The following is a 115,343-nucleotide window of genomic DNA, read 5'->3' on the forward strand; positions in this document are numbered from 1 at the left end:
AGCGATCTCCTTCTTCCCATGTGAAGACGAACGCTGAACTCGGCATCGCTGTACGCAAATCAGCAATTTGATCCGGCGGTAACCCAACATCATCTAGCAGAACCAACACTTTCTTGAGCAGTAATGTACTTTTGATTTTATTAAGATTGAATTTGACACCAGGAATATCCTCATTGAAACGGTAAAAAATCGCTTCAAGCAAGTCTGTCCAAGTACAAAACTGCTTTGCTGGCATATGCACTACACCATCGAGAAAATTAGATGCAATTTCATGATGGGCAAAATTGGCAAGCAGCATGGATTTTCCCACTCCGGGCTTGCCGTAAAAACCTGCTACTTTTTTATGTTGTATTGCCAACGCGGCATCTTCAAGTTCTGTCTTACGACCCAGTAGATCAGAGCATATGGGAGGCTTATTTAGCGGAGGCTGAAGGGCGATCGGTTGAGGAACATCCCTATCGAAGGGTAAAGGATCAACTCTGACTCCTTCCTGCAATAGAAAAGTAAGCCGTTGTTTACCAAAAATTATTTCTCCTATTGCCTGGGGAATCAGCAATTGCCAACGAGGGTCTTGATCATGAAATCCCTTATGATCACCTTCGAGTTCATCCCAACGATCAAAAATTACTTGTGTCGGAATTGCCTGACCGCCGAATGGTCTTCGTGCGTCCTCTTTAGTCTGTAAGTTGCGCTCGCTTTTGATTAACCCACATACATTAGATGTCCGTTTATTCAGGAGCGGTGCTCCACTCAATCCAGGCTGAATATATTCATCTTTAATTGTAAGCAGACGGTCTTCATCGCTGGGCCCAACACAAATAGGAGTGACTGAAAAGCCTCCTTCACGATTCAAGGGATAGCCGTAGCCATAGAATTCATCATTTGGTTGAGCTTCTCGATCCAAATAAACACATGGATGATCGACAAGCTCAACTCTTAAAAGCGCGAGATCCGGGTTTCCTGATTCGGTTCGCTCAATATTTGTAATCGTCGGTTCTTTACCCTTCCAGAACACCTTGATTTCATTATCTTTTATGCCCGCTATCACATGGTTACAGGTCAAGATCTGTCCTGGAGCAACGAAGAAGCCAGTTCCTTTAGTAAGTTTAGAGGTTCCTATCCGAACGGTGCAGTCTCGAAACAGCTTGTTGATCGGTTGATCACTCACTTATACACCTCTTATCTGAATTTATTCCTTAACCCATTCCATCGTGATCTTGAGATTTGCTTTGCCTGTGCCTTTGACAATTAAAGCTGTTAGATTTCCCGACTCATAGCCAAACTCAACACCAAACTCAATGCTGGACTTACTGGGCTTAAACTTGTTGAGGCTTTCAACAACTGAGCCAGCAATCCCCTCGATGGCATCGGTAACTTCTTTAAGAGATTGAGTTCTTACCCCCACATCTGACTCAATCTCTTCTCCCACTTCAACTTGAATGCTGGAGCCGATTACAGTTGCCTCAACTCTGATGAGAGAGCCGTTCTCCAAGTAGACTGGGATATTTTCGGTCTGAGACTCCTTTGAGATTTCCATTGCTTTGTGTTTCGGATTGTGAATTAAAGAGTTACGAATGCTTTTGCCTAGATACCAAACAGAAGCCAACAAGGCTTGTGTACAAGCCAGTAGAGTTTGTATACGAGAAAGATTACTGAGAGTTGCTGAGAGTGCTAATTCCCCAAATAGGAATCTTTGCTCAACAACTTTCCGGGATTATATCCTTCTACACCAGGTCGAGGCAAAAAACTTCAGTATTTTTTCCATTGGAAGATTCTATTATTAGTCTCATGGAAGGGTTGGCAGGATTGAGTTGATGAATCAACTTGGAACAAGCCGTTTCAGAAGTTACATGACTTGAAAGTAGTCTTGGATTCGTTTCTAAAAACTGTCTCGACCTACCTTAGCCCGCTCGAAATACGTAACTCCTCACTATTGGCTCAGCCACTCTCGGAGTAGAAAAACAATTCGCTACGCAAGAGTGAGGTATACGCAGTCACACGCTTGCTAACAAAAATTGACTTTACAAACGAGCGTACATGTTGAAGATTCCACACATAGAATCGACACAACATAAACACTATGTATAGCCTGACTAGATGTGATAACGTTGAATGGACTAGGAATGTGCAATCAGTTAGAGGAAGAGACACACAGCTACAGTGATGACCAAAACAGGGGCAAGAAAGCCTCGGTGATGTCCTCCAAAACTTTAAGCTGTTTAATCTATTCATCTAACTAAGAGCGCTTCCTAGCAGCCTGTCGGGAAACCAAATTGCTCTCGTGACCCGCTTTAGCGATAGCGTAAAAGACTTCGTAGCAGCTAATGGTGCACCATGTTGCCGTTAAAGCGCCCCATAGCAAATCCGCCTTCTAAAAAACTCTTAATCTCAGACAGGCTGCTAGTACAAAAATTACTTTTGTTACTTAATCAGAAGACCCACCCAACTCGAAGAGCCAGAAAGATAAGCAAGAGGCAGCCAATTTGTGATTAAGATTCTTCACCTTTCTGATATTCATTTAGGCAGCGGGTTTTCGCATGGAAAAATCAATCCAGAAACGGGGCTGAATACGCGATTAGAAGATTTTGTTGCCACATTGGGACGGTGTATCGATCGCGCCCTCTCAGAACCCGTCGATCTCGTGCTGTTTGGCGGAGATGCCTTTCCTGATGCCACGCCTCCACCCTATATTCAGCAAGCGTTTGCCCGCCAGTTTCATCGCCTGGTCGAGGCTCAAATTCCTACCGTTTTGCTTGTCGGCAATCACGATCAGCATTCTCAAGGAGCAGGCGGCGCAAGTTTGTGCATTTACAGAACGTTAGGCGTTCCCAATATCGTGGTAGGCGATCGCCTCGAAACGCACTGCATTCAAACTCAAAACGGACTGGTTCAAGTGATCACATTGCCGTGGCTCAATCGGTCTACTTTACTAACGCGACCAGAGACCGAAGGATTGTCAATGTCAGAAGTGGGACATTTGCTGCTCGATCGCCTCCGCGTTGCCCTAGAAGGTGAAATTCGCAAACTCGATCCTACCGTTCCCACCGTTCTCTTAGCTCACCTGATGGCAGATGCCGCAAACTACGGCGCAGAGCGGTTTTTGGCAGTCGGAAAAGGATTCACGATTCCATTGTCGTTTTTGACGCGCGACTGTTTCGATTATGTGGCGTTAGGTCATGTTCATCGACATCAAGTTCTCTGTCAAGATCCACCGATCGTTTATCCCGGTAGCATTGAACGAGTTGATTTTAGTGAAGAAAAAGAAGACAAAGGCTATGTGCTAATTGACCTGCAAAAAGGGAATGCGGCGATCGAGTTCTGTCCCCTGCCCGTTCGCAAATTTTGCACCATTCAGCTTGATTTGTCCGAAGAAGACGATCCGCAATCCGCCCTACTCGAAGCCATTGAGTCAGAATCCGTTCAAAATGCTGTTGTGCGAGTGATTTACCAGCTTCGTCCCGAACAGAGCGATCGCATGGACGACACCCAACTTCACCAAACCCTGAGCATCGCCCACAGCTACACCCTTCAGCCCGAATTAATTAGCCAACTGTCACGATCGCGCCTCCCCGAATTGGGAATTGGGACGACGATCGACCCCTTGAACGCCCTGCGCGCCTACCTAGACAACCGAGAAGATCTGCGCGACCTGCAAGAACCCATTCTCACGGCCGCCCAAAACCTTCTCGATCAAACTGACTGGTTAGGAGATAGCGATCTGGCGATCGATCTCGAAGATCCCGCCCCGACCCAACTCACTCAAACTCAGCTACGCCTGCTCTAACCTCTTAAAATCTCCCAATGGCAGCTTGGGGGGCAAAAGCTCCACGCAACGAGGCAAAAGAACGCCATCAAATTCACCACTTAATTAACTTCTAGCGATCGACCCCTTGCCAACCGCTAAAAGCAAACTTCTACTTGCGAATCAACTGCTGAACTTCTTGCTTTAGCTGAGGATTCTTTTGAATCGCCTCAAAGATCTGGTTAAAGCGCTGCACATTCAAACCCTGATCCTGTACCGCTTTTTCCATCTTAGATTGACTATCTTTTTGAATCGTCACTAACTTAGCAACTGCGCGATCGTAACTTTGCCGCTCCTTCGGCTGAATTTGGCTGGCGGGAGTTGCTTTAGGATTTGCCTGCGTTTTGTAAATCTCGTCAAACCGTTGCGGTGTCAAGCCTTCCCCCTGAATCGCTTGCACAGCCTGCTGCTCAGAAGTTTTGTTGATCACCAAAATCTGTTTGATGGCTCCCGCAAACTTCTGCACTTCGTCTTTACTCGGTTGAGGAGACGCAGCAGGGGCAGCTTGCGGAGCAGGAGCAGGATTTTGTGCTTGAGCAGGCTGAACGGCAAATAACAGAGCAACCGTGCAGAAAGCTGCTAGAGCGTTCTTGATCATCTTGAATTCTCCATGACGACTATAGTGAACCGATCGACAACCAAGCCTTCAACATTACCATTCAGCAATTGCTCTGAAGTTTGTTGTGATTTGCTCTGCACTATCCTATCGGGAATCAATCAATTTAACATCCGATTCTCAAAGCCATTCGCTCGTAACCAATTCACCCAAATTATCTCCATTGGCATACGTGAACTTACCAAATCCAAAACCGTTGACAGAGATAAGCGGGTTCAAGCATCGCTACAACTTAAGTTAAATGAATTTAATCTGCATCTAATCGCCAGCGCAGCCATCGAGGGGCATCACTTCCTTCAGATGAATTCTGACTGGGTTGATCGTATCAAGTGAGAAAAAACTGTTATGCCGCCCTCTGAGTCGATTTATTTACCTGTTCTAAAACAAAATATTGCTGATCGATCGACCCTGACTCAAGCCCAAACTTCTCCGCCTCCAGAAGTTTCGTCATCGGTTGCTAATCAAGATGCGGCGATGGTGATGATTCCTATTTGCTTTGTGGCAGTCTGGGCGGCCGTGGTCTGTGTGATTTCCAATACCTGGAAGGTCAATCGCAAAGACGTTGAGACCAGCAAATTGACGGCACAATCCCCCTGCAAAAAGTGCCGCTTTTTTAATAGCAATCCCTACGTCAAGTGTGCGGTCAATCCATCTCTAGCGATGACAACGGCTGCAAAAGACTGCACAGACTATCAGCCCAAAGAGCGCAAGCTGGTACGATAGCGGACTTTTACCGCAAAGTGACACTATAAAGCGACACTATTTTGTGAAACACTCCATCTAATGTCTCGAATTAATGTCTCCCAACTGGCCAGGGTTAGCTTTGCCTCTGGTTTTTGGCCGTTTTAAGGAAAGTCTGATGGCTAGTAACTCATCAAAAATCTTGATTTGTGAGGGATTGAGTGGACGAAGGCAGACTTTGCTCTTAGCGACACGGTTTGAACTGCCAGCCAAAAAATTACAGGTTATTAACTTCTCAACCCTGAGAGAAATTTGCAGGCTTAAAGTCTCTCAAAATCTGTAACGCTGAGAAGATCACGGTTCAATTGTTCTATTAGATCACACAGTCAGTCTCTTTCAAATTTTTACTCACGTGCTCCGCAATTTTGTCGATCGGTTTGCCCATACTTTCTGGTAGAAACAGAAGGAATTCTGTCTTTCTATCTCTGTGCTGACCAATCCTAATAGATGAAATATAAGCGATGAGCCTTGAGCCGACCAATCACAAATCCGCTAACCTTGATCAAGAAAAATTATTACATCGCATCATTGATCGCATTCGACGATCGCTAGAGCTAAAAGATATTTTGCAAGCAACGGCGGTAGAAGTCGGTGAGTTTTTGGGCACCGATCGCATCAAAATTTATCAGTTTCAACCCGATGGAAGTGGTCAAGTCGTCGCTGAGTCGATTCACAACGATCGCTTGCCGTCGCTGCTGGGGTTGACCTTTCCGGCTGATGACATTCCTCTCTACGCACGAGAATTGTTTGCCAAAACGCGGACGCGATCGATCGTCAACGTAGACACTCAGGAGATTGGCCAAAGTGCTCTCGAAGACGTAGACACCAGTATTGCGTTTGCAGACCTGGAATATCGAGCGGTCGATCCTTGTCATGTTGAGTATTTGATGGCGATGGGAGTCATCTCTTCTCTAGTCATGCCGCTGTTGGTGCACGATCAACTTTGGGGGCTGTTTGTCTCTCACCATTCTGAGCCACGAGAAATTCCAGAAATTGAGGTGCGGGCCGTTCAATTGGTGGTCGATCAACTGTCGGTGGCGATCGCTCAATCTACCCTCACCAGCCAAGCCCGCGCCAAAGCCACCCAAGAGGCGGCGATCAATCGTATTACCTGTCTGCTGCATTCGCTCTCGACGATCGAGCTACAGGCTGCCCTTGATGAAACGGTGACAGCCCTACACGGATCGGGCGGTCGGCTGTGGATTCGTCCTGAAGCGTTAGAGCTTTGCGCTGCTGGTTCTTCTGATTCGAGAGTGCCGAGTTGCTCGGTTCGGCTTTATACCAACGGAGTCCAGCCCCAGATCCCGGCTGAGGCTCGTTACCCGCTCATGGAGCAATACAGCGTCTGGAAGGAATTTTTTAAGTCGGATGAGCAGTCCGTTTGGGAGATTCAAAATCTCTACAAAGAGCCAGGTTTACGCAATTTGCAGTTTGCTTTTCGTCCTACTCCAATTCGGGGCATTTTGATTGTTCCACTCTGGCATCGCCATCTACTGTTGGGCTATCTGACGGTGTTTCGCGATGAAATTGAGACTGAGATTCTCTGGGCTGGGCAGGTTGACCCCGATCGTCGTCAGCGTCCCGCTCAACTCTCGTTTGAAGTCTGGAAAGAATCGAAAAAGGGTCAAGCCCAACCCTGGACAACGGACGAGATTGAAATGCTCCAAACCCTGGGTAAGCAGTTTGCGACTGCCATTCAGCAATACGAAATGCACCAGCATCTGCAAACCCTCAATGCTCGTCTAGAAGTCCAGGTCGAAGAGCGCACCGCCCAACTCAGACAAGCCACCGAGCAGCAGCAAATTCTCTTTGAAGTCGTGACCAAAATGCGCCAGTCGCTGGATCTCGACACTATCTTTAAAACGCTGACTCAAGAACTGCGGCGATCGCTGTCTGCCGATCGAGTGGGCGTTTACCGCTTTGACCCTGATTCCCAATTTAACGAGGGTGAATTCATCGCAGAAGATGTATTGCCCGACTTTCCTTCTGCATTAGCCACTAAAGTGCAGGATCACTGCTTTGGCGAAAGTTATGCGACGCTGTATCGCAATGGACGAGTTCAAGCGTTGGATGACATTCAAGCCGCAGGTCATAAAGCGTGTTTTGGTGGCATTCTCGATCAGTTTCAGGTTAAGGCGCTGCTCACGACACCGCTGCTGAGAGGGGATCAACTTTGGGGGCTGTTGTGCATTCATCAGTGCGATCGACCGCGAGTGTGGAAGCCGATCGAGATTCAGTTTGCGACTCAGGTGGCGGCCCAGTTGGGAGTCGCGTTAGAGCAGTCGGACTTGTTGGCTCAGACCCAAAATCAAACTGAGCAACTCAAGCAAACGCTGCACGACTTGAGAAAGACGCAAAACCAACTAGTGCAGACCGAGAAAATGTCTAGTCTGGGGCAACTGGTTGCAGGAGTCGCCCACGAAATTAACAATCCAGTGAATTTTATCTATGGCAATCTCAATCACGTCAACGACTACGCCCACGATTTGTTAAAACTGGTCGAAACCTATCAGGCGCAGTGTTCCCACCCTTCTGTAGAAGTGTCTGAGCAATTGGAGGCGATCGACCTCGATTTTCTATCCAAAGATTTGCCCAAAACGCTGTCTTCGATGAAGGTAGGAGCCGAACGCATTCGCCAAATTGTGCTGTCTTTACGAAATTTTTCTCGACTCGACCAGGCCGAAATGAAGCCCGTTGATATTCATGAAGGACTGGAAAGCACCTTGCTCATTTTGCAGCATCGCCTCAAAGCTAAAGCAGACACATCGGGGATTGAGTTAATTCGCGAGTATGGCGATTTGCCTCTAGTTGAGTGCTATGCCGGACAGCTAAATCAAGTCTTTATGAACGTCTTGAGCAATGCGATCGATGCCTTAGAGGAAGCAGACAGTCAAAAAAGCAAAGCCGGGATCAGGTCAAGCGACCCGCCGATTATTCGCATCCGGACTGAGCGATTGGGAAGCGACCCCTTGCGGGTTACTCAAAGAGATCGCATTTTGATTCGTATTGGTGACAATGGGTTGGGCATTCCTGAAAGTCTCAAACTACAGGTGTTTGATCCGTTTTTCACCACCAAGCCGATCGGCAAAGGCACCGGAATGGGACTCTCCATCAGCTATGAAATCGTCGTCGAGAAGCACGGTGGAGTCTTTAAGTGCAGTTCTCAACCTGGTCAAGGAACTGAGTTTTGGATCGAAATCCCGATTCGACCCTGAGTTGTCAATTAGATGAGAGTTTTTTGCTACGGTGTTTACGGCTTTTGCCCTCCAAAGTGCCAATTGGGGGAAACTTTCAGACAAGATTTTTGGTTCAAAGTCCCTCACTCGTGGGGGATTTAGCTTGCTCTCCTGAATTAACAACCGCAGCGAAGGATTTTATAGAATTCACTTTAACCCAAAACCCCTGCGCTGTAAGCGTTGTAGCTGTAGGCTAACGTTCCTTTGAGTGCATGAGAAGGCTTGAGGCTGCGGTTGATTGAATGGGCAAATGGCACCGAAGATCGACCCAACTCTTCGGGCAATAGAGCATAGTGGGTGTTGGGTTCGACAATGAATCCTGGGCATTTCGACCGCACATTTGCACTGTGCAGCAGCCTTTCAATTTCGGTAGCAGAATGCTGATTTAAGTAGATAGAATTTGCGCCAAAAGGCACGATCGTTCTGGATAAGTTTCTGAGCCAGTGAGCCGGACAGTTTTGATTGTGAAACGAATTATTCAAAATAAAAGCGCCGCCAGGTTTGAGAACGCGAGTCACTTCTAACATCAGCTTTTTGACCTTCTCTTTTTCAATATGCATCAACACCGCATTTGAGAGAATCAAGTCCACAGAATTGTCTTCAAGAGGCAAAGTTTCGGCTGAGTCGCAAATAATATTAAACTCGGCTGACGGATAGAAATCATAGACTTCCTTAAAGCGCAACAAGCGTCTCAGCAAGGATTCAGAAATGTCAATGCCGTAGTAGCGATCGCAGGTCAAATTCTTTTCTTTAGAAAGATTGATCGAGGCTCTCCCATAGCCACAACCAATCTCAAGAATAGTTTCAAAGTGTTGATTGTTAGCAAATCGATTCCAAAGACCGCCAATCTTTCCAGTGATTTCTTGATAGTGACTTTCCTTGAGAATATCTTCATTTGCATCCTCAATTTTCTGAGAACCGTAATAAGTTTTTCCAACTTTATCCCACAGTTGCTTTTGGGAAGTTGCTTTTAGTTGTTGATAGTTTCTAGGGAAAAAGATTCCGTTCTGCAACTGAAACTGTTCAAGTAGACGGGGGTTGGTTGAGACGGTCATGTTAGCTCCAAGATTTGACAAATTGACGGTGGGTAGAATGACCTGACAATCTTGAGAGGCACTCAGTAGCCTAAAAATTCTGGCGTTGCTGATTGGAGGGATGAGTCTGCGGGAAGTGTCCATCTTTTCGCCTCCTAAATCCCCCAAAATTGAGGGACTTTAAACCTTGGGGTTCCCGCCGCTTTGGGGCAATTCATCCCCTGATTCAGCAACGCCAAAATTCTGACTCACATCGCAAATTTACTGAATTACAAGTGAGTGCGTTAGCACTATCTAAACGCTATTACTCGTAATAATACTGACTGATTCTTCTCCGTCAGGATTATTTAGCGAACTCCACATTATTTATGTCAAACAACTTGCGTTTGAGAGGTTGCCCACCGATCTAGCCCTACGCAGCGTGATTTTGCAGCCCGATCGTCGCCTCCTGCAATCACCCGATAAACTAGAAGTATGGGGTCTTGTATTCAACCATTACCAACCGAAGTCATTCATCTCATTGCGGCTGGCGAAGTCATTGATTCTCTGGCGGCCGTAGTGCGAGAACTGGTAGAGAACGCGATCGATGCCGCTGCCACTCGCATTACCATTTCAGTTTGGGGCGATCAGGGGCGCATTCAGGTCGCAGACAACGGCGCAGGCATGGACTTGCCAGAATTACAGCAGGCCGCCTTGCCCCATACGACTAGCAAGATTCACGATCGCCACGACCTCTGGAAGATTCGCAGTTTAGGCTTTCGGGGTGAGGCGCTTCACAGTTTGGCGCAGCTTTCAGACTTAGAAATTCTCAGCCGTCCCATCCACTCAACTCAGGGTTGGAAAATTCTCTACAACACTCAGGGAGAAGTCGCCCAGGTCGAAACTGCCGCGATCGCGCCCGGTACAATCGTCACCGTCAACAATTTGTTTGGCAACTGGCCCGCCCGCCGCGAAGGATTGCCTCCGATCGCTCAACAACTCCGCGCCATCCAGTCCATCATTCAGCAAATCGCTTTGAGCCATCCCCAGGTCACCTGGCAGGTTCAGCAAAACGATCAAGAATGGTTCAATCTCTGGTCAGGTAAAACTGCTCGGCAAATTCTCCCTCAAATTTTGCGAAGCGTTCAGAATACTGATTTGCGAGAAATCAACCTCCAAGTTCCTCCGGAAGGAGTCAGCCAAGAAAGCTCAAACCTGCAAATCCTCCTTGGACTGCCCGATCGCTGTCATCGTCATCGTCCAGATTGGGTCAGAGTGGCGATCAATGGGCGATCGATTCAGATGCCTGACTTAGAGCAGACTATTTTCAACGCCTTTCGACGCACCTTGCCCCGCGATCGTCACCCCGTTTGTCTGCTGCATTTACAAGTGCCCCCCGAACAAATTGACTGGAATCGTCACCCCGCCAAAGCCGAAATCTATCTGCATCATTTGGAATTTTGGCAGACAAAAGTTAGTGAAGCGATCGATCAAGCTCTTCGGCTCAATCCCGAATCTGTTGGCGAAACGCTCTACAGCGATCGCGTCGGCAAACTGCTCAAAACCGCCGAATCCGGAGGCGGCTACACCGTTGATCGAGAAATCCAGCCTGACTCCTCACCCCTCACCCCTCACTCCTCACTGACCGCGATCGCTCAGGTTCACAATCGCTATATTCTCGCCGAACACCCCGCTGGTCTGTGGCTCGTCGAACAACACATTGCCCATGAGCGCGTTTTGTACGAACAGGTCTGCGATCGCTGGCAGCTAGTCCCTTTAGAACCCGCCATTATTCTCCATCACCTGTCTACTCATCAGTTAGAACAGTTCGATCGTCTAAACCTCACCGTCGAACCGTTTGGCGACCAGCTTTGGGCGATTCGTACCGCACCCGCACTTTTGGCGCAGCGAGAAGATTGCCCAGCAGCCCTGCTAGAACTGAGCTTGGGCGGAGATCTGCAAACGGCACAAGTCGCCACCGCCTGTCGCAGCGCAATTCGCAATGGCACCCCACTGACGCTGACCGAGATGCAAACCCTACTCGACCAGTGGCAACAAACCCGCAACCCTCGAACCTGTCCCCACGGCCGTCCCATCTTCTTGTCTTTAGAAGAAACGGCCCTTGCTCGATTCTTTCGTCGGCATTGGGTGATCGGCAAGAGTCATGGGATCTGAAACGACCCCAGCCAGTACATTACAGAAAATTTTCAGTTGCTTAATTTTGGTAATGTGTGTAGAACTTGCATGTCATAATTCCATGCAGGAACAAGTGCAGAAATTTGCGTCTTGTGCGAGTTTTACTCAGTGAGGAGTGTATTTAAATGATCAGCCTTCAGAACAATCGTTGGAATCAAGCGATCGCAAGTGTAACCATTATGGCGATCGCCACCAGCAGCCTGCCTGCCGCCGCTCAAACTCCCGCCTCCCTGGTCGGACAGTGCCGTGCAGCCAAACAATCTACCGCAATTTTTAGTCAGCGATCGTCCACCAGCGCCGTAGTCACCGCATTACCCGCCGAGCAGCGCGTTACCCTTTCTGAGAACGGTGGAACCGATGGATTTATTGGCGTAAGTGCCCCCAGCAAAGGATTTGTGCAGACGGTTAACCTAAAACTCTGTGCCAACAATCCCGCGCCTACGCCTCCTGCCAAAGGGCTGTGCCGTCGGGTCACTCAAACCCAAGGCCTCGTCGTTCGTCAAGGGCCGAATACGACTTCTAGTGTTGTCGGGGGTGTTGATTTTAATAGTCAAGTTTTCTTGACCACCACGCCTGCAACCTCTAAGGTTTCTCCCGATGGTCGGATCTGGGTGCAAATTGCCAAACCTCTGAGTGGATGGGTCTCCAACGGCTTCCAAAATACACCCGGAACCAATCTGGTATTTTGCCAATAACGATCGTATTCAACGATCAATCTAAGGCTTGCGAATTTAACAAAGTCGCCGGGAAATCCCCTCCTTCAACGCAGTAGAGCAACAGCAAAGCGTCTTGCGGAACGGAGTAAGGAGGGGATGAAAGGCAGGGCGCTGTAGCGAAGCGAAATCGCCAATCTCTCGAAACTTTCTACGAAAAATTGTAGTATACTTGCATTGGTCGTTGACCCACCCACATGGCTGACCACAAAAGGCTTTTAGCCCTGCAACTAGCATGAGAAAGGGGGAAAGAATCCGCTCTGCTGGTCGGCTATTGCTGTAAATCCAAGGCGAATTGTACGAGCAAAAATATACTCCTGCGGAAGGTGGGAGTCTGGCTGTGGACGCTGTGTAAGTCCTACGTCTTGCTTGCAGGATGGCGGCAACGGCGAATGAAGCGGCAAACCCGAAAGACGAATAAAACCGTCCTTACTAGCTGTGTTGGAGAGCACCCAACTTCAGCGAAGCAAGTTGGGGTACTTCACTAAAACCGAATATTACGTAGATAACGATTTTATTGAATTCACGACCCTTGGTGGAGCGCAAACTGATGTAATTGCGGCGATCGCCCACGCTCAATCTCTCCCAGGGGATTAGGAAAGATCGACTCGTGAGTGTTCTCCTAAAAATGTTGGGTTGCGATCGACTGCATCTCGAAAAGCCCAGGTCGTCGGATCTGGGTTTAATTCTGGGATGAATTGTCACACTTCCGTTCTTTGGCGGTAGTCTAGAATTTATGACAGAAATTCTCTAAAGTTTTGGGTAATTGCCTTATGACTAAGACTCTTTTGAAAGCTTCTAAGGCTGTAATCTTTCAGGGAATCATCGCTGCCGTGGCTGCCCCCGAAAAGACGAGCCAAACAGTTCGCAAAACGAGTCCCAACTATAAGGTGATTGTTTTGAACGATGACTTTAATACATTTGAGCATGTGTCTCAGTGCTTACTCAAATATATTCCGGGGATGACGGGCGATCGAGCCTGGAATCTCACCAATCAAATTCATTTCGATGGGCAAGCCATTGTTTGGACGGGGCCGCTAGAGCAGGCAGAGCTTTATCACATGCAGCTAGGCATGGAAGGGCTGACAATGGCTCCCCTAGAAGCGGCATAGGTGATTAATAAACTGATAGGAGTCAACCGTTTGATATGAAAAACTCTGGTGGACGGTTGGTTCTAAATCACTCCACACATGTTCCTGGGTTGATTGCTCTGCTCGAAAAGCTGACTCACTATCCTGGCATTCAGACCATTACGCCCGGCGTGATTGCGTCTGTGCGATCGCATTCTCCACACTTCAAACTCAAAATATCAGTGCCGATTCGCGGCGGTTACAAAGCGATCGCTCGTCACGGAAAAACTGCCCAAGAAGTGTTTGTGTTGACGACTTTAGAACAGGCAGATTTAGAAGCCGCGATCGCTCAAATCATGTCAAAGTAGCAACCAGACGGAGCGACAAAGCTGGTTGACTGACAAAACTCCTGAAACCCTCGATTTTTCGTAGGTTGGTGTTAAGCAACGCGAAACCCAACAGCAGCCTTTCTACCGTTGCTAACGTTGGGTTTTACCAAGTTAACTCAACCTACCTGAAAAGATTTGTCAGTCAATCAGGCGACAAAGAGTGAATGAGAGAAGATCACGGGGGCAAGCTTGCTGTCGCGATCTTCTGCTCTCCATAAAAATTAAGGCTCTGTCTGCTTCTGTCTAATTGACATCCGGTGCAGAGGCAGACTCAACGCGCTGGAGAATGTTAGTAGATAAGAAAAGACAGCAGTAAACTTTAGGCTTAAGGCGGCAATCTCCCAGTCAGGTGACACCATTCTTTGGGCCCCGACTGCCATGCAATGCACCACCCAATAGCCAAAACTCAACGCAAACAGCGTATGGTCAGCAGCGTCTAGCTCCTCACCTGGCTTAGAGTTAACGTGATGTAAAACGTAAAGACCAATAACTGCTGCAAAAAAAGAAATCAGACTTAAATATGTTTGCCAAACCGAATGCGCCATGACCGTTACATCAAGAATTTACATTGGAGATCAGTCTAAAGGATTAGAGATCGGCAACCTAGAAATTCTTACAAACAGCAATACTTGACCAGAGTAATTTACAAAACTCAAAACGCCTTTCAGACAAATGCTTCAATGGATTTGCCAATAATCTACCATCCGCAATACGTTGCGCCGTTACCGCCGGATCATCGCTTTCCCATGATGAAGTTTAAGAAACTTTACGAGATGCTGCTGTTGGAGAGCGTAGCGATCGCGCCTCAATTCCATTTTCCCCAGCGGTCTCCTCAAGCGTCGATTGAGTTTGTCCATGACTCCGATTATGTTAATGCCTACTGCAATGGCACCCTTGATCCCAAGGCCCAGCGCCGCATCGGGTTGCCGTGGAGTCCTGAATTAGTGAATCGAACTTGTGTCGCGATCGGGGGCACGATTCTCACCGCGCAACTGGCGCTCAAACAAGGATTAGCCTGTAATACGGCTGGCGGAACGCACCACGCCTTTCCTGCGTATGGCTCAGGGTTTTGCATCTTTAACGATCTGGCGATCGCCGCTCGCTATGTCCAAAAACACAAGCTTGCTCAAAAGATTCTCATCGTCGATTTAGATGTTCATCAGGGCGACGGGACGGCGTTTATCTTCCAAAACGATCCCAGCGTGTTCACGTTTTCGATGCACTGCGGCGTTAACTTTCCGGGTACCAAACAGCAGAGTGACCTGGATGTTCCACTCCCAGAAGGCATGGAAGACGACGACTATTTACAAACCCTGTCAAATTATTTGCCAGACCTATTATCAGAAGTGAAACCCGATCTGGTGCTGTATGATGCTGGCGTTGATCCACACTTGGGCGATCGTCTGGGCAAACTCTCGCTCACCGATACCGGAATCTTTCGCCGCGAAATGCAAGTTTTGATCACCTGCGTCTCATTGGGCATTCCGATCGCTTGTGTGATTGGCGGCGGTTATGCAGAGGATCTGGATGCTCTGGTGTATCGTCACTCTCTATTGCATCGGGCCGCCAGCGACGTTTATCGCCAATATCGGTTGTAGCAATACGTAAATTCGATGAAATTCCTCGCTTCGCGCTATCAGTCTTGTTTGAAAGTCTCCCAGAATTGGGGAGCAGAAGCGCTGAACAACAAAGCGAACGAACTTGATGGATTCAGCTAAAAAAAAGCGGAGCAACCTTCATCACTCCGCGATCGCTTATCGTTTTTCTTCGGTTGCGGGAGGCGACTCAAACTTGTAGCCAACGCCACGTACCGTTTGGATCAAAGCTGGCTGGCTCGTATCGATTTCGATCTTTTTGCGGATCTGACCAATATGGACATCTACCACCCGCTGATCGCCCACATACTCATAATCCCAAACTTCTTGAATCAACTCTGCCCGTCGCCACACCCGACCCGGATGGCTGGCTAGAAAGTGCAGCAGATCAAACTCTAGCGCCGTCAAAGGCACCATATCTTCGTTAAGCTTGACCTCTCGCCGGACGGGATCAATCACCAACTTGTCAAAACTCAGGCATTGCTGCTCGGCGGTTGTCACGACTCGCTGACGTTTTAAGATCGCCCCAACTCGAACGCCCAACTCGCCTAAGCTAAAAGGCTTTGTGATGTAATCATCCGCACCCTGGCTAAATCCGCGAATCCGATCTGCCTCATCTGTCCGACTGGTGAGCATTAATACAAACACTCCGGTACGGCTCTGCATTTCTTGACAGAGATTGTAGCCATTGGCATCTGGCAAATTCACATCCAAAATTACTAAATCAGGATTGAACTGTTCAAACGTTGTCATAGCCGTTTTACCGTCTTCGGCAGACTCCATCTGGTAGTTTTGCTTCGTGAGAAAACGATGGATCAAATTCCGGATTGCCGAGTCATCATCTACTACGAGAATCTTGGCTGGAGCCATGACCATAACCTTGCGTTGAAAGTGTAGGGGTGGAAACTAGGTGTGATGTGCAGAGCTAGTTGAGAAGCTGTCTATTTCTGTAATACACAGGATATATTTGCCATCAGCATTAGTATGCCTCAGCTTTTGTCTAGAATATCCTCAGATACCGTGGTTTCCGCAAAAAAGCTTGTGGGAGAGGCGGACGATAGACGGTAGACTGGAGACGAGCAGGGAATTCGTTTTTAGCCGAGCAGCCCGAAATGATCAAGGTCTGACGTTCTTAGTCTAAAGTCCAAAGTCTAGTTGTGAACCTGTGTTGAGCTAAGTTACCCTGAATGAGAAGGTGGAGTAACGGCTGATGAGCGATCGAAATCCCTACGAAAAACTCGGTGTCCAAGAAGGTGCGACCTTTGAGGAGATTCAGAGTGCCAAAAAGCGTCTGTTGACAGAGTTTGCTGACGATCAAAAAAAACTAACCGAGATCGAAACGGCCTATGATGCCGTCCTGATGGAGCGCCTCAAAATGCGCCAGGAAGGGAAAATTCCGGTGCCCGATCGCATTCGCTTTCCAGAAAAGCTAGCCCAATCAAAGCCCAGTCCGTCTCCGGCTCCGTCTAAAAGTTCTCCTCAGTGGTTGAGCAATCTGCTAGACGTGCCCGCTGCCAAAGAGATTGCTTTACCTGCGGTGATTCAGCTTGCTCTGGGGGGCGTGGTGTTTTTCTATCCGCAAGATTCTACGTTGCAGTTGGCAATGGCGGTGAGTGTGGCTTCTACGCTGTACTTTATCTATCGTAAAGAGCGCAAACTGGGGCGATCGGTCTTACTCGGTCTGGGCGGATTGATTCTGGGATTTTTGATTGGTGGCTTGCTCGATGGAGCGCTGCGATCTGCTTCAGCAGATATCTCTTTGAGATCACAAATTCCAGGGTTGCCGATCCCAGATGTGGTGGTGAGTTTGGTCACATTCTTCATTTTGTGGATATTCAGTAGCTTCTTGAAGTAAGCGAATATAATGTGGAGTCTAAGCAAGAGGCGTGATTTATTGCGTCCGATCGCTCTCACGTCTGGATGAGATTCCTGCATGTCTGCTGCTTTTGAGAAAAATAGTTTTGACTGGCAAGCACAGCAGATTTTTAGGCGCGTTGGGGAGTGGCTTGAGCGCGTGTTTGTAGCTCCCAATCTGCCAAATCTGCCGGATGCGCCTCAATGGTGGTTTCCAGAGAATCTGCTGGAAACGGCTTTTTGGACGATCGTAATCTTTGCCTCAATTTGGTTAGGCTGGCGGATTTGGCGATTGTTCACTTATTTCAACGCTCTAAATCCTGACAATGCCCGCTGGCTCAACCGACTCGCTAAAGGTGATGAGGAGCGCGATCGTACCGTTGCTGCTTGGATGCGTCAGATGCAAGAATTTCAGCGTCAGGGCAATTATTCGGAAGCCTGTCGTGCCTTATACATGGCGATGCTACAGCGCTTAAACGATACGAAGCTGTTGCCGCATCAGTCTAGCCGCACGGATGGAGAGTATTTACAGGTCGTCCAGCAGTTGCCGCAAGCACAGTCTTATCAAACTCTGATTAGCACTCATGAGCAGTTGTGTTTTGGTCAGGCTACCATTTCGTCTGAAGAGTTTTCGACCTGTCAGCGAGCCTATCAAGAGATTGAGCAAGGCAGGGAGGGGCAGATCAGATGAAGCGGATCGATCGACGGCTCTTGTTTGCTGGAATTGTGCTGGTGGCGATCGTGTTGCTTACCCTATTTGCGGCTCCGAGAGGTCGCCAGGTCGGTGGCTCTACGTTTAGTCGCGCTCCCGATGGGTATGGGGCCTGGTATGCCTACATGCAGCAGCAGGAAACGCCGATTAAACAGTGGAAGCGTCCTTTTGCGGAGTTTGAGAAACAGGCTAGTTTAGACAAGGCTCCGGTGACGCTTGTGACGATCGACCCTGGAATGGATCGGGCATCGCTGGCAGAAAGCAATCTAGAGTGGGTGCGTCGAGGCAACACCCTGGTTATTTTAGGGAAATTTACGCCTGCGACAGAAGCGCCTTTCAGCACAACTCAGACAGGTGGTGTCAAAATCGAGACTTCTCGCCGGGAAAAGTTGGAGCAGGGTGAAGCGCAGTTGTTAGGCGATCGCTATGGAGCTATTGTCTGGCAAAGAGCGATCGGTAAAGGACGGGTTATTCTCGTCAATACGCCTTACTTGGGTGCCAATGCTTATCAAGACCAGCCGAATCTTGCATTTCTAGCCAAACTGGTCAAACAAAACAGCAAGACGATTTGGGTTGATGAACACAGCCACGGCTACCAAGAAAGCGAAGTTGTAGCTCAAAAGAAAGGAAACTGGCTGACGTATTTGACCCAAACGCCTCTGTTGCCAGTGTTGGTGCAAGCGATCGTGCTGCTTTTGGTCTACATCTGGGCAAACAATCATCGCCTGGGTCAACCTCTGCCCTTGACCAATACCAAAACTGACAATAGTGAAGCTTATATTCAGGCACTTGCGGGCGTTTTGCATCAAGCAGGTCGCAGTGAATTTGTGGTGGATGCGATCGGCAAAGCAGAACAAATTCAAATTCAGCAAGCTTTGGGTCTCGGCTCAACGCCCTTAGACCCCGAAACGCTGATTAACCTCTGGGTCAAGCAAACCGGCCGCCCCGCCACCGACCTCCAACCAGTCCTTCAACCCCTCTCCAAAAAACAACGCCTCAGCGAACAAGACCTGACCACCTGGATCAAAAATATCCAAACCGTCCACCAACACCTCCCCTAGCTAGCTCCTCCCTCCTCCCTCCTCCCTCCTCCCTCCTCCCTACCTGCTATGTCCGACCTCTACGCCACAATTAATCGTCTCCGCCAAGCCCTCGATAAAGTCGTTGTGGGTCAAGGCGCGATCGTTCAACAGCTTCTCGTCGCGCTACTTTCGGGGGGGCATGTGATTTTGGAGGGCGTTCCGGGAACGGGGAAAACGCTGCTCGTTAAAGTCATGGCTCAGTTGGTGCAGGCTGATTTTCGGCGGATTCAGCTAACGCCCGACATTCTACCCTCTGACATTTTGGGGACGAATATTTTTGACTTAAATACGCGCAGTTTCACGCTTAAGAAAGGGCCGATTTTTACGCAAATTCTATTAGCCGACGAGATTAATCGCACCCCGCCCAAAACTCAGGCCGCCTTACTCGAAGCGATGGAAGAACAGCAGGTGACATTAGATGGTGAAAGTTTGGCGCTGTCTGAGTTGTTTTGGGTGATTGCTACACAAAATTCTCTAGAGTTTGAGGGCACTTATCCCTTGCCAGAGGCGCAACTCGATCGCTTTCTCTTTAAGCTGTTTGTCTCATACCCAGATGCCGCCGCCGAGAAGCGCATGTTGCTCAACAGTGAGGCAGGATTTCAGGCAAAGCGATCGGACTTAGAGAAGCTGAATGCGTTGGCAACCGTAGCGCACATTGTCCAAGCGCGAAAATTGGTGAAAGCGATTTCGGTTCAGGAGTCAGTTTTGGATTATCTGTTAGCTGTTGTCCAAAAAACTCGTCAGCATCCCGATCTGGTGTTGGGCGCGTCGCCACGATCGGCGGTCAGTTGGCTACAAGCAAGTAAGGCCCAGGCGTGGCTTTCTGGACGCGATTTTGTCACTCCAGACGACATCAAAACCATTGCTCCTCCCTTGTTACGGCATCGTCTAATCCTCCGTCCCGAAGCTCAATTAGACGGCGTAGGAGTTGATGCAGTGATCCAATCTGTCTTGAGCCAGGTTCCCGTTCCTAGATAGCGAAACTAGCAAATCTCGGCTGAAACGCAGAATCAACTTCATCCCTCATCCCTCATCCCTCATCCCTCCCATGATTCCTTCTCGTCGCACCTATGGGCTACTGCTGTTGGGAATGGCTATCGCGGCTCTCATTTCCCTAATTTGGGCTGAAAATCGTCTAAGCGCATCCCTTCTAACTCTTTTGATTTGGGATGGAATTGTGTTGGGGTTGGCGATCGTTGATAGTCGTCGGGTCGAAAAAGTCAGGGTGGAGCGATCGTCGTTGTCGCGGTTGTCGATCGGTCGAGATAACCTGGTGAGTCTGTCGGTCGAAGCTGGGAAGCAACCTGCTGAAATTCAAATTCATGATGCGTATCCCTTAGATTTTGGCGTGTCGGTCATGCCGCTGGCGGCAAAGTTACCGAGCAATAGTCGTCAAGAATTGATTTATACGGTGCATCCTACCAGTCGCGGGGAACATCAATGGCGGGGGATTCAGGTGAGGCAGTTGAGTCCGTGGGGGTTGGCGTGGCGAGATTGGAAGATTTCTCAAAATCAGACTGTGGCGGTGTATCCCGATTTGATTGGACTGCGATCGCTCTCGATTCGGTTGACTTTGCAGTCTTCTGGAGCGATGAAACGGGCAAAACGATTGGGTATCGGCACCGAGTTTTCAGAACTGCGTGAATATGGCGTGGGTGACGATCCCCGATTCATCGACTGGAAGGCGACTGCTCGACGAGGCCAGCCTTTGGTGCGCGTGTTGGAGCCAGAGCAAGAACAAACGCTGATTATCTTACTCGATCGCGGTCGCTTGATGACGGCCAACGTGAAGGGACTTTCTCGCTTTGACTGGGGGCTAAATGCGACACTCTCTCTGGCTTTGGCGGGTTTGAATCGAGGCGATCGCGTGGGAGTGGGGGTGTTCGATCGTCAGATTCACACCTGGATTCCACCAGAACGCGGTCAGTCTCATTTGACGCATTTAATTGAGCGATTAACACCTATTCAGCCTGAGATTTTGGAACCCGATTATTTGGGAGCAGTGACAACGCTGGTTAATCAACAGTCTCGTCGCGCTCTGGTGGTGCTAATTACTGACATTGTAGACACCACCGCTTCGGCAGAATTGTTAGCGGCAATGGGTCGATTAACGCCTCGTTATTTGCCGTTTTGTGTGACGCTTCGAGATCCGCAAGTTGACCTTCAAGCTCATACGATTACTGAAAATATTCAGTCTACTTATGCGCGGGCAGTGGCGTTAGATTTGTTGGTTCAGCGTCAAGTTGCGTTTGCAGAATTAAAGCAAAAAGGGGTGTTGGTTTTGGATGCGCCCGCCAATCAAATTACAGAACAACTCGTCGATCGCTATCTACAACTCAAAGCCAAAAATCAACTTTGAAAACTCGATTCGGTTTCTCCAACCGCATCAAAATCTGACTTCATCGTAAAGATCTTTGATAGCAATCTGAAACTCAAAAGAAGTGAAGGATAGAACAAAATTCGGATCTTCATATTCAGAGAGTAGCCATTGATTTGCGTTAGTTTTTGAATAATGCTCGACGTGAATACTGTATTGGTCAATCAGCAAATATTCTTGAAAGCTGGGAATTGTCCGATAAGCAGAAAACTTCTCGCCATGATCATAATCTCTGGCTGATTTAGAGAGAACTTCTGCAATGGCGATCGGGTTAACGATCGTATCTTTTCTTCCTTCTTGTAACTGAAATTCTCGCGGCGTAATCATTACATCAGGATAAGTATAAGTTCTCTTTTGAGGTATCCAAAGACGCTGATCAGTGACAAAAGCTCTGAACGTTTGGCGTTTCAGGGCAAAGTTGAGATGAGCGTAGAGATTGCCAGTAATTTGATTGTGTGTAGGAGTACCTCCTGTCATGGTAATTATTTCACCATTAATGTATTCGTTACGAATTTCAGAGGAAATTTCGAGTTCTAAATATTCTTGGGGGGTGTAGTAGCGGCGTTCTGTGGCTTGCATGACAATCACTTTCAATACTTTAGGTTTTAGGATGATTCAGAAGTTCGGTACTTTGTTGATTCGTTGAATGCTTTAGGTTGAAATAACTGATTAGCAAGACAAACAAGACGATTCCGGTGATGTATTTGAGAAGATCAGGAATCGCAGGATTGGGAGAAAAGAAGCCTTCGATCGCTCCCGCAATCACCAGCATGGGCACCAGTCCACAAACCAACTGAGCCGCTTGTAATCCATAAAACTTTAGTGCATCGGCTCGACGAAACTTTCCCGGTAATAAGATTCCTCGTGCAATCAATAACCCTGCTCCTCCGGCTAAAAAGATTGCGGGAAGTTCTAAAGAGCCGTGGGGAAATACAAATGCCCAAAATGGAAAAGCTAAATCGTTTTGACCCACTAAAGTCCCGATCGTTCCGATCATCAACCCGTTAAAAAATAGCAGCAAAACGGTGATGATTCCTAACGTCATACCGCCTGCGATCGCTCTAAACGAAACCATAATATTGTTGATCATGATTTGACTCGAAGCGGTCGGTTCCGTTCCCAAAATCGAACCCATCCACAGCTTGCGATCGTCGCGCACCATTCGCAGCATTTCATCGGGCACAAAGAGCGACATAAAAGCCGAATCACGCCACGCAAACCACCAGCCAATCAAGCCACCTAAGATGAATAAAGCGGTGGCGATCGCAATACAAACCCAGGTTTCTTGCACCACAGCCGGGAAGCCCCAGCGATAAAAGTCGAGAATTGCCTTCCACTCTTGACGGCGTGACCCCTGATAAATTTGACTGTAGCCACGAGAGGCTAACTGCTGTAAATCATGAACCAACGTATTTCCAACTACGGCTTGATTGGTTCTGGCGCGGGCCAAATCAGCCGAAACCGATCGATATAAGCTGGCCAACTGTTTGATCTCATTGGTCTGGAGCGATCGCAATCCTCGCTTTTCGACTCGTGTGAGCAGCGCATCCAACAATTTCCAATTCGGTTCTCGTCGTGCAATCCAACGTTTGACATTCATTTTGAACAATCTTAAATTTTCCGGAAACTAACTGTTAGGTCGCTTAAGATAGCGTCAACTCTATCGTTGTTAGAGTTTAGACCGCAAACTTTGCAGCACCTCAGCCTCTAGAAGGGCTTAGACAGTTTCAAGTCTATTGCCACACCTCATTCGCCTCCTCAATCAATAACCCAATCTTATGTCAAACGTCAGTCCCGCCAGTCCCCTCGGCCCGCTTAGTGTCGGTAACGTTGTCAGCACTGGAATCCGAATTTATCGCTCCCATTTCAAACAGTACCTTATTCTTTCTTTGATCACCTACCTGTGGATTTTTGTTCCAGTTTTTGGATGGGCCAAGATGGCTGCCATTTCTGGCTTAATTTCGAGACACGCCTACGCAGAATTGATCAACCAGCCAGAAAGCATCAGAGACGCTCGACGCTTTACCAATAGCCGAATCTGGCGTTTCTTTGTAGCATCAATTTTACTAGGCTTGATTTTTATTGGCTTGTATATTGGAATCGTGATCGTTCTCGCTCTTGTGTTTGGTCTAAGTGCTTTGGTGGGCCCGATCGGTGTTTTATTCGGTATCGTTGGCACCATTGCTGCGTTAATTGTTTTGATCCGAATCTATTCTCGATGGTTTGTTTATGATGTGGCGATCGCCGTTGAGGAAAATATTGATGCAACGACTTCTCTTAGCCGCAGTTGGGACTTAACTGAAGGGGCTGTAGGTCGTATTCAGTGGGTTGTGTTCGTCGCATTTCTGGTTAGCTTGGTGGTACAAATTCCGACGCAGGTTTTGAGTACAGTTTTACAGATCTTTATCCCCAGCGATCCAAGTTCAGTGCCCGTGCTAGCGGTGTTTGTGGGTCTGGCGGTTCTTGTGGTTCTAATTGTCAGTTCTGCGCTGGTGATGCCCTTTTGGCAGGTGATCAAAGCCGTGATTTATTATGATCTTCGTGCTCGTCGTGAAGGGTTAGGATTGCAGTTACGCGATCGTTAAACAATTTATGCGTTTCTTCAATCAAGTCAAAGTTCAGACACCCGAAAGTGTCGAGTTAGAGTTTACGCTGGCAGGCATTGGCAATCGAACGCTGGCACTGTTTATCGACTACATCGTTTGGATTGTTGTCCTGCTGGCGTTTGCGCTCATATGGATGATTGTTTATTGGCAGTTGTCCGACTACATCAATTCCAGGAATCTGAACCTGTGGATGCAGGCGATCGGAATGCTGGTCGGCTTCAGCCTTTACATTGGCTATTTTGTATTTTTTGAGACACTGTGGCGCGGACAAACGATCGGAAAGCGCTTCGCCAAAATCCGCGTGATTCGAGATGATGGGCAACCTGCGGGTTTGTCTCAGGCGATTCTCAGAGCGTTGCTACGACCAATTGATGATGTCTTGTTTGTCGGCGTTTTGTTCATTATCCTGGGTAAGCGAGAAAAGCGAGTGGGGGATTGGGCAGCGGGAACGATCGTCGTTCAAAATGAGCGCCCTGTCGTCTCTGCAACGTTTCAGCTATCCACAGATGCACAATCTCTGGCGAATGAATTGTTAAATACGGCTGAGATTGGGAAGTTATTACCCGATGATTTTGCTGTGATTCGGGAGTATTTGCAGCGCAGAACGCTAATGGAATCAAAAGCGCGATCGGACTTGAGTATACAGTTGGCTCGTCAAGCTAGACAGCTAATCGGAATGCAAGAATTACCCTTTCAAATGACTGCCGATCTATTTTTAGAAGCCGTTTATCTCGCTTACCAACAGCAATCTAATCAGTTTTAATACCATCCATAGAATTTGTGATAGCCTTCTACGAAACGCCAGAGGAAAGCTGATCGTGAAGGCTATTTGTGTATTTTGCGGCTCCAGCATGGGGGCGAACCCCGCCTATCAACTTGCTGCACAACAACTGGGTGAAACTTTAGCAACAAAAGGTTTAACGCTCGTGTATGGCGGCGGAAACGTTGGGCTGATGGGCGTTGTAGCAGATGCAACTCTGGCAGCGGGAGGGCAGGTGATTGGAGTCATTCCTAAATTCTTAGTGGACAAAGAACTGGCTCATCAGAAGTTGACGGCGCTGCATGTGGTGAACTCAATGCACGATCGCAAAGCCCTGATGGCCCGCCTATCTGACGGATTCATCGCGCTGCCCGGTGGATATGGCACTCTGGAAGAATTCTGCGAAGTGCTGACCTGGGCGCAGTTGGGCCTCCATCAAAAGCCACATGGACTGCTAAATATCGAAGGCTATTACGATGCGTTGCTGACCTTCTTTGATCACGCCGTTAATGAGAAACTGGTGCGCTCTGTGCATCGATCGCTCGTTCTAGAATCCTCTGACCCCCAATCTTTATTAACGCTAATGGAAACCTACAAACCCCAAAGTGTAGCCAAATGGATTACACAAGATACTGGATCTTAAATAGCACACTCATTACTAGATAGAATGCTTTTATAAAACCCGAAAATCTATATTGAGATAGATGAGTTGATGAGATTAAAACGCTAAAAGAATCAAGATGTTTATGGCGATCGCAATGCGAAAGAAGCTGGCGTTAGGCGTATTTGTGGCGCTTTCCTTACTTACGACCCCACTTATTCACGCTCAGACGACTCCGACACCCGTCCCCATTAAACCGGATGTGCCCTACGTTCCGACTCCCGAATCGGTGGTGATGGAGATGCTAAAAATCGGAAATGTCACCGCTAATGATGTTGTGTATGACCTCGGATCAGGAGATGGCAGATTGGTGATTACGGCCGTGCAGAAATTTGGAGCGAAACGCGGCGTTGGAGTTGAGATCAATCCAGGATTAGTCAACAAAAGTAATGAGAATGCAAAACAGGCAGGGGTGAGCGATCGCGTTCAGTTTCTTCAGCAAGATCTATTCAAAACCAACTTTCAAGAAGCCTCTGTCGTCACGCTCTATCTGTTGCCCAAAATTAACTTAGAACTGCGGCCCAAACTTCTGAGCGAACTCAAACCCGGCACTCGCGTTGTCTCTCACGCTTTTGGCATGGGCGATTGGCGACCCGATCGTACTATTCTCGTCCAGGATGTCGGGCGACCGCGCACAATTTTTCTTTGGGTAATTCCAGCAACCGTTTCGGGCACCTGGCAGGGCAGCGTTTCTACTCAATCGGGGTCGCCACAAACCTATCGAGTACAGGTCGATCAGACGTTTCAAAACGTGCGGGCGACGGTTGATTTTGGGGGACAACGCATCAGCATTCCGCGAGTATTGGTGAATGGCGATCGCATTAGTTTTGAGCAGCGTCAATCAATCAACGGACAAGACGTTAACATTCGATTCAACGGCCAGGTGAATGCAGACATGCTGAAAGGAGTTGCGGAAGTGAGAACGGGAAGAGCGATCGCAAATTACAATCTCACGGCCCAGCGCCAACCCGTCTCTAAACTTCCAAACAGATAAAAGTTTAATCAGTAACAGATTAGAATGAACATTACCAGTGAACTGATCAACCAATCACATTGATAATCACTACTCACCTGTCGCTAATTCGCTAAGGATCGTGAATTAAACAAACGTGAATTAATTAAACAAAACCGTTATCTGTAGGGGTTGAGCCAAAATGCACGACCAACGGTTGAAATGAGAGGGATTTTGTGAAATGAGAGATTTTGAGAGTCGCCTGGTTTTGTTAGCTTTGAGCAGACTACTGTTCCCATTGATCAGGCAGCGTTTTGCCCTGTTTACGCAGTTCTGAATCTCGGTAGAGCCAGTAGAGAATTTGTTCGGAGCGATCGCGCTGTTCTGCTAATTCGTTCAGACGTTGGCTAAACGCCTCGTGCGCTTCAGGGGCGGTTTCTTGAAATGCCTGCTCAAATTGGGCCCGATGTTTTTCTTGAATCATCCGAAACAAAAAGGCATGTTCGTCTTTGTCAGGATCTTCAACCATCCAGCAGTGGTCAATAAGATGCAAAATTTCGTCTCTAGACAGGGGCGGTTTCATGGCGCTTTGAATACAAGATGACGTAAAGGCGGGTAGTCTGCCTTCTTTTAGCGTATCAATTTGGGGCACCCTGATTGTGATTTGAGTTGCAGTTAGACGAGAAAAGTTTTGAGGTTTGGACGACTCTTGGTTGTCTTGGCGTGGATTCTCGATCACTCTGCTGCTTGTGTTTACAATTCTCTATATAAGTAGTGATTTTTTTTAATATTTAGAATTGCAAAATATCAAAAAAATAGGTGTCATCATTCGTTAGTTTGAGATTTAGAGAGAACAAATTTTTACCTCAGATCCGAGACAGAAATGAGAATTTGCCTTGAGCGTAAGTTGACTACTTGCCCCGATCAATTAGTTTGCACCGTTTGCCGAGAACCCTTCTTTACAGGCAAAATTCGCACTCTTTTATATAGCGATCGCCGTCTCCTACAAGGAGATATCTGTTCGGTTTGTCTAAAACTCAGTGCAACGGGTATTCGCAAAAAAATGCGAGAACAAGCTAATCTGTTGATGCAACAACCCGCCGCTTGTTTTGTGCAAACCATTCCCTGTCACGATCGTGCGATCGAACTGCTTGAAGCGTCTCAAGAAACCATCAAATTTCCTAACCTTTTGCAATGGTGGCTCAAAAAGCTAGAAATTCTCTCCGAAGAATCTCAAGAACTCGAAGCCGCTCGCTTGAGAGCCAAACGGCGATCGCTTCTCCAAAAGATGCTTGACGACAATCAGCAGACCTGAGAGTAAGAAGGGATGAGGGATGAGGGATGAGGGATGAGGGATGAGGGATGAGGGATGGCTAGAATAGAGGAAGTTGTTGGTCATCCGATCGTGCTGTCTCCTAAACGTCTGACTGCTCTGAGTGTTGCTGCCTTTTTACTGCTCCCTTTGGCGAGTTGTACCAGTCCAGTAAGCAAATCCCTTCAGGATGCGTTGGCGGCTGACCCACGACTCAGAGATAATCCCTCAGTGTTTGGCTCTCCTCAAGCGACACCCAGCCCGATCGCTCAAACTGATCAAGCCCAACTCCCGGCTGATTTTCCGACTGAGATTCCGCTTTATCCCAATCGCGCCTTACTCGAAGTCAGCCAGCCTGAACAGGGATTTTTAACTCGTTGGAGCAGTCCTGATAGTAGCGATCGCGTCGTCGAGTTCTATCGGCAAGAACTGCAAAAAAATGGTTGGAAACTGGACGGACAGTCGATCGACAAAAACCAAGGCACTTTTGAGGCGAGTCGAGACGGTCTACAAGTGGCGGTAAATGTGCGATCAGGGGAGTTTGAAATTCGCGTCGATCGTCCTTCTACAACGGCTTCTGCTCCTCAGTCTGGGGCTTCTCCGTCCGCTGCTCCCAGTCCGGGCAGTCCTGAGTTTGTTGGCCCGATTCCTTCAGCGGTGCCAGACAATTCACCTGCCGCCACATCTTCACCTGCCGCCGCCACATCTGGAGACTTTACCGACCTCAACAAAGCGCCCAAAGAGCTTCAGAAATACGTTCAAGACTTGATCCAGTTGGGCGTTTTAGACTTATCAGCCAACAAATCTGCTTCCAAAGATCAAGGCTTATTTGAACCCAATAAGGTGATTACGCGCCGCGAGTATGCCCGTTGGCTCGTGACAGCCAATAACCGCATTTACGCCAGCCGACCTGCTCGACAAATTCGGTTAGCCGTCGATACGTCTCAGCCTGCCTTTCAAGATGTGGGTCGCAGCGATGCTGACTTTGCCACGATTCAGGGACTTGCTGAGGCTGGGCTGATTCCCAGTTCGCTTTCTGGAGACAGCACAACAGTTTTGTTTCGCCCCAATGCGCCGCTGACCCGCGAAGAAATGATTCTCTGGAAGATGCCCGTTGATATGCGTCAAGCTTTGCCCACGGCGACGATCGAATCCGTCAAACAAACCTGGGGCTTTCAAGATGCCGCCCGCATTGACTCTAGGGCGCTCAGAGCCGTACTCGCCGACTTTCAGAATGGAGACCAATCCAATTTGCGGCGGGCGTTTGGCTATACGACTTTGTTTCAACCCAAGCGATCGGTGACTCGTGCGGAAGCGGCATCTGTACTGTGGCATTTCGGGTTTCAGGGCGACGGCATTTCGGCTCAAGAGGCTCTAAAAGGCACGCCCCAATCGACAAACGCTAAACCCTGAGCAATTTTGTGAACCGTCTGCAAAACTTAAAACCATTGTTCAGGAACTGAACGCCCAAAGTGGGTAGTCTGAATCGAGTGGAGTGCATCGCTCCCAAAGATTATACAAATTGGATATGAAATGCAAAACGTCGATCGTATTGCTCTATTGTGCGCTGGCAATCCTGTAGGCGGAGACACTAAAGTTGTTCTCAATCTACTCAAAGGTCTGGCCGAGCGAAACCTTTTTGTGGATTTAGTGCTCGCTTCTGCGGCCGAGCTTGTGGTCGAAAATCTGCCGCCACAGGTGCGCGTCATCGATCTTCAGGTTGTGGCACCGCCTAGAGCCTTGGGCGCTTTTAAGCTGTTGTTGCCGCTAAGTCGCTACCTTCGTCAAGAAAAGCCCAAAGTATTGATCGCCAATCTTAGCTATACCAATGCGATTCCTGTGTTAGCAAAACTGCTGGCGCGCGCTGAGATTCGTCTCATTTTGGTGGAGCATCTAGCCCTGTCCAAAAATCAGAACCGACTCGACGAGCGACGCAGCCAGTTTGTCCCGTTGTTGATGCGATCGCTCTATCCCATGTCCGATGCCGTAGTGGCCGTTTCTCATGGACTGGCCGAGCAGCTACAAGCCGATTTAAAGTTGAGAGCCGGGTTACTCAAAGTGATTCGTAATCCGATCGTCGGTCAAACCCTATACGAAAAAGCACAGGAACCTGTCGATCATCCCTGGTTACAGCCTGGACAACCTCCGGTCTTCTTAGGTGTGGGACGACTGGACGCGCAAAAAGACTTTGAGACGTTGATTCGGGCTTTCTCGTGGGTGAAACGCGATCGCCCCGCTCGTCTGATTATTTTGGGTAAAGGCGGACTGAGGGCACCGTTAGCAGCGCTGATTAAACAGTTGGGACTGGAGGCAGACGTTGACTTACCGGGTTTTGAGGCGAATCCCTACAAGTACATGAGTCGGAGCAGTGTGTTTGTGCTGTCGTCTCGCTGGGAAGCGCTGCCCACAGTCTTAATTGAGGCGATGGCCTGTGGCTGTCAGGTGGTTGCAACTAATTGCCCCTATGGCCCCGATGAAATTTTGGCAGGTGGAAGGTTTGGTCAACTGGTGCCGATTGAGAATCCAACAGCCCTGGCAGACGCGATGAAACAAGCGATCGATGCCCCCATCTGCGTCGAGTCGATTCAGAACCAGGCGGCGGAATTTAGCTGCGATCGAGCCGTTTCTCAATACCTGGATCTGATTGAGCAGTCCAAACAACATTGGCTCAAACCTGCTTAATTGCGATGATTGTTGCTGTATCGAATTCTCGCCCCTGCCCATTGCAGCTTTTCTCTCAGCGTCTCAAAGTAAGAGTAGTTTTCTCGCAAAATAATAAACTGAGCATCACAATCAGCCATCCGAATGTCAACCCGCTGACCCGGCCAAATTGTCGTGGCCAAAACGCCGTCCATCCACAGCTTAGTCGTCAAGTCTCGATCAACCAGCGGCCAGATACTCACGACAGACCCCGGAGGCAAAATAATCGGCCGACTCGACAAACTGAGCGGGCAGATGGGCGTGACGGCGATCGCATCCATGCCAGGATGAATAATCGGCCCATTCGCCGCCACTGTGTAGCAGGTTGAACCCGTCGGTGTCGCCACAATCAGCCCATCGCCCTGATATTGATCGACCACTTCGCCATCAATTTCCATTTCCAAAATCGAGGTGATCATGCGATCGGCAGAAGCAGGCTTGACGCACATCTCATTTAAGGCGAGAAAGCGATCGCTCATCGGCTCCAAATTGGTGCGATTGCCCTCAAAAATCATCGCTTGCAGCATCATCCGCCGCTGGACGGCAAAGCGATCGTCTCGCAACCGATCCCACACGGTCTCTGTGTCAAAATCTTCTGACGACTCCGTGAGAAACCCCAAATGTCCGCCGACATTCACCGCCAAAATTGGAATTTTATCCGCCGCTAAATTTCTTGCCGCAGATAGAGCAGTCCCGTCGCCACCCAACACGATCGCCAGGTCGATCGGCGGCTGCACCGATGCCAAAAACACGGGATAAGGATTGTCATTGGCTCCACTTGGCCCCAACAAAACCTGACAATCAAGCTTCTCTAATTGACGAGCGCACTTCTCAGCCCAGCTACGACTCAGAGGATCGCCTGCTTTATGAATGATGATGACCTGCTTTAGCTGCACAGTACTTTAGCTGAGTGTGATCGTTAAACTCTACCCTGTGGTCGTCCGGTCTTCAAAGTCTACCGTCCTTCTTTCTAGGACTGACAACTTTCAGGTGGATTTGGCTTGTAGCTGTCGGACTTGCTCGATCGAGAGTCCTGTAACCTTAACCACGATGTCGATCGTCATTCCCTCATTCAACAGGTTGGTCGCAACTTGCTCCAGCGCTTCTGCCTTGCCTTCTGCCTTGCCTTCTGCCTTGCCTTTTGCTTTGCCTTCTAGAAGAATGTCCTGATAAATGACTGACTCTTGCATAAGTCTTCTCCGCAAAATGGTTTGAATCAAGTCCTTCTCTAATACTAAGCCAGCCAGAATCGCAGTAGAAGCTGCTACATTGTTTTGCATTCGCTGGTCAGAAATGTTTGCAACTGCTTGAGCAACTTCCTGAAGCGTTTGTGCCCGATCGTCTGTCTGACTCAAAACCGCAAACGGCAGCAACCCTGGAGAGTGCAAAAAGACGCTGGTAGGTTGTTCCCAAAGCCGAATCACATCGAATTCGTGAGAAGTCCGTTCGAGGCTAAATCTGGTCTGCTGGACACGTTCTGATGTCGTGGGCTTGAGATAGATTACAACCTGTCGCATCTGTTTGTTGGGAAAGCGACGGTGGACGCGCAGCCGATAGTCAATCATCCGAAAGGGAATCTCAGCCTTGGGCTGGGTCTGAAATTCGGCATGAAGCACGAGGTTGTCGGACTCCAGGAGAATCAATGCGTCTGCTCGAATAGGTTCCGTCGAAAGCTCTGAGGGGCTGAGTTCTGTGAGAGAAATTGGGTCTCCCAAAAGCCAGCTTGCAAAATCGATCGGGAAGGTTTCAACCAAAAATTTGCAAATATTGTCAAACATTCATCGTCCTTTTTGTCCTTTTTAAGGATGACCCCTAAAAAGAAGGGCACAATCGCTTGCACCCTTCATTCTCAGAATTTTATTGTTTGGGCAATCCAACGCTTACCACTTGAGTAGATTGAATTGCTCCATATCCACGGTGTCGCGGTTGCGGTAGATAGCCAGGACGATCGCCAACCCAACCGCCGCTTCTGCTGCTGCGATCGTGATCACAAAAATGGTGAAAATCTGTCCCTTAATCGTGTCTGGGTCGAGGTAGTTAGAAAACGCCATCAGATTGAGATTGACTGCATTCAGCATTAGCTCGATCGACATCAAGACGCGCACCGCATTTCGACTCGTAATCAGCCCATAGATGCCAATACAGAAAAGTGCTGCTGCAATCAGCAAAAAGTATTGAAGTTGCATAGTTTTGCTTCCTACTGAATAGTGCCATCGCTGCGGCCGGTGGTCATTAACTCGCGAGGGCGTTCTGGCAAGGTGAGGGCTTCAGTGCCATCCGCATCCAGCGTTGCTTCGGGTAGAAACTCGCGACGTGCCAGCACCACTGCACCAATCAGCGCCATCAGCAACAGCACCGAAGCCAACTCAAACGGCAACAAGAAATCACTGAAGAGATGTAGAGCGATCTTGACGATCGACGCATCCCCCGCAGGCATCGCTGTCGAAATCGCCCAGGGTGTCGTGACGACCATCGTCCCCAGTAGCGCAAAAATGCCCACACAAACAACAGCCGTCGCCACCTGACGAATCCAAATTCTCGGCACCGTCACAAAGTCTTGTCGCTTGTTCACCAGCATGATGGCAAACAAAATCAGCACGTTGACCGCACCGACATAGATGAGAATCTGAGCCGCCGCCACAAAGTCAGCATTGAGCAACAGATAAAGCCCTGAGATGCTAATAAACACGCCAGCCAGCAAAAAAGCTGAATAAACCACGTTATTTAACAGCACTACGCCAAAGGCCGACCCCAGCATCATCACTGCCAGAATCCCAAAGGAAACAATTTGAACCCCTTCTGCCAAATTCACGATTTCTAACTCCTTGTTGAGCAGCAGTTGGCAACTAGCTCATCGCCAATTGCCTGCTATTTTTCTGATTCCAAGATTTCTTCTGGGGTTTTGCCCGATCGCCGCACATCAGCGGGAAGGTCGTGAGGATCAAGCACCCCTTTGGGCAAGTAAACCAGTTCGCGCAGCGGCGTGACCATTGGATCATCCGTCACCTTGTAGGGCAGACGGCCCAGTGCCACGTTGTCGTAATTGAGTTCGTGGCGATCGTAGGTCGATAGCTCATATTCCTCGGTCATCGACAAGCAGTTCGTGGGGCAATATTCGACACAGTTGCCGCAAAAAATACAGACTCCAAAATCGATGCTGTAGTGGTTGAGCTTTTTCTTCTTCGTTTCTTTGTTAAATTCCCAATCCACCACAGGCAGATTGATCGGACAAACGCGGACACAGACTTCACAAGAAATGCACTTATCAAACTCAAAGTGAATCCGCCCTCGAAACCGCTCAGAAGGAATCAACTTTTCGTAGGGATATTGCACAGTAATCGGGCGGCGGCGCATGTGATCAAAAGTGACAGATAGCCCCTGACCAATATATTTTCCCGCCTGAACCGCCTCTTTGGTATAGTCACTAACCTGTTTAAGAAACTTAAGCATGAGTGTTCTCCAGAAGGGATGAGGGATGAGGGATGAGGGATGAACCGGACACGGGGGTTAGAGAAGTGGCTGAACCTCTGAACAACCTGAAAGTCAGAACTCAGACTCAAAACTCTTTCATCCTTCATCCCTCATTTTCTAGCCTCCAAAAGCGGAGGGAAATGCCAACTTCAACCCTGCGGTGAGGAGCAGATTCACCAGGGAGACGGGCAACAAAAACTTCCAACCTAAGTCTAACAATTGGTCAATCCGTACACGCGGAACCGTCCAACGCAAGAGAACTGCCAAAAAGAGCAGAAAATAGGCTTTGAGCAAGGTGGTGACGATGCCCAGGGTGCCCGTCAAAACTTGGAGCCAGGGGGTGTTTTCGCTAACTCCGATCGCACTCGCAATCACGCTCACCGACACAGGAAATTCCCAGCCGCCGAGATAGAGAACGGCGAACAGCAAGGCAGATAGCACCAGATTGACGTAAGAAGCGATGTAGAAGAGGGCAAACTTCATGCCAGAGTATTCGGTCTGATAGCCTGCGACCAATTCTTCTTCGGCTTCTGGGAGGTCAAAGGGGATGCGTTCACATTCGGCAAGGGCGGAGATCCAAAAAATCAGAAAGCCCACGGGTTGTCGCCAGATGTTCCAGCCGAGGATGCCGTAGCCAGATTGCTGCTGCACAATATCGATCGTGCTTAGAGAGTTAGACATCATGACGATCGCCAAGACGGATAGCGCCAGGGGCAACTCATAGCTGATCGATTGGGCTGCCGCTCTCAACCCCCCCAGCAGGGAGTATTTATTGTTAGAGGCATAGCCGGACATCAGCAGACCGATCGGTGCCACGCTAGACAGGGCAATCCACAGAAAGATTCCAGTGCCCACGTCGGTCATGACGATGTTTTCGCCAAACGGGACAATCAGATACGACAAAAACACAGGCAAAACGACAATCACTGGGCCAAGGAGGAACAGCAACGAGTCAGCCTTTGCCGGGACGGTATCTTCTTTAAAGACCAGCTTTAGCCCGTCTGCAAGCGGAGCCAATATCCCTAACGGCCCGATGAATTCTGGCCCGATCCGCTGTTGTGCGGCGGCTGAGATTTTTCGTTCGAGCCAAACCATCGTGAATACACCCAGGGTGGCCACGATCAGCATGACTACCATTGGCAGAGGCATCCAAAGGGCTTTAGCAGCTCCCGGTGGAATGCCAAATCCTTTAACGGATTCAATAAAAGTTCCTTGAAGGTCAATTCCTGGGTTCATGTTTCCCAATCCGCATCAAGTCATCAAACGAGTCGTCGCCAGCCGATCCTTTCAGATGAAGATTTTTGACGACCTTAACGCCTATCAGTATATCTTTACTCTGGGAACGGAACCGGATCAAAGTCCTGAATTCCTGAGCTTTTCGCCTATCAAACTATCCAATGAGCGGGATTGACTGAAGTGAATGGTTGGGCAGCGATCTATCGACTCTGAGGAATGGAGCGAGTGAATAATCCTCAGCAGCCTCTTTGAGCTACCCACAAGCGGTCAATTTCCCGTTCTCTAGATGGAACTCCATAGAATTCCTTAGACAGCCGTATCTCTATAGACTTTCCATAAAAGAAGCCCCCAGAAGCAAGATTCCTGAGGGCTGGAGTTCCTGAAAATCGTCACGTTGTTATGTTTGCAAGGGATCGGGAATTGCACAAGAGGGGTGACACCCTTCATACCGTACTTACGGACTAGCGATCGTCAATCTCAATGTAAGGCGAGGAGTGCAATCCGGTGTAAATCTGAGTTGGCCGAAAGATGCGATTTTCGCCCAGTTGTTCGCGCCAGTGAGCCAGCCAGCCAGCCGCACGAGAAATTGCAAACACAGGCGTAAACAGGTCTGTAGGAATTCCTAACTTGCGATACACCAGTCCAGAATAAAAATCAACGTTGGGATAAATGCCTTTGTGGCCCAATTTTTCTTCGACGGCGCGTTCTAGCTCAGTGGCGATATCGTAGTATTTGTCGTGACCAAATTTCTCAAAAAGTTGTTCGGCAAGCTGCTGCAAAATGGTCGCTCTGGGATCTTTGACTTTGTAAACTCGATGCCCAAATCCCATAATTTTAGATTTGCGTTCTAGAAGGCCGTCTAAGTAGGGGCGGACGTTCTCAACGGAGCCGATTTCTTCGAGCATCTCGATCACTTCCTCAGAGGCTCCGCCATGTAGCGGGCCAGCCAGCGTACCGACTGCCGAGGCCACGACTGCATAGGGGTCAGTCAGCGTAGAAGCAGTGACCATTGCCGAAAAGGTTGAGGCGTTGATCGTGTGTTCTGCGTGAAGAATCAGTGCAACTTCAAAGATTCGCGCCGCAAAGGGGTCAGGTTCTTTCTCGTTGAGCATGTAGAGAAAGTTGGCGGCGTAACCCAGATCGTCACGAGGCTGTACTGGATCGTTGCCCTTTCGCATCAGCTGGAAGGCGGCGACCATTGTGGGAATTTTGGCCAAAAGCCGGACGACAGCCGCTCGAATGTATGTCGGATCGTCTAAAGCACGACGTGAGTAGAACAGACCCAGAGCGGCCGCACAAGCCTGAAGCGCATCCATCGGGTGGCCGCTTTCGGGGAAACATTTCATCATGTCTCGAATGCGGTATTTGAGCCGTCGATGATAGCGGATTTCGTGTTTAAACTCTTCTAGCTCGTCTTGGGTTGGCAGTTCTTTCCAGATCAAGAGATAGGCTGTTTCCAGGAAAGTGCTTTTGGCTGCAAGTTCCTGAATGGGGATGCCGCGATATTCCAGGATGCCTTTTTGCCCATCGACAAAGCTGATGCCGGATTGGGTGACTGGAACGCCCTCTAGACCTGCCCGATATTCATAGACAGTCATTAGTTCAGTTCGCCGTTTTCTTACAGTTGGTCTGAAGCTAACTTATCAGATTTGATAGAGCAGATTGTATTGTTTGGCTCAGAGTTGAATTTTTGAGGGAATTAGCGCGTACGCCCTTCTTCTTGTCGCCGCTAACACACTTCTGTCTCCAATCGACCCCATTTGATATATCAATCTGTTAATGTTTGCACTTTTTCATAAAAGATAATACTATCAGCTTATAAAGCTTTACACCTTGACTTAAGTTGCATTTACCCCACAGCCAACTGACTCCTGATATGCCTGGATACGTAACAGGCGGGAGTTGATTGGCTATTTTTGTACCCTCTCGTAAGGAGTTATATGCCCCACCGACATTCTCAACGTAAGCCTCAATCTTCAGATGTTCGCAGTCGATCGCGCCGAGAAGGCCATCACTCTCACAGCCACAACCCTCACACCAACCTGACGAAGCTAATCGAGCAAGATTCGCCGCTTCAAACCCACAGTCAATTGGTGCTGATGTATGGCCCTTTTCAAACCGAAATGTTACCCGAAGCGGGTCAGGGCGTTGCTTCCTGGATCAAAGATTGTCTTCGTAAACATGGACTGCCGAGCTTAGTGCGGTTTGACTATCGTCGTCGTGCCCAGATCTTTCGACGCGACCAGTTTCAGCCCTGGTTAGAGCCATTGATGGAACGACAGAGTTATTAGCGTTTAGCGGTTGGTTTCTAGATTGCAATCGATGCGTTTTGAGAACGGTAAGATCGAATACGACAACGATCGAGCCATTTCAGGACGATAGATTCAGAAGTACAAATGAAGTATTTATGGGCTGCATTCCATCATCTGCGCCTAAAATTCTGTATTTCACTCAAAGCCAACCGCTAACCCAGGGTATTTAGTATGTCTGATCAGCCTTACGACATTCTGTTGCGTCAGGGTCGATTGTTGTGTGCAGTCGATCGCGTTGAGCAAGTCGATGTCGCGATTCAGAATGGCAAAATTGTGGCGGTTGCCCCTTCTATTGAGGGAACGGCTGTTTTGGAGTTGAACGTTGCCAATCAGCTAGTCAGTCCGCCTTTTGTCGAGTCCCACATTCATCTTGACTCGGCGCTAACCGCTGGAAACCCTCGCTGGAATCAAAGCGGCACCCTGTTTGAAGGAATCGAAGTCTGGCGAGAGTATAAGCAAAATCTGTCGTTGGATAACGTCAAGCAACGGGCGATCGCCACGCTCAAACAGCAGGCCGCGCAAGGGGTTCTCTTTGTCCGCAGTCATGCCGATGTGAGCGAGTCGAGTCTGACCGCCCTACAAGCTTTGTTAGAAGTTCGGGAAGAAGTCAAAGATTGGATGACGCTGCAAGTCGTAGCCTTTCCTCAGGATGGAATCTATGGAGGGGCTAAAAATGAGTCGCTGATTGAGGAAGCGATGAAAATGGGAACCGATGTCGTGGGTGGCATTCCTCATTACGAACTGACTCGTGAAGATGGCGTGCGATCGGTTCATCGGATTTTTGAACTAGCGGAACAGTACGATCGCTTAATTGACATTCACTGTGATGAGATTGACGATGATCAGTCCCGGTTTTTAGAAGTGGTGGCGGCCTGTGTGATGCGTCAAGAGATGGGTTCGCGGGTGACGGCGAGCCATACGACAGCGTTTGGGTCTTACAACAATGCTTACGCCTTCAAGCTGATGGGCTTTTTGCAGCGCACTGCGATCAATTTCATCGCTAACCCTTTGATCAACATTACATTACAGGGTCGAACGGATACCTATCCCAAGCGTCGAGGCGTGACGAGGGTTAAAGAACTCTGGCAACAAGGGCTGAATGTCAGTCTAGGTCACGACTGTGTACAAGATCCCTGGTATTCGCTTGGTACGGGAAACATGCTGGATGTCGCGTCGATGGCGGTTCACGTTTGTCAGATGACTGGAATGTCTGAGATTGAGGCTTGTTATAACATGGTGACGTGGCACGGGGCAAAAACGCTGCATGTTGAAGACCAGTATGGCGTTGAGGTGGGCAAGCCTGCCAATTTGATTGTATTGGATGCCGACGATCGCTACGATGCCATTCGTCGCCGCGCTACCGTCCAATATGTGATCTCAAACGGCAAGCTATTAGCCCAGACAGAACCTCCTAAAATTCAATGGAAAGGCGTGTAGGGGAAAAATGTAGGAGCGATCGTCTAAATTTAGACAGCCCTCAGCTTGATGAAAATGCTCTGCTGCGGTTGCAAATTCGGGAAAGCAAGCTAAATCCCCCACAAGTGCTTGTCATTACCAACATTTTTCAGGCGTGCGGGAGTCCCCAAGCTAAGTCCTGTAAGTAGGGGACTTTGAACTGGAATCCTTGTCTTGAAGTCTCCCACAATGGGGGGTTGGGGGGCAGAAGCGCTTGACAACGCAGCGAAAAAACTTTATCGAACTGACGCTACGTTAACGACGCAGATTGGATTTCCGCTTTCTCGATCGCCGCCGTCCGATCGTCGTTCCGGTTCCCAATAACCCTAGCATCGCCAAAGGTTGCCAGTTTGCTTGCATTTCAGATCTGACGCGACGATCAGCCGTAGTCGAATCTTTGGCAGTCTGAACCCAGGAACTGATCATCGACCCCACACTGGCCAAAACAAGAATACTCAAAATCGCCGGATTTTTGGATTTTGACCCATCTTGCATGGTGAAGGAGGCATAGATGAAATAGAGCGAAATCGCCACAGAAATCAGCAGCAAAATCCCAATCATCGTCGGATTGTTGGCAAACGTGTAAATCGGCCCCTTGGTCTCAGAAAACTCTTTGAAGGTCGAGAATGGACTTGGCATGATGATTCTCCTATTCGGCGGATAGTTTGGGCGTGGCGATCGGAACCGTTTCACTCGTGCTGGCAAGATGAGAAACTAGAGACATCGAGGCATATTCTGGGTAACCTTCAACCCCCAGGTCAGCGAGATCCAGCCCCACGATTTCCTCTTCTCGCGACACGCGCAGCAGGTTAAATTTCTTTAAGAGCCAGCTTGTCCCGTAGCCCGGAATAAAGCCCAAAACAACGGTGCAAATCAGGGTGCCCACGACCTGACCCCCCAAATTAATCGATGGAATGCCTTCGCCCTGCGGATAGCCATTGGCTGCGATTCCAACCGCGACGGCACCAAACACCCCGCAAAATCCATGCACCCCCACCGCACCGACGGCATCATCAATGCCCATCTTCTCGATCGCAATGATCATCTTCGGCATACAAAACGCAGCGATAAACGCCAGCACAATCACAAGAGCAGGGTGATACAGATCCATGCCTGCCCCAGTTGCGATGATGCCCGCCAGTCCGCCTGAAATTGTGAAAAACGGGTCGCCCTTTGAGGAAACGTAAGCGCCCACCAGTCCTGCCGCCAGCGCCATTGTGGTACTGACTCCCACCGAAGCTAGTGTCATCGGCGTTCCGTAAATTGTGGTTTCTCTGGCGTACCCTGGCAAAAAGATCAGACAGGCGGCAAGAAAGGCGTAGAAGCCCACAAAAATTAGCATCAAGCCCACCATCGTCAGTGGCAAATTGTGAGGCAAGATCGGGCGCGGTTTGCCATTTTCATCGTACTTGCCCACTCTGGCCCCCAGATTTAACAGCACGCCTAATGTAAAGAAACCCGACACGCCATGTACCACACCTGCACAGCCAAAATCGTGATAGCCCAGCTTGGTAAACATCCACCCATAAGCGTTCCAGCCCCAGGCAGCGGCGACGACCCAGGTAAAGCCTCCCAGGACGATCGACAGCACCAGATAAGCGCCAATCTTGACCCGCTCAATCAACGCGCCTGACAAAATCGATGCTGTCGTCATGGCAAACAGCGCAAAGGCAAAGAAGAAAACGCCCGTAATGTGATCGCTGGTATTGGGCCCCAAAGCAGGCGACCAGGGGTAAGACGCATCTACATAAACCATTGCGGCTTTGATCGTTTCGCTCTGCTCAGGATTTGTCCACGGGCCCAGAATGCCACCCGTAACGGGGAAAAATGGAAAAGCGTTGTAAACCCACCAGCCAAAAAAGAAAAACGCTAACCCAACACTCGCCAGCGTCAGCAGGTTTTTGACCATTGTGGCCAGCACATTTTTGGTGCGCGAGGCTCCTCCTTCATAAGCAAGAAAGCCTGCGTGAATCAGCAGCATAAAAACCGAAGCCCAATAGTAAAAGGACTCCGAAGTAAACGTTCCGAGAAATTGTTGCGCTTCTGGAGACATAAACTTTATATCCGGGGTAAGAACACTATTTGCAATCTCAAACAACAAACCTAAAGCGAACCTGAACCAAACCTAAAGAGAAGTTAAACCCGACTTGTTATAACAAATGGTATTCAAATTGACCGTATCAAAAATGCAGTCAGATTATCGTTCACTGTAGCGATCGAGCCGATCGTATTTCAAAAATTTCTTCGAGACGCAGCGGTTCTAAAACTGCTCTCAGATCACAACGGCGATTTGTAAAGGTTGCTGCTGCGAATCCCTACGCTAAATTCTGGCAACGCTACTGACAATCGACTTTACATCACTGGGCCCAACCAATGAGGTGTTGCGTCAATTTGCCGGAAATATAGCACTTTTGGGAATGGAATCGCTGGACTATTGGAATCAGAGCGTCAACGAACGAGTATTGCATAACGAAACGAAAAAATTAGACGCAGAAGGCAAACGCAAACTCGCAGAAAGTCTCTTACAAGAAGCGGCCGCAGAAGAAGCGAAGAAACTCGTCAAACCCTATGCTGCAAGCCTTGTGTGAGCGTAAAGTTAACTTTTTATCAACCAAAAATTGACAGCAACGATATTTCGCAGGATGCTAAATCAACGTGAATTCGACGAAATTCTTCACTTCGCGCTTCGAGATATCCGCAAGGGATTGCAGATTTGGATTGCCCCTCAATTTCCCTAACATGGAGGACTCTGAACTAGAATTCTTGTCTTAAAGTCCCCCAGAACTGGCAGCTTGGGGGGCAGAGGCTCTTAATAAAGAAGCGAAAGAACTTCATTGAGTTGACGCTAAATCACAAATTTTGAGGATTCGATATGGTGGATGAATCGATCGTAGGTTCAGTCGTGTCGCTCTGGCGCTATCCAATTAAATCGATGCTGGGCGAAGAGTTGAATGCGAGTCAGGTGGCAGAACAGGGATTGCTGGGCGATCGTGCCTTTGCTCTAATCGATAAGGCGACGGGAATGACTGTCAGCGCCAAAAATCCGCGTAAGTGGGGCAAAATGTTTGATTGTCGGGCGACCCTGGCCGAGTCGGGAGACGGCGTTGACTTATCGCAAGTGAAGATTACGCTGCCGGATGGGTCGATCGTGTTCAGCAGTGCCCAAGATGCTGACCAAATTCTCTCTAGTCTGTTGGGTCGTGAGGTGAAATTAGAAACGATCGCGCCTCAAAAACCTAGCTTAGAGGAATACTGGCCGACGGTTGAAGGGTTGCCTCATCAAGATACCGTGACCGACGAGGCGACGCTTGCCAATACGTTTTTTGATGGCGCAACGATTCATTTATTAACCACGGCAACGTTGAATCGCTTTCAAGCCATTACGCCTGGGTCTCGATTTGAAACTCGGCGCTTTCGTCCTAACATTATGGTCGCAGCTAACGGCTCAACAGGATTTGTCGAAAATGATTGGATTGGGCAGACGTTGGCGATCGGGGGTCAAGTCCAGTTGACGGTGACGGGGGGCTGTCCTCGCTGTGTGATGACGACAATGGCTCAGGGTGAATTGCCCAATGATGTCGAGGTTTTGCGAACTGCGGTTAAACACAATCAAGGTAACGTCGGTATCTACGCCAGCGTTGCTCAAGGTGGCACTGTTCGACGTGGTGATGTAATCAAGCTGCTGTAGATTTTGCGATCGCAATCTTTTAGACAGTGATTTACAACATGTGAATTTTGTAAGTTCTGTTGTGCAGTATGAGTGATATCTCTGACTTTCTCAAACCGTTGGGGATATCATTTGTGATCGTGATTCAAAGGTGACTTGTCCAAGGGCGATGTCTCGATTATTCGATCGTCTTTGCCAAAAACTCAGACTAATCTAAATGCTTCAAGAAAAGTGGGGCAAACTCTTCTTAAGGAAGACCATTAGATTAGAAAGTTTTATGCGATTTCTGTTCGTTACATTAGTTGGGCTGCTCGTTGTATTGTTTGTAGCCTATCAGCCAATAACAGATGCAATAAATGTGCAATCAGTGCTGACTAGTCAGAGTGCATCCGCCGTTGATTATGATGCACCGTCAAAGTTATTAACAATTCTCCAAAACAATCCAAAAGATGAGAACGCCTGGAAAGCACTTCATCACTACCGTTCTCTTACAGATGCTGGACTGACGCTCACATTTTATCGTCATTGCTTTAATGCCCTTAAAGAAAAGCCGCTATTGTTCCTTGATAGATACATCGCAGGCGATGAACAAGCTCTATTTCGGATGATTGACGCGATCTCACATGATTTTTCAGCTTTTGCAGGAGCTTTTGCAGGAGAAACATTTCAAGCGACTAATCAAGTTTTTGAGCGATAGTTAGATAGCATTTCAGACTTCAAAACGACGCACTCTCAAGACAAAGAAGTATACCGTCGCGGTTATGATTTTAGCCGTGTTAGTCAATCTCAGTACGATTCATGGAGCCTGAGATATTGTGAATTTACGAGAGAAAACTCCAAAGCTGTTGCCAAAAATTGCGCCATCTGGGAAAAGCAGTGAGGATACAAGCCGCTCGATCGCTCTCACTTGAGTAGATCCCAAAAACTTTCTTCACCCATATGGTCAAAGTAACTGAAGTCGCTGAATTATTTCTCCAGGTCTGTTCACATGTCCGATTCACCCTGCAAGAGCATCGTGAGAACTGGGAAAATGAACAAGCTTCGCTGCTATGCTGAGATTGAAGGAAGATAGCTAAATTTATATTGGCGGCCCTTAGCGTGGATATCTTAATTGAGTCAACGAAGAGCTTTGAGAAGGATCTTGACGGGTTGAGCGAAGATGACAAAGCCACAACAGTCAACAAGATCAATGAATGTGTCAGCCTTTTCCCAACTCAAAAAGCTGATGTCGATCGTCAGTTGCGTCTCGAACAAGAACATTCCCAAAAACAAGGCTGCACAAAGTAAAAGGTATCAAGCAGGCAATCTATCGTGCTGATATCAATAAAGTTTCAGGCTGGCGCATCCACCTTCAATATATTAATGGGCAAATCCATCTCAAAGACATCATTGAGGGGAAAAGACATGACGATGTGATCGAGGTGATTAAGTCGAAAAAGACACGCTATGAGTAATTCATAGTTTCCTTAATCCGCAGTTTTCTTAGCCCCAAGATTCGCGGCCTCTTTCCCACGGCAGTCCTTCCTGCTCCAATTCTTCGATCACCTGCAACCCACGCGGATCGCCCACCTTGAGCATTGAGGCTTTCGCATCTTCTCTCACGCCCACATCTTCATCTTCGGCAAACGCTTCGATCAGAGCATCGATCGCCGTCGCATAAATCACGTTTGACGGCAGTTCTCGACAGAGTTGACCCAACGACCACGCACAATTGCTGCGAATGGCTGCGATCGGATCTTGTCTGAGTGCCTCGATCAACGGCGGAGTCGCAGCCACCACCACCTCATAACCCACCGTCGCCATCTGCGCGAGAGAACTGGCCGCCCAAAGTCGCACCGCAGAAATATCCGTCTTCAAAGCATCAATTAAAGTTTGTAAAGCGCGGCGATCGCGACAGTTGCCCAACGCCCAAACCACACCCTTTCGCACATAGCCATTCCAATCTTGCTCATATTGCGCGATCAGTGACTCTACCGCATCATGACTGGGATTGCGCCCCAACCCATAGGCAGCACTCACCCGCACCAGCGGACAGGGATCGCTCAACAACCCAATCAGATGCGGAATGGCGCGATCGTCTTGCAATTCACAAAACGCTCTGGCAGCCAGCATCCGATGTTGCACATCCTGCGAGTCGAGGAGCGCCAACATTTCATCGGGGTCTGGTTTTGGGGTTGCTGACTCATCTTCGATAATCGGAATCTGATCTAAAGGGTCTGCTAAATCAGCTTCGATATCGAGAACGGTCAAGTCATCATCACTATACATATCTGTAACTTTACAGCACCAAACGGCCAGAAAGTTTTGAGTTTTAAGCCAGATTTCGACTCAAAAATCAGAACATTGCTCAGTCTTCCAGGGATTTGACCATCCACAAAGATTGAGTCTCATACCCCAGGAATTGATAGAGCTTAAGCGCAGGTTGGTTAGATTGAAAAACTTGTAAACCAATTTGGCGATCGCCCCTCGCTTTTGCCCAACTTTCAGCGTACCGCACCAGGGTCGCTCCGATGCCTTTGCGCCGATGTTGAGGTGACACGTAGAGTAAAAAAATGTGGGCATGACGATCGCCACTCGCCTGATCGATCGCGTTTCCGACCCAGAGGCAAGCAATTGGATGAATCGATCGCGCAGAAGGCATCCCGTCCGCTATATTCAAATCTTCCTCGGCCCACTCAACCCACCACAGCGGCGTTTCTTTAGAAAAATATTGCTCAACCGTCAGCACCAAATGGTCAACCTCTCCCTGCGGAAAAAGCTCTCGATAAGTGCGCTGCATAAATTTCACCAGCAGCGCCCGATCCAACGTTGAACCAGTTAGCAAGCGGTAATCGAGGGGCAGGTCGAACACAGGGGTGAGGGATGAAAGGATTGATGTGCTGGTGATAGAAAGGGGTGATGCTCTAGTCAATCTCAGTAGCCCAGCCCAAATTTTTTACAGATTTCTCATCCCTTCCCCCTACCCGTGAAGCGGATTACCCCCAAAGGGGAAACAGATCATCGAAGTTCTTCCTCTAAAGCTGTTCTGACAACCCTGGCTCGTCTGGCAACCCTTTAAGTAGCGCTGAGAGAGCAGGTGGTAAGTCTGCAACGCTCTCACCCGTGGGGGATTGGGCTTTGTCGCTGGTTGGGTTCACTTCCTCGATCGGGGCAGGGGCGGCCATGTCATTGGGCAAAAAGATTCTGGCACTCACCGCAACAAGGGAGACGATAAAAACCAGCACAACCAGTAGGGGGGCAATGTACTGACGAAAGAGAGCCATAGGACGGGCGATCGCAATGAAGGGATAGGGGTAGAACAAATAAGCTCAAGATTTGTAAAAATCTCTAATCTAATCCTACCGCTCAAGTCCCGATCCCGGTTGACGAAATGGAGCGACTTCTTAAGAAATTTCTTCGATCTTCGGAGGCTCACCATTCCAGGGGGCAAAGATTGGCAGCAGCATTAATCCAGGAACAGCCGCCAAAATCGTAATCGCAAAAAACGCCGGCCAGCCCGTCCCTTCAACTAACTTTCCAGCAGGGGCGACCAGAATGTCTCGACTGAAAGCCATCAAGCTAGAGAGCAACGCAAACTGAGTCGCTGAAAATCTCTGGTTGCACAAACTCATCAAAAACGCCACAAAAGCAGCCGTTCCCAGTCCACCGCAAAAGTTTTCAATATTAATGGCGACCACCATTGAGGGATAGCTCTTTCCAAGCAGCGACAAAATTAGATAGGTCAGGTTGCTGATGGCTTGTAGTCCGCCAAATACCCAGAGCGATCGATAGATGCCAATTTTGCTGAGAATTGCTCCTCCGGTCAGCGTCCCGACGATCGTCGCCAGCAGCCCCATCCCGCCTTGAATCGCGCCAATGTCAGTTTGGGTAAAGCCTGTCTTGAGCAAAAACGGGGTCGCCATGTTGTTGACGAGCGAGTCTCCCAGCTTGTACAGCACAATGAACACTAGAACGGCGATCGCCCGCATCTGTCCGAGCCGCTGGAAAAACTCGATAAATGGCAACGTTACCGCTTCTGCCAGAGACGCAGGAGGTTGAGTCCGCAGGTCAGGTTCGGGGGCCCAAAACGCGGCGATAATGCCGATGCCCATAAATAGAGACAACAGCAGATAGACCAATTGCCAGGGCATTCGATCCGCCAAAATCAGGGCTAAAGAACCTGTCAGCAGTAGCGCAATTCGGTATCCTAAAACGGTGACGGCGGCTCCGGCCCCCATTTCAGGCGGACTTAATACATCTGTGCGATAAGCATCAAAAGCAATGTCTTGACTGGCGCTCAGAAAGGCGATCAAGAGGGCATTAATCGCCAGCAGTTGAAGAGACTGTTTGGGGTTTTGCGTTGCCATCAGCGCGATCGCGACCACCAACCCCACCTGTGTAATCACCAACCAGCCGCGACGACGGCCTAAAAAGGGGGGCATGTAGCGATCGAGCAGCGGCGACCAAATGAACTTCAGAGAATAAGGCAAGCCAACCAGACTAAACAGCCCGATCGCACCCAGTTTGACCCCTTCTACGGTCATCCATGCTTGCAAAGTTCGACTCGTCAGATATAACGGCAGTCCCGATGCGAAGCCCAGGAGAAGGAGAGCCGCCATTTTGCGACTTTGAAAAACTTTGAGAAAGGACGAAAATGAATTCACGACGGACAGCAACTCCTGTTGAGCCTGGCTGATGCGGTTTGCAATTCAGACATCATCTCACAGTGAGTAGAGTCAGGAAGAATCTGAGTTTGTCAAAACTACAGCTTGCCGTAGCCGCGCCACACTCCTACCAAAACGCCCTGAATTTCGACCTGGGAGGCAGGAACTTCGGTGACGGGGTAAAGCTCTCGATTAGGGTTGCCAGGTTGCAAAACGATTTTGCTGCCCTTTCTTTGAAAATACTTGAGCGTGGTTTTGCCTTCGACTCTGGCAGCGACGATCGTATCGTTTTTGAGGGTTTTGGGATCGTCTGTCGGCTTCAAGATCACGACATCGCCATCGTCAATCAAAGCGTCGATCATGCTGTGACCTCTGACCTTGAGCGCAAAATGTTGTGGCTTGAGCAGCAGACTGGAGAGATCCAAATGCTCAACTTCGTTGTCGGGATAATTCTCAACTAAGCTGGTGGCGGCGATCGCACCCAAAATCGGCACTCCTTTGGGGGTTGCCTGAAGCAGACGAATGGTGCGGGCCTGACCTTCTGACCAATCAATGTAGCCTTTATTTCGCAAGTGTTCTAGACGGCTTTGCACAGGTGCCGGAGACTTGAGATTCATGGCGGCCATCATCTGCCGAATCGAGGGAGAATGCTGATGTTGGTGAATGTACTCGGCTAGCCAGTCGTAAAGCTGTCTTTGGGCTTCGGTGAGGGATTCCATAACAGAATGAATGGTAATGGATTTTAGAACATTTGTATCATATCAAATTGAGATCGTCTAGTCATCTAAACTTTGCTCTCTAAGAACACTTGTATCATGATTTTGTGATTAGTTAAAGAGGAAATTGCGATCGCTGCCAATTCACAGGTGCAGCAACTTTGCAATAATGATTTTGTTGATCAAACGTTGTTTCAATTTTGCGACTTATGACTGCTGTTGATTCCACTCCTCGTCTGTCTTCTCGCGTTGTAAACGGCATTTTGGCGATCAAGCCGCTATTTGATTTGGCAAAATATCAGGCGCGCCAGATGATGATCAAACGGGCAACGTCGATCGGGGTCAACTGGCTAGAAGATGCCAAAAAGCTACGATCGCGCGATTGGTCAACCGAGTTTAATCAAGTTAACAATCCCACGCTCACCTATCCCGATTATTATTTGCGTCCCTTTCATGCCTACACCGAGGGCAATTTGGGTTGGGAGCCTGCCAGCGAAGTCGAATCTGCGGCTCATGCTGTCCATGCTCGAATCTGGAAAGATGCGGGAATAGAAGGCGATTCTCGACTGCGGCAAAGCTACCATGATGTGTTGAAAGCTCAACTACCCAAAGCGCCACAAGACATTCTGGACATGGGCTGTAGTGTGGGAATGAGTACTTTTAAGCTACAAGAAACCTTCCCCGATGCAAGGGTTATGGGCGTTGATTTGTCACCTTATTTTTTGGCGATCGCTCAGTATCGAACTCAAGAACTCGCCCCTCAAAATCCCCCAGTTTGGCTTCACGCCGCCGCTGAATCGACAGGCTTACCGTCCGCTTCTTTTGATTTGGTGTCCGCTTGTCTGATGTTTCACGAGTTGCCTAGAACTGCCGCAGTAGAAGTCTTTCAAGAAGCAAAACGGCTACTGCGTCCCGGTGGACATCTGACCATTATGGACATGAATCCTCAGTCAGAAATTTATGCCAAAATGCCGCCCTACATTCTGACGCTGCTCAAAAGCACAGAGCCGTATATGGATGACTACTTTTCGTTTGATCTAGAGGGGGCGATCGTTCAAGCCGGATTCACCCATCCCAAAGTCACCCGCAACACGCCCCGCCACCGGACGATAATCGCTCAGGCAGTGTAGTTTATTTGTTTAGGTAGAGTCCGATCAAATAGACCATTAGCACTCCTATCAGAAACCAAATGGTGACGATCGCTCCGGCCACAATCCAGTTTTGTCCTGGGCGATCAGATGAATCAGACGCAACTTGCGATCGACAGTCACTCAACACAGCCGGGGGAATCATTTTGAGAACCAACCAAATTCCCAATGGGACAATAATCAGATCGTCAAGCTGACCCAAAATGGGAATGAAATCCGGAATGAGGTCGATTGGACTAACCGCATAAGCCCCAATCAAAACCGCCAGCAGCTTTGCATACCACGGTACTCTAGGATCTTTGCTTGCCAGATAGACAACGTGAATCTCTCGCTTTAGACTTTTTGCAAACTGTTTGAGGGATGGCATCAAGCATTCAACCTACCAGCAAAAAATCAACGGTAACACAAGACTAATTCACGGCTAATTTGCTGTTAGTTTGCCGAGGTGTATTAGCTGACATCCCTAAATTCATACCTAAATTCATAACGTCTGATTGCAGGATGGATTTTGCCTATGGATTTTGCTGCAAAAACGTCTCGATCGCGTTCAACGCTTGCTCACTCAATTGATAATTTGCGGCTCCGATTACCCCTTCAACCTGTTGGGCGTTACGACCGCCGACGATCGCGGCTGTGACAGCGGGATGCTTTAGCGTCCAAGCGATCGCCACTTCACCCGCAGAATGGCTGCTTTGCTGACCGATTTCTTTAAGCAATTGAACCAGTTTGAGGTTGCGAGAAAGGCGTGGCTCTTGAAATTGGGGGTTGCGTTTGCGCCAGTCGTCTTGTGGCATTTGGGCGATGCGATCGGCAGTCATTGACCCTGCCAGTAGCCCAGACTGCATCGGCGAATAGACAATTACACCAATGTTATTTTCCTGGCAGAAAGGCAGAATGTCCGTTTCGATTTCACGGCGCACCAGCGAATAAGGCGGCTGAAGCGATGTAATCGGAGCGATTTTTTGAATGCGTTGCATCTGCTCGACGCTGAAGTTAGAAACGCCGACATAGCGCACCTTACCCTCAGTTTGCAGGTCTGCCAGCGTACTCCAGCCTTCCTCAAGATCCGCGTCTGGGTTTGGCCAGTGAATCTGATAAAGGTCGATCGCTGCGATTTGTAGTCGGCGTAAGCTATCTTCTACTTCACGTCGGAGAGAATCTGCCTTAAGGCTGCGACCGATCGTCCCTTTTTCGTCCCAAATCATGGAGCATTTGGTAAACACATAGGGTTGCGATCGTCCCTTGAGCGCCCGACTCACCACTTCTTCAGAGTGTCCCAATCCATACACTGCGGCGGTGTCGATCCAGTTCACTCCCAGGTCGAGGGCCCGCTGAATCGCCGCGATCGACTCCTGATCTTCCTGGTGACCCCAACCAAACTCCCAGCCGCCTCCGCCGATCGCCCAGGCTCCAAAACCGATCGGGGTGAGATGCAGATCAGAATTACCTAGTTGTTTTGTTTGCAGATTAGTAGTCGTTTGCATAGTCGCCTCTTGAGATGAGCAGTCACCAGATCCCCTATGCTAGGGCGGTCACATTGGTCTGACATCAAACATTTGGTAGAGAACGACGATCGCGGACGCAGTGCAGAACCATTCATTTGACGGTGGTCGATAAGTCAAATGACTTTTGCACTTAGTGAGAATTTTTACCAAAATTTTACATAAACCTCAATCTGCCCTGATTCCTAGGGAACCTTAACTTCTAAGGATTCAAGCGGCTGGAATTGTGGATCTAAATTCAGATTACTTCTCCGATCGCTCATACCCGGATAGTTACAACGACGGGAGAACACGTTGACGCTCTATGGTGCAGACTGAAAACGCCACCGCCGAAAGCCTTTTGCAACAAGGACTCACCTTTAGCCAGGTCGGAGACTACGCCGACGCAATCGCCTACTTTGACCAATCCCTTGTCCTCAACCCCAGCTTGTTTGACGCACTCAGCGAGAAAGGCAGCGCTCTGATTAATTTAGGACAGCACGAAGCGGCGATCGCCCACTTTGAAAAAGCCATTTCACACTATCCTCACGCTGGATATTTTCACTACAGTCGCGCCTGGGCTGCCTATGTCGCTGGACATTTTGAAATCGCGATCGCCAGCTTTCATCGAGTCCTCGAAATCCAACCCAACTATCCCTATGCTCAATACAGTCAAGGACTGACGCTCTATGCGATCGGGCGCTATGAAGAAGCAATTCCCTATTTTCTCAAAGCGATCGAGCAGTTTCCCAATTTTGCCGATGCCTGGTATATGCACGGAGCCGCTCTTTATGTGACCAGACGCTATGAAGGCGCGATCGATCACTTCAATCGTGCTTTAGAACTGCGCCCCGACTCCGAAGAAGCGCTCTACAGCCGGGGAAACGCTTTGCTCTGTGTGGGAGATTATGAAGCGGCGATCGTCAGCTACGAGAAAGCTTTGACCAGCCAGCCCGACGATGCAGACGCTTGGTACTATCGGGGTATTGCCTTCAAACAACTCAACCGCCCCGAAACGGCGATCGCCAGCTACCAAAAAGCCGTCGAGTTGCAGCCTGACCACATTCACGCCTGGTATCAGCAAGCCTGCGCCTGTATGAGATTAAATGATTTGGAGGCAGCGATCGCTAACTTCGATCGAGCCATCCAGCACAAACCTGACTTTTACGAAGCCTGGTACAACCGGGGCGTGACGCTGAAAAATCTGGGGCAGCTTGCTCAATCAGTTGAAAGTTACGACAAAGCTCTGGCGCTCAGACCTAACGACTTTCGAGCCTGGAACAATCGCGGTGGAGTTCTTTGTAGTTTGGGCCGTTTTGAGGAAGCAGTTGCCAGCTACGACAAAGTTCTCGCGCTCAAACCGGACGACGAGCTTGCGCTCAAAAATCGGAGTGTGGCGGCTAGGAGAATTCAGCAGGGATGAGGGAGAACTTTGTTCTGCTGCGCGAGGAGGGAGGAGGAAAGAGGGAGGAGGGAGGAAAAGACGATACAAGCGATCGATTTTTGGCATCCGCTTCTTGATTTCTAGGGAGATTTCCTTTAGTCAATTTATCCCTCTGTCTCCCATGAGGGTTCTGAAAGTCAAGTTGAGCGCGGAGACAAACTGAGTTGAAATAACAGGCTTTTGAGAGAATTGAGCCATGTTGCCTTTAAGAAAAAATGCAGTTGCAAAAAAGCAGACTCAAGGTACGAGAACAACAATAGCCTCAACTTTGAAATCATTTGTCAAACAGGTCTCCGCGTCGCTGAAATTCAAGATTTGACCTGGAATTCAAAATCTGACTTATTTGATTTGAGAGACCTGTTTTTATCTACTGTTGCTGTCTTTTTAGGGCTTGCATGACTCGCTGATAGCTCTCGGTATCTCCTTGCTGCTGATAAAGTTTGGCGGACTGTTGAAAGTCAGCGATCGCTTGTGGCTTGCGGCCCATTCGAGAATAGGTAATGCCCCGATTAAAGAACGCATTTGCAAATTCTGGATTGAGTTTGAGTGCTTGATTATAGTCAGAAAGTGCGCCCTGTCTGTCACCCAAATCATCTCGCGCATTGCCCCGATTGACGTAGGCTTTAGCATCTTTGGGGTTCAATTTGATTGCTTGATTGTAGTCAGCTACCGCCCCTTCATTATCTTCTAACCGAGCACGGGTTACGCCTCGATTGTAGTAAGCATTACCATCTTTGGGATTTAATTTGATCGCTTGATCGTAGTCAACTAGCGCCCCTTTTCTATCGCCCAAATCGTCTTTTGCATTGCCTCGATTCACATAGGAGTCAGCATCTTTGGGATTGAGCCGAATCGCCTGATCATAGTCTGCGATCGCGCCCTTAAGATTGCCCAGATCCGATCGTGCCAGTCCCCGATTGTAGTAGGCATCTGCTAGTTTGGGTTCGAGTTTGATGACTTGACTAAAATCATCTACTGCTCCCTGAGCATCCTTTTCGTCGAGGCGACGCAGCCCTCGCTCAAAATATTCTCTAGCCGTTTTAGGGGTTTCTTGAGCGACCAGCGTCCGCACCGAAGAAATATCTCTTAAATCAGGGTTTTTTGCCAACAGTGACCCTTGACTCAACACGATCGTGGCAACTGTAACTGTTCCTGCCACCAACCCAAACAATGAATTAGACCGACGCATACCTTACTTCACGTTTAAACAAACCAATCCAGTCTATCTAGCCCGATCTCACAACCCAAAATACTTAATATTCTCGAAGCATCAGCAGGCAAAATAATGAGGTCACTGTTCCTGCCTCATCTCTCATCCCTCCTCGCGAATGCGGGGCAAAGCCCTCCCTTATCCCTTTCTTCCATGCCTCAACCCATTCTCTATATTGCCATCACCAATCACGGCTTTGGACATGCGACTCGTGCCGCTTCGGTAGCCGCAGAAATTCAGAAATTGTGTCCAGAGATTCTGTTGATTTTGGCGACAACGGCTCCCCGATCGCTCCTCGAAGCTTACATTCCCGGTGATTTCATTCATCGACCTCGCGCGTTTGATGTGGGCGTAATTCAAAGTGACAGTTTGACGATGGACAAGGCGGCTACCTTAAAAAAGCTGGAAGAAATTCGAGCAAAACAGCAATCGTTGATTGCCTCCGAAGTCAGTTTTATTAAACAAAATCGAGTGGGATTGATGTTAGCGGATATTCCTCCGTTGGCGGCATCGATCGCGGCAGCGGCTGACATTCCTGGATGGATGATGGGTAACTTTGGCTGGGACTTTATCTATCGAGAATGGGGGGGTGAATTTGACGAAATGGCAGATTGGATTGGGAAGTGTTTTGGGCAGTGCGATCGCTTGTTTCGTCTCCCATTTCATGAGCCGATGGCAGCATTTTCTAACATCATTGATACAGGGTTGACAGGTGTCGATCCGCGATTTGATCTTGAAGAACTGCGATCGAAATTCAATCTATCTGACACCCCAAAAGAAAAAATCGCCCTGATGACCTTTGGAGGATTGGGACTGCATAAAATTCCCTACGAGAATGTGCAAAACTTCCCTGATTGGACATTTATTTGTTTTGATTTGACGGCTCCTGACTATCCCAACTTGTTGAAGATTGACGATCGCTTCTACCGTCCAGTTGACTTTTTACCTTTGTGTGGTCGGCTGATGTCTAAACCGGGCTACAGCACTTTTTCGGAAGCTTGCCGATTGGATGTTCCGATCGTTAGCATTACACGAGAAGGCTTTGCCGAAGCACCCGTTTTACTAGAAGGGATTCAACAGTATGCTCATCACCAAATTCTCACGCCAGATGCTTTCTTTTTGAATAAATGGGACTTTTTGAATCAGCCCTTAATTGCGCCCCACTCAACTCAAACACTCGCGAAAGATGGAAACGCTACTATTGCACGGGCGGCGATCGAGTATCTGAAAAAATCAGGCTATTAGACAGTCAATCAATGTGAGTACACAAGTCCATACTCACTTCGTTCTAGTCGGCTTCAGCCCCCTAAATCCCCCATTCTGGGGGACTTTAAGCAAAAAAGGCTTCCAGAATTTAGAACCCTGATCAGCGTTCAAAGTCCCCCAAATTTGGGGGATTTAGGGGGCGAAGGATTACGGCAAGTACAGATCAATCGACTTATGTATACACGGTAGGCCCTTCTCCTTGAGAAGGGAAGATCTTTTGTTTCCTCTCCTGGGGGAGAGGGTTAGGGTGAGGGCAGAAAGACTGTGCTACACAATTGGGATGCTCCCAGGCACAATAGAAGGTGGAGACGTTCGCCTCATAACCCTTGATCATGTCTCAGTATCAGAAAATTATCAGAATCCCTACGTCGGGTAAATCGCTGCTTAGAATTACTCAAAAAATTCAGGCGATCGTCGCTGACTCTGGCATCCAAACCGGAATCTGTCACTTGTTTTTGCGCCACACCTCCGCCAGTCTGATTATTCAGGAAAACGCCGATCCTGATGTGTTGAAAGACTTAGAGAATTTTCTCTCAAAGCTGGTTCCAGAGTGGGAGAATTACATTCATAGCGCCGAAGGGCCAGACGACATGCCTGCTCACATTCGCACCGTGCTCACCCACACTTCTGAGCAAATCCCGATCGCTCAAGGTCGCCTTTTACTCGGAACCTGGCAGGGCATCTACATCTGGGAGCATCGTCAACGGGGAAATAGCCGCGAAATCGTGGTTCATATTGCGGGAGAGTAGGAGATGGGCGGGTGGTTGTAAAAATTGGGCAGCTTAAAACTCAACAGATCAAAACCTTCTGGATTGCCGGAATTTTGGTGGTTGGCAGTTCGCTAGGCGGATGCAGTGTCGAAAAAGCGCGATCGCTTCAAGGGGCAGCCGTTCAATTTAAGACAGAATCTTTGGCGGCGATCGAAGCCATCGACACTATGCGAAAACGGGAACTCGAAGCGCCTCCACGATCGCAAGCTGAGATGCGTCAGAGTTTTATCAATCGGATTCTCAATTCCAAAGTCGATATCAATAGTACGGTGATCGATCTGGCGATCGACCCATTTCAGCCGCCCAAAGTTGCAGAGTGGGACGATTTTATCGTCGATTTGCGCGGTCAGTATGAAGGGTTCGCATCGATTTTTGACAAGCTCAATAGCGGCACACTGGTCAGTCGAGACGAAGCCCGCAAGTCGGCTGAATATGCCAAGACGCTAACCGTTCAGATGGCTTTGTTGGCGGACGCAATTAACAAAAATCCACCGATGCTGACCCAGTATCGATCGGGGGTGATTGTCCGATTTAGAAAGCTGCGTCAAGAGTATCAAACCGTGCTGGCAAAGCTGAAAAATGGCACTGGAAACGAGACACTACAACAATTAAACCAACGCAAGTCTGACCTCGAAAATCAAGCGGGCGAAATGATGGGCGAATGGCAACAGATCAAACAAGAAGAACAAAAACTATTAGAAACAACTGTCGCTCAATGCACCAAAGCGGCTGTGTTGGGCAAAGACTTGATCGAAGTGGCCAATCGCTACGACGAATTAGATCTCAACCAACTGAATACGCTGATTCCGAGAATTTTGACCACGGCTTCTGCCTTTACAGGTCGTGACTATACCAGTCTCAAACTCAAAGCAACGGGCGTGGTGGCTCAGATTCGGTCTGATCCTTTTTGGAGTGATGTGACCCGTAAACTGCTTGATCGGGCCAACACTGCGGCGGCGAGTCGATCGCAAATTCAGGTTAGTCTCCCTGCTGAAGTTGCCTTACCTCCCAGACGTTAGCGGCTAAATCTAGAAACTTTTGTAGAACAGACCAACGCTCAACTCAAAACTCCCACCATGTCAGACCACAATCGGCTCTTTCTACAACAGGCTTCTAACCTTTTAAACGAACTGCAAATTCGCTATCTAGAAGCCGACTTTGACGAACAGGTAGAACTTAAAGATGATCTCGATCGCGCCATGAGCGATTTTTCACGAGCAAAATTGGCCATTCTTAAAAACAGCGTTACCTGTACGTCAGATGATGTCAAACAAATGCAGCAACTGCGAAAAAAAGTCTCTACCGCCCCCAACTTCTCCCAAATCGTTAGTACTGTTGTTAGCTTTGCGACGTTTGTGCGATCGAGATTTTTTTGATGCGTAATTCTTCACCGAGGCGCTGATATCAGAACAGGCAAACCCATAAGTTACCCTATGTTCACTCTCGAACAGATTGATCAACGCTTATCCGATTGGCAACACAAAGTTGGGCTTGTGAGTCAAATTCTCATCGAATTGCAGGATATTTATACCTATCAACGACTGTCTGGTGATTCAGGGGTTCCTACCATTCAACTAACCGGAGCGACTGCCGCTCAAGTGATGCCTGCATGGGAGGCGATGAATGATTTATTGCAACACTTTGATCTGTTGGTGAAGACCAGCGATCGCATCACTCAACTGCGAAAGCAATATTCTCGATTTTTGGGATCTCAGCAGATTTTGCAAGAAATTGAGGAGACTTTAACTGACGTTTGGATTCAGCTATCGGTGGAGCGCCTGCCCCCATCTCAAAGAAATTTTCTCACACAGGAAGGGGCAATCTCGACCATATCGCCTGCTCAGTTATTAACGGTGATGTTGGCAGTGTTTCAAACCGCAAAAGAGGTGATGTTGGCGGTGGATGTGGCCTGGTCAGCAATCGATTTGAAGTTATCAACTGCCGAGACAGAACTGCGATCGCTTCGACAATCCGCTAACTTACTGGAGCAAACTATCATTGTCGGACTCACTCAGGCAGAACAGGCGATCGCGACGATTCAGGCTCAGATAGCGCAAGACCCGTTAGGCGTTCACGATCAATTTGAACAAACCATTCAACCGCTGATTACACAAGCCAGAAACGCACTAGAACAAAGCGCCCAACAACGAACCCAGGTACAAGAAAAACTAGCGATCGCGCATCAGCTTCTCAGCGAATTAGAAAAAATTCATCAAGGTGCGATCGCGGCCTTTGCGGAAAGTCGAGAAAAAGTCGTGGATCACTCAATGCTGATAGATCCGATCGCTTCAGAGCAAATTGCCGCACTTCACCAATGGTTAACTCGATTAGAAACCAAGTTTGCCCAGGGGTTTATCAGTCCGATTTTGGTCGGCTTAGAGAATCTGACTCAAAATATCAATCAAGCGATCGCCACCGAAAAACGGGCATACTCTGCCAATCTTGCCCCGATCGCCACCCGCCAAGAATTGCGCGGCCGACTTGATGCCCTCAAAGCCAAAGCCCTCGCAAAAGGATTGTCTGAAGATGCCACCTTGATCAATCTCGCCACTCAAGCCAAACAGCTTCTCTACACGCGCCCAACGCCTCTAGAAAAAGCGTCCGAATTGATTTCACACTACGAAAAACGACTGAATGGCAAGAAAGTTTTGGATTAGAACCTCTAGACTTTCTCCTCTTGTGATTAAGGGAGCCAGGGGAGATCTCTAAATTTCAGTAGATCAAAAATTCTTTAAAAACAGCTTCTCAATTTCTCCTCTACGCAACCCTCAACTTCTCAAGGAGACTGTTATGAACGCCAACCCCTTGCGGGTAACTCGAAATCGCTGCACTCGAAATCAATGCACTGGCACGATCGAAGATGGCTACTGTGACGTTTGTGGATTGGCGGCCGTCGTTGCCGGAAGTCAGCGATATTCTTCCGCGCGCGTCACGGGCAGAAGTACCCCCGTCACCACCGGGACAGGCTCCTCACCGCTGACCAATCGATCGGCAAAAGGCTCTCGGCGCACCAGTCCCACCTCTGCCCGCAGTACCCGTAAACAACTCGGCGCAGGCTTAGTTTCTGTCCCCGAATTGCCCTCAACCGACCCCGAAAAAGCGCTCCTTTTAGAGGCCGTTGTCCCCGAAAACAAACGCTTTTGTAGTAACTGCAACCACGGACTCAAACGCGAGAAAGGCTTTTGTAGCAAGTGTGGACAGAAATATTCGTTTATTGCCACCTTGCAAAAAGGAGATCTGGTCGCCGGACAGTATGAAGTCAAGGGCGCGATCGCCTATGGCGGTTTAGGCTGGATTTATCTAGGCTTTGACAAAACGCTGTCTCGCTACGTCGTCTTAAAAGGATTGCTTAACACTGAAGATGCAGCCAGTGCGGCGGTAGCGGTTGCCGAACGTCAGTTTTTAGCGGCGGTCAAACATCCCAATATTGTCGGTATTTATAACTTCGTGAATCACAATCGCGAAGGATTTATCATCATGGAGTATGTCGGAGGAAAAACGCTAAAAGACATTCGCAAACAACGCGGCGTATTACCTGTCACTGAAGCGATCGCTTACATTCATCGAATTCTGAGCGCCTTTGTCTACTTGCATCAGATGGGAATGGTCTACTGCGATTTCAAGCCCGATAATGTGATGTTAGAAGGTGATGATGTCAAGCTGATCGATTTGGGCGGTGTCAGGCGAATTGACGACCCCCACGGCGACATTTATGGAACAGTTGGATACAGTGCGCCAGAAGCAGGAGATGGGCCCACGATCGCCTCTGACCTCTTTACCATTGCCAGAACGTTAGCCGTTTTGATCACAAATATTCGCGGCTTTGGCAAAGAGCATTTGTTTACGTTGCCCAATGCAGACGAAGATCCGATTTTTGCCCAACACGAGTCGCTGTATCGATTTTTGATCAAAGCGACGGCAGACAGCCCCGACGATCGCTTTCAGACTGCTGAAGAAATGGCGGATCAACTGCTGGGGGTGTTGCGAGAAATTGTGGCATTAGAAACCAACATTCCGCGCCCTTCTAATAGCAGTCTTTTGAGCGGTGATCGGTTAGCGATAACCCATGCGGGAGACTTCGCACCCATTCACGCGGACTACGAACAGTTGCCCATTCCCACCTTGAACCCCACCGATCCAGGATTCAACGCTGTGATGAATGCCAGCATGATTGCTGATCCGGTGCAGCGATCGATTAGTCTCCAGGCAATTACTCACCAGTTTCCAAACTCAGTCGAAGCCCTGTTACGATTGGCGAATAGTCTGATTGACGAAAAAGAATATCAAGAAGCAGAGCAAGCGATCGCCAAAGTTGAAGAGAAAGATCCCTGGGATTGGCGCGTCTATTGGTATCGAGGTCGATCGCGGATGGCGCAGGGCAAATTTAAAGAAGCACAGGCTGCGTTTGATCAAGTGTATTTTGACTTGCCTGGAGAACTTGCGCCCAAGTTAGCATTAGCGTTGTCAGCCGAACAGTCCCAGCATTACCAACTAGCGATTAAGATGTATGAATTGGTGATCAAAACTGATCCCGGCTATGTCTCAGCAGCATTCGGTTTAGCGCGTTGTTTTTGTGCAATTGGCGATCGTCAAAGTGCTGTCGCAGCGTTAGAAAAAATTCCTCAAACTTCTAGCCTGCATACGCGATCGCGAGTCGAAATTGCTCGAACGCTGATCGATCGTGAGCAAAAAATTCCGGGTGCAGACGAACTCAAGAAAGCCTCGATCGCAATTGAAACCCTGACGCTGGATGGCATCGATCGCCATCGACTCACCAAACAAGTTTTAGAAACTGCCCTGCATTTAGTGACGACGAAAGCGGTGTCGCCCAGTTCTGCAATGGTCATTCTCGGACAGCCGCTCGAAGAAAATAAGCTCAGAGTGGGACTCGAAAAAGCCCTACGAGACATGGCGCATCTGACCACAGGCGAAGAGAAAATCCACCTGATCGACGAAGCAAACCGAGTCCGACCCAAAACCCTTTTTTGAGTCAACCTAGCCAGCTTTTCAAAACTTTACTCAACTCAGATTATGCAATGTCCCGCTTGCCATACGTCCGTTTTACCAGATGACCAGTTTTGTGAGGAATGTGGCATCGCCCTCAAGCCTGCTCGCTCGATCGCCTGTGCAAAATGTGGGGGCGCGATCGACACGGAAGGGTTTTGCTCAGACTGTGGCTTTCGGGGTGAGATTCCCCCGGTCGAAATTTTGATCGATTCTAATTTGGCAGGCGTGAGCGATCGCGGACTCAAACATTATCAAAATGAGGATTTTTTGGCTCTGCAAGCAATTCAAGAGACTCAGATTCTCGTCGTTTGTGATGGCGTTTCGAGCGCTGATCATCCCGAACTGGCTTCTCAACAAGCCTCCAAAACAGCCTGTCTAACGCTGGCAAACTGCTTAGATCAACCTCCCGTCAATGCTCTAAAACTGGCTGTGAGTGAAGCGTTTTCTGCGGTTTGTCAGCTTCCGAGTCACCCTGGGCTAGAACCGCCTTCGACCACGTTGGTAGCGGCGATCGTTCAAAATGGCAGGGCAACGATCGCTTGGTTGGGTGACAGTCGGGCTTACTGGATTTCGGCAAACGGATCGCGACAACTAACTCAAGATCATTCGTGGATTAATGCTGTGATTGCTTCTAGAGAAATGACAGAATCGGAAGCCCAACAAAATTCACAAGCTCACGCGATTACTCGCTGGATTGGTGCCGATGCCAAAGATGATGCTAATCCTGAAATCGTTGAATTCATTATTCCTGGAAATGGTTATTTGATCCTCTGCACCGATGGGTTGTGGAATTATGCATCAGAGGCTCAACAGATCGCAGACTTAATTCGAGAAAATGACGCACGCTCTATTTCGAGAACTCTGGTGGAATACGCACGATCGCGTGGCGGACACGACAATATTACAGTTGCAGTTCTACAAGTCAACGACTTCTAAAGGAGAAAACCATGACTCAATTTACGGCTGAAGTCTTTCAAAATCAATATCTTCCTGAAGGCTCTAGAGAAGTTCATGCGATCATGACGGTCAACGCTGGTGAGAATGCAGGAAATGCAACTTCGACATCAGGCAGCAGATTATTTGGCATCATTTGCGACACATCTGGGTCAATGGGCGGACAAAAGATGCGATCTGCCAAAGAAGCCATGACCAAGATTGTCAATTTGCTGCCCGAAGATGCCAGCTTCTTTATCGTCACGGGTTCCTCTAGTGCGCGGTTGGTGGTTCCTGCGTGTCAAGCGACTTTAGAAAATAAGCAACGAGCGATCGCGAACCTCCGCTCGATCGAGGCGACTGGTGGAACGCTGATTTCAACCTGGCTAAACGAAGCGCTCCAGCAATTCAAACAAATGCCCAATGCGATTCGTCAGGCGCTACTGCTCACCGATGGTCAAAACGACGACTCAGACGAGCACAAACTCACCAAAGTCTTGCAAGATTCGGAGGGCATATTTGAATGCGATTGTCGGGGAGTCGGCACCGATTGGCGGGTCAGTCAATTAAAGCTGATTTCTAGCAAACTTTTGGGCACGACCGACATCATTCCTGATGCGTTGATGATCGAGGCAGACTTTCGATCGATTCTCGAAAAAGCAATGGGAAAAAGTGTCAGCGATGTCTCGATGCGACTCTGGACTCCTCAAGGCGCAAAGATTTTGTTTTGCAAACAAGTCAGCCCCGATATTGTAGATTTGACTCATCGCTCTAAATCCGTCAAAGCGCAAGTTTTGGACTATCCCACCGGAGCTTGGGGCAAAGGCGAATCGCGAGATTATCACTTCTGTATTGAGGTGAATCCGGGTCGCGTCGGTGACGAAATGTTGGCGGGTCGAGCCAGTTTGATCTTTCGCGTAGACGAGACTGAAACCAAAATCGCTGAGGCCAAAATTCTGGCAGTCTGGACGGATGACGACGCAAAATCGACCAAAATCGATCGCCGAGTCGCCCACTACACCGGACAAGCCGAACTCGCCCAAACCATTCAAGAAGGACTCGAAGCCCGCAACCGAGGCGACGTAGAAGCCGCCACCGCCAAACTCGGACGCGCCGTTAAAATTGCCCATGACTCCGGCAACGAAGCCACCGCCAAACTACTCAGAACCGTGGTTGATGTCCAAGACGCACCCACCGGAACGATCCGACTCAAGAAAGCGATCGCCAAAGAAGACGAAATGGCCCTGGAAACGCGATCGACCAAAACCGCTCGGATTCCAAAAGCATAGCCTAAAGCGTTCTCAAAAATCTCTACTTCTAATCGTTATCCATTCCATTCAGCATTGTCATGATTGATCACAAACTTGTTACCACAGGCTTTGAACTCAGCGGCTACCAGATTATTAGAAACCTGGGTGTAACGCGAGGCATTATCGTCCGATCACGCAGTGTCGTGGGAACGATCGGAGCCTCACTACAAACGCTATTTGGAGGAGACATCACGCTTTACACGTCTCTCTGTGAGCAGACTCGCCAGGATGCATACGATCTGATGATTCGTCATGCTCAACAAGTTGGAGCCAACGCCCTAATCGGCGTTCGATATGACGCGACCGAACTCGCCCCCGGTGTCACTGAAGTTTTGTGTTATGGCACCGCCGTTCAGGTTACTCCCATCGCCAAAAATCCCATTGCCTAAGCCACAATGTCTACCTATTTTTGTCCCAAAGGTCACGAATCTACAGAGTCCGATTATTGTTCAGAATGCGGTGCAAAAATGGGCAGTGTTTCTGAGCCAGTTTCGTCCGTTGCCAAAACACCGATTTCTGTCGGAGCTTCTCAGCTTTGTCCCGATTGCAGTGCGCCTCACGAGTTGGGAAGCGGCAACTTTTGCGAGATTTGTGGCTACAACTTCACCACCGGGGCACATGGAGAATTATCAGTGACCATCGCTGCAAGTGACCCGCAAGAAACCGCTCCGCCCCCCGAAGTCACCACAACCCGGCAAAGCGGCGATGAGAAAGCTGCGATCGTCTGGGAAGTCGTGGTCACGATCGATTCAGTGCCCCATCATCCTGACAGTCCGCCCCCGCCCAATTTGGCTCCCGTCACCATTCGTCTCGACAAAACGGCTCACCTCATTGGACGCACCAGCCAAGTGAGAGCCATTTATCCAGAAATTCCCCTCGACATTGATGATGCAGTTTCTCACCGTCACGCTTTGATCGAATGTCAGTCAGACGGAGATTTGACGCTACGAGACATTGATTCTGCAAACGGGACGGAACTCAACGGTGTAGAAATTAAACCCATGACTGATATTCGATTAAAGAATGCAGACGAGATCACAGTCGGACATTGGACAAGAATACAAGTTAAAGCAGTCTAGATCAAATAAAAATTATGAGTAGTATAGCGACCGTAACCAAAAAGACAATCAGTAATCTCAATACGCCTCAACTAATGAGAGGTAGTTTGTTTGTCACCTGGGGAGCAAGTTTATTATTGCTGATGGTGACGATCGCAGGGGCGCAAGGACAACGCAATACGATCAAGACGGTTAGTACAGATGCCACCCCCAGTATCATCACCGCGCAACGGCTAAAAGATGCAATGGCTGGTATGGATGCGTTTGCAGCGAGTGAATTTTTGGCACCGCCCAACAGCACCCCGATCGATTTACAAGAGAAACCTCAAAAAAATGCCGATGGTAAAGTCATTCAAACTTTTAGCGAACGCTACAATGCCGCTTCGGAGAGGTTGGTGGCTGCGGCTGAGAACATTACTTATGGTGACGATGAGCGCGTTCCTATTCAAAAAATGCAGTTGGGGCTGGGGGCTTATCTGACCAAACTTCAGCAGGCGCGAGATGCTCATCTACGAGGCGATCGCGCTGGTACTCTGTCAGCCTATCGATCGGCAATCGAGATCTTAGATACCCAACTCCTACCGGCCGCTGACCTGCTGGCAGAAGTCAACCGCAAAAAGCTAGAAGAAACTTACAACCAACATAATTTTGACCACGCCCGATCGCTCTTTTTGATCACTGTGTTTGGTTTGGCTGTGATAGTTGTGTTGATCAAGCTTCAGCTATTTCTCAATCAGCGCACTCGTCGCACGATCAATCCTTTTTTGTTGGGAGCCAGTGCGATCGCGGTTATCTTTTTAGCCTCTACGGTGAGTGCGTTACTCTCTGCTTCGGGGCATCTCAAGGTCGCCAAGCAAGATGCTTTCACGTCGATGTATGCGCTGCGTCAGGCTCGTGCGATCGCGTATGGTGCCAATTCTGATGAGAGTCGTTATCTGTTGGAGTCCGATCGCAATCTTGCCTCAAATCACGAACTTGCATTCCAGTCAAAAATTGACAAAGTTCGCGGTTTTTTGGCGGATGGGCAGAGTAACATCACATTCCCCGGTGAAAGGGAGGCTCTAAGCAAACATATAGATGCGCTGTCGCAGTACGTCGTGATCGACAAGAGAATCCGTCAACTTCTTGCCAAGGGCGATCGAGCGGGAGCAATCAGGCTTTGCTTGGGTGAAAATCAGGGCGAGTCTAACTGGGCTTTTGAGCAACTCAAAGAGGCCAATCAGGTCGCTTACGATTTGAACAAAAAGGCGTTTGAGGATGCGATCGCTCAAAGTAATCAGGACATTGCAACCTTAGAATTTAATGCAATGGCTGCGGTGTTAGCGATCGCAGTTCTCACACTTTTGGGATTGATGCCCCGTCTAAAAGAATATTCTGCCTAAATCCCCTCATCCCTTGGCCTACCGTGTATACATAAGTCGATTGATCTGTACTTGCCGTAATCCTTCGCCCCCTAAATCCCCCAAATTTGGGGGACTTTGAACGCTGATCAGGGTTCTAAATTCTGGAAGTCTTTTTTGCTTAAAGTCCCCCAGAATGGGGGATTTAGGGGGCTGAAGCCGACTAGAACGAAGTGAGTATAGACTTGTATATACACCGTAGCATCCCTTGGCTGAAGGTTTTTCGCTGTCAAGCTTCTGCCCCTCAAGCTGCCAATTCTGGGGGACTAGCAAGCGTTCCCCGGCCGAGAGTCGTTACAGTGGAAGATTTTTGGGGCGTTTCCCGATGGAGAATTGCAGCGAAGACGCTCATCTGATCGATTACTCTCTCAGCGCATAGCCAACCCCTCGAACGGTGTGAACCAGACGTTTTTCGCCCTTCTCTTCTAGCTTTAAGCGCAGGTAACGGACATACACCTCAATGATGTTGGAATCTCCCATAAAGTCATAGCCCCACACATGTTGGAGAATTTGATCGCGGGTAAAGACTTGACGAGGATGGGTGAGCAGGTATTCCAATAGGTCAAACTCTTTGGCGGTTAGCTCGATCGCTCTTGTCAAAACCTCCGTCTGCCCTCGAAACACTTCACGAGTCCGACGATTTAATCTCAAGTCCTCAAACTGCAACAGATCTCCATCAGATTCCTGAGTGCGCCGCAGATGGGCCCGAATTCTAGCTAACAGTTCCTCAATGCTAAAGGGCTTGACTACATAGTCGTCAGCTCCCGCATCTAACCCGGTGACTCGATCGCCGACTTCATCTCGCGCCGTCAACAAAATTACAGGCACCTTGCTTCCGGTGGCCCGCAGACGACGACAGAGTTCGACTCCGGTTAGCCCTGGCAGCATCCAGTCGAGAATGGCTAAATCGGGACTTGATTCGCGTGCGATCGTCAGCCCTGACATGCCATCGTGCGCCACACTGACGCGGTATCCTTCGCTGGTCAGTTCAAGTTCGACAAAGCGGGCGAGTTTGACTTCATCTTCGACGACCAGAATGTGAGCAGTCATCGCGATTCTCCTAAAACTTCCAGTACAGCTTTGGGCAGTAGCTGATCTTTGAACCAGACAATTTGGGCGGGAGTCTCGCGAATTTTGACCCCAGCTTTGTCTAAGTTGAGCCGTTCTGAAACCGCCAAAATCAGATCATCGCGTCCCGATTGGCGGACTTGAGAGAATTTTTTCTTGAGATATTCAGGTCGCCAGTAGCCGACGATTTCCAGCAAAAAGGTGCGTCCGTCCGGGTGAACAAGTCGAAAATCAGGAATCATCACACTCCCCGGAATCGGAATTAAATCAACTTCTCGCTCTAGTCGCCACTCGGTTTTGGCTTTCTCCCACCGTTCGACAAAGCCCGCTTCTAGCATACTGTCATAGGTTTTGCCGGGGGGATAGTGGCTGACCAACCCGCAGTCAGCGTCTAGTGTAAAGCGACTTTTGCGCGTTTTGCCTGCGTAGGTGTCGTTGATTTGCAAATCGGCTGACAGATTCCATTTAGTGACGTGGAGCAGGGCAGGGAGGAGTTTTGCGATCGCCAATCCATACCGCGTCGAGGGCTTAAACAAGCTGGTGGGCCCATCGACCGTGAGCGTAAACCCATGATCCGCGTCACCTTCGATGTAGGTCATTAGCTGAAAGAGCTTGACGTAGCGAAACAGCAGTTTGTATTCACCCGGATCATTGCGGTGGGCATTTAAGACAATGTGGCTGGCGCGATAAAAAACACCCTGCACTTGAGACAGGTTGTAGCGGTGAATCAACGCCTCTGGTGTAGGGGACTCAAAATCAATCAAAATCTGATTATCTGGCAGGTCGGCGTAGAGTCCCGATCGAATCTGATCACTCAACACTTCACGCCCCAATTCTTGCGTTAGGAGGTCGGCAAGATGATCGAGGGTAACCTGCGTGGTTTGAACACTGGGCGCAGATTGGGCAGACAGCGCAAAGACCCGTTCTCGCAGCATCGGCGGTTCGAGTGGACTGACGGTTTCATAGGTGCTAAAGGCGCTGTTGAGCAGGTGGGCCAGACCTCGTTTGATGCGGTAGTCGGTTTCTTCGCCTTCGAGTTCAAGAAGTTGGCGATTGAGTTCGCCTTTGGAAGTGCCTTTGGCCTCGTGAAAAAGGGTGATCAGATCTTGAGCGATCGCCAAATTCCCCTGGTCAATTTTGAGGCGTTTGGGAATCAGTTCTTCGCCGCTAAATCGATGAATTAACAACTCACTCGGTAGCATTCGTTCCCCAAATTTCGCGTAAATCTAAGACAAACCCTGACAGAACCGTTTCACCAGAGAGGGTAGCAGGACGATGCAGAATTTCTACAGGCTGACCCGGACGGTAAATTTCTACCTGCTGATCTTCAGGATTGATCAGCCAACCTAGCAAAGCACCATTCTCCAAATACTCCTGCATTTTTGCGCGGGTGTCTTCTATATCGTCGCTCGGAGACTTCAGTTCAGCCACAAAGTCAGGACAGAGAGGAGCAAACTTGCGTTTTTGTTGAGGTGTAAGAGCATCCCACCGGGCTTGTTTGACCCAGGCGAGGTCAGGAGAGCGGGTGGCACCGTTGGGCAGTTTGAAGCCTGTTGACGAGTCAAAGCTTTTTCCTAGCTGAGTTTGCTGATTCCAAAACCAGAGTTGTCCGGTGAGTCCAGAATTCCAGGTTCCCGTTTCGCTACCAGTGGGTGGCATGATGATGAGTTCTCCTTGGGCAGTGCGTTCAAATTTGAGGTCACGATTGGCACTGCAAACTTGTTCAAACTGATCGTCGGTGAAGTCGATTATCGGGCTGAGATTGACGGTGAGGGGCATGGCGGCAATTCAGGAATAGACTACTTTACTTTAACGTTTTACTTTAACGTCAGTTCGATGAAACTTTCGCTACGGTGATTAATCTGGGCAGCCCCCTAAATCCCCCACCAGTAGGAGACTTTGAACCAGGATTCTTCTCTTCAAGTCCCCCAAAATTGGCAGCTTGGGAGGCAGAAGCTGTGAACAACGAAGCGAAAAACTCTCATGAAATTCACGTGGCGTTGCTGATTGGAGGGATGAATCTGTGGGAAGTGTCAATCTTTGCGCCCCCTAAATCCCCCAAAATTGGGGGACTTTGAACACTGGGTTTCCCTCCGCTTTGGGGCAATTCATCCCCTGATTCAGCAACGCCATTCACGTTACTTTAGCGCTCTACGATCGCTGGGTGATCAACGATTATTCTTGCAACAGGCTGGCTCAAGCCATAATTAAAGTCAGCTTTATGGTGGGCAGATCTGCCAAATATGATGAAATTACGGGGCTGGTGGGTTGCGATCGCGCTGATTTTGTTGATAGTGGTTGGCTGTGGCTTATGGATGCAGCGACCGCCCCAATCAATTCTTCCGGTGACCAATCCTAATCTGGTGATGGGCAATCCTAGTAATGCCAAAACTGATGCCAACAACTATCTCTTAGAAAAGTCTCAGTATGTGGTTTCTTACGATAACAGTCGGCATATTCCTAATTGGGCAAGCTGGCAGCTAAACCGAGATTGGCTAGGAGCGGTGCCGCGCAGCAATAATTTTCGCCCTGATGAGCGTCTGCCTCAGAGATTTTATGCCGTGCGATCGAGTGACTACAACGGCAGTGGGTTTGACCGGGGACACCTCACTCCTTCTGGCGATCGTAGCCGCAATGCTGAAGACAATTCTGCGACGTTTTTGATGACTAATATTTTGCCTCAAGCGCCCGACAACAATCAGGGGCCGTGGAGAGTTTTGGAGGATTATTGCCGAGAGTTAGTCACCCAGGGCAAAGAGCTTTACATCATTGCGGGTGGCTATGGCAACAAACGATCGATTGGCAAGAGCAACGTCAAAATTACGGCTCCCGATCGCGTTTGGAAAGTCATCGTCGTCTTGGATAAACCAGGATTAGGAACGGCTGGCGTGAATGCAAAAACACGACTCATTGCGGTCGATATGCCCAATCAGCAAGGGATTCGAGAAGACGACTGGCGCAAATTTAGAGTCAGCGTTGATCTGATAGAAGATCGCACAGGCTACAACTTTTTAACGAATGTGTCGGATGCGATTCAAGTTCAGCTTGAGGAGAAGGTCGATCGGGGATGAGGGGTTGTCTTCGATGATCTGTTCCCCCTTTGGCGGTAATACGCTTCGCGAGAGGGATGAGGGATGAGAAATTAAGCTCTGTTTTTCTTTGGGTTGACGTGAATTCGATGAGATCTTTCGCTGCGGTTGTCGTCTCGGCAGCCCCCTAAATCCCCCACGAGTGAGGGACTTTGAACCAAAAAACTGATCTAAAAGTCCCCCAAAATTGGGGGTTGGGGGGCAGAAGCCGTAAACAACGAAGCGAAGAACTCTCATCGAATTCACGTTAACGCTAATTTCAAGTTTCTACAGCTTGGGTGGTTAATCCTGCGATGTGTCCGGCTTCTGTTTTTCCGAGAATGTAGATGTCACAATTCACTTCACCCAGTTGATAAACTTTGAGATCTCGGAGATGTTGTTTGAGCGCGATAACAAGCTGCTGATATTGATGAACGATCGCTTGTTCTTCCTCATTCTGCCAATCTTGAATTTGGGTAGCCGTTGCAAAAAAAGCATCAAAGTCCTGGGTCTCGACAGACGTATCTGAACGATCGAGATGTCTGAGAAGGGTACGATCGTTCAATTCCTCCTGCGCTTCATTTTCCCAAACAACCACCTCAAACGGCGCTTCTGACTCACCAATCCACAACAATCCTTGAGAAGACTCTTTAAGCCGATTCAACACTTCCGACAAATCATTTTTCATCCCTCATCCCTCATCCCTCTCGCGAAGCGAAGTTCTCCCTCATCCCTCATCCCTAGCTCTAAGACCAATCATCCCAATCCGCCTCAGATTCGGCCGCACGAGGCACCGTCTTAGCAGGCACCGCATAAATCGTAGGAGGCACCAACTCTAGCTGATGGGACTTTGACGATCGAGCCGTTTCACCTTTGCGCCGACGAGACACGTTTTCCTCAGTCGTATCCTCTGCCACCACTTCGTACAATAATGCCAGTTTTGTGGGGTCTTTTCCTTTGCGAAGAATGCGCCCTAGACGCTGGATGTATTCGCGGGTCGAAGCCGTCCCTGATAGCACGATCGCCACACTCGCCTCCGGCACATCCACCCCTTCATTTAACACTCGCGAAGCCACCAAAGTTTTGTAGTCTCCCTGCTTAAATCGCGTGAGAATCTCGTGTCGTTCTTTAACCGGAGTTTGATGGGTAATTGCGGGAATTAAGAACTCTTGGGAAACGCGATAAACCGTGGCGTTGTCGTCTGTAAAAATCAGCGTACGTTCGGGATGATGTTGAGCCAGCAGATCCGCCAAAACTCTCAGCTTGCCCTCAGTGCCAAAGGCGATCGCTTTCGCTTCTCGATGGGCCAACATGGCTTTGCGTCCCGCTTTGGATCGGGCACTCGCCTGCACAAATCGCTGCCAGCCTTGAGCGCTGCTGAGGTAGATATTGGCTTCTTTGAGAAAGGCATTGCGAATCTGAATTAAACGATCGTAGCGTTCGCGTTCCTGTTGAGAAAGTTTTACTTTGATCTGAGTGGCTTTGTGTTTTGCAAGGGCTGACCCAGACAGTTCCTCAGCGGTTTTACGATAGATCTCGGCTCCGATTAAGCTTTGTAGATCGGCGTGTTTGCCATCCGTTCGTTCGGGTGTGGCCGTGAGTCCTAATCGGTAGGGCGCGATCGCATATTCAGCAATCACTCGATTAAAGTCACTGGGCAAATGATGGCATTCATCAAACACCAACAGCGCGTATTGATTTCCCAGTGTTTCGGCATTGATGGCAGCACTATCGTAGGTTGAGACAAGAATGGGGGTACGATCGCGCGATCCGCCTCCGAGCAACCCTACCTCAACATCTGGAAAGGCCGCCACCAAATGAGCATACCACTGGTGCATGAGATCCAATGTCGGCACCATCACGAGCGTACTGCGCTGAGTCGCCTGCATCGCCAACTGTGCAAGATACGTTTTCCCGGCGGCGGTTGGCAACACGACCACACCCATGCGGCCCGCAGATCTCCAGGCATCCAGCGCTTCTTGCTGATGAGGATACGGCTCCATTTCTAGACTGGGCACCATTTCAACTTCTGCAAATGCCCTGGCTTTGTCGTCAAGTTCTGTACCTTCTGCCCGCATGGCCAGCACCAGATTACGATACTGATGAGCGGGGATGCGAAACTTTTCCACCCGATCGTCCCAGGTGGCATAATCCATCCAGGCTTTACCTTTGGGAGGCGGATGCAAAATGAGGGTGCCGCGATCGAATTTGAGAATGGGAGTACGAGCCATTTTTTTGCTCAGAACCTTTGCTCAGAACACTTGTTCGCTTCTGATGCTTATGGTGTCACCTCTCGCAGGGTTTCGCAAGACGTTGGACGAGAGACATTAGACAGAAGACGTTAGACAGGAGGTTAATCAACGGCTGACGTGCGTGAATTCGATGAAAGTTGTTCGATTCGATATTCAGCGCTTCTGACCCCAACTCTAGGGGACTTTTAGACAAGATTTTCGGTTCAAAGTCCAAGTAAATTAAAAGAATAAAGGCGTTGCTGAATCAGGGGATGAATTGCCCCAAAGCGGCGGGAACCCCAAGGTTCAAAGTCCCCCAATTTTGGGGGATTTAGGGGGCGAAAAGATGGACACTTCCCACAGATTCATCTCTCCAATCAGCAACGCCAGAATAAAAATTCGCCTGAGTTTAAAAGAATACTGAAGTCTAAAGTTTCTTATGTAACAATCACAAAAGTATGGGTGATTTCTATGAAAAACGCAGCGTCGTAGCCCCGTTCAATTTATGAACTTATTTTCGTCAGACAGCGAAGCGGCAAGACTGAGCGCCCTCCAGGAATATTGCATCCTTGATACTCCCCCCGAAGCCGTCTTTGATGAATTGGCTCAACTGGCAGCAGAGTTGTGTGGCACAACGATCGCGCTCATTAGTCTGATCGACGACCATCGCCAATGGTTCAAAGCCAAGATCGGTATCGAAGCGTCAGAAATGCCCCGCCGTAAGGCAATGTGCGCCCACACCCTCACTCAATCAGATGTACTGGTGGTTGTGGATGCGTCAGGAGACGAACGCTTTATTCCTCACCCCCAGGGAGCCGCCGCGCTGCCGATTCGGTTTTACGCAGGAGTTCCTCTGGTCACCTCAGAAGGGCTGGCGATCGGAACCCTTTGCGTCATGGACTATCAGCCCCAAAGCCTTGATGCCAAACAAACGCAACACTTGAAATCGATCGCTCGCCAGGTCATCACCCAACTCGAACAGCGCCGCAAGATTCTTCGATTAGAGCAGACAGCCGCTCAAGCCCAACAGACCAGTTTGCAACTTCATCTCCAACAGGCTGTGGCGCGAGTCCTCGCCGAATCTTCGTCCCTTAGCGAAGCGACTCCCCGACTATTGCAGGCAATCTGTGAAAGCTGCGGCTGGGACTTGGGTGAACTGTGGGTCGTCAATCGAACCGCCAATCAAATCCGCTGCGCGGCCAACTGGTGTCGATCTCAAGAAGAATTTGTTGACTTTGGAGCCTCATCTCAAGAGTGGGTGTTTTCGCCTGGGTTAGGGCTTCCCGGTCAAGTCTGGGCGAGTGGCAAACCCTTGTGGATCACCGATGTGGTGTTTGACAAGCGATTTTTGCGATCGCCCCTCGCTCAACAGTCCAGACTCCACACCGCACTCGGCTGCCCGATCTCCAGCCGCAACGGAATTTTGGGCGTGATCACCCTGTTCAATCAAGCCATTCAGCCACCTGACGAAGCGTTGATGGTGATGATGGTTACCTCGATCGGTAGCCAACTCGGCCAATTTATCGAGCGCAAACAGGCTCAAGAAGAACTGCAACGACAAAACCTGCGATCGCAACTCTTTGCGGCCATCACCCTGAGAATTCGGCAATCTCTGAATATTCAAGAAATTCTCAACACCACAGTGGCAGAAGTGCGGCAATTTTTGCAGGCCGATCGCGTGCTGATTTATCGCTTTGACGAAGATTGGATCGGCACCGTCGTCGTCGAATCGGTGGATACTCAATGGGTGCCCGCCCTAGGTCAAGTCATTCAAGACACCTGCTTTCAAGAAGGGCGATGGAAGTCTTATTATCACGGGCGAACGGTGGCGATCGATGACCTCGAATCCTCTGACCTCACGCCCTGTCACAAACAACTACTCCAGCAGTTTCAAGTCAAAGCCAATCTGGTCGTCCCCATTCTACAAGGCACAGGCTCCAAGACAGAACCCGTTCTCTGGGGGCTTTTGATTGCACACCAATGCGCCACCCCTCGCCACTGGCATAGCTTTGAGGTCAACTTTCTCGCCCAACTCGCCGATCAAGTGGGAATTGCCCTAACTCAGGCCCGGCTTCTGGCGCAAGAAACCCAACAGCGAGAACAGTTAGCCCGGCAAAATCTGGCTCTAGAGCAAGCTCGCGCCGAAGCAGAACGTGCGTCTCAAATGAAAAGTACCTTTTTGGCGACGATGAGCCACGAGATTCGCACCCCGATGAACGCCGTCTTGGGCATGACAGGGCTGCTGCTAGACACAGGTCTCAGCGCTGATCAGCGAGATTTTGTCGAAACGATTCGAGCCAGTGGCGATAGTTTGCTGACGCTGATTAATGAAATTCTCGACTTCTCCAAGCTAGAAGCGGGAGAAATGGAACTCGAAACCCTTGACTTTAACCTGTCTACCTGCATCGAAGAAGTCGCCGATCTGCTGGCCCCCGCCGCCCACGCCAAAGGATTAGAAATTGCCACGCTGATCGATCGCAATCTCCCTTCTCAGCTTCAAGGAGATGCCAGTCGGCTACGACAAGTCTTAACTAATCTTGTGGGCAACGCCGTCAAATTTACTAATCATGGAGAAGTGGTGATTCAGGCGACGCAGCAATCTCCTCAAGATACCCGCCAGGGGGCGCAGACTTCGACCACGACCACATTGGAGATTTCCGTTATGGATACGGGGATCGGCATCTCGCCAGACGCACAACGCAAGCTGTTTCATCCCTTTGCTCAGGTGGATGCCTCCATGACGCGCAAATATGGCGGAACGGGTCTGGGGCTGGTGATTTCAAAACAACTGGTAGAGCTAATGGGCGGCACGATCGGAGTCGAGAGTCTCGAAGGCCTGGGGTCAAAATTTTGGTTTACCCTCACCTTTGAGAAGCCTCTGCAAACGGCCCCCGCGCTCGTCAGTCCGCTTGATCTCAGTCAACTGCGGCTGTTAGTGGTAGACGACAATGCCACCAATCGTAAGGTTTTACGCTATCAGCTTTCGGGGTGGGGAATTCAGGTCAGCGAGGCAGACAGCGCCACCGCCGCGATCGCACTCCTTCAATCTCAGCAGGCGATCGGTCACCCCTTTGATCTGGCCATTCTCGACATGCAAATGCCCACCACAGATGGAGAAACGCTGGGATCTCTGATCAAGTCCGATCCCTTGCTGTCTCAGACCAAGCTGATTATGCTGACTTCGGTACATCACTGGGGCGGCGCAAAACGAATGCTGGAGATGGGATTTTCGGCCTATGTGGTCAAGCCTGTCAAACAATCTCGCCTGCTCGCCTGCATTGTGACGGCTCTGTCTGATGCGGTGGAAGCCGCCAAAACCCTGAACCCAGAGCCAGAATTAAATTCTGCGATCGCCCAATCTGAGAACCTGCTGTACCGAACGGCGATCGCTTCGAGTTACCCGCCAAGGGTTGTGCCCTTTGAGAAAAAATCAAAGCTCAAAATTCTGCTGGTCGAAGACAACACGGTCAACCAAAAAGTCACCTTAAATCAGCTCAAAAATCTAGGCTACACCGCCGATGTCGCCGCCAATGGTCAAGAAGCCTTGCAAATGATGGAGAAGATTCCTTACAATCTGGTGCTAATGGATTGCCAGATGCCCATTCTCGACGGCTATGGAGCCACTCAAGCGATTCGTCGATCGTTCCGAGAGACCTGTAAGGGGCCGCCAGTCCGCCCCCGCACGATCGTCATTGCCTTGACCGCCAATGCTCTCCGCGAAGATCGAGAACGCTGTCTAGAAGCGGGAATGGATGACTATCTGAGCAAACCCATTTCCAAAGAAAAACTGCATGAAAAGCTACTGCACTGGGGGGAAGTCTTGGAGCAAACTGATAGGGTGAGGCAAACTAGCCTGGCGATCGACTGGGAGCATCTGCATCAAATTTCTGACGGCAACACAGACTTTGAGCAAGAACTGCTACAGATTTTTGTCACGGACACCCAGGAGCATCTCAACACCGCCCAAACCGCCCTCGCTGCTGGAGATCACGAAGCGGTTGCCCGCGCAGCCCATCATATCAAAGGAGCCAGCGCCAATGTAGGACTGACTGAAATGCAGACGATCGCCAGCAAACTCGACCATCAGTCCCAACAGCAAAATCTTGAAGAGGCTCCGCAATTGCTTTTAGCATTGGCTCACTCTATCCAAACCGTGCGAGATTTTCTATGTAGCGAAGACTTGAAGAAGGAATAGAGCGGTGTATGGTGAGACGAGAAGGGACACTAAACGGGGAGGCAGGAAAACCTTGGGTCGAGAAGTCGATTTGGGACGATCAAAGCGTCCTTTTAGGAATTCGATTCTCCGGATTGTAAGAAAGAGGTAGCGAATCTAGCAGAGAGAAAGCCAAAATCTGAGGATACTGAGAAGGCTTTTTTGCAGTGAGCTTGTGAGGCTAAAGAGCAGGGTGAGGGTGAGTCTTTTAAACTCTATCAAACAGAATTAAACGTCTTATCTTTTGACTCCTCGATCGCTTAAAATACGCTCTCAGATAGTCAGGTAAAAAGTCTTCAAATCTTTGGATGAGACAGGATTATAAACCCAACAACCGTACAGCATTACAGACAGAAACTTCTGTCAAACATTAGGGTCTCTTTTAAAGTTTCACCCCGGTTTCAAATTCATATTTCAGCATAGGAAAGCTTGGATAGACGATGGCTAGTGGACTCTCTTTTGCATCTACCTCTTGGGTCAACCAAACCCGATCACAGCGCTCTCACCGATCCATTGTGCTGCTGATGGTGGCGACAAGTTTGATCAGTGTTTGTTTGTTTCGACTCGCCCAGCTTCAAATTGTTCAGGGCAAACATAATCGCCAACTCGCCGAACAAAACCGCATTCGTCCCTCTCCGCTGGTGGCCGATCGCGGCAACGTTCTCGATCGCAAGGGCAATCCTCTGGCCGCAAACGAGCTATCAAGAGCAATCTACCTCTACCCGCGTGAGCAAACTCAGGCCCAATGGCAGCAGACCGCCGATCGCCTGAGCAAAACTCTCGACCTGCCCAAAGAAGAAATTCTCAAAAAGCTGGAAAAGGTGGGGTATCGATCGGCCGTTCCCGTCCGGATCTATCGCAAGCTGACTCCCCCTCAATTTATTGCCCTGCAAGAAGGCGGCGACATTCCAGGTCTCGAAATTCAGGCAGAATCCAATCGCAGCTATCCCAATGGCAGTCTGGCGGCCCATGTGTTGGGTTATATCGGAGAAGCCACCGCAGACGATCTCAAAGCGCACCCCGAATTTCCGATGGGGATGCTCGTGGGGCAGATGGGCATTGAGCGGATCGCAGACGCAACCCTGCGTGGCACCTGGGGCAATCGCCTGATCGAGGTAGACTCCATCGGCAAAGAGCTAAGACTGTTGGGCAAACAGCAGCCGATCGCGGGGACTAATCTGCGGTTGACGCTCGATCTCAAGATGCAGCAGGCCGCCGAAAAAGCACTCAACAATCGTCGCGGGGCGGTCGTCGTCTTGGATGTGAAAACGGGAGCCGTCTTGACGATGGCCAGTGCTCCCACGTTTGATCCCAATCTCTTTACGCGCAAAATCTCTGGTAAGGAATGGGAGACGCTGCAAAGCCAGGATCATCCCTTTTTGAATCGGGCCCTGCAAGGCTATCCCCCTGGGAGTACCTTTAAAGTTGTGACGGCGGCGGCGGGGATGCAGTCTGGCAAGTTTTCTCCTGACTCGACGCTGGCGACTTTTGGATCGATCAACATTGGCGGCATTTCCTTTCATGAACACGGCGGCAGTGGATATGGAGTGATTGGCTTTCCAGAAGCCTTTGCCTTTAGCAGCAACACGTTCTTTTATCAGGTTGGGATCGCTGCTGGCCCTGAAGAAATCTCGAAATGGGGGCACCGTCTGGGCATCGGAGGCGAGACTTCTACAATGGGCTTAGATGGAGGCAATCACGGTCTCATTCCTACCCCTGAGCAAAAGAAAAAACTGTTTGGCGAGGAGTGGTATCCCGGTGACACGGTGAGTATGTCGATCGGGCAGGGCGTGGTGCAGGTGACTCCGTTAGAAATGGCGGTGATGGTGTCGTCGATCGCAAACGGCGGCTGGCGGATCAAGCCTCATCTTTTGGCGGATCAAACCAACTTACCCGCGATGCAGCGAGAAGCGACAGGCCTGAGTCCGGGAGCGATCGCCGTGATTCGACAGGGATTAACCGCCGTAGTGCAGCAGGGCACGGGCAAACAGTTAAATGATGGCTCGATTCCGCTGACGGCTGGCAAAACCGGAACGGCAGAAGTCTTGGGGCAGCGTGACAATGCGCTATATGTCGGGTATGGGCCAGTCAACGACCCTCAGATCGCGATCGCGGTGGTGGTCGAAAATGGCGGCTATGGGGCAGAATCAGCGGTGCCGATCGCTCATGAGGTCTACAAAGCCTACTTTGGCCCCTCTAAAACGCCTCCCAAGCCTCAGTAGGTCTGTTTAGATTAAGGCTCACGAATTAAATCGTTATCTACGTAGTCCCCATCATCTTTGGGTTGATCAGACCGATGAGATTGGGAATGGTTGCAACTGCTTATTCGCGATCTTCTTCGATACGAGCGACCCCGGTTTTGGGATAGTAATTAGACAAAATCTGTTTGTAAGAATAGCCTTTTTCGGCGAGGCTTAAGGCTCCTAATTGGCTCATTCCCTTGCCGCGAAAGGCTTCTGCAACAATGTCGTCTGACGCGGCATAAAGTGACTCGACAATGCCCCCCCGATAGCTGACAAACTCGCCTGCTGTCTGATCGACCGCCTTGCGGGTTGTATCGGCTTCGGTCTTGATGCCGCTATAGACTTGAAAATACTCGTCTGACCCCATGTGATAGAGCGCATTGGCGGGTCTAAAATAATACGTCAACGCATAAGAACGCGCCGCTACCGACTGAGCTTTGAGCGCCTGCATTGGCCAACTCGGTGACACTTCACTGCCCACAACGCTGTGCAGATATTGGCGGAGATTCACATAATTGATCACCCGCAGCCGACCTGCTTGAGAGACTAACAAAAACTTGCCATGATAAGGGCGGCCGCCCAAATACAAAACTCCCCTCGGATCAGGTTCTACCCAAACAACCGCCGGGAGTTGGCGATCGCCTACCGCAATCCCGCTGCCTGCTAACTGGGCTGGATAGTTCGTCCCTAGGGCTAAGGTGTGCAGCGATCGTCCTTTTTCATCCAGAATCGTAGCACCCGCATTGGAGGCGATCGTCGAAGCATTCCCATTGCCGATCGACACCTGCATTTCAATAAACGAATCCACAGTGCCGCGCAGGGCTGCAAATTCTGCTTTGGCTTTTTGGTTGAGGGCGATTTCTTCTTTGGTCAGCGACGCAGGATTGACGGGCGTAAGCGTCGGAGTAGCTTTGGCAGAGGGCGATTTGGTAGGTTTGGGCGCAGGAGTTGGGGAAGCGGAAGGACGAGGGGGCACGACCTGCGGGTCACTCGAAGCAACGGGACTGGGGCGACTCTCTGCAACTGGACTTGGCTCAGACTGTGGCGTGTGATTGAGCGCATATCCTGCTAATGGAATTAGCCCCAAAAATGGCAACAGTAACCAGGGGCGCTGATTGAACCATTTGATCATTTTTTGTCCTGTCATCTCACCGTTCTGCTTGGGTCTACCTGGATTGTAATTCGCCACCGATCGAGTGAATCAGAATCTCAAGATTCGGACTCCGAGTTAACAGGCTTTTCGTTTGATGCAGAGCTACTTTATTTGGCGAAAAAGTGGGGGTATACGATCGCCGAAATCCCCGCGAAGGTGTCAGACCAGCATCAAACAAAACACTCAACCGTGAATCTTGTGCAAGACTCGATCCGAATGCTGATAGACTTGCTGAGAATCAGATTCAACGATGTGATCGGTCGATATCGATAAAATGACCTGGCTAAATCTTTTGTCCTTTGTCGGGATTTTTGCCCTCTGTGGGATCGCTTGGCTCGGCTCCGAAAACCGCCGTGTGATTCCCTGGAAGGTCGTAATTTGGGGGATTGCGCTGCAATTGGTGTTGGGACTGCTGGTGTTTTCGTTTCCGGTGACGCGCACGATCGTTCAGATTATTAGCACCAACGTCAACGCCGTTTTGGATGCGACGGAGGCGGGTGCTCGGTTTATTTTTGGTTCCTTATTAGTCCCAGACGCTTCTACCGTACCGGGGCCCGTGTTGGCAGGTCGCTGGATTGCTCGTGCGGTCACGCCGCCTTATATTCCGGTTGCGGGCGATCGCCTCAGCCCCGATAGTTTAAATTTGGGCTATGTGTTTGCCTTTCGCGCGTTGCCGTCGGTGATTTTCTTTTCCGCCCTGATGTCGCTGTTTTATTATTTGAAGCTAATTCAGCCGATCGTTGGTCTGTTTGCCAAACTCTTTCGCCGGACGATGAATCTCAGTGGCGCAGAGGCGTTGAGCGGGGCTACGAACATTTTTGTGGGCATTGAGTCTGCCCTGGTAGTGCGTCCCTTTTTGGCAGACATGACTCGGAGTGAACTTTGTGCCGTTCTTGCCTCCTGCTACGGAAGCGCTGCTTCAACGGTTCTCGCCCTCTACGCCCAGCTACTTCGCCCCGTTTTTCCTAACATTACAGGGCACCTCGTTTCTGCCTCGATCATGGCGATTCCGGCTTGCTTTGTCATTTCTAAACTGCTGGTACCCGAAACAGAAACGCCTAAAACCCTGGGCAGCTTGCCAGAAGAACCGAAGGACGCGCCCGAATCGAATCCAATGGAAAGCGTGATCACCGGGGCAATGGATGGGGTGAAACTGGCGATCGCCATTGCGGCCCTTCTGATCGCGGTTCTGGGACTGGTCGCCCTGGTAAATTTGTTTTTTGGCAACCTGGCTTCTCTCGCCCAAAGCAGCAATCTCTTTTTGCGTCGTCTGGGTCTGATTTTTGAAGTCGTGACGCTGCAAAATATTATGGGGGCGCTGTTTTTGCCACTGACTTTTTTGACGGGCGTTTCGTTAAACTGGGCGGAATTGTGGCAGGCTTCGGTTCTCATCGGGCGGCGGTTGTTGGAAACAGAAGTGCCTGTCTATCAGCAATTGGCGCTGTTGAGTGATCGAGGAGCAATCAGCGATCGCTCTCTGTTGATCGTCAGCTACGCGCTGTGTGGCTTTGCCCATTTGCCCTCGGTCGGAATCTTTGTCGGTGGCTTTGTTAGTCTGATTCCGTCTCGCCGCAAAGACCTGAGCGAATTGGGCTGGAAAGCTCTCTGGGCGGCAACGCTCGCAACCTTGATGATCGGATGCGTTGCTGGTGTTTTTGGATCAAACAATCCCTCAATTTTAGGTCGATAGGAGCAGACGAGCGATGAGATGGCAGCGAAACTGGTGGATGGGAGTGGCGATCGCCCTATTGGTTGCTGCGACGCTCATTCAAAACAATTGGACAGGATCGAGTCGGGCCCAAGCTGAACCGCCCACCGCTTCTCCATCACTTCCCGCTTCTCCCGCAGGGCCGCCGACGGCCGTTCCGGTGGCTCCTTTACCGACGATTTCTCCCACTGCGCCTGGTGTTCCTGTTCCCCCACTGCCCACTTCGCCGCTGGTGGCTCCCAGTCCGCTCTCTCCGAGTTACCCGCAAGGGGTCGCTCCGGTGTCTCCCGCTTCGACTGCGCCACCTTTGCCCGTGAGTGGTGAATACAAAGACCCGGAAGGCCGCTTTAAGATTGGGATTTTGCAAAATTATAAAGTCAGTCCTTTGGCGGGATCGGTGCTGATCGAGTCGCCCGACGGCAGTTTGGCCTATACGGTTTTGGTGCGATCGCAGGGACAACTCGCCCTACAAGGAACGGATAACGATGCGCTGGTCAAGATTGCTCAGACGGCATTTCAGCAAGGAGAAGGATTTCAGCCGGGTCAGTGGCAAGCAATTCCAGGGGGCATCAAGCTCGATTGGACAGGGAGCCTGACGATCGCCGGAAAAAGTCAACCGATCGGCGGCACGATTCTAGTTCGTCAGCTACCAACCGATGTGGCGATGATTTTGATTGCCGCGACTCAAACGGCGGCTGGTCAAGTTCCGAGTGCCATTTCAGCCTTAGTCGATAGTTTGCAGACGCTTTAAGTCGGTAGACGGGATTGTTGGACTGCTCAAGCTATCGGTAGGGCTGTCCATCCAGGTCGTCTGTGAGATTTTTATGTTATTAATCATTTATTAATATTGTTTATCTAGGCAAGTGAAGTAAATTGAGCTAAAACTCTGCTGTAGCTAGTAGACTGTCAGCTTTGATTTGAGGGGTAATTTGGTTGATAATTTGAGCAGGTGCCCCTTCAACCAAAAATCATGGCAAAAAAGAAATATATCGTCTCTCTGACACCTGAAGAGCGAGAAGCGTTGGAGCAATCTACCAGCACTGGCAAAGCCCCTGCTTACAAAATGAACCATGCCCGGATTTTGCTCAAAGCCGACACGAATCAGGCGGGCGGTGGTTGGACGGATGAGACCATTAGCCAAGCCTTAGACCTTAGTGTTGCCACCATTGAGCGGGTGCGGCAGCGGTTTGTCGAAACCAACTTAGAGACAGCTCTCAGTCGGCAAGTGCAGCAACAACGCAAGCCTCGACGCTTAGATGGAGAGCAAGAAGCTCATCTGATTGCCATTACCTGTGGTGAAGTCCCTGAAGGACAGGCGCGTTGGAGCCTGCGTCTGTTAGCAGACCGGATGGTGGAATTGGAGTATGTCGAGAGTGTATCCCATGAGACCGTGCGTCAAACGCTGAAAAAACGACCTCAAGCCCTGGTTGCGAGAATCCTGGGTGATTCCCCCCGAAGCGAATGCAACGTTTGTCTATTACATGGAGGATGTGTTGAGCGTGTACACCCGTCCCTACGACCCTCGTTACCCTGTGGTCTGTTTTGACGAAACGAGCAAACAGTTGGTCAAAGAAACACAAGTCCCTCTGCCGATTGAAGCGGGTCACCCGCCTCGATATGACTGCGAATATGAGCGCAACGGGGTTCGCAATCTATTTATGTTTGTCGAACCTTTAGCGGGTTGGAGACATGTGGAAGTCACCGAGCGCCGCACCAAGCAAGATTATGCTCAGCCAATGAAATACTTGGTCGATGAGCGTTACCCGGATGCGGAGTGGGTCACAGTTGTTCAAGATCAGCTCAACACTCATGACCCCTCAGCTTTGTATGCCAGCTTTGAACCCCAAGAAGCCAAACGTATTCTTGACAAATTGGAATTTCACTACACGCCTGTTCATGGTAGTTGGCTCAATATGGCAGAAACTGAACTCAGTGTTTTAGCCCGCCAATGTCTCGACCGTCGCATTCCCGACCAACCTGCATTGCAACGAGAAACACTGGCTTGGGAACAGCGCAGAAATACGCAATTGCGAACGATAGATTGGCGGTTTACCACTGAAGATGCACGGGTTAAACTCAAACGGCTTTACCCCTCATTTCAACCTTGACAGTCCACTAGTCTTGGTCAGCAATTATATGGATCCACTAACAGTAGCAGCAACCGCTGTCGCAGCAACAGTCATGACTAAAGCTTTGGAAAAGACAGGGGAGAAGCTTGGTGAGAAGGTATTTGATCAAAGCGAGAAGTTTCTTACTTCACTTAGACAAAAAGCCCCTGAAACAGCCTCTGCGATCCAGAAAGTTCCTGAAGAACCTTTAGATTATGGTCAAGCGGTTTTAGAAGTCCATGCACTTGCAGAAACAGATCCCGAATTGGCTAATACAATTCAGCTATTAGCAGAGAGAGCAGCACAAGATCCAAGCCCAAGACTAACTGAAGCCATTCGAGAAATTGCTGCTACCTTTTCATCTCAACAGCCAACTGTTCAGAATATGGGAAAGTTGGCAGAAGGAATTGGGGCAGTTATTCAAGGAGGTACAGTCTCAATTCAGAATATTAACGTGCCATATCTTAAATGATCAATGAATGATGTATCCAATAAGTTAGCTGAAAGCCTTGGAGTTAACGTTCAAGGTGGCATAGTCTCAATTGATAACGTCAATGTCTCTGTCTATCAGTTGTACCCATCTTTAACAACGAATATCTCTCAAGATTCTGTTAACAGTAGCGATATTCGGAAAACTTGTGATGTTCCACCAGAGTGGATTCGTCAGCGATTACAGAAAAATATTTCTGATGATTTCTTCGTGCATCGTCCTCAAGAGTTAGGAGAGGTAGTTAAAAATCTCTTAAAGGAGCAAAAAGAGCAATCAGAAGATGTTATCGCTTTGTGGGGACCGGCTGGTTGCGGAAAAACAACCTTAGCTTTGCTTGCTTGTTGCCTTCCTGAAGTCCTTTCGCATTTCGGAGATAATATCTTCTGGATAGATTTAGAGGAAGAAAAAGATACTATAGAGGGAATGAAAACCTTACATCAGCAATCTATAGGATCAGATCTTACAGGTTTTACCAGCGATGACATTGCAACTACTCTTGTAAAGAAATGGAAGGACGAACCTCGCCTAATCGTGTTAGATAATTTACAAATGTATGAAGATCTGAGAATACTCCTTAGTTGTAGAGATAGAAACTGTACTTGGCTGATCACTACTAGGAATAAAAGAAGTTTCGCTGGAAAAGCATCTACTAAAACTATACAAATAGATCCTCTACGGATTGATGAATCTGTTCTACTTCTTTACTACAGGCTTAAGCAAGCGGATGAGATTGATTTTGAGATACTAAAAATTTTAGTTAATCAGCTTTATGAGTTTCCTTTACTAATAGAGTTAATTAGACAAGAAATTAATATAAGAATTGGACTTAAGCACACACCTAATGCTGCAATAGAAAGTATTCTTGAAGATATTCAAGAGAACGGATGGAACTTTTGTGAGGACATAACTAGAAAACTCTCTAGGAATTTTGAGAATAGCATGAAGCATTTAGCTGAAGAGGAAAAGAAGCATCTTAGGGAAATGGTTATTTTTCCAGAAGATATTTCCATCCCCATATCAACCTTAGCCAAACTATGGTGTTTGAGCGAAAAACAAGCTATGGAATTGTGTGAGAAATTTTATGGTTCGTCATTATTGAAAAAGTACAATTCTACTAGAAAAATAGTATGTACAAATAATATTCTTCGTGAACATTTTCTTCAGCAAGATGAGAGCAAAGCAAAAAGCTCAGAAGTTCATAAAAGACTGTTAAGCTCCCATGATTTTCCTTCGGAGGAAAATGTTTTAGACTCTACGTTTGACAATCTACCTAATGAAGATAAAATCTACTGGGGTCGATTCTATGAGTATCATTATAAAAGAGCTTTTTCAAATCATTAGATTGAAATTTATTTCAGCAACGTGGGATCAAGGATCTTCTTCAATAATAGTTATCCTATATGTTTTTGCAGGTTGATTATAACTCCATATTTCCATTCGATATGCCCCTGCCTTGGGTTTAAAGGCAACATTTCGCTCATCGGTATTTAACTTCTCACTAGTTCCCCTTTCCTGATCATAATAATCCTTACACTTCAACCTTCCCTCTGAAGATCTAATTACGATTGCTGGGTCTGACCCATTACCAAACTGTTTTGTTCCCTCAGCTTCAACAGTAATCTGAATTGATTTACGGTCAAAATCTTCTTCTAAAACAAGGATATTCGGTTCTTTACTATGTTGATATGGGTTATCGCGGGTAGAACAATATTCTTGTATTTGCTCAGTGAAACTAGAATGAACGATTTCAGTGCGTCGTTTAAAGCCGGGCTTCAGATAGATAGTTGTATTTTCTGATGTCATAAGATCTGCACCAGCAGCAACCACAGCAATTCCTGCACAGATAGAAAAAGCAATAACAACCTCTTTTGATTTTTTCATGGTCTGCTAATATTTTTATAGAGTTGTAGCGTTGAAGCTGTGAGTATATTTTGGGCAAACCATTTTTCCTGTACGTCCTGCTGGTAGTCGAAGTTGGGTTGCACAAGGACAATTAACAAGCACTCTAGTTAGGCTTTGCTTTACCTATCGATATGAGTGGAATACTAAAACCAAACAGCAGACTTAATACAAACCAGGTATAAGAATATAAGTTTTGCCAACCTGCAATGGCAATACCTGTATCTCTCGCAGGTATCCACTGAAAAATTAAATCTCCAATTAGATGAGCAGTTATTCCAACTGAAAAACCAACACAAATATCCCGCAAAGAATTGAGTAAAAATATTAAAAATCGTCTCTTTTGGAGTGTTTTTTGAGTAAGAATAGATTGAAGAATAATTATACTCAAGAAAGCAAGAGGTATTAGGGTAGAACTAAACAACCAACTACGATGCTGTAAGAAATGTGACTTGAGTAGTAGCGACAATGGAATGTCCCAGTCTGGGAAGGCATACTGTAGAAATTGATCAGCAGGAAGAAAGATTGGTGGCAGAAAAAAGAAGCCACTTGCTCCCCAACAAAGTGTCAGAATGAATAGCAAGGGGTTAACGTAGGAGATTGCTCTCTCACAATAATGTTCACATAGCTCCCAAAATATGTGTCCAGTGATTAGCCCTAAAAACAGGTAACAGGCATTTTTAATCGTGTCAAGGATTCCAAGCTCTTGTAGAACATTCATATTGGTTAAGCGGTAAGAAGCACACTTTGTTCAACTCTTTGCTACACGGGAAAAGCCATCCGACAAGGTCAATAAGTATCTGTATTCTACTGCTGCAATCTTTGAGCCGAAACGAACCGAATTGCTTCATTTACAATTTGTTACAATAATGCAATAGGCGCAACCCAACAACTCTCTTGCAGCAGACAGAATAGAGATCTGGGTGGTGCTGCAATGCTTATTTGCCACCGATGAAGGGGAACGTCTTTAAATAGACTCTGACTGCACGAAGGTCTTCAGACTTCAGCCTCTTAAATCGAATCTTCTTTCCTAATCTTTGTTTCAAAAGTACAATCGTATTAAACGAATCAACTTTACAATCACTCCTATGAGCAATCTATACGGAGGCGTTGACCCCAGAAACATCCCCACTTATTCCATTAGCGATGCCGCCCGTTATCTACGCATTCCTACAGGCACCATTCGTTCCTGGACAGTCGGACGACGCTACAACACCACCGAAGGCTCTAAACAATTTGCGCCCCTGATTGCAGTGCGTCATGCTCGTAATCCAATTCTTCTCTCATTCACAAACCTGATCGAAGTTCACGTTCTTCGCGCCATCCGGAGAGATCACAAAATTCAACTTGATAAAGTTCGTACCGCCCTCGACTTCATAAGCGAGCAGTTTCAAGTCTCCCATCCCCTGGCTCATGAAAGCTTCCGGACTGACGGCATTGACCTTTTCATCGATCGCTACGGCTCTCTGATCAATGCTTCAAAACCTGGACAGTTAGAACTCAGAGATGCACTCAATCAGCACCTTGATCGGGTTGAACCTGATGATACCGGACTTGCAATCAAACTTTATCCTTTCACCCGTTCTCACGAAGCAAGTAACCCTCGCATCGTCGTCATTGACCCCCGCATCGCCTTTGGTCGCCTCGTGATCGCTGGAACCGGGATTGCCACTCGCGTTTTAGCAGAACGCTATCAGGCAGGCGACTCGATCGATGATCTCGCTGATGATTACAACTGTGAGCGACTTGCGATCGAAGAAGCCATTCGTTGTGAGCTTCCGGCTGCTGCATGACCCCTCAAATCACCTTTTTCATTGATCGCTGTCTAGGCAGCAAGCGTATCGCCGAAGCGCTTCAAAACGCAGGCATCACTATCGAAATTCATAGCGACCATTTTGCTGCGGATGCTCAAGATGTAGACTGGCTGCCAGAAGTTGGCAAAAGAGGCTGGGTTGTGCTGACGAAGGATGAAAACATTGGCAAGCGCACCTTAGAAAGGATTGCTGTAGCAAGTGCCGGGATCAAAATGTTTACGCTTACCGCTCAAAATCTTTCTGGGGCTGACATGATTGCCATTTTTCAAAAGGTGGCTGTTTCGATGCAAGAATTTGTCCATAAAAATCCCGCTCCCTTCATTGCCAAAATCTACCGAGACGGCCGACTTGATTTGTGGAAAGATCAGCAAACCCTACTGGATGAACTTGCTCAATTTCAGAAATACAACCAATAGCCTCCAGAGTCCAATTCTTTCACATTTCACTTTCACACTTCAAGTAAGTTTTGACTTTTGGTGAGACGATCGCGAGATTTGGGAATGGCAAAGGCAAGCGTAATTGCATACGCTAACATTCCATTAGTATTTGTAAAAGGCGGCATCATCAGCGGCAAAACTAATACAAACTTTCCTAAATGATTGGCTTTTCCAAATAGGTAAACAAACAGAGGAATATACCAAACTAGGCCCATAATCCAGGTTTGCGGATTGAATAGATAAATCGAATTCATCACCGAGAAAAACTGATGTTCAACTGGGCTACGACGCAGATAGTAAAGCAGCACTGAAAACGCGATCGCTCCCACAATCACCGCACCGACCAGATTATTTCTCAAGAAGGGATTCATGTAGCCGTGAACAAAATCATGGGTTGCTCTTAATCCATTGCTGTCGAAGGATTTGACCACGCGATCGACAACTGCCTGACCATGCGTACTGATCGGAACTGGACTCGATAGAGCGCCAAAAAACTGAGGCAAAATTCGTTTGACGTAGCTGGTGTAGATCGCCGGGCCAAAGTAAGCGATCGGTGATAAAAATAAAAACCCAATAAACCCAAACGTGTAAGCAATTAGCTTATATTCTCGCTTGTACAGGTAGTAGAGAACGGCAATCCCAGGAAACAGCTTGATACAGCAGGCCAGTGCTAAGAGAAATCCAGAAATTGCTTGAGGTTGACGACGTTGATAAGTGAGAAACGAGAGGATCGTCAGATAACAAACCAGAATATCAATTTGTCCTCGCTCAAAGTTGGCAAATACTGGAAAACTAGCCATCACAAACAGCAGCGTTTCACCTTTTGTTTCAAATTGGCTATATCTGACTAACTCAAACAATAACAACCACAATAGAATCAAAATAAAGATGCTGTAATACAGTTTGGCGTTTGCGTAACGCAGCATTGCAAAGGGGGTAAATAATAGCGATGCAAACGGGGGATAGATAAAGCCTGAACCTGGAGAAATATTTGCATTGACAGGGGTATAAAATTCTGGGTGATCATTCACATGATTTAGATAAGGATCAAGTCCAAATAAAATTGATTTACCTGCAATGTAATAGGGACGAAAATCAATTTGATAAGACTCTAAAACTAAGTAAATGATGAACGCTGACGGCAGCAAGTAGATAAAATATTCGCCAAAAAATCGAGCCAGCGATCGCAAAAAAGAAGGGGACGGTGAAGTGTGAGGGGTAGACATCGACTCGATCGCCTCCATAAAAGAATGACGAAGATACTGTACAACAGAATTCTCGACACGCCGGACACCATCCAATTTTTGTGGCTTCCTTCTGATAAAATTGAGAGTTCTGATAACCCATCAAGACTTGCTGCAAGGAGACTTTCTCATGGCGCGGATGTATTACGACGCGGATGCCAATCTCGATTTACTCGCTGGAAAAACGATCGCCATCATCGGTTACGGTTCTCAAGGTCACGCCCACGCCCTCAACCTCAAAGACAGCGGTCTCAACGTGATTATCGGACTGTATCCTGGCAGCAAGTCTGCAATCAAAGCCAAAGATGCGGGGCTGACGGTTCATAGTGTGGCCGATGCCACCAAAGCCGCCGACTTTATCATGATTTTGCTCCCCGACGAAGTGCAGCGATCGGTCTACACCCAGGAAATCGAACCCAATCTCAGCGAAGGAAACGTGTTGGCGTTTGCCCACGGCTTTAACATCAATTACGCCCAAATCGTGCCTCCGTCCAATGTCGATGTGGTGATGGTTGCGCCCAAGGGCCCCGGTCATCTCGTGCGGCGTACCTATGAGCAAGGTCAAGGTGTGCCTGCGCTGTTTGCGGTTTATCAAGATGCGTCAGGACAGGCCCGCGATCGGGCAATGGCTTATGCCAAGGGCATCGGTGGCACCAGAGGCGGCGTTCTTGAAACCACATTCCGCGAAGAAACCGAGACGGATCTGTTTGGCGAACAAGTGGTGCTGTGCGGCGGGTTGAGTGCATTGATCAAAGCCGGGTTTGAAACCCTGGTCGAAGCAGGTTATCAGCCCGAACTGGCTTACTTTGAGTGTCTGCACGAAGTCAAGCTGATTGTCGATCTGATCGTCGAAGGCGGACTGGCTACAATGCGCGACAGCATTTCCAATACAGCAGAGTATGGCGATCTGACTCGCGGGCCGCGGATTGTCACCGATGCGACGCGCTTGGAAATGCGAAAGATTTTGTCTGAGATTCAAACCGGACAATTTGCGCGCGAGTTTGTCCTCGAAAATCAGGCAGGCAAACCAGGATTTAACGCGATGCGCCGTCGGGAAGCAGAACACCCGATCGAAGAAGTCGGCAAAGACCTTCGCGCCATGTTTAGCTGGTTGAAAAAGGTTTAGAACAGGCTGAGGTTTGAGTGAAAAGGGTTTGAGTGAGGGCGATCGCCAAAAGTTTAGACAATGCCTCAACCGACAACTCAACGCTTTAACTCAAACCTCAAATCTAATTCGTTTTTTGCTCTCCCTTCTCAGTTTGCTTGACGGCTTCCTGAGTGCGCTGTTGGGGATCTGCTTTAGGTCGCCAACTCGGAAACGCCCCCACCATGATTTGATTGAGCGAACTGCGTGCCTGAAAGCTGTAGCGACCGAGCGAGAACGGTAGAAACTGGTCACCAAACCCGATATAGACAAGGCTGAGAAGCAGAATTAATCCAAACGGGAATCTGTTACGCATGGCAGTCGTGCGCTGTAGGGAATAGAACTGTTTTCAACACGGTTAATCGCTCATCAGGATCGAATCAAACCCAATCCTGAAGCCTCCCCACCCACTCAAAGCGATGAATGCCCTTAGTCTAATGCACTTTAGGGTTATGAAGCGATGAAGATCAGGTGGAGGGTGACGATCGCGATTTTTCTACGTAATTCTTTACACCTATAGAATTCATTTTATTCTCATCCAACCGGGAACTCTCTAGAGGCGCAATCACGTCACAGGAGTATTCAGACCGTTTCTCTCGTGTTTTGGCTTACATTGTCGTTAAGAGAATCTCATCTATGTTCAGGTTGTTAAAAAGTTGTGTTGGTGGATTTTCGCTGCTGTTGTTAGGAGCGGTTCCATCACTGATTCAACCAGCGATCGCTCAAGTTTCCCAGACAGATTATCAGAGTCATTCCAAACAGCGTTCTCAGCCTAATTCAAAACTATTGCCCTTTTTTGATCAAGTTAACAATCCCGTTGCGGTTGGCATTCCTAGAAATCAGCGAGTTGATATTACGCCCAATCCGCCTAGCTTGAATGCCTTTGATCAGAAAGTGTTGCAGACTTGCGGAGCCTTTGGCAGCAAAGTTAACACGGTCAGCCTGAGACGATTGTTTGCCGAGTCTCCGGATGTGGTGAGAAGTGTGAAGCGATCGGTGGGCGGCGAGTTGTTTCCGGGACGCAGCAGCGATCAGCAGTTTCGCGACGACTTGATCACCGTCTGGTCAGACAGAAGTGGATTTGAGCATATCTTTTGTGGACAAATCAAAGGCGTGCGGCAGATTGGTGGACTGCATTTTGCGGGCAGATATTTGCAGCTACAAACTCAAGGCATTGCTGGACGATTGCCCAATAATTCTAGAGCCGAAGAGGTGATGGAGGGCGGAATTTATACCCTGGGGGTCGAGGTGAGACAGGGCGATCGCATTGTCACCAGAGATACTAAAAAAGGCTACTCCTATGTGAGCAATGCTCAAGAGATTTTGACCGACGCGACCCAGGCTTTCAAAGCTTTCAGAAACAGGGGTCAGCAAGCTTGTCTACTTACCGTGCGCGATAATGCGGCTCCACCCTTTAAAGCGGTGTTTGTCAAAACAAATCGAGCGATCGTCACCTTCTACCCAGATGCCACGCCCAAAGCCGGTGAAGTGTCCTGCAATTAGCCCTCGTTCGACAAAACATTTAACTTCAAAGCGCTGTCTCTCTTATGCCACTTTAGAAGAAGTAAAATTGCTAAAAAACGATGTAACCTTCTCCCAGCAAGCGTTTTAGCATTCACAATTCGTTTCTATTCCTTCGCGAGAGTAGTCAATAAAGTGTGAATGCTAGAATGCCTTCGGCAACTTCAGTACCTAGTGTATTGTCAGGCACAATTTGCGCTAAACTGCTTTTACTCGCTTCAACTAAGAGTATTGTGACGAGAGCAGCACAGATCCCGATCTTTTGCGGGCCGAATGCGCTTCTAGTAATCATAAAGGATCTCTCCAATACTTATCTCAAGAACAAACGATTAGAGATTTTTGCTCAACATTCTGATGACGAGAGAATACGAGCTTAGTCCGATCGCGACCTAGTATGAATGAGTGACATACTCCAGACGTTCATGCTGACGCATAGAACGCTGGCTTCTCATCGACTCCTGCTATTGCATCGGACGTTAGATGAGCTTTAAGAACGGAATGCCCTACCGCTCTGTGTTTGATATTGATTGCTGCGTTATGGTCACGGTCAAGACTACACCCGCAGTTGTGGCAGAAGTGCCACCGCTCGGATAGTGCTTTCTTGACCTTTTGACCGCAGTTTGAGCAGTCTTGAGATGTACCGTTTGGATTCACCGCAATCGTGAGCAACCCGGCTCTTTCAGCCTTGATTGAAAGAATTTGCAGGAATTGACTCCATCCAGCATCGTTTACCGATTTTGCCAGTCGAGACTTAGCAAGTCCTTTGATATTCAGCTTTTCATGTGCAACGTGCTTTCCTTGCAACAACAGCTTGTTCGCGGTTTTGTAGTGAAAGTCCTTACGAGTATTCGAGACTTTCAGATGAGCCTTACCGACGCGCTTAATCGCTTTTTTACGACGCAAGGAGCCTTTCTTTTTACGAGAAAGTGAACGCTGTAACCGCTTCAGGTTCCTCTCAGCTTTCCGGTAATGCTGAGGGATTGCAACCTCGTTGCCCAAATCATCCGTTAGAAACGACTTCAAACCCAGATCAATCCCGATAGTGTTTTCCATTGCTGGAATATCAGGAGTGAGAACGGGTACAGAAGCATCTTCGAGACTCAAGACAACGTACCATCCGTCAACTTTATGGCTGATAGTGGCAGTCTTGATCTTGAATCCATCGGGTAACGGACGGTGCTGAATCAGCTTCACATTGCCAATCATCGGCAGTTTGATGAACTTGCCTTGAATGCAATCTTGCTTCATCTGAGGAAATGTGAACGAGCGATATCGCCCCACTCCCTTGAATCGTGGCTTCCCTGATTTCTTACCGTTGCAATCTCCCTTCATCCATCGGTCGAATGTCTTCTTTACCCGCGCAATGCAGTCTTGCAGCACTTGAGAATGGATATCTGCGTACTCAGGAAACAGCGCTTTCGAGTTGACCAAATCCCGCTTCTGCGAATAGAAATCAGGGTTGTCTCGTCGTTCTGGCAAGTAGCAGATTAGCGCACAAGCGTTGATATCACAGCGATTTTGCTCATACCATGAGAACCGCTCACCGAGTCGATAGTTATACTGACGACGCAGCAAATCTAGCCAGTTGCTCAATGTGGCGACTTGGCTAGAGGTTGGACGTAATCGATACTGATATGCGGTTCTCATGCGATAATTATATCACGTTCATTTATTAAAAGTCAGTGAAACGCGGGTACAAAACACGTTCTAGGGGTGTTAGTCGCTTACACGCTCATTTAGTATTAACAACCAAATATCGATATAGCGTGATTACAGAGCCGATGCTGGAAAGACTGAAGGAGATCATCAAAGATCTTTGCGCCAAGTGGCAGTGCGAATACGTTGAAGGCAACGGAGAGCCAAATCACTTTCACCTCGTTTTCAGGTTCTTTCCTCAAACCGACCTTGATAAATTTATTGGCAACATTAAAAGTGTTTCAAGTCGCAAAATGAACCAAGAATTCGCAGACCATTTAGCAAAAACTTACTATCCGAAAATCAGCCGTAGAACTGGAGAGAAGACCGCTAGAGTGTTTTGGAATGAGTCTTACTCAATTGATTCGGTGGGTGTCACAAAGCTAGACATCCTGATTCGATATGTGCAGACTCAACCGAAAGAACTTCTAGACAAAGTAACTCGTGGTGAGTTGTAAGAGATTGGCGTTTCTTCACCGTCCCCAATCACTCGCGGGGCTTCGCTCTACATTGTTCAAGGGGACAGTTCATCAACGCCCTGGCTTTCATCCCGACGCTCACCTGAGTACAGGTAGAGCGCGGGGCTTCCCGCCGAATTTGCTAAAAAATCACACTGAGGTCATCAGGCGGCCGTCACCGTGCCCAACTCTTCAGGCGCGAGATATGGCTTTCTGACTTGCCCATCTTTGAACCAAATGACACGGCGAGTACAGCGGGCCACATCCGGTTCGTGTGTCACCATCACGACGGTCATGCCACTCGCATTCAGTTCGGTGAAGATGCTGAGAATTTCTTTGGTGGTTTCAGAATCTAACGCGCCCGTCGGCTCATCTGCCAGCAAAAGAACGGGACGATTGACAATAGCCCGCGCGATCGCCACCCGTTGTTGTTGTCCGCCTGACAATTGATTGGGACGATTGGCCAGCCGATTTTCGAGTCCCACTTTAATCAGCGCCTCTTTCGCCCGGTTGTGACGCTCCTCCGACGGAACGCTGGCATAGACCATCGGCAGCATGACGTTTTCGAGCGCACTCAACTGCGGCAATAGATGAAACTGCTGAAACACAAAGCCCAGTTTGAGATTGCGAACGTGCGCCAGATCTTTGTCCTGAAGTCCCGAAACGTCTACCCCGTCTAAGTAGTAGCGTCCGGCAGTGGGGCGATCGAGACAGCCAATAATATTCATCATCGTTGATTTGCCCGATCCAGAAGCGCCCATGATGGCGCAATATTCGCCCTGTTCGACAATCAAATCCACACCCGCCAGAGCATGAACTTCAGTCTCGCCAGAGCCGTAGACTTTGGTGACTTCTTCGAGTCGGATGATCACAGGTTGGGGCATGGGGAGGGATGAGGGATGAGGGATGAAAGAATTGGTTGGTGGGAGTTGAGGTCTCGCGTTTTATTTGGAGGATGACAGAGTTAGGCACTGCGGAGGGCGACGATCGGGTCGAGTTTTGCGGCTTGGCGGGCGGGAATGACTCCAAAGACGAGTCCGATCGTGCCGGATACACTTACGGCTAGGGCGATCGCCATCGGTGCGACACCTGCCTGTAGGGGACTGAACGCAGAAACGAGGAGAATTCCACTCACTCCGACAGCGGTGCCAATGAGTCCACCTGCGGCTGATAAGAGAACGGCTTCGATCATGAATTGGACGAGGACATCCTGTTCGGTGGCTCCGATCGCTTTTCTTAAGCCAATTTCTTGGGTTCGTTCGGTGACAGAAACCAGCATGATGTTCATAATGCCGATGCCGCCGACGAGGAGCGAGATTCCGGCGATCGCGGCCAGCATTGCGGTGAGGCCTCCAGTAATCGTGCCGACGATGCGAAGGATGTCTTTTTGAGTCTGGACGGTGAAATCGTCTTCGTTGACGATTTTGTGTCTCAGGCGCAGCAGGTTTGTAATTTGGAATTCGGCCGCCTGGACACTTGCTTCATCTTTGGCAGATACCGAAACAAAGGTGAGATCCAGTCCATAAGGTGAAGTGCGTCCGGTCAGCAGATTAGCCGTCGTCGTCAAGGGAATATAAACCGCGTCATCCTGATTGCTGCCCAAAAATGACCCCTTCGCCTGCATCACTCCAATCACTTCAAAACTAATGTTGCGGATTCGTATCCGCTGTCCGATCGGGTCTTTGGTGCCAAAATAATCCGCCGCTAACTCAGGCCCCAAAACAGCAACCTTGGTACTGCGATCGAGATCGGCATTGGTCAAAAACCGTCCTTTAGCCACATCAAAATCGCGGACTGAGAGAAATTCTGGGGTCGTTCCCACGACTAAAGAACTGCGGTTGCGTCCCCCATACACGATCGGCTGTTGAGACTGTCTTTGAGCCGCGACTTCTTTGACCGAAGGGACTTGAGTGGCGATCGCAATGGCATCTCCCCAGACCAGCGTTCTTGGCAAGTTAGTCGTTCTCTGTCTGGCCTGACCTGACCCCGGCGTAACAAAAAGAACGTTCGGCCCCAATGACTCAAACTGTTCAGAAGCGAGTCGCTGTGCCCCTTGTCCAATACCGATCATCGCAATCACCGAAGCGTTGCCGATGATCATTCCCAGCATGGTTAAGCTACTTCGCAGTTTATTCGCAGTGAGCGTTTTGACTGCCATTTTTCCACTTTCAAGCCAGTCCATTGCCATATGTTTCTGCTGTCCTATTTGTTGGTGTCGCCGTCAATGATTGTTTGTAGTTTTTGCCCTTCGGGAAGCTGTACAAAAACCTGATCGCCTGCATTCAATCCTTCGGTAATTTGGGTTTGATTTCCCATGCTTGTGCCGATCGTAACTTCCTTAAATTCTGGTTGATTTTTTGCTCCTGGGACGAGTACGCCCGTTTGTCCCTGGCGGGTCACGACTGCGACCGTTGGCACCATCAAGGCATTGTTTAATTGGTTACCTAAGAAACTTAAATCGGCATTCATCCCCGATCGCAGCTTGTTTTGCCCCGAAAGTAACTGAATCCGCACTTGAAACGAGGTGACATCGCGATCGATGACCGCTTCGGGCGCAATCAAACGAACTCGCCCCTTAAAGACTTCCTGCCGAAAAGCGTCTACTCTCACCTCAACCGACTGACCCTGCTTAATGTTGCCAATATCCACTTCGGGCACCTTAGCCAACACTTCTAACTCAGTGGCGAGGGCGACGATCGACGTTGAAGTCGCCGAAGAGGTCGCCGAAGCAGAAGTCGTCGGGGTAACAAAGGCTCCCACACTGGCGTAGCGTTGCGTAATCTGCCCTGCAAAAGGCGCACGAATCACCGTATCCGCCAAATTAGAATCAATCTGCTTGACCTGAGCCACCGCAGCCGCTACTCTCGCCTCCGCCTGACCAATCTCCTCACGAGTCGCCCCGTTGCGTTTTTGAGCAAGCTGCTGCACCGCCTGACTGTATTGAGCTTGAGACTGACTTAGCTGGGCGCGAACTTGGTTTAAAGCTTCCTGGGCGCTACGTTCTTTGCGAAGAAATTCGTCGAGCGAGTTGGCGGCGATCGCTCCCTGGTTGGCCAGTTCTCTCTGCCGTCGAGTCTGGGTTCGAGCGAATTCTAACTGCGATTGAGCATCGGCAATCTGCCCCTGGACGCGGTTGATCTCACCCTGGGCGCGAGTCACTTCTGACTCTGATTGACGAATCTCTTCGACACGAGTCCCAACTTTTAGCTGATTGAGCCGCTGTTGGGCTTCTTCGAGGCTGGCAACCGCCTGAGCGCGCTGGGCTTGCAGTTCGTTGTTTTCCATCCGAGCAATCACTTGACCCGCCTCTACCCGATCGCCCTGCTCGACATACAATTCTGCAATGCGGCTAGGTGTTTTGGGACTGAGATTGACGGTCTGAACAGGTGCGATCGTGCCACTGGCCGTAATTCGCATCGTCAAGGTTTCAGACTTCACCGGGGTCGTCAGCGTCTTGATATCTGCCTGCGGAGTCGCCGTGCGCGAAGCCCAATAAGTACCCGCCGGGATCGCAATCACCCCAGCCACCATCAACCCCAGCAGCCATCGAGGGAGCTTTTTATCTTTACCAACAAAAGGAATTTGCATCGATCGCATCCTGAAACAAAGATTAAGCCGTGAAAGAACTGAAAATGCCCAGACCCTCTAGCCCCCATTCTAGTCAACCCCACCAGACAACTGCCCAGAGTCAGAAGCCCCCCGTCTAAAGTCCCCTGTCCAAAGTCTTCTGTCTAAAGTTCCCTGTTCAAGTCCCCTGTCCAAGTCCCCTATCTAACTTTTTTCTTTACACCTTGACACCCTGGAAGTGATACGAGAGACTGGTGCCCCTCTCACCCATCGTAGAAGCTCACGATTCTGATCCTTCTAGAGCTGCCACCGCTCTACTCAAATATTCAGAGGTAGCCGAATTAACAACCCCCCGACTGGCAACGTCCGCTCCTTCTTGCTGATACATCGTGTGCAGTGATCGTTCAATTCCTGCATCCCCGCCTGTAAATTCATGAATCAACGCGAGTGATTGTCGAGCCAACCTTAACACTGACTCGCTAGTTGGATCGGTGCCCTTTTCCATCTCATTGCGAACCTGCTCCAGCAGTTCCTGCCATTCTAGTTCCACTTGACGAATTCTCTCCTCACCCACCAACTCCTGACGTTGCTTGAGCGTTTCTAATTGTTCTGGCGTGTAGTACTTTTCCAACATAGAAATAGCCTCAATGGTTTGAATTAAAGTCGTGACAGAAACAGATTCTGCTGAGTTTAGGGTCTGTGCGATCGCTTCCAATCGGGTGAGCAATCGATGAGATAAATCAATTTGTTCGCGCAGACGAGTGAGATGTAACTGAATAATGTGATCAAGTGAAGAATCAGGCTGATCCAAACACGATCGAATGTCCTCTAAAGAGAACCCAACCTGCCGCAGCGACACAATTTGCTGCAATCGAATAATGTCCGCTTCGTCATACAGTCGATAACCTGTTTCGGTACGATGAGAAGGCGACAATAAACCGATTTCATCGTAGTAGTGCAACGTCCGAACAGAGACTCCTGTTTGTTTTGCTAAATCGCCCACTTTCAACCCCGTGGTTTGCATCCTGTTCCTCCTTGATTTGCTCTAACTGTGAACGAGTTCATCCTAAAAGCCTCACGTCACGTCAGAGTCAAGGGGTTTTGCTAAAAAAGTAGAAACAGCAGTAGGGCACTCATTTCCTGGTTACAAATCGTGTCAATGCTTGACCAATAATCGACCTTCTGCCCAAATCAACGAAGTTAAAAGACTTCATCAAACTGGCTTAACATGAGCCGCCGAGCATTTAAGCAGCAGGTTAAAAGAAAGAGGTCTGCTCTGTGCGATCGCCCATCTCAATCGAGAAACAGATCGATCTAGAAACAGAGCCACACAAGACAGATTTTCTCCATGCTGTGTCCTCCATTGGGATAGATTTGGCGATAGAAATCTTCTAACTGTGAGGCTTGATACAAACCGGGTCTGTTGATCCGTCAGAGAACCAGGGAAATCTTAAAATTGTCTGCCTGGAGTCGATTTGTCAGTCATCAGAAATCAGTATCATAGACACAGCGTTATTGATGCTGACCAACGTAAATGCTAAGAATGAGTCTGTGGGTCAACCTTTTCGACAACCTCTGAGATGGCTCCCCAGCAGAAATTCTGAAAAGCGCATTCCATAATCTTTTATAGAAATGCAAAAAGCTTTCGGATTCCTTCTTAGTCTGACTGCATTTAGTACAATATGCTGACTGATGCAACTCTGCCCTCAGCCCGTGACGATGATAGCCTATGAGTCCCCTGCCCAACCGTCCTCTCCAACCTCCCAAGTCTCCCGCATCCCCCCAGGCCCCCCTGGATGAGCAACCCCTCAACGATGCTTCTTCTGAGACTCATAAAGACCCTGCTGAAACGCCCCCATCTAGCTCCTCAGAGACCTCCCCAGACACGGCCCCGCTGACTCCCCAGCGCCCGTTGATGCGTCCGGTGGCCAGACCAGTCATGCCACCCAAAGCGATCGAGCCTGAGCCGACTCCGCCGCCTCCCCTTGTAGAGGAAACGCCAGAAGCGCCTCCAGATGACGGATTGCGCCACAAGCCCATCCCAGCACCGAGTGAGCCAATGCAGTATCGAGCGATCGGTCTCCTGCGAGGTCGCTATACCGCATCAGAAGAGCAGTTTACCCGTGGGACGCTGTTCACCACCGATGGCACCGAAATTCAGGCCGTCCTATTGGGTCGGGTGATGAGTCTGGTGAGAAATCATCTGGACTTAGAACAAGACCATCTCTGGGTGGTGTATCCCCGCACCCGCGAGAAAGAAGAAGATCTGCACGCTCAAATCGTCGGAGTTTGGGAGCCAGAGAAGCTGAACAAGGCGGAAGAGGGAGACGGCGAACCTTCAGAAGATGAAGAACCCCCGATCGTTTACCAACCTTCGTCAGAAGCGGATGATGACTATTTCTCGATTCGTGGAGAAGTGATTTTTCACACGCCCGAAGAAAACTCTCTGGTGGTGAAGATTCAGCAAGCGCCTCGCAAAAAAGACGGCAACCGCAGCAAATGCTTCAAGCTCAAACTTGAAGGAACGCTGACTGGTAAGGTCGTTGGCTATTTTTGGGATCTGCAAGTTCGCAGACGGGGCGACGGGCTGGTGATTGAGAAGGGAACCCCGATCGGCATGATTCCGCCTAAGAAGAAGCCCAAATCTTCGTTTAGCAGGGGGAGCGGCGATCGACCGAGACGAGATTTTGCGTCACCGCGTCCGTTTAACCGGGCTGGAGGTGCGTCAAAACCAACCGCTGGGGCACCGTCTACCCCCGCACCTGCGCGCAAAGATCCCTTACCAAAGCCTGTTAAAAAGCGCGACACAAACACAACAGAGGCTTAGAGGTCTTCAGTCTGGCTGAGTGATCAGGGGTGGATTTCGATCCATTCCTGATTATTTTTTTGCAGGCTTATTTTTTGTAGACGATGAACCCTGCGATCGCATCCAACAAAGCTTCTGGCTCGTCGGCTCGAATGGCGTGACCGCTGTTTTCAAAAATTCTTAAGTCAGCGTTGGGAATCACTTTAGCCATTTCTTCTGAAAATTCGGGCTGGCAGATCCAGTCGTGTCGGCCAGCAATAATCAGGGTTGGAGCCGTAATTTTGGGCAATTCATCCAAAACACTGTAGGTTTTTAGAAATCCACCAAACGCGACATTGATAGCATCGACTGAGAGAATGGTGCGATCCCAACTTGCTGATTTGTCGGTGGGGTCGTAGGTGACGGAGTACATCGATCGCATCACCTTAAAATATTCCCGTAGCTGATCCTCCGTTTCAAAGTTGCCATTCCAGAGAAATTGAGCGATCGCTTGCTGTTCTTGGGTGCCTCGTTCTGCCAAAATCTCTTGCGCTCGTTGCAGAAACCGAGAATCAGGGACGGTGGCGATCGCAATCAAATGGGACACATTCTCAGGATAGCGACTGGCATAGGTCAGAGCCACCATTCCCCCATAGGAGCCGCCAATCACGACGATTTTGCCCAATCCCAAATACTGACGCAAAGCTTCCATGTCTTCAACGTTGTGATCCAGCGTGTAGGTCGTTTTGTCGCCCCGTGCCGATCGCCCCTGTCCTCGATGGTCAAAGTACACCAACTGCATTTTGTGGCTCAGAGCAGAAAAAGTTGGCTTGTAGGATGTGTGATCCGCTCCTGGCCCGCCGTGAATCAGAAATGCCAATGGTTTTTCTCGCATTCGAGAGCCGTCGGGCACCAGTCCTGACCCTTCAATATCAAAGTAGATTTCGGTGCCCCGGATTTTGGCAAACATCAGCGACCTCTCAAATCTTGAGGAATGAATGCGCGATCGTTGGGAATCGGGGCAACCGCTTCAGTTAGCGTAAATTTTCCTTGATCAATCCACTGCTTTAGCTCGATCGCCACCTGTCGCGCTAGATGGATACTCGATAAAGGGGCCACTCGCACAGATTTGCCGTCGATCGCCACTCTGCCAGATTTGAGTTGAGCGTAGCTGACCAATCCGAACGTAGGACGAACCCGCCGAGGAATCGAAAAATCGACGATCGGAGCCACCAGATCCTGATCCTGGATGGCACATCGTAAAATCACTTCCTCAGTCAAAACGGGCAGCGGCACACCTACACCCAACATCAGCGACGGGCCATACCCCTTGAGATAGCAGCCTCTCACCCAACGAGTCTCCATCTGTTTTGCGTCACCAATCAGCGCCAAGGTCGCAGCGGGCCCGATCGGAGTTCGGTTGGGCAGTCGTTTTTGTAACGGAAAGTGCTGAGTGCCTTCCCAGGTCACATAACCGATCGCGCCTCCCAAGAAAATTCGCGTGCCAATCCCGATTAGCTGCAAATCAGGATCATTGAGCAACGGGGAAATCGCCCCTGGATTGGAGTAAACCGCATTCGCTAATCGAGGTTGTAGCGGCCCCAAATAAGTGAAAAGGGGACGATCGCCGCCATTCACCCCAACAATAAAATTTTGGTAGAGATTACGAGGATTGAATAGATAAAACTGATTGATCGTTTCGCGAGTAATTGTCGTCTCAAACGAGGCACGAGGGTAGCAGTCTGTCACCTGCCCGATCGCCCGCAAATGCACTGACTTTCCCCCAATCAAATCCTCGATTACATGCCCACCGCCCCGCTCTCGTGAGTCCTCATTGTCCGACCCGTCACCAATGCCCGAATACTCCACCATTTGAGAGGCACCGAGATACAGATCGACCGCCCCAAACCCTGCATAAGCCGACACGCCATCGACCCAGCACTGACGGATCTTAATGGGTGGATCAGTCTGCCCCAGATTCAAAATTGCCCCAGAAGACTCCATCGGCTCAAAGGTGCCCGTTGTCACAACATCGACTTCTTTGGCTGCTTGAGTCACGCCGACTTCTGCAACTCGCGCTTTCAGGGCTTCGACGGTGAGAACGGTAGCCTGATGGCGATCGATTTTGTCATTGATTTCGGCAATAGTTCGCATGAAGCCTGGGTGGAACGCTCGATCGCTATTATCCCTCAGACGATCGCCCAACTTGCCCTCAGATAGATGAGAAGCCATTTCTGAAACCGCATTCTGGTAGCGTACTCAAGCATTTATGGAGAACTCCATGCTTTTGCAGGAAAAACAAACGGGCAACCTGGTTGAAATTCTAGATCTGGAATCTTTATTTAATCCCGCTCAAGACGAAACCAAAGGTCGGATTCAAGAAGGGCAAGAAGAGCAAGACCCGACTCCGTTTCGCAAAGAAGCGCTACTGTTTCCTTCGGGCGAAGATTTGCCGCTCTGTTGGAAGGACGCAGACTATCGTAAAAAATAGTGAATTGAATGCCATTCCGTTTCGCTAACTTGGGCCGATCGCCCTCCCAAAAGCCTTGTTTCAAAAAACTTTCGCAAAACGTTTGACAAAAGAAGGGTCGATCGGCACAATAGAGATCGCGCTGAAAGGTTGCGACCTCAGAAGTGAGGGACTGTAGTTCAATTGGTTAGAGCACCGCCCTGTCACGGCGGAAGTTGCGGGTTCGAGCCCCGTCAGTCCCGTTAAGAAGTAAGGATGAAGGATGAGGGATGAGGGATGAAGTAAAATTCATTCGTTGTCTTAAAGAGTTCATCCTTTTTCTTTTTTATCCTTTTCCTTTACCCTTTTCCTTATGATTCGTGTTCGTATTGCCCCCAGCCCTACCGGAAAGCTTCACATTGGCACCGCTCGAACGGCTGTGTTTAACTGGCTCTTTGCTCGTCATCAGGGGGGGCAGTTCATTCTGCGGATTGAAGATACGGATCTGGAGCGATCGCGCCCCGAATTCACCGAAAATATCTTGGAGGGCTTACAGTGGCTCGGTCTGACCTGGGACGAAGGCCCCTTTTATCAATCGCAGCGGCTACAGATATATGAGAAAGCGGTCAAAACGCTCTTAGACAACGGGCTGGCTTACCGCAGTTACGAAACGCCCGAAGAATTGGATGCGATGCGAGAAGCCCAAAAAGCGCAAAAAGAAGCGCCTCGATACGACAACCGTCACCGCAATTTGACAGCGGAACAGGAAGCCGCTTTTGTCGCAGAAGGTCGTAAGCCTGTGATTCGGTTCAAAATTGAGAACGATCGCGAGATTTCCTGGAACGACATGGTACGCGGCAAAGTCACCTGGAAGGGTCGCGATCTGGGCGGAGATATGGTGATCGCGCGGGCAGCAGAAGGCAGCGAAGTGGGGCAGCCGCTCTATAACTTTGTCGTTGTCGTCGATGACATTGACATGCAGATTAGCCATGTGATTCGGGGAGAAGACCACATCGGCAACACGCCCAAACAAATTTTGCTGTATGAAGCGCTGGGAGCCACCGTTCCAGAATTTGGGCATACGCCGCTGATTCTTAACTCGGCTGGGGCAAAACTCTCGAAACGGGATGGCGTTACCTCGATCGCCGACTTTCAGCAAATGGGCTACACCGCAGAGGGGTTAGTCAACTACATGACGCTGCTGGGCTGGTCGCCTCCAGATTCGACTCAGGAAATCTTTACGTTGGAAGAGGCAGCAGCGGACTTTAGCTTCGATCGCGTTAACAAAGCTGGCGCTAAATTCGATTGGGACAAGCTTAATTGGTTAAATAGTCAATATCTGCACAATATGCCCGTGGACAAGCTCACCGATCTGCTGATTCCCTATTGGCAAGCAGCGGGGTATGAAGTTGATCCGGCAGATCGTTCCTGGTTAGAGCAAACGACGAGTCTGATTGGTGCCAGCTTGTCTCGCCTGCAAGAAGCCGTGGAGATGACGCGCTATCTGTTTGTCAGCGAGATTGAATTTGACGAAGAAGCGATCGCTCAACTCAAACAGGAAGGTGCGGCGGCAGCCCTCAAGTCCATCCATGAAACACTCTCCTCTACTTCTCTGACCAGCGAAAGCATTCAGGAAATCATCAAGCAGGTGGTTAAAGAACAGAACGTCAAAAAAGGGGTGGTGATGAAATCGCTGAGAGCCGCGCTGACGGGTGCGATGCATGGGCCAGATTTGGTGCAGTCCTGGCTGTTGTTAAGTCAGAAGGGATATGATCGTTCTCGACTCGAACGGGCCGCGACGATCGCCTAAAATTCAGTATTGAAGTTGAGGATTCTTAGAACCTAACAACTCTGCCCTCAACGAGAAACTCTCTTGCCAAAAAGACCGTCTTCGAGAACCAGACACGTCAAACGCGAGAAACACCAATGCTTAAGATTCATTCCGAGCGAAAGTGCAGATGGGCAGTGTTGGTATTTTCAGCCATGATAGGAGGCGCGATCGTCTCGATGCCTGCTCAAGCCCAAAGTCCCCCAATGTTTCAAAATGCCACACTTAGCCCCAAGTTTTCCCCCGACCCCACAGAGTTGAAGGGAATTACAGGGGGATCAGTTGCCGCCAAAGAGGTTGCAGGTCGGGCAGATTCTCCGACGGGTGGCTGTTTGGGCTTTATGGATGCTGCCCCCAATCATACGATCGAGCTAAAAGCCGCTTTCAAATATCTCAAGATTCAAACGCAGAGTTCTGAAGACACGACGATCGTCATCAAAGGGCCGGGTGGTGTCTGGTGCAACGACGATTTGCAGGACAAAAATGCTGGAATCGAGGGAGAATGGCTCCCCGGCAGCTATCAAGTCTGGGTCGGCACCTACCACAAAGACAAAGCAACCCCCTACATTTTGAGGATTACAGAAGTCCGGTAGAGGTTAGCGACCCCTTGCGGGTCACTCGAAGCGATCGCCGCCTGCAATGGATAAAACCCTGTTTCTCGGATTAGTTCTTGTCCTGGCTGAGTTTGCAGTAGCTTAATCAGAGCCTCTCCTGCCTCTTTGCGTTTGGCTCGCTGGGGGTCATTGTCCTGACGCACGATCGCATACAGCCTGCGAGTTAGCCGCTCTGGATACTGGCCATTGGGCTGAAACGCTTCTACGTTAACTTTGTTCTGATCCTGCTCTGTACAGGCTGGCCCTCGCTTTCCTAAATTACCCTGGTAAGGCGCGACCCACCCGCTGCTGGCCCCCGGACTAACCGAAATCGGCTTTACCGTACATTGTCTGACTGCTTCGGAAGCCGTCGCATAATAAATGCCCCCCGGAGCATCAGCAACTCTCGCTATCCCAGCACTCAACGAGCCACGAGTGTAATTTTCTTGAGGAATCTTGAAGTCTTCGTTACCTAGCACTTTTTCTTTGAAGTCTTTGGCCGTGCCGGAGGTCTGTGGCGGATTAGAGAAGGGCTGAATGGTCAAACTGGGCAGAGACGGATTGATTTGCTGCCAGTTCGTAATTTTGCCTGTGTAAATGTCTTTTAGCTGCCCGATCGTCAGCCCATCCAAATTCAAACTGGGATTGACGACCACAGCAATCCCGTCAATGGCGATCGCAACCTGCTTGATCCGCACTTGTTTTTGAGCGGCGCGATCGTAATCTTTGGTTTCCAGTTGAGTTGATGAGAGCGCAATATCGAGTTCGCCATCGATCAACATCTGAATGCCGACTTCGCTGCCGTTTTCTTCGGGCGGCTTCACATAATCTAAATTAAAACTGCTTGGAACGCCCGGAAGCACCTTTAAGCCATTTGCCAGACGTGACAACGTGCCAGACCCGCCATACTTCACTGTCATTGCCGGAAACTGAATCTGACTGATTTCGATCACGCCAGGGCTAGGTTCTAAAGCTGGAATTTGGGGTTTAGTCCGATTCAAGAACCAGACTCCACCTGCAACCAATCCCAAAACTGCAATGCTTCCCAAAATCAACTTTTTACTACGGTTCCCTGACTCTTTTGGCAGTGGATTTGAAGCGATCGCAGCGACCTTGCCAGCTAACTGCTCCCAAGTGGGCGGCTGTACCGACTGACCGATACTGATTGCAGGCAACCAACAGACCCCCGGATATTGATTAAAGCCTTCCAGCCGTTGCCGCGCCTCTCGAAACGAGCGAAAAAACGATCGCCCTTCCGCAAAGCTTTTCAAAAACACCTTGAGAAATTTGGCAGCCGCATCATCGGGAACAGGCTCTCGCATGACGATCGTGCAGGGCAGTTTTAACTCAGCCAACTGTCTGGACAGCCCCAACCCATCGCAAGAATTGAAAATACAAAGCTGTAATCGTTGAGCGATCGCCGATCGTAGGGCCTGTTTCAGTTCACCAATCTCTAAATCATCGGTGTCAGAAAGGGCAATTTTGCCAATCTCCCCACTGGCGTTACTGCTGCTGTGTCCCGTGAAAATAAAAATTTCGTAGGGGTGAGTTCGCAGCTTTTCGAGCAGCGTGTGGCGACTGGGCTGTTCCAAAATTTCTACCACTGCGCCGTTTTTCTCAACGCTTTTGATAGCTTCCAGATCTGCGAGAACCCCTTTCTCAATGTTTTGCGTATTGCCAACCACGACCAAAATCTTGACGAGTCCCGACCCAGGTAAAACAGCAGGCGGCTGAAACCGTTCACAGAGAGCAATCTCGGCATTGTGAAAGTGGTCTTCAAAAAACTCCCATTCCTGCCAGGGAAACCGCCGTAGCCGATGATCCTTCACATCCAGCAAAACCCGAATCTCACTGCCAGCGTTTTGCGCCAGCACTTGAGCTAACCTTTCCCGCGCCTTTTGCCACTCCTGACCGCCGTTGAGCCACTCATCCAAGTGCGATTTGAGCGTTTTAGCAAAGCCCGCGATGTCTAATTCTGAGAAGTTTGTCCTTGTCGGGATGGGCGTAAGGCGAAATCGTACGCTGTCCAACCCTAGATAGGCTTGCCGCCAGTCCTCAAACGCCTGAGTCAAGCCTTCAGGAATCGCACTAAGGTGCCCTTCTGCGAGTTCTTCGCCGTCTGAAAATAAGATAAATTGAAACCTTTCCTGCTCGGCAATTTCCCTTAGCTTTAGCCTGATCAGCATCCAAGCACTCCGAGAATTCTGTTTCTGATTCAACAAAATAGCCATATCACGAAAGGAGCGATCGACCACGTATTCCCCAACACGGTCACCTCTCATCTAAGCAAATCGATACTAAGCAAGCGCAGCATTCCTGAAGCAAGGGAATGGCATCAGACCTCATATCTTTAACCTGATTGCTGGATGTCTCCCAATTAGGTTAAATTTAATTAAGATATTTCTCATTAAACGTCTGGAAATCGAATCAACTTTCTCAGAAGCGCCTTTACAGAGCGGAAATCTACCCACTTAAATCCGCGCTTCCCCTTGAGGAAATTTCACTTTTGTTTAAGATCGAGACTTAACCGTTGTTGCCACATATAGAGGTTGCCAGTTTATGAAAGCTTCCTGGAGAACCATTCTGCTGTGGGCCTTGCCTGCACTCGTTATTGGATTTTTCCTATGGCAGGGGTCATTTGCTCCTAATCCCACCACGGTGAGCAAAAACACCGCCAGCACCCGCATGACCTACGGGCGATTTTTGGAATATTTGGATGCCAATCGGGTCAAAAGCGTTGATTTGTATGATGGTGGGCGCACTGCCATTGTTGAAGCGATCGACCCCGAACTGGAAAATCGGCTACAGCGTTTGCGCGTTGACCTTCCGGGCAATGCTCCCGAATTGATTACTCGTCTGAGAGAATCCAACATTAATTTGGATTCTCACCCTGCTCGCAACGATGGCGCAGTTTGGGGACTTTTAGGAAATTTAGTCTTCCCTGTGCTGCTGTTGGGTGGCTTATTCTTCTTGTTCCGCCGTTCTGGAAACGTTCCGGGTGGCCCAGGTCAAGCCATGAGCTTTGGCAAATCTCGCGCTCGGTTCCAGATGGAAGCCAAAACGGGCGTGTTGTTTGACGACGTGGCAGGCATCGAAGAAGCCAAAGAAGAACTGCAAGAAGTCGTGACCTTTTTGAAAAAGCCAGAACGCTTTACCGCAGTCGGTGCCCGGATTCCTAAAGGCGTTTTGCTGGTCGGGCCGCCTGGAACGGGTAAGACTCTGTTGGCAAAAGCGATCGCAGGTGAGGCTGGCGTGCCTTTCTTCTCGATCTCTGGATCTGAGTTTGTCGAAATGTTTGTCGGGGTGGGGGCTTCTCGCGTCCGTGATTTGTTCAAAAAAGCCAAAGAGAACGCACCTTGCATCATCTTTATCGATGAAATTGACGCAGTGGGTCGCCAGCGGGGTGCAGGAATCGGCGGCGGTAACGACGAACGCGAACAAACCCTCAACCAGTTGCTGACCGAGATGGATGGCTTTGAAGGCAACACTGGAATCATTATCATCGCTGCGACCAACCGCGCCGATGTCTTGGATTCTGCGCTGCTGCGTCCGGGCCGATTCGATCGTCAAGTTACGGTCGATGTCCCCGATATCAAAGGTCGTCTGGAAATTCTCAACGTCCACGCTCGCGACAAAAAAATTGCTCCCGAAGTTTCACTCGAAGCGATCGCCCGTCGCACTCCCGGATTCTCTGGGGCTGACCTCGCCAATTTGTTGAACGAAGCGGCTATTCTCACCGCCCGTCGTCGCAAAGAGGCGGTCACCATGCTGGAAGTGGATGATGCCGTCGATCGCGTCGTCGCAGGCATGGAAGGCACACCGCTCGTAGACAGCAAGAGCAAGCGTTTGATCGCTTACCACGAGATTGGACATGCCGTGATTGGCACGCTGGTCAAGGCTCACGATCCTGTGCAAAAAGTGACGCTGGTTCCCCGTGGACAGGCGCAAGGGTTGACCTGGTTTACGCCTTCTGAAGATCAAGGGTTGATTTCGAGAGCGCAAATCCTAGCACGCATCACGGGTGCTTTGGGTGGTCGGGCTGCTGAAGAAGTGATCTTTGGGGATTCCGAGGTGACGACTGGAGCCGGAAACGACTTGCAGCAGGTCACAGGAATGGCGCGTCAAATGGTGACTCGGTTTGGCATGTCCGATTTAGGGCCGGTTTCGCTTGAAAGTCAGCAAGGCGAAGTCTTCCTGGGTCGGGATTGGACGGCGCGATCGGAATACTCCGAAGAAATCGCCGCTCGCATAGATGCTCAAGTCCGCATGATTGTCGAACACTGCTACGACGATGCGCGCCGGATCATGCGTGAAAATCGCGAAGTCATCGATCGCTTGGTCGATTTGCTGATTGAAAAGGAAACGATCGACGGCGACGAGTTTCGTCAAATCGTAGCTGAATATGCGAACGTTCCTGAAAAAGAACGCTATGTGCCTCAGCTGTAGATTCTGCCCAAAATTTGTTGACTGATGGGGGATGGTAAAAGCTATCCCCTTTTTTGTCTGCGAATAGCTCCTATTCAAGCTTGAAAGGGACTATCTTCGACCGCCGATCGTCTTAACAAATGCAGGACGCTCCGACAGTCGCTGTACATAGTTCACCACTTTGGGATATGCACCAAAATCGAGCTTCAGCATCAGAGGAATGTATGACAGCATCGAGCCGATCGCTACATCTGCCACCGTAAAGCGATCGCCCAACACAAACGGCTGCTGCCCAAACAATTCATCTAACGGCTGCATCAGTCTGGGAAACTCTCGCTCTCGACTCGCCTCGACGAATACTCCTGGCCCCAGCGTTGCGTTGGCAAACAGAATCCACTGGGCGATCGTTCCTTGAGTTTCGAGCGAGTCGAATTCTTTGCTGTACTTCTGAGCTAGATAAAGCAAAATTGCGCCTGACTCCCAGAGAGAAAAGCCGCCATCGACGATCGCGGGCACCTTCCCAAAGGGGTTAATCTGACGAAACTCAGGCTGCAAGTGTTTTTGAGCCGACATGTCCAGCAGCACAAACTCGTAGGGAATTTCTAATTCTTCTAGATACCACTGCACGATCGAGGCCCGACTCCGCGCACCACCGTAGAGCTTCAACATTCGTAAACTCCTACTAAAAATATTCGCTGAAATTAGGGTACACTTGTACTATTCTAAAAGCATTGTTTGAGGTTGCCCCATGCCCAAACCCAAGCCTACAGCACCTTATGAGTGTGTTCGTGCTGTTTTACGTTGTCTTCGGTGCTGACGATACGCTGAGAATTGAGCACCCGTTTGCGTTCGGTAGAGTGGTTAAAGTCGGTGCGGGTTGTTCCGATCGCGATGTGAGACTGCGCCTGCGATCGTGCTTTAAACGTCCGAGCCGCCGCCGTCGCCCGAAAGCTGAAATCATCACAAAATTGAGCATCGGCCGGAAAACCATCCGGGAGTTGAGGCGTTTCATCTCTCAAAACGGTGCCGATCGTCGTCGCGATCGCTCTGGAGTAAGAAGTCGGAATCCCTTTGACGATCGCTTCGAGTGCCGCAGATGGAATCGGCTCAATCACCTTCACCTCATGCACTTCACCATCATCTTTGATATAACAGGTTGCCAAACCCAGCACTAGATAGTCATCTGCGGTCAAATCGGACGTGTTGGGGTAGGAAAATGTGGTCGTCATAAACAGCTTGTGTAGCCCAGTTCAACACTGGTGCGATCGCTTGATTGCTGCATTTTATCAAGTTGAGCGATCAGTCTGCCCCAGGCTTTATGACTCGCAACACAGGTGAGCCGCCGTTAGTGAATTAATTTTTCGGGAATATTAAGGTTATGCAAAGTTCGCGTAAATTTCTATCCTTCCTGTTACCCAATCGTCTAACCCAGAAGTGTGAACCCGTGTGTCAATTCCTGTTTCGTCAGAAATAACCTGAATTGGCATTGTAGAACTTGTTGTCGAAACCACGACGCAACACGGCTGTCACTTCACAGATCTAAAATCTAACCGTAGACGTATCAGGTTGTGACACGTAGGCAGAAAAAATTTAGTCGTCAAGTCGATAAGGTTAATCCAGAAGCCTAGTGAGGATTGCATGAACGCTCGTACTTCTCTCAGTCAAGACAACTCCAGATCTTTACGTCCGACTTATCTCAAGAGTGGAAGAACGCACGTTACTCGCCGTAGCTCCACTACAAATTCGCTTCGCCAGCGTCGCAGACCTCTAGAAAGCACCCGTCGCACCACCTGGCTAGAGCCGAGTGAGCAGGATCGGTTGCTGAGACAACAATCTCTCTGTGAAGCTCGCAAAGGAAACTACAGGGACGCGATCGAGGGACTCAACCTTCTCCTCGAACGGAACCCCTCCAGCTCTGTAGACTTCAACAACCGAGGATTGGTTCATTTTCAATCGGGTCAGTTTGGCGCAGCGTTGGATGACTACAACTACGCCATTCATCTCAACCCCAAGTTAGCCAGCGCCTACAATAATCGCGCCAATTACTATGCAGCTCAAGGCTGTCTGACAGAAGCTCTCGCAGATTATGAAATGGCGATCGACCTCGACCCCACCAACATTCGCGCCTGGATCAATCAGGGAATTACGTTTCGAGAGCTAGAAGAATTTGCTCAAGCGATCGAGAACTTTGATCACGCCCTGCAAATCACCCAATTGTTGTCCAACGGTTCCACCAGCGTTTTAGAAGCCCACATTTTTGGGGCACGAGGGCGAGCGCACCATCTGTCAGGAGACTGGAACTATGCGATCGCAGATTACAACCGGGCGTTGGAACGATTTGGCGATACAGATGCGATCAATTCAGCCGCCTCTCATCGCCTGTTGGCTCAAATTGACGGCTGGCTTAATGACCTGATCGCACCCTCGGGAGAGTTCTAAAGACTGATCGTTCAGAAATTCACTAGCTACTCCGGTCTACTGAGGGCTAACCTTGCCAATCACGGCTAGAGAGCCATCATCTTTGACTGTCCAAACATCGTAGTTGCCGATGACATCTCCACTTTCATCAATATCGACGTTGCCACTTGCGCCCTGGTAGTTGATCTTCTCGCCTTTTTTGAGAAGTTCTAGCCCTTTACAAACATCTGTGACTTCTGTCCCAGGAGCATTGGTCACTTCGCGCAGTTTGTCTTTGATAGCTTCTCCTGTATTGGCTTTGGCGGATTGGGCCGCTAATACTAGAATTGCGGCGGCATCCCAGGAATGGGCCGCATAGGGAGCGAGGGGACGCTTTTGTTTCTCAGCCCAAAGTTTTGTGAAGGCATCTAGCGCTTTGCCATTGGCACCAGGAACGGTACCGATCGCCCCGGACAAGATCGATTTGCCATCTTGAGTTTTGCCCACCTTGGAGACAAAATCGGGTGAATAAACGCCATCCGTTAGCAGCAGTTGAGTTCCTTTGCTCACCCCTTGCTCAAACGCAGACTTGACCAACAGACTGCCCGTATCCGCATAAAGCACAGCCGCCACCGCATCAGGCTTACCTGCAAAGGCTGCCGCCGCCTCAGTTTGAAACGTTGTTGCTTTGGGATCGTAGCGAGTCGGCTTAGAAGCGTTCGTGATCGTGCCGCCTAATTTCTCAAAGGCTTTTACAAATTCTTTTTCAAAGCCCACCCCGTAGTCGTTGTTGATGACGATCGTACCTGCCGTTTTAAAGCCGCGCTCTTGGGCTAATTTCGCCAGCGCTTGAGCCTGATAGGTGTCCGGAGGAGCCGTCCGCGCCCAATAGCCCTGAAACTTGCCTTCCTTCGCCTGTTGAGTAAAAACGGGACTGGTGCTGCCAGGGGAAATCAACACAACTTTATTGCGAACGGCTACGGGCAACGCTGCTGTCGAAACGCTACTGGCAAACGATCCGACGACTCCCGCCACTTTTTCAGCTTCGGCTAGCCGAGTCATGCCTTCTGTCCCCGCTGAGGGATCGGTCTGGTCATCGACCGAAACGAGGGTGACAGGTTCACCATTTACGCCACCGCACTGATTGACCGTCTCGACTAAAAGCGGAACTGTAGCAATCATTTGCTGCCCGATCGACCCCAAATCCCCCGTTGCAGGTAAGAGCGACCCAATCTTCAGCCCCTTTGCTTCTGTCGTGGGAGCGGCGGCTGGAGCGGTCGTTGTGCCCGGAGAGGCCGCATTGGGTGGAGGAGCAGCTTCTTGACAGGCTGCGGTGAGAAACCCGACGGCTAGGGTTAGGGCAGCAAGAGCGACCCCTTGCGGGTATCTCGGAGAGACTGCCGACTTCGGCTTAGGATGTGAAGACAAGTGACTCATCGAATTAAACCCCTCAATGTCTCGTGTGCAGTTGCTAGGAGCCACAACCGCTTAGAAATGAGCCTCATCTTAAACCAATTGCCTCAGAAAATACACACGTTTGTCGATTTGGCTCAAAAACAAGAATGGGCCACGAACATTTAAAACATTCATGACCCATTACAAGTGGTCGATTTGGGACGGAGAGAGAGGGATTCGAACCCTCGGATAGTCCTAAAACCATCAACAGATTAGCAATCTGCCGCTTTCGACCACTCAGCCATCTCTCCAAGGTGTCGATTCACTATGATACTAGACTTTGCTTACATAAGCGACTCAGTTTCAAAATTAGTGAATCGAAACGTAAAACCATTTAGTTAGCGAATTAGTTAGCGAATTGTGAAGGTGAGAATTGCCAGGAGGGTGGCGATCGCATAAAACCAGCCGACCACTTGAGTCTCTGTCCAGCCCGTCAACTCTAGATGATTGTGGAAAGGTGACATTTTAAAGAGACGCTTGCCAATGCCGTTTGAGTCCTTGGTTGCTTTGTAGTAGCTAACTTGGGCGATCACAGACAGCGTTTCGATCACAAACAATCCGCTCAAAATCAGTAGAGCAAACAGCGAATTGCTAATCAGGGCAACGGCCGCCAATGCACCGCCCAGCGCCAGCGATCCTGTATCGCCCATAAAAACGCGGGCCGGATTGCGATTGTGAACCAAAAATCCTATACAGCCGCCACTCAAACAAGCGCAGAAAACCATCAAGTCGGGTGAAGTCTGACCCACCAGGGCACCGAGACCCAGTAGCGCGATCGCCACCGTTCCCCCAGCCAAACCATCCATGCCATCCGTTAAGTTGGTTGCATTGCTCTCAGCGACCAGCACAAAGGAAGCCAGCAGCCAAAACAAGCCGCCCAGCGGTAACATTAATCCAAAGGGAAGCGCCAGAGTCGTGATGCTAACGGGCTGTGTGGCGTACATCCAGACGCAGAACGCGATCGCGAAGCCAATTTGTAGCCCCATCTTTAAGCGAGGCGAAATGCCCTTGTTGGACTTGTAGCGAATAATCTGCCAATCATCCAAAAAGCCGATCGCCGCATAGGCCATGGTTAGCGCAGAAACGGCCATTACATTCGGCGAAAAGTTAGAAAGCACGATCGCGATTCCCACTGCCACCGGAACAAAGAACGCGCCTCCCATCGTCGGAGTCCCTGCCTTCTTTAAGTGGGACTGCGGCCCATCTTCTCGAATCACCTGTCCTGCTTTGAGCACCCGCAGTAGCGGAACTGCCCAGAACCCCACACCAGCCGTCGCCAGAGCAGAAATCCACAAGGATAAGGTTAGCGAGGCTCCTTGGTCGAGCGATCGTCCAGATAGCCAGTCTAACCCCAGCGCCGCTACCGAAAGCCCGATCGTCACGCACAAAAATAAGCGCGTTCCGGAAAGGCTGAATGACCGATTTGTAAATAACTTTGCGTCCACAAGAATCTCACTTCACTCCACAAGTACACCACACCAACCAAAGGACTTTTTTCGGAAAAATCGTCCAATACCTTGAACTTTAGGTCAACTCGGAAAGGTCTATGGTCAAGACTTGGTTAAGTTTGGCTAACCATAGACCGATCAACCTAATCTTCGAGATCTAAATCATCGTCGTCGTCGAGATCAAAGGAGTTGTCATCCTCTGAAATGAACTCGGTGATTTCTTCTTCGCTGCCTGGATATTCAGCATCCACTGGCTCACGAGCCAACAGGCGGCCCGTATTTTCTAGCCAATCTAGAATCGAGGACTCTTGCTGAACTGGAATCACAGCGGCCCGTTGCCCACGCGGTTCTTCACGTAATGAGGGGTTGTAAGTCATAGACACAACAAAAATTAACGTTGCTTTACTTAAATCTTATACGCAGTGAAACAACCAGAGTCTACCATCCAGGAAGGAAATTGGAACAGGGAATTCTCACATTTTTTGGCAGATGTCAAGGTTGCTTTTTCCAGGTTAGAAATTGGCTATGAAAAGCGATCGCTGCATTTAAGAAAATTTGTAATAATCGTCCCCTGATCCCGACCGCAGAATTACGATTGGGTAATCAGTCGGCTATCCTATCATCTGTTTACGGGGTTGAACGCGAATGATCGGGAAGGCAGCACTATTAGAAACGATCGCAGGCAAAAATCGAGGCCTGCTGGCAACCGATTCTCAAAAGCAGGCGATTTTGGCGGCGATCGCTCAACTCGAAGATCGCAACCCTACGCCGCGTCCGATCGAAGCCTTAGATCTATTAGATGGTGATTGGCGGTTGATCTACACCACCAGTCGGGGGATTTTGAGCATCGATCAGGTGCCTTTTCTCAAATTGGGGCAGGTTTACCAAAGCATTCGCGCCCCCGAAGCCAAGCTCTACAACATTGCCGAACTGATTGGATTGCCCTTTGTCGAGACGATCGTCAGCATTGGGGCCCGATTCAAACCTG

General features: G+C 49.3%; 109 protein-coding genes, 2 tRNA genes and 1 pseudogene (1 of these 112 running past the window's edge). 61 read left to right on the top strand and 51 right to left on the bottom strand.

Going from position 1 to position 115,343, the window contains the following annotated elements; all coding sequences use genetic code 11:
* Nucleotides 1-97 precede the first annotated feature (97 nt).
* Together ACKFKH_RS06210 and ACKFKH_RS06215 are read right to left on the bottom strand one after the other, a co-directional pair.
* Nucleotides 98-1,168 (bottom strand): annotated as a pseudogene (locus ACKFKH_RS06210) (trypsin-like peptidase domain-containing protein); the annotation flags it as partial.
* Nucleotides 1,169-1,189: 21 nt separating this feature from the next.
* On the bottom strand, nt 1,190-1,537 hold the full coding sequence (locus tag ACKFKH_RS06215) for a CU044_2847 family protein (RefSeq protein WP_446857381.1): 348 nt from the start codon (nt 1,535-1,537) through the stop codon (nt 1,190-1,192).
* Nucleotides 1,538-2,485: 948 nt separating this feature from the next.
* Between ACKFKH_RS06215 and sbcD the strand changes: the two genes are divergently transcribed.
* Entirely contained in the window at nt 2,486-3,784 is a 1,299-nt protein-coding gene (sbcD, locus tag ACKFKH_RS06220; protein WP_446857382.1) for an exonuclease subunit SbcD, read from the top strand.
* A gap of 130 nt (nt 3,785-3,914) precedes the next feature.
* Here the strand turns inward: sbcD and ACKFKH_RS06225 are convergent, their stop codons facing one another.
* A complete protein-coding gene (locus ACKFKH_RS06225) occupies nt 3,915-4,400 on the bottom strand; it encodes a DUF4168 domain-containing protein (RefSeq protein ID WP_446857383.1) in 486 nt (161 codons plus the stop codon).
* 363 nt (nt 4,401-4,763) lie between these two features.
* Here ACKFKH_RS06225 and ACKFKH_RS06230 point away from each other — a divergent pair, with 363 nt between their 5' ends.
* Nucleotides 4,764-5,141: a hypothetical protein gene (locus ACKFKH_RS06230; RefSeq protein WP_446857384.1), complete on the top strand. Its 378-nt coding sequence runs from the start codon at nt 4,764-4,766 to the stop codon at nt 5,139-5,141.
* A 479-nt stretch (nt 5,142-5,620) separates the two neighbouring features.
* A complete protein-coding gene (locus ACKFKH_RS06235; RefSeq protein WP_446857385.1) occupies nt 5,621-8,374 on the top strand; it encodes a GAF domain-containing protein in 2,754 nt (917 codons plus the stop codon).
* A gap of 173 nt (nt 8,375-8,547) precedes the next feature.
* Here ACKFKH_RS06235 and ACKFKH_RS06240 read toward each other — a convergent pair whose 3' ends face one another.
* Nucleotides 8,548-9,573, bottom strand: coding sequence for a class I SAM-dependent methyltransferase (locus ACKFKH_RS06240; RefSeq protein WP_446857386.1), 1,026 nt, complete (start codon nt 9,571-9,573; stop codon nt 8,548-8,550).
* 330 nt (nt 9,574-9,903) lie between these two features.
* Here ACKFKH_RS06240 and mutL point away from each other — a divergent pair, with 330 nt between their 5' ends.
* The 4 genes from mutL to ACKFKH_RS06260 all read left to right on the top strand — a co-directional run bounded on the left by mutL (nt 9,904) and on the right by ACKFKH_RS06260 (nt 13,755).
* The gene (gene mutL, locus ACKFKH_RS06245) at nt 9,904-11,583 is read left to right on the top strand and encodes a DNA mismatch repair endonuclease MutL (RefSeq protein WP_446857387.1); all 1,680 of its coding nucleotides are present in this window, start codon (nt 9,904-9,906) and stop codon (nt 11,581-11,583) included.
* Between the two features lie 146 nt (nt 11,584-11,729).
* Nucleotides 11,730-12,299, top strand: coding sequence for an SH3 domain-containing protein (locus tag ACKFKH_RS06250; RefSeq protein ID WP_446857388.1), 570 nt, complete (start codon nt 11,730-11,732; stop codon nt 12,297-12,299).
* A gap of 791 nt (nt 12,300-13,090) precedes the next feature.
* The gene (gene clpS, locus ACKFKH_RS06255) at nt 13,091-13,429 is read left to right on the top strand and encodes an ATP-dependent Clp protease adapter ClpS (protein ID WP_446857389.1); all 339 of its coding nucleotides are present in this window, start codon (nt 13,091-13,093) and stop codon (nt 13,427-13,429) included.
* Nucleotides 13,430-13,464: 35 nt separating this feature from the next.
* Nucleotides 13,465-13,755, top strand: a complete 291-nt coding sequence (locus ACKFKH_RS06260; protein WP_446857390.1) for a DUF2103 domain-containing protein — start codon at nt 13,465-13,467, stop codon at nt 13,753-13,755.
* A 242-nt stretch (nt 13,756-13,997) separates the two neighbouring features.
* Here the strand turns inward: ACKFKH_RS06260 and ACKFKH_RS06265 are convergent, their stop codons facing one another.
* Entirely contained in the window at nt 13,998-14,321 is a 324-nt protein-coding gene (locus ACKFKH_RS06265; RefSeq protein WP_446857391.1) for a hypothetical protein, read from the bottom strand.
* Nucleotides 14,322-14,456: 135 nt separating this feature from the next.
* Here ACKFKH_RS06265 and ACKFKH_RS06270 point away from each other — a divergent pair, with 135 nt between their 5' ends.
* A complete protein-coding gene (locus tag ACKFKH_RS06270) occupies nt 14,457-15,374 on the top strand; it encodes a histone deacetylase family protein (RefSeq protein ID WP_446857392.1) in 918 nt (305 codons plus the stop codon).
* Between the two features lie 156 nt (nt 15,375-15,530).
* Here ACKFKH_RS06270 and ACKFKH_RS06275 read toward each other — a convergent pair whose 3' ends face one another.
* A complete protein-coding gene (locus ACKFKH_RS06275; protein WP_446857393.1) occupies nt 15,531-16,241 on the bottom strand; it encodes a response regulator transcription factor in 711 nt (236 codons plus the stop codon).
* 340 nt (nt 16,242-16,581) lie between these two features.
* Between ACKFKH_RS06275 and ACKFKH_RS06280 the strand changes: the two genes are divergently transcribed.
* From ACKFKH_RS06280 to ACKFKH_RS06300, 5 genes are all read left to right on the top strand, one after another.
* On the top strand, nt 16,582-17,226 hold the full coding sequence (locus ACKFKH_RS06280) for a CPP1-like family protein (RefSeq protein WP_446857394.1): 645 nt from the start codon (nt 16,582-16,584) through the stop codon (nt 17,224-17,226).
* A 78-nt stretch (nt 17,227-17,304) separates the two neighbouring features.
* Entirely contained in the window at nt 17,305-17,916 is a 612-nt protein-coding gene (locus ACKFKH_RS06285; protein WP_446857395.1) for a DUF4129 domain-containing protein, read from the top strand.
* A complete protein-coding gene (locus ACKFKH_RS06290) occupies nt 17,913-18,998 on the top strand; it encodes a DUF4350 domain-containing protein (protein WP_446857396.1) in 1,086 nt (361 codons plus the stop codon). Before ACKFKH_RS06285 ends, ACKFKH_RS06290 begins: the two co-directional genes overlap by 4 nt.
* A 48-nt stretch (nt 18,999-19,046) precedes the next feature.
* A complete protein-coding gene (locus ACKFKH_RS06295; protein ID WP_446857397.1) occupies nt 19,047-19,997 on the top strand; it encodes an AAA family ATPase in 951 nt (316 codons plus the stop codon).
* 70 nt (nt 19,998-20,067) lie between these two features.
* Nucleotides 20,068-21,378, top strand: a complete 1,311-nt coding sequence (locus ACKFKH_RS06300; RefSeq protein WP_446857398.1) for a DUF58 domain-containing protein — start codon at nt 20,068-20,070, stop codon at nt 21,376-21,378.
* A 27-nt stretch (nt 21,379-21,405) separates the two neighbouring features.
* Here the strand turns inward: ACKFKH_RS06300 and ACKFKH_RS06305 are convergent, their stop codons facing one another.
* Both ACKFKH_RS06305 and ACKFKH_RS06310 read right to left on the bottom strand, forming a co-directional pair.
* Nucleotides 21,406-21,975: a Uma2 family endonuclease gene (locus ACKFKH_RS06305; protein ID WP_446857399.1), complete on the bottom strand. Its 570-nt coding sequence runs from the start codon at nt 21,973-21,975 to the stop codon at nt 21,406-21,408.
* Between the two features lie 19 nt (nt 21,976-21,994).
* On the bottom strand, nt 21,995-22,996 hold the full coding sequence (locus ACKFKH_RS06310) for a stage II sporulation protein M (protein WP_446857400.1): 1,002 nt from the start codon (nt 22,994-22,996) through the stop codon (nt 21,995-21,997).
* A gap of 178 nt (nt 22,997-23,174) precedes the next feature.
* Here ACKFKH_RS06310 and ACKFKH_RS06315 point away from each other — a divergent pair, with 178 nt between their 5' ends.
* The 4 genes from ACKFKH_RS06315 (at nt 23,175) to ACKFKH_RS06330 (ending at nt 26,417) form a co-directional block, all read left to right on the top strand.
* Entirely contained in the window at nt 23,175-23,981 is an 807-nt protein-coding gene (locus ACKFKH_RS06315; protein WP_446857401.1) for a hypothetical protein, read from the top strand.
* A 7-nt stretch (nt 23,982-23,988) separates the two neighbouring features.
* Nucleotides 23,989-24,765, top strand: a complete 777-nt coding sequence (locus tag ACKFKH_RS06320; protein ID WP_446857402.1) for an RDD family protein — start codon at nt 23,989-23,991, stop codon at nt 24,763-24,765.
* Nucleotides 24,766-24,820: 55 nt separating this feature from the next.
* The gene (locus ACKFKH_RS06325; protein WP_446857403.1) at nt 24,821-25,405 is read left to right on the top strand and encodes an LOG family protein; all 585 of its coding nucleotides are present in this window, start codon (nt 24,821-24,823) and stop codon (nt 25,403-25,405) included.
* A gap of 103 nt (nt 25,406-25,508) precedes the next feature.
* Complete coding sequence (locus tag ACKFKH_RS06330) at nt 25,509-26,417, top strand: class I SAM-dependent methyltransferase (RefSeq protein WP_446857404.1); 909 nt, start codon at nt 25,509-25,511, stop codon at nt 26,415-26,417.
* Between the two features lie 244 nt (nt 26,418-26,661).
* On the opposite strand, the gene ACKFKH_RS06335 is transcribed toward ACKFKH_RS06330, so the two are convergent.
* The gene (locus ACKFKH_RS06335; protein WP_446857405.1) at nt 26,662-27,114 is read right to left on the bottom strand and encodes a hypothetical protein; all 453 of its coding nucleotides are present in this window, start codon (nt 27,112-27,114) and stop codon (nt 26,662-26,664) included.
* 144 nt (nt 27,115-27,258) lie between these two features.
* On the opposite strand from ACKFKH_RS06335, the gene ACKFKH_RS06340 reads away from it, so the two are divergent.
* The 3 genes from ACKFKH_RS06340 to ACKFKH_RS06350 all read left to right on the top strand — a co-directional run bounded on the left by ACKFKH_RS06340 (nt 27,259) and on the right by ACKFKH_RS06350 (nt 30,369).
* Nucleotides 27,259-27,690 carry a hypothetical protein gene (locus ACKFKH_RS06340; protein WP_446857406.1) on the top strand — a complete coding sequence of 144 codons (432 nt, stop codon included), beginning with the start codon at nt 27,259-27,261 and terminating at the stop codon, nt 27,688-27,690.
* 54 nt (nt 27,691-27,744) lie between these two features.
* Complete coding sequence (locus tag ACKFKH_RS06345; RefSeq protein WP_446857407.1) at nt 27,745-29,100, top strand: S-layer homology domain-containing protein; 1,356 nt, start codon at nt 27,745-27,747, stop codon at nt 29,098-29,100.
* Between the two features lie 120 nt (nt 29,101-29,220).
* Nucleotides 29,221-30,369, top strand: coding sequence for a glycosyltransferase (locus ACKFKH_RS06350; RefSeq protein ID WP_446857408.1), 1,149 nt, complete (start codon nt 29,221-29,223; stop codon nt 30,367-30,369).
* On the opposite strand, the gene ACKFKH_RS06355 is transcribed toward ACKFKH_RS06350, so the two are convergent.
* The 7 genes from ACKFKH_RS06355 to ACKFKH_RS06385 all read right to left on the bottom strand — a co-directional run bounded on the left by ACKFKH_RS06355 (nt 30,366) and on the right by ACKFKH_RS06385 (nt 36,692).
* Nucleotides 30,366-31,283: an NAD(+) kinase gene (locus ACKFKH_RS06355; RefSeq protein WP_446857409.1), complete on the bottom strand. Its 918-nt coding sequence runs from the start codon at nt 31,281-31,283 to the stop codon at nt 30,366-30,368. The two genes, ACKFKH_RS06350 and ACKFKH_RS06355, sit on opposite strands and share 4 nt — an antisense overlap.
* 90 nt (nt 31,284-31,373) lie before the next feature.
* Nucleotides 31,374-32,165, bottom strand: coding sequence for an Rpn family recombination-promoting nuclease/putative transposase (locus ACKFKH_RS06360; RefSeq protein ID WP_446857410.1), 792 nt, complete (start codon nt 32,163-32,165; stop codon nt 31,374-31,376).
* A 102-nt stretch (nt 32,166-32,267) separates the two neighbouring features.
* On the bottom strand, nt 32,268-32,573 hold the full coding sequence (gene nuoK, locus ACKFKH_RS06365; protein WP_446857411.1) for an NADH-quinone oxidoreductase subunit NuoK: 306 nt from the start codon (nt 32,571-32,573) through the stop codon (nt 32,268-32,270).
* Nucleotides 32,574-32,584: 11 nt separating this feature from the next.
* Nucleotides 32,585-33,199, bottom strand: a complete 615-nt coding sequence (locus tag ACKFKH_RS06370) for an NADH-quinone oxidoreductase subunit J (protein ID WP_446857412.1) — start codon at nt 33,197-33,199, stop codon at nt 32,585-32,587.
* Nucleotides 33,200-33,255: 56 nt separating this feature from the next.
* Nucleotides 33,256-33,837, bottom strand: a complete 582-nt coding sequence (gene ndhI / locus ACKFKH_RS06375) for an NAD(P)H-quinone oxidoreductase subunit I (RefSeq protein WP_446857413.1) — start codon at nt 33,835-33,837, stop codon at nt 33,256-33,258.
* Nucleotides 33,838-33,975: 138 nt separating this feature from the next.
* Nucleotides 33,976-35,094, bottom strand: coding sequence for an NADH-quinone oxidoreductase subunit NuoH (nuoH, locus tag ACKFKH_RS06380; protein ID WP_446857414.1), 1,119 nt, complete (start codon nt 35,092-35,094; stop codon nt 33,976-33,978).
* 461 nt (nt 35,095-35,555) lie between these two features.
* Nucleotides 35,556-36,692 carry a citrate synthase gene (locus tag ACKFKH_RS06385; RefSeq protein ID WP_446857415.1) on the bottom strand — a complete coding sequence of 379 codons (1,137 nt, stop codon included), beginning with the start codon at nt 36,690-36,692 and terminating at the stop codon, nt 35,556-35,558.
* Nucleotides 36,693-37,034: 342 nt separating this feature from the next.
* On the opposite strand from ACKFKH_RS06385, the gene ACKFKH_RS06390 reads away from it, so the two are divergent.
* Together ACKFKH_RS06390 and codA are read left to right on the top strand one after the other, a co-directional pair.
* On the top strand, nt 37,035-37,385 hold the full coding sequence (locus ACKFKH_RS06390; RefSeq protein ID WP_446857416.1) for a hypothetical protein: 351 nt from the start codon (nt 37,035-37,037) through the stop codon (nt 37,383-37,385).
* Between the two features lie 192 nt (nt 37,386-37,577).
* On the top strand, nt 37,578-38,843 hold the full coding sequence (codA, locus tag ACKFKH_RS06395) for a cytosine deaminase (RefSeq protein ID WP_446857417.1): 1,266 nt from the start codon (nt 37,578-37,580) through the stop codon (nt 38,841-38,843).
* Between the two features lie 273 nt (nt 38,844-39,116).
* On the opposite strand, the gene ACKFKH_RS06400 is transcribed toward codA, so the two are convergent.
* The gene (locus tag ACKFKH_RS06400) at nt 39,117-39,500 is read right to left on the bottom strand and encodes a hypothetical protein (protein ID WP_446857418.1); all 384 of its coding nucleotides are present in this window, start codon (nt 39,498-39,500) and stop codon (nt 39,117-39,119) included.
* Nucleotides 39,501-39,510: 10 nt separating this feature from the next.
* Complete coding sequence (locus ACKFKH_RS06405; protein WP_446857419.1) at nt 39,511-40,914, bottom strand: ammonium transporter; 1,404 nt, start codon at nt 40,912-40,914, stop codon at nt 39,511-39,513.
* Between the two features lie 325 nt (nt 40,915-41,239).
* On the opposite strand from ACKFKH_RS06405, the gene ACKFKH_RS06410 reads away from it, so the two are divergent.
* From ACKFKH_RS06410 to ACKFKH_RS06425, 4 genes are all read left to right on the top strand, one after another.
* Nucleotides 41,240-41,449 carry a hypothetical protein gene (locus ACKFKH_RS06410; RefSeq protein ID WP_446857420.1) on the top strand — a complete coding sequence of 70 codons (210 nt, stop codon included), beginning with the start codon at nt 41,240-41,242 and terminating at the stop codon, nt 41,447-41,449.
* Between the two features lie 284 nt (nt 41,450-41,733).
* Nucleotides 41,734-42,549, top strand: coding sequence for an MOSC domain-containing protein (locus ACKFKH_RS06415; RefSeq protein ID WP_446857421.1), 816 nt, complete (start codon nt 41,734-41,736; stop codon nt 42,547-42,549).
* A 196-nt stretch (nt 42,550-42,745) separates the two neighbouring features.
* A complete protein-coding gene (locus ACKFKH_RS06420) occupies nt 42,746-43,225 on the top strand; it encodes a hypothetical protein (RefSeq protein WP_446857422.1) in 480 nt (159 codons plus the stop codon).
* Nucleotides 43,226-43,626: 401 nt separating this feature from the next.
* Nucleotides 43,627-43,815: a hypothetical protein gene (locus ACKFKH_RS06425; protein WP_446857423.1), complete on the top strand. Its 189-nt coding sequence runs from the start codon at nt 43,627-43,629 to the stop codon at nt 43,813-43,815.
* Nucleotides 43,816-44,010: 195 nt separating this feature from the next.
* On the opposite strand, the gene ACKFKH_RS06430 is transcribed toward ACKFKH_RS06425, so the two are convergent.
* The 5 genes from ACKFKH_RS06430 to lexA all read right to left on the bottom strand — a co-directional run bounded on the left by ACKFKH_RS06430 (nt 44,011) and on the right by lexA (nt 47,890).
* Entirely contained in the window at nt 44,011-44,796 is a 786-nt protein-coding gene (locus ACKFKH_RS06430) for a HEAT repeat domain-containing protein (RefSeq protein WP_446857424.1), read from the bottom strand.
* 79 nt (nt 44,797-44,875) lie between these two features.
* Complete coding sequence (locus ACKFKH_RS06435) at nt 44,876-45,379, bottom strand: GNAT family N-acetyltransferase (RefSeq protein ID WP_446857425.1); 504 nt, start codon at nt 45,377-45,379, stop codon at nt 44,876-44,878.
* A gap of 163 nt (nt 45,380-45,542) precedes the next feature.
* Nucleotides 45,543-45,791 (bottom strand): hypothetical protein, encoded by a 249-nt coding sequence (locus tag ACKFKH_RS06440; protein WP_446857426.1) that lies wholly within the window; start codon nt 45,789-45,791, stop codon nt 45,543-45,545.
* 120 nt (nt 45,792-45,911) lie between these two features.
* Entirely contained in the window at nt 45,912-47,171 is a 1,260-nt protein-coding gene (locus tag ACKFKH_RS06445; protein ID WP_446857427.1) for an AmpG family muropeptide MFS transporter, read from the bottom strand.
* Between the two features lie 98 nt (nt 47,172-47,269).
* Nucleotides 47,270-47,890, bottom strand: coding sequence for a transcriptional repressor LexA (lexA, locus tag ACKFKH_RS06450; protein ID WP_446857428.1), 621 nt, complete (start codon nt 47,888-47,890; stop codon nt 47,270-47,272).
* Between the two features lie 206 nt (nt 47,891-48,096).
* Here lexA and ACKFKH_RS06455 point away from each other — a divergent pair, with 206 nt between their 5' ends.
* The gene (locus tag ACKFKH_RS06455) at nt 48,097-49,017 is read left to right on the top strand and encodes a class I SAM-dependent methyltransferase (protein ID WP_446857429.1); all 921 of its coding nucleotides are present in this window, start codon (nt 48,097-48,099) and stop codon (nt 49,015-49,017) included.
* Nucleotide 49,018: 1 nt separating this feature from the next.
* On the opposite strand, the gene ACKFKH_RS06460 is transcribed toward ACKFKH_RS06455, so the two are convergent.
* Together ACKFKH_RS06460 and ACKFKH_RS06465 are read right to left on the bottom strand one after the other, a co-directional pair.
* Nucleotides 49,019-49,402 (bottom strand): YkvA family protein, encoded by a 384-nt coding sequence (locus tag ACKFKH_RS06460; RefSeq protein ID WP_446857430.1) that lies wholly within the window; start codon nt 49,400-49,402, stop codon nt 49,019-49,021.
* A gap of 145 nt (nt 49,403-49,547) precedes the next feature.
* Nucleotides 49,548-50,519, bottom strand: coding sequence for an aldo/keto reductase (locus ACKFKH_RS06465; RefSeq protein ID WP_446857431.1), 972 nt, complete (start codon nt 50,517-50,519; stop codon nt 49,548-49,550).
* A 322-nt stretch (nt 50,520-50,841) separates the two neighbouring features.
* Between ACKFKH_RS06465 and ACKFKH_RS06470 the strand changes: the two genes are divergently transcribed.
* A complete protein-coding gene (locus tag ACKFKH_RS06470; protein ID WP_446857432.1) occupies nt 50,842-51,939 on the top strand; it encodes a tetratricopeptide repeat protein in 1,098 nt (365 codons plus the stop codon).
* A 388-nt stretch (nt 51,940-52,327) separates the two neighbouring features.
* Here ACKFKH_RS06470 and ACKFKH_RS06475 read toward each other — a convergent pair whose 3' ends face one another.
* Complete coding sequence (locus ACKFKH_RS06475; protein ID WP_446857433.1) at nt 52,328-53,149, bottom strand: tetratricopeptide repeat protein; 822 nt, start codon at nt 53,147-53,149, stop codon at nt 52,328-52,330.
* A 174-nt stretch (nt 53,150-53,323) separates the two neighbouring features.
* On the opposite strand from ACKFKH_RS06475, the gene ACKFKH_RS06480 reads away from it, so the two are divergent.
* From ACKFKH_RS06480 to ACKFKH_RS06530, 11 genes are all read left to right on the top strand, one after another.
* Nucleotides 53,324-54,415, top strand: a complete 1,092-nt coding sequence (locus tag ACKFKH_RS06480) for a glycosyl transferase (RefSeq protein WP_446857434.1) — start codon at nt 53,324-53,326, stop codon at nt 54,413-54,415.
* A 353-nt stretch (nt 54,416-54,768) separates the two neighbouring features.
* Entirely contained in the window at nt 54,769-55,185 is a 417-nt protein-coding gene (locus ACKFKH_RS06485) for a secondary thiamine-phosphate synthase enzyme YjbQ (protein ID WP_446857435.1), read from the top strand.
* 11 nt (nt 55,186-55,196) lie between these two features.
* A complete protein-coding gene (locus tag ACKFKH_RS06490; protein WP_446857436.1) occupies nt 55,197-56,225 on the top strand; it encodes a hypothetical protein in 1,029 nt (342 codons plus the stop codon).
* Between the two features lie 57 nt (nt 56,226-56,282).
* Nucleotides 56,283-56,582: a hypothetical protein gene (locus ACKFKH_RS06495; protein ID WP_446857437.1), complete on the top strand. Its 300-nt coding sequence runs from the start codon at nt 56,283-56,285 to the stop codon at nt 56,580-56,582.
* A 57-nt stretch (nt 56,583-56,639) separates the two neighbouring features.
* Nucleotides 56,640-57,863: a hypothetical protein gene (locus tag ACKFKH_RS06500; RefSeq protein ID WP_446857438.1), complete on the top strand. Its 1,224-nt coding sequence runs from the start codon at nt 56,640-56,642 to the stop codon at nt 57,861-57,863.
* A 133-nt stretch (nt 57,864-57,996) separates the two neighbouring features.
* Nucleotides 57,997-60,195: a tetratricopeptide repeat protein gene (locus ACKFKH_RS06505; RefSeq protein WP_446857439.1), complete on the top strand. Its 2,199-nt coding sequence runs from the start codon at nt 57,997-57,999 to the stop codon at nt 60,193-60,195.
* A gap of 42 nt (nt 60,196-60,237) precedes the next feature.
* Nucleotides 60,238-61,149, top strand: a complete 912-nt coding sequence (locus tag ACKFKH_RS06510) for a PP2C family serine/threonine-protein phosphatase (RefSeq protein ID WP_446857440.1) — start codon at nt 60,238-60,240, stop codon at nt 61,147-61,149.
* Nucleotides 61,150-61,160: 11 nt separating this feature from the next.
* Nucleotides 61,161-62,435: a vWA domain-containing protein gene (locus ACKFKH_RS06515; RefSeq protein ID WP_446857441.1), complete on the top strand. Its 1,275-nt coding sequence runs from the start codon at nt 61,161-61,163 to the stop codon at nt 62,433-62,435.
* 59 nt (nt 62,436-62,494) lie between these two features.
* Nucleotides 62,495-62,845, top strand: a complete 351-nt coding sequence (locus tag ACKFKH_RS06520; RefSeq protein ID WP_446857442.1) for a YbjQ family protein — start codon at nt 62,495-62,497, stop codon at nt 62,843-62,845.
* 6 nt (nt 62,846-62,851) lie between these two features.
* Complete coding sequence (locus tag ACKFKH_RS06525; protein ID WP_446857443.1) at nt 62,852-63,535, top strand: FHA domain-containing protein; 684 nt, start codon at nt 62,852-62,854, stop codon at nt 63,533-63,535.
* Nucleotides 63,536-63,549: 14 nt separating this feature from the next.
* Nucleotides 63,550-64,896, top strand: coding sequence for a hypothetical protein (locus ACKFKH_RS06530; protein WP_446857444.1), 1,347 nt, complete (start codon nt 63,550-63,552; stop codon nt 64,894-64,896).
* 378 nt (nt 64,897-65,274) lie between these two features.
* On the opposite strand, the gene ACKFKH_RS06535 is transcribed toward ACKFKH_RS06530, so the two are convergent.
* Genes ACKFKH_RS06535 through ACKFKH_RS06545 form a run of 3 tightly spaced genes read right to left on the bottom strand, consistent with a single transcriptional unit; the run spans nt 65,275 to nt 67,761 of the window.
* Entirely contained in the window at nt 65,275-65,964 is a 690-nt protein-coding gene (locus ACKFKH_RS06535) for a response regulator transcription factor (RefSeq protein ID WP_446857445.1), read from the bottom strand.
* Entirely contained in the window at nt 65,961-67,184 is a 1,224-nt protein-coding gene (locus ACKFKH_RS06540) for a DUF790 family protein (protein WP_446857446.1), read from the bottom strand. The genes ACKFKH_RS06535 and ACKFKH_RS06540 overlap by 4 nt, the downstream gene beginning before the upstream one ends.
* On the bottom strand, nt 67,171-67,761 hold the full coding sequence (locus tag ACKFKH_RS06545; RefSeq protein WP_446857447.1) for a Uma2 family endonuclease: 591 nt from the start codon (nt 67,759-67,761) through the stop codon (nt 67,171-67,173). Before ACKFKH_RS06545 ends, ACKFKH_RS06540 begins: the two co-directional genes overlap by 14 nt.
* A gap of 464 nt (nt 67,762-68,225) precedes the next feature.
* Between ACKFKH_RS06545 and ACKFKH_RS06550 the strand changes: the two genes are divergently transcribed.
* Entirely contained in the window at nt 68,226-69,053 is an 828-nt protein-coding gene (locus ACKFKH_RS06550; protein WP_446857448.1) for a DNA/RNA non-specific endonuclease, read from the top strand.
* Nucleotides 69,054-69,330: 277 nt separating this feature from the next.
* Here the strand turns inward: ACKFKH_RS06550 and ACKFKH_RS06555 are convergent, their stop codons facing one another.
* Together ACKFKH_RS06555 and ACKFKH_RS06560 are read right to left on the bottom strand one after the other, a co-directional pair.
* Nucleotides 69,331-69,738, bottom strand: coding sequence for a nuclease A inhibitor family protein (locus tag ACKFKH_RS06555; protein WP_446857449.1), 408 nt, complete (start codon nt 69,736-69,738; stop codon nt 69,331-69,333).
* A gap of 58 nt (nt 69,739-69,796) precedes the next feature.
* Nucleotides 69,797-71,281 carry a DEAD/DEAH box helicase family protein gene (locus tag ACKFKH_RS06560; RefSeq protein WP_446857450.1) on the bottom strand — a complete coding sequence of 495 codons (1,485 nt, stop codon included), beginning with the start codon at nt 71,279-71,281 and terminating at the stop codon, nt 69,797-69,799.
* A gap of 505 nt (nt 71,282-71,786) precedes the next feature.
* Between ACKFKH_RS06560 and ACKFKH_RS06565 the strand changes: the two genes are divergently transcribed.
* The gene (locus ACKFKH_RS06565; RefSeq protein ID WP_446857451.1) at nt 71,787-75,476 is read left to right on the top strand and encodes a GAF domain-containing protein; all 3,690 of its coding nucleotides are present in this window, start codon (nt 71,787-71,789) and stop codon (nt 75,474-75,476) included.
* Nucleotides 75,477-75,934: 458 nt separating this feature from the next.
* Nucleotides 75,935-77,716 carry a penicillin-binding protein 2 gene (mrdA, locus tag ACKFKH_RS06570; protein WP_446857452.1) on the top strand — a complete coding sequence of 594 codons (1,782 nt, stop codon included), beginning with the start codon at nt 75,935-75,937 and terminating at the stop codon, nt 77,714-77,716.
* 100 nt (nt 77,717-77,816) lie between these two features.
* Here mrdA and ACKFKH_RS06575 read toward each other — a convergent pair whose 3' ends face one another.
* Nucleotides 77,817-78,884: a SpoIID/LytB domain-containing protein gene (locus ACKFKH_RS06575; RefSeq protein ID WP_446857453.1), complete on the bottom strand. Its 1,068-nt coding sequence runs from the start codon at nt 78,882-78,884 to the stop codon at nt 77,817-77,819.
* Here ACKFKH_RS06575 and ACKFKH_RS06580 point away from each other — a divergent pair.
* The 6 genes from ACKFKH_RS06580 (at nt 78,873) to ACKFKH_RS06605 (ending at nt 84,537) form a co-directional block, all read left to right on the top strand.
* Nucleotides 78,873-79,163 (top strand): hypothetical protein, encoded by a 291-nt coding sequence (locus ACKFKH_RS06580; protein ID WP_446857454.1) that lies wholly within the window; start codon nt 78,873-78,875, stop codon nt 79,161-79,163. The two genes, ACKFKH_RS06575 and ACKFKH_RS06580, sit on opposite strands and share 12 nt — an antisense overlap.
* 1 nt (nt 79,164) lies before the next feature.
* The gene (locus ACKFKH_RS06585) at nt 79,165-80,580 is read left to right on the top strand and encodes a NupC/NupG family nucleoside CNT transporter (RefSeq protein ID WP_446857455.1); all 1,416 of its coding nucleotides are present in this window, start codon (nt 79,165-79,167) and stop codon (nt 80,578-80,580) included.
* A 13-nt stretch (nt 80,581-80,593) separates the two neighbouring features.
* On the top strand, nt 80,594-81,349 hold the full coding sequence (locus ACKFKH_RS06590) for a hypothetical protein (protein ID WP_446857456.1): 756 nt from the start codon (nt 80,594-80,596) through the stop codon (nt 81,347-81,349).
* Nucleotides 81,350-81,568: 219 nt separating this feature from the next.
* Nucleotides 81,569-82,706, top strand: a protein-coding gene (locus ACKFKH_RS06595; RefSeq protein WP_446857457.1) for an IS630 family transposase whose coding sequence is annotated in 2 segments (ribosomal slippage) — nt 81,569-82,005 and nt 82,004-82,706 — 1,140 coding nt in all. Because the reading frame shifts where the segments join, the coding sequence is not laid out codon by codon here.
* A 28-nt stretch (nt 82,707-82,734) separates the two neighbouring features.
* Nucleotides 82,735-83,178 (top strand): hypothetical protein, encoded by a 444-nt coding sequence (locus ACKFKH_RS06600; protein WP_446857458.1) that lies wholly within the window; start codon nt 82,735-82,737, stop codon nt 83,176-83,178.
* 3 nt (nt 83,179-83,181) lie between these two features.
* The gene (locus ACKFKH_RS06605) at nt 83,182-84,537 is read left to right on the top strand and encodes an NB-ARC domain-containing protein (RefSeq protein WP_446857459.1); all 1,356 of its coding nucleotides are present in this window, start codon (nt 83,182-83,184) and stop codon (nt 84,535-84,537) included.
* A gap of 27 nt (nt 84,538-84,564) precedes the next feature.
* On the opposite strand, the gene ACKFKH_RS06610 is transcribed toward ACKFKH_RS06605, so the two are convergent.
* Together ACKFKH_RS06610 and ACKFKH_RS06615 are read right to left on the bottom strand one after the other, a co-directional pair.
* Complete coding sequence (locus tag ACKFKH_RS06610) at nt 84,565-85,077, bottom strand: hypothetical protein (protein ID WP_446857460.1); 513 nt, start codon at nt 85,075-85,077, stop codon at nt 84,565-84,567.
* A gap of 124 nt (nt 85,078-85,201) precedes the next feature.
* Nucleotides 85,202-85,816: a hypothetical protein gene (locus ACKFKH_RS06615; RefSeq protein ID WP_446857462.1), complete on the bottom strand. Its 615-nt coding sequence runs from the start codon at nt 85,814-85,816 to the stop codon at nt 85,202-85,204.
* 367 nt (nt 85,817-86,183) lie between these two features.
* Between ACKFKH_RS06615 and ACKFKH_RS06620 the strand changes: the two genes are divergently transcribed.
* Nucleotides 86,184-86,888, top strand: coding sequence for a DUF433 domain-containing protein (locus ACKFKH_RS06620; protein ID WP_446857463.1), 705 nt, complete (start codon nt 86,184-86,186; stop codon nt 86,886-86,888).
* Nucleotides 86,885-87,325: a PIN-like domain-containing protein gene (locus tag ACKFKH_RS06625; protein ID WP_446857464.1), complete on the top strand. Its 441-nt coding sequence runs from the start codon at nt 86,885-86,887 to the stop codon at nt 87,323-87,325. Before ACKFKH_RS06620 ends, ACKFKH_RS06625 begins: the two co-directional genes overlap by 4 nt.
* A 32-nt stretch (nt 87,326-87,357) precedes the next feature.
* Here ACKFKH_RS06625 and ACKFKH_RS06630 read toward each other — a convergent pair whose 3' ends face one another.
* Entirely contained in the window at nt 87,358-88,647 is a 1,290-nt protein-coding gene (locus tag ACKFKH_RS06630; RefSeq protein WP_446857465.1) for a glycosyltransferase family 87 protein, read from the bottom strand.
* A 73-nt stretch (nt 88,648-88,720) separates the two neighbouring features.
* Between ACKFKH_RS06630 and ilvC the strand changes: the two genes are divergently transcribed.
* Nucleotides 88,721-89,716 (top strand): ketol-acid reductoisomerase, encoded by a 996-nt coding sequence (gene ilvC / locus ACKFKH_RS06635; RefSeq protein ID WP_446857466.1) that lies wholly within the window; start codon nt 88,721-88,723, stop codon nt 89,714-89,716.
* A 103-nt stretch (nt 89,717-89,819) separates the two neighbouring features.
* On the opposite strand, the gene ACKFKH_RS06640 is transcribed toward ilvC, so the two are convergent.
* The gene (locus ACKFKH_RS06640) at nt 89,820-90,050 is read right to left on the bottom strand and encodes a hypothetical protein (RefSeq protein ID WP_446857467.1); all 231 of its coding nucleotides are present in this window, start codon (nt 90,048-90,050) and stop codon (nt 89,820-89,822) included.
* A gap of 320 nt (nt 90,051-90,370) precedes the next feature.
* Here ACKFKH_RS06640 and ACKFKH_RS06645 point away from each other — a divergent pair, with 320 nt between their 5' ends.
* The gene (locus ACKFKH_RS06645; protein ID WP_446857468.1) at nt 90,371-91,237 is read left to right on the top strand and encodes an EndoU domain-containing protein; all 867 of its coding nucleotides are present in this window, start codon (nt 90,371-90,373) and stop codon (nt 91,235-91,237) included.
* Between the two features lie 145 nt (nt 91,238-91,382).
* Here the strand turns inward: ACKFKH_RS06645 and ACKFKH_RS06650 are convergent, their stop codons facing one another.
* Complete coding sequence (locus tag ACKFKH_RS06650; protein ID WP_446857469.1) at nt 91,383-91,547, bottom strand: hypothetical protein; 165 nt, start codon at nt 91,545-91,547, stop codon at nt 91,383-91,385.
* A gap of 128 nt (nt 91,548-91,675) precedes the next feature.
* Nucleotides 91,676-92,902, bottom strand: a complete 1,227-nt coding sequence (locus ACKFKH_RS06655) for an RNA-guided endonuclease InsQ/TnpB family protein (protein ID WP_446857470.1) — start codon at nt 92,900-92,902, stop codon at nt 91,676-91,678.
* A gap of 35 nt (nt 92,903-92,937) precedes the next feature.
* Between ACKFKH_RS06655 and tnpA the strand changes: the two genes are divergently transcribed.
* Nucleotides 92,938-93,408: an IS200/IS605 family transposase gene (tnpA, locus tag ACKFKH_RS06660; RefSeq protein WP_446857471.1), complete on the top strand. Its 471-nt coding sequence runs from the start codon at nt 92,938-92,940 to the stop codon at nt 93,406-93,408.
* Nucleotides 93,409-93,572: 164 nt separating this feature from the next.
* Here tnpA and ACKFKH_RS06665 read toward each other — a convergent pair whose 3' ends face one another.
* The 4 genes from ACKFKH_RS06665 to ACKFKH_RS06680 form a co-directional block, all read right to left on the bottom strand.
* The gene (locus ACKFKH_RS06665) at nt 93,573-94,292 is read right to left on the bottom strand and encodes an ABC transporter ATP-binding protein (protein ID WP_446857472.1); all 720 of its coding nucleotides are present in this window, start codon (nt 94,290-94,292) and stop codon (nt 93,573-93,575) included.
* A gap of 80 nt (nt 94,293-94,372) precedes the next feature.
* Nucleotides 94,373-95,590: an ABC transporter permease gene (locus ACKFKH_RS06670; protein WP_446857473.1), complete on the bottom strand. Its 1,218-nt coding sequence runs from the start codon at nt 95,588-95,590 to the stop codon at nt 94,373-94,375.
* Nucleotides 95,591-95,610: 20 nt separating this feature from the next.
* Nucleotides 95,611-96,996, bottom strand: a complete 1,386-nt coding sequence (locus ACKFKH_RS06675) for an efflux RND transporter periplasmic adaptor subunit (protein WP_446857474.1) — start codon at nt 96,994-96,996, stop codon at nt 95,611-95,613.
* A 259-nt stretch (nt 96,997-97,255) separates the two neighbouring features.
* Nucleotides 97,256-97,999 carry a MerR family transcriptional regulator gene (locus ACKFKH_RS06680; RefSeq protein ID WP_446857475.1) on the bottom strand — a complete coding sequence of 248 codons (744 nt, stop codon included), beginning with the start codon at nt 97,997-97,999 and terminating at the stop codon, nt 97,256-97,258.
* A gap of 705 nt (nt 98,000-98,704) precedes the next feature.
* Here ACKFKH_RS06680 and ACKFKH_RS06685 point away from each other — a divergent pair.
* The gene (locus ACKFKH_RS06685; protein ID WP_446857476.1) at nt 98,705-99,802 is read left to right on the top strand and encodes a hypothetical protein; all 1,098 of its coding nucleotides are present in this window, start codon (nt 98,705-98,707) and stop codon (nt 99,800-99,802) included.
* Between the two features lie 67 nt (nt 99,803-99,869).
* Here the strand turns inward: ACKFKH_RS06685 and ACKFKH_RS06690 are convergent, their stop codons facing one another.
* Nucleotides 99,870-100,730 carry an alpha/beta fold hydrolase gene (locus ACKFKH_RS06690; RefSeq protein WP_446857477.1) on the bottom strand — a complete coding sequence of 287 codons (861 nt, stop codon included), beginning with the start codon at nt 100,728-100,730 and terminating at the stop codon, nt 99,870-99,872.
* Nucleotides 100,730-101,992: a homocysteine biosynthesis protein gene (locus ACKFKH_RS06695; protein ID WP_446857478.1), complete on the bottom strand. Its 1,263-nt coding sequence runs from the start codon at nt 101,990-101,992 to the stop codon at nt 100,730-100,732. The genes ACKFKH_RS06690 and ACKFKH_RS06695 overlap by 1 nt, the downstream gene beginning before the upstream one ends.
* A gap of 49 nt (nt 101,993-102,041) precedes the next feature.
* Between ACKFKH_RS06695 and ACKFKH_RS06700 the strand changes: the two genes are divergently transcribed.
* The 4 genes from ACKFKH_RS06700 (at nt 102,042) to ACKFKH_RS06715 (ending at nt 104,630) form a co-directional block, all read left to right on the top strand.
* Entirely contained in the window at nt 102,042-102,251 is a 210-nt protein-coding gene (locus tag ACKFKH_RS06700; protein ID WP_446857479.1) for an acetyltransferase, read from the top strand.
* A 147-nt stretch (nt 102,252-102,398) separates the two neighbouring features.
* A tRNA-Asp gene (locus ACKFKH_RS06705) sits at nt 102,399-102,472 on the top strand.
* Between the two features lie 110 nt (nt 102,473-102,582).
* A complete protein-coding gene (gene gltX, locus ACKFKH_RS06710; RefSeq protein ID WP_446857480.1) occupies nt 102,583-104,019 on the top strand; it encodes a glutamate--tRNA ligase in 1,437 nt (478 codons plus the stop codon).
* A gap of 155 nt (nt 104,020-104,174) precedes the next feature.
* Complete coding sequence (locus ACKFKH_RS06715) at nt 104,175-104,630, top strand: hypothetical protein (RefSeq protein WP_446857481.1); 456 nt, start codon at nt 104,175-104,177, stop codon at nt 104,628-104,630.
* Here the strand turns inward: ACKFKH_RS06715 and ACKFKH_RS06720 are convergent.
* A complete protein-coding gene (locus ACKFKH_RS06720; protein WP_446857482.1) occupies nt 104,600-106,912 on the bottom strand; it encodes a substrate-binding domain-containing protein in 2,313 nt (770 codons plus the stop codon). The two genes, ACKFKH_RS06715 and ACKFKH_RS06720, sit on opposite strands and share 31 nt — an antisense overlap.
* A 277-nt stretch (nt 106,913-107,189) precedes the next feature.
* Between ACKFKH_RS06720 and ftsH2 the strand changes: the two genes are divergently transcribed.
* Complete coding sequence (gene ftsH2, locus ACKFKH_RS06725; RefSeq protein WP_446857483.1) at nt 107,190-109,076, top strand: ATP-dependent zinc metalloprotease FtsH2; 1,887 nt, start codon at nt 107,190-107,192, stop codon at nt 109,074-109,076.
* Nucleotides 109,077-109,166: 90 nt separating this feature from the next.
* Here the strand turns inward: ftsH2 and ACKFKH_RS06730 are convergent, their stop codons facing one another.
* On the bottom strand, nt 109,167-109,724 hold the full coding sequence (locus ACKFKH_RS06730; protein WP_446857484.1) for a glutathione S-transferase family protein: 558 nt from the start codon (nt 109,722-109,724) through the stop codon (nt 109,167-109,169).
* Between the two features lie 95 nt (nt 109,725-109,819).
* On the bottom strand, nt 109,820-110,284 hold the full coding sequence (locus ACKFKH_RS06735; protein ID WP_446857485.1) for a hypothetical protein: 465 nt from the start codon (nt 110,282-110,284) through the stop codon (nt 109,820-109,822).
* A 409-nt stretch (nt 110,285-110,693) separates the two neighbouring features.
* On the opposite strand from ACKFKH_RS06735, the gene ACKFKH_RS06740 reads away from it, so the two are divergent.
* The gene (locus tag ACKFKH_RS06740) at nt 110,694-111,494 is read left to right on the top strand and encodes a tetratricopeptide repeat protein (RefSeq protein ID WP_446857486.1); all 801 of its coding nucleotides are present in this window, start codon (nt 110,694-110,696) and stop codon (nt 111,492-111,494) included.
* A 36-nt stretch (nt 111,495-111,530) separates the two neighbouring features.
* Here ACKFKH_RS06740 and ACKFKH_RS06745 read toward each other — a convergent pair whose 3' ends face one another.
* The 4 genes from ACKFKH_RS06745 to ACKFKH_RS06760 form a co-directional block, all read right to left on the bottom strand.
* Nucleotides 111,531-112,889, bottom strand: a complete 1,359-nt coding sequence (locus ACKFKH_RS06745) for an ABC transporter substrate-binding protein (protein WP_446857487.1) — start codon at nt 112,887-112,889, stop codon at nt 111,531-111,533.
* 180 nt (nt 112,890-113,069) lie between these two features.
* Nucleotides 113,070-113,158: transfer RNA gene (locus ACKFKH_RS06750), tRNA-Ser, on the bottom strand.
* 99 nt (nt 113,159-113,257) lie between these two features.
* A complete protein-coding gene (gene mraY, locus ACKFKH_RS06755; protein ID WP_446857488.1) occupies nt 113,258-114,352 on the bottom strand; it encodes a phospho-N-acetylmuramoyl-pentapeptide-transferase in 1,095 nt (364 codons plus the stop codon).
* Nucleotides 114,353-114,498: 146 nt separating this feature from the next.
* Nucleotides 114,499-114,732 carry a DUF3134 domain-containing protein gene (locus tag ACKFKH_RS06760; protein ID WP_446857489.1) on the bottom strand — a complete coding sequence of 78 codons (234 nt, stop codon included), beginning with the start codon at nt 114,730-114,732 and terminating at the stop codon, nt 114,499-114,501.
* 268 nt (nt 114,733-115,000) lie between these two features.
* Here ACKFKH_RS06760 and ACKFKH_RS06765 point away from each other — a divergent pair, with 268 nt between their 5' ends.
* Nucleotides 115,001-115,343, top strand: the 5' portion of a protein-coding gene (locus tag ACKFKH_RS06765) for a PAP/fibrillin family protein (protein ID WP_446857490.1). The gene runs 242 nt beyond the window's last position; the window shows 343 of its 585 coding nt (coding positions 1-343); the start codon lies at nt 115,001-115,003; its stop codon lies beyond the right edge, outside the window.

It is taken from the genome of Phormidesmis sp. 146-20 (assembly GCF_052939475.1).

Coding starts and splice junctions, on each gene's coding strand:
- ACKFKH_RS06360 (WP_446857410.1), bottom strand. CDS start 32,165: ATGTTTGACAATATTTGCAAATTTTTGGTTGAAACCTTCCCGATCGAT.
- ACKFKH_RS06730 (WP_446857484.1), bottom strand. CDS start 109,724: ATGTTGAAGCTCTACGGTGGTGCGCGGAGTCGGGCCTCGATCGTGCAG.
- ACKFKH_RS06675 (WP_446857474.1), bottom strand. CDS start 96,996: ATGCAAATTCCTTTTGTTGGTAAAGATAAAAAGCTCCCTCGATGGCTG.
- ACKFKH_RS06690 (WP_446857477.1), bottom strand. CDS start 100,730: ATGTTTGCCAAAATCCGGGGCACCGAAATCTACTTTGATATTGAAGGG.
- ACKFKH_RS06530 (WP_446857444.1), top strand. CDS start 63,550: ATGAGTAGTATAGCGACCGTAACCAAAAAGACAATCAGTAATCTCAAT.
- ACKFKH_RS06275 (WP_446857393.1), bottom strand. CDS start 16,241: ATGGCTCCAGCCAAGATTCTCGTAGTAGATGATGACTCGGCAATCCGG.
- ACKFKH_RS06565 (WP_446857451.1), top strand. CDS start 71,787: ATGAACTTATTTTCGTCAGACAGCGAAGCGGCAAGACTGAGCGCCCTC.
- ACKFKH_RS06600 (WP_446857458.1), top strand. CDS start 82,735: ATGGATCCACTAACAGTAGCAGCAACCGCTGTCGCAGCAACAGTCATG.
- ACKFKH_RS06340 (WP_446857406.1), top strand. CDS start 27,259: ATGAGAATTTGCCTTGAGCGTAAGTTGACTACTTGCCCCGATCAATTA.
- ACKFKH_RS06215 (WP_446857381.1), bottom strand. CDS start 1,537: ATGGAAATCTCAAAGGAGTCTCAGACCGAAAATATCCCAGTCTACTTG.
- ACKFKH_RS06415 (WP_446857421.1), top strand. CDS start 41,734: ATGGTGGATGAATCGATCGTAGGTTCAGTCGTGTCGCTCTGGCGCTAT.
- ACKFKH_RS06560 (WP_446857450.1), bottom strand. CDS start 71,281: ATGGCTCGTACTCCCATTCTCAAATTCGATCGCGGCACCCTCATTTTG.
- ACKFKH_RS06280 (WP_446857394.1), top strand. CDS start 16,582: ATGAGCGATCGAAATCCCTACGAAAAACTCGGTGTCCAAGAAGGTGCG.
- ACKFKH_RS06305 (WP_446857399.1), bottom strand. CDS start 21,975: ATGCAAGCCACAGAACGCCGCTACTACACCCCCCAAGAATATTTAGAA.
- ACKFKH_RS06260 (WP_446857390.1), top strand. CDS start 13,465: ATGAAAAACTCTGGTGGACGGTTGGTTCTAAATCACTCCACACATGTT.
- ACKFKH_RS06420 (WP_446857422.1), top strand. CDS start 42,746: ATGCTTCAAGAAAAGTGGGGCAAACTCTTCTTAAGGAAGACCATTAGA.
- nuoH (WP_446857414.1), bottom strand. CDS start 35,094: ATGAACCCAGGAATTGACCTTCAAGGAACTTTTATTGAATCCGTTAAA.
- ACKFKH_RS06510 (WP_446857440.1), top strand. CDS start 60,238: ATGCAATGTCCCGCTTGCCATACGTCCGTTTTACCAGATGACCAGTTT.
- ACKFKH_RS06700 (WP_446857479.1), top strand. CDS start 102,042: ATGCTTTTGCAGGAAAAACAAACGGGCAACCTGGTTGAAATTCTAGAT.
- ACKFKH_RS06285 (WP_446857395.1), top strand. CDS start 17,305: ATGTCTGCTGCTTTTGAGAAAAATAGTTTTGACTGGCAAGCACAGCAG.
- ACKFKH_RS06615 (WP_446857462.1), bottom strand. CDS start 85,816: ATGAATGTTCTACAAGAGCTTGGAATCCTTGACACGATTAAAAATGCC.
- ACKFKH_RS06240 (WP_446857386.1), bottom strand. CDS start 9,573: ATGGACACTTCCCGCAGACTCATCCCTCCAATCAGCAACGCCAGAATT.
- ACKFKH_RS06535 (WP_446857445.1), bottom strand. CDS start 65,964: ATGACTGCTCACATTCTGGTCGTCGAAGATGAAGTCAAACTCGCCCGC.
- ACKFKH_RS06320 (WP_446857402.1), top strand. CDS start 23,989: ATGCGTTTCTTCAATCAAGTCAAAGTTCAGACACCCGAAAGTGTCGAG.
- ACKFKH_RS06455 (WP_446857429.1), top strand. CDS start 48,097: ATGACTGCTGTTGATTCCACTCCTCGTCTGTCTTCTCGCGTTGTAAAC.
- ACKFKH_RS06300 (WP_446857398.1), top strand. CDS start 20,068: ATGATTCCTTCTCGTCGCACCTATGGGCTACTGCTGTTGGGAATGGCT.
- ACKFKH_RS06500 (WP_446857438.1), top strand. CDS start 56,640: ATGTTCACTCTCGAACAGATTGATCAACGCTTATCCGATTGGCAACAC.
- ACKFKH_RS06265 (WP_446857391.1), bottom strand. CDS start 14,321: ATGGCGCATTCGGTTTGGCAAACATATTTAAGTCTGATTTCTTTTTTT.
- ACKFKH_RS06735 (WP_446857485.1), bottom strand. CDS start 110,284: ATGACGACCACATTTTCCTACCCCAACACGTCCGATTTGACCGCAGAT.
- ACKFKH_RS06230 (WP_446857384.1), top strand. CDS start 4,764: ATGCCGCCCTCTGAGTCGATTTATTTACCTGTTCTAAAACAAAATATT.
- ACKFKH_RS06610 (WP_446857460.1), bottom strand. CDS start 85,077: ATGAAAAAATCAAAAGAGGTTGTTATTGCTTTTTCTATCTGTGCAGGA.
- ndhI (WP_446857413.1), bottom strand. CDS start 33,837: ATGCTTAAGTTTCTTAAACAGGTTAGTGACTATACCAAAGAGGCGGTT.
- ACKFKH_RS06315 (WP_446857401.1), top strand. CDS start 23,175: ATGTCAAACGTCAGTCCCGCCAGTCCCCTCGGCCCGCTTAGTGTCGGT.
- ACKFKH_RS06575 (WP_446857453.1), bottom strand. CDS start 78,884: ATGACAGGACAAAAAATGATCAAATGGTTCAATCAGCGCCCCTGGTTA.
- ACKFKH_RS06525 (WP_446857443.1), top strand. CDS start 62,852: ATGTCTACCTATTTTTGTCCCAAAGGTCACGAATCTACAGAGTCCGAT.
- clpS (WP_446857389.1), top strand. CDS start 13,091: ATGACTAAGACTCTTTTGAAAGCTTCTAAGGCTGTAATCTTTCAGGGA.
- ACKFKH_RS06515 (WP_446857441.1), top strand. CDS start 61,161: ATGACTCAATTTACGGCTGAAGTCTTTCAAAATCAATATCTTCCTGAA.
- ACKFKH_RS06225 (WP_446857383.1), bottom strand. CDS start 4,400: ATGATCAAGAACGCTCTAGCAGCTTTCTGCACGGTTGCTCTGTTATTT.
- ACKFKH_RS06485 (WP_446857435.1), top strand. CDS start 54,769: ATGTCTCAGTATCAGAAAATTATCAGAATCCCTACGTCGGGTAAATCG.
- ACKFKH_RS06695 (WP_446857478.1), bottom strand. CDS start 101,992: ATGGCTTCTCATCTATCTGAGGGCAAGTTGGGCGATCGTCTGAGGGAT.
- ACKFKH_RS06345 (WP_446857407.1), top strand. CDS start 27,745: ATGGCTAGAATAGAGGAAGTTGTTGGTCATCCGATCGTGCTGTCTCCT.
- ACKFKH_RS06620 (WP_446857463.1), top strand. CDS start 86,184: ATGAGCAATCTATACGGAGGCGTTGACCCCAGAAACATCCCCACTTAT.
- ACKFKH_RS06350 (WP_446857408.1), top strand. CDS start 29,221: ATGCAAAACGTCGATCGTATTGCTCTATTGTGCGCTGGCAATCCTGTA.
- ACKFKH_RS06440 (WP_446857426.1), bottom strand. CDS start 45,791: ATGGCTCTCTTTCGTCAGTACATTGCCCCCCTACTGGTTGTGCTGGTT.
- ACKFKH_RS06555 (WP_446857449.1), bottom strand. CDS start 69,738: ATGAAAAATGATTTGTCGGAAGTGTTGAATCGGCTTAAAGAGTCTTCT.
- ACKFKH_RS06545 (WP_446857447.1), bottom strand. CDS start 67,761: ATGCCCCTCACCGTCAATCTCAGCCCGATAATCGACTTCACCGACGAT.
- ACKFKH_RS06470 (WP_446857432.1), top strand. CDS start 50,842: ATGGTGCAGACTGAAAACGCCACCGCCGAAAGCCTTTTGCAACAAGGA.
- ACKFKH_RS06465 (WP_446857431.1), bottom strand. CDS start 50,519: ATGCAAACGACTACTAATCTGCAAACAAAACAACTAGGTAATTCTGAT.
- ACKFKH_RS06295 (WP_446857397.1), top strand. CDS start 19,047: ATGTCCGACCTCTACGCCACAATTAATCGTCTCCGCCAAGCCCTCGAT.
- ACKFKH_RS06330 (WP_446857404.1), top strand. CDS start 25,509: ATGGCGATCGCAATGCGAAAGAAGCTGGCGTTAGGCGTATTTGTGGCG.
- ACKFKH_RS06670 (WP_446857473.1), bottom strand. CDS start 95,590: ATGGACTGGCTTGAAAGTGGAAAAATGGCAGTCAAAACGCTCACTGCG.
- ACKFKH_RS06390 (WP_446857416.1), top strand. CDS start 37,035: ATGCCCCACCGACATTCTCAACGTAAGCCTCAATCTTCAGATGTTCGC.
- ACKFKH_RS06740 (WP_446857486.1), top strand. CDS start 110,694: ATGAACGCTCGTACTTCTCTCAGTCAAGACAACTCCAGATCTTTACGT.
- ftsH2 (WP_446857483.1), top strand. CDS start 107,190: ATGAAAGCTTCCTGGAGAACCATTCTGCTGTGGGCCTTGCCTGCACTC.
- mutL (WP_446857387.1), top strand. CDS start 9,904: ATGGGGTCTTGTATTCAACCATTACCAACCGAAGTCATTCATCTCATT.
- ACKFKH_RS06680 (WP_446857475.1), bottom strand. CDS start 97,999: ATGCAAACCACGGGGTTGAAAGTGGGCGATTTAGCAAAACAAACAGGA.
- ACKFKH_RS06310 (WP_446857400.1), bottom strand. CDS start 22,996: ATGAATGTCAAACGTTGGATTGCACGACGAGAACCGAATTGGAAATTG.
- ACKFKH_RS06290 (WP_446857396.1), top strand. CDS start 17,913: ATGAAGCGGATCGATCGACGGCTCTTGTTTGCTGGAATTGTGCTGGTG.
- ACKFKH_RS06645 (WP_446857468.1), top strand. CDS start 90,371: ATGTTCAGGTTGTTAAAAAGTTGTGTTGGTGGATTTTCGCTGCTGTTG.
- ACKFKH_RS06495 (WP_446857437.1), top strand. CDS start 56,283: ATGTCAGACCACAATCGGCTCTTTCTACAACAGGCTTCTAACCTTTTA.
- ACKFKH_RS06400 (WP_446857418.1), bottom strand. CDS start 39,500: ATGCCAAGTCCATTCTCGACCTTCAAAGAGTTTTCTGAGACCAAGGGG.
- ACKFKH_RS06405 (WP_446857419.1), bottom strand. CDS start 40,914: ATGTCTCCAGAAGCGCAACAATTTCTCGGAACGTTTACTTCGGAGTCC.
- ACKFKH_RS06665 (WP_446857472.1), bottom strand. CDS start 94,292: ATGCCCCAACCTGTGATCATCCGACTCGAAGAAGTCACCAAAGTCTAC.
- ACKFKH_RS06605 (WP_446857459.1), top strand. CDS start 83,182: ATGAATGATGTATCCAATAAGTTAGCTGAAAGCCTTGGAGTTAACGTT.
- ACKFKH_RS06650 (WP_446857469.1), bottom strand. CDS start 91,547: ATGATTACTAGAAGCGCATTCGGCCCGCAAAAGATCGGGATCTGTGCT.
- ACKFKH_RS06480 (WP_446857434.1), top strand. CDS start 53,324: ATGCCTCAACCCATTCTCTATATTGCCATCACCAATCACGGCTTTGGA.
- ACKFKH_RS06270 (WP_446857392.1), top strand. CDS start 14,457: ATGGATTTGCCAATAATCTACCATCCGCAATACGTTGCGCCGTTACCG.
- nuoK (WP_446857411.1), bottom strand. CDS start 32,573: ATGCAACTTCAATACTTTTTGCTGATTGCAGCAGCACTTTTCTGTATT.
- gltX (WP_446857480.1), top strand. CDS start 102,583: ATGATTCGTGTTCGTATTGCCCCCAGCCCTACCGGAAAGCTTCACATT.
- ACKFKH_RS06760 (WP_446857489.1), bottom strand. CDS start 114,732: ATGACTTACAACCCCTCATTACGTGAAGAACCGCGTGGGCAACGGGCC.
- ACKFKH_RS06505 (WP_446857439.1), top strand. CDS start 57,997: ATGAACGCCAACCCCTTGCGGGTAACTCGAAATCGCTGCACTCGAAAT.
- ACKFKH_RS06625 (WP_446857464.1), top strand. CDS start 86,885: ATGACCCCTCAAATCACCTTTTTCATTGATCGCTGTCTAGGCAGCAAG.
- mrdA (WP_446857452.1), top strand. CDS start 75,935: ATGGCTAGTGGACTCTCTTTTGCATCTACCTCTTGGGTCAACCAAACC.
- ACKFKH_RS06585 (WP_446857455.1), top strand. CDS start 79,165: ATGACCTGGCTAAATCTTTTGTCCTTTGTCGGGATTTTTGCCCTCTGT.
- ACKFKH_RS06430 (WP_446857424.1), bottom strand. CDS start 44,796: ATGTATAGTGATGATGACTTGACCGTTCTCGATATCGAAGCTGATTTA.
- ACKFKH_RS06655 (WP_446857470.1), bottom strand. CDS start 92,902: ATGAGAACCGCATATCAGTATCGATTACGTCCAACCTCTAGCCAAGTC.
- lexA (WP_446857428.1), bottom strand. CDS start 47,890: ATGGAATCCCTCACCGAAGCCCAAAGACAGCTTTACGACTGGCTAGCC.
- ACKFKH_RS06460 (WP_446857430.1), bottom strand. CDS start 49,402: ATGCCATCCCTCAAACAGTTTGCAAAAAGTCTAAAGCGAGAGATTCAC.
- ACKFKH_RS06385 (WP_446857415.1), bottom strand. CDS start 36,692: ATGACTGTCTATGAATATCGGGCAGGTCTAGAGGGCGTTCCAGTCACC.
- ACKFKH_RS06640 (WP_446857467.1), bottom strand. CDS start 90,050: ATGCGTAACAGATTCCCGTTTGGATTAATTCTGCTTCTCAGCCTTGTC.
- ACKFKH_RS06550 (WP_446857448.1), top strand. CDS start 68,226: ATGATGAAATTACGGGGCTGGTGGGTTGCGATCGCGCTGATTTTGTTG.
- ACKFKH_RS06685 (WP_446857476.1), top strand. CDS start 98,705: ATGAGTCCCCTGCCCAACCGTCCTCTCCAACCTCCCAAGTCTCCCGCA.
- ACKFKH_RS06250 (WP_446857388.1), top strand. CDS start 11,730: ATGATCAGCCTTCAGAACAATCGTTGGAATCAAGCGATCGCAAGTGTA.
- ACKFKH_RS06720 (WP_446857482.1), bottom strand. CDS start 106,912: ATGAGAGGTGACCGTGTTGGGGAATACGTGGTCGATCGCTCCTTTCGT.
- ACKFKH_RS06475 (WP_446857433.1), bottom strand. CDS start 53,149: ATGCGTCGGTCTAATTCATTGTTTGGGTTGGTGGCAGGAACAGTTACA.
- ACKFKH_RS06520 (WP_446857442.1), top strand. CDS start 62,495: ATGATTGATCACAAACTTGTTACCACAGGCTTTGAACTCAGCGGCTAC.
- ACKFKH_RS06235 (WP_446857385.1), top strand. CDS start 5,621: ATGAGCCTTGAGCCGACCAATCACAAATCCGCTAACCTTGATCAAGAA.
- ACKFKH_RS06745 (WP_446857487.1), bottom strand. CDS start 112,889: ATGAGTCACTTGTCTTCACATCCTAAGCCGAAGTCGGCAGTCTCTCCG.
- codA (WP_446857417.1), top strand. CDS start 37,578: ATGTCTGATCAGCCTTACGACATTCTGTTGCGTCAGGGTCGATTGTTG.
- ACKFKH_RS06590 (WP_446857456.1), top strand. CDS start 80,594: ATGAGATGGCAGCGAAACTGGTGGATGGGAGTGGCGATCGCCCTATTG.
- ilvC (WP_446857466.1), top strand. CDS start 88,721: ATGGCGCGGATGTATTACGACGCGGATGCCAATCTCGATTTACTCGCT.
- ACKFKH_RS06540 (WP_446857446.1), bottom strand. CDS start 67,184: ATGCTACCGAGTGAGTTGTTAATTCATCGATTTAGCGGCGAAGAACTG.